Genomic DNA, 113928 nt, shown 5'->3' on the forward strand with positions numbered 1-113928 from the left:
CCTGGCTCGCCCACGGGAACCCCTGGGAGTTCGAGCGGCGCGAAAGCTCCTACGAAATCGGTTTCGGCGGCGGCGTTGAGACCATCAACGGCCAGAACGAAGACCTGCGTTACGTCTGGAAGCCCAGCGAGCGCGTGATCGCCACGGCCTATGACACGCCGGTGGTGGGCTGGCGGGGCGAGCGGGTGAACACCCTGCGCCTCTGGTCGGCCCAGCCGATCGATCCTATTCTTCTCGATGCCTTCAACGCCGGCGATCACATCGGCGCTCTGCGCGAGAGCAACAAGGCGGAAACCCTGACCCGTGTCCTCTATCCGGCGGACGCGACGGCCGCCGGGCAGGAGCTTCGCCTGCGGCAGGAATATTTCTTCTGCTCCGCCTCGCTGCAGGACATTCTGCGTCGGCATCTCCAGCAGGGAAATCCCCTTTCGGCGCTGCCGGAAAAGGTTTCGATCCAGCTCAACGATACCCATCCGGCCGTTTCCGTCGCCGAACTGATGCGGCTTCTCTGCGATATCCACGGCGTCGACTTCGACACCGCCTGGGATATCACCTGGAAGACCTTCTCCTATACCAACCACACGCTTCTGCCCGAGGCGCTGGAAAGCTGGCCCGTGCCGCTGTTCGAACGGCTCCTGCCGCGCCACATGCAGCTCGTCTACGCCATCAACGCCAAGATCCTGCTCGACGCCCGCAAGAACCGCGCCTTCACCGACACCGAGATCCGCCACATCTCGCTCATCGACGAAAGCGGCGACCGGCGCGTGCGCATGGGCAACCTCGCCTTCATCGGCTCGCACAGCATCAACGGCGTTTCCGCCCTGCATACGGAACTGATGAAGGAGACGGTTTTCGCCGACCTCCACAAACTCTATCCGGAGCGGATCAACAACAAGACCAACGGCATCACCCCGCGCCGCTGGCTGATGCAGTGCAACCCGCAACTGACCTCGCTGGTGCGCGAGGCGATCGGCGACGATTTCCTCGACGATGCCGGCAAGCTGACGGCGCTCGACGCCTTCGCCGACGATGCGTCGTTCCAGGAAAAGTTCGCCGCCGTCAAGCGCGCCAACAAGGAGCGCCTGTCCAATCTGGTCGCGAGCCGCATGGGGATCAGGCTCGATCCCTCGGCCATGTTCGACATCCAGATCAAGCGCATTCACGAATACAAACGCCAGCTTCTCAACATCGTCGAGACGGTCGCTCTCTTCGACCAGATCCGTTCCCATCCGGAGCGGGACTGGGTGCCGCGCGTCAAGCTCTTCGCCGGCAAGGCGGCACCGAGCTACCACAACGCCAAGCTCATCATCAAGCTCGCCAACGACGTTGCCCGCGTGGTGAACAACGACCCCTCCGTTCGCGGCCTGCTCAAGGTCGTCTTCATTCCGAACTACAACGTCTCGCTCGCCGAAGTCATGGTGCCGGCGGCCGATCTTTCCGAGCAGATTTCGACGGCCGGCATGGAAGCATCGGGAACCGGCAACATGAAGTTCGCGTTAAACGGTGCACTGACCATCGGCACGCTGGACGGAGCGAATGTGGAAATGCGCGACCATGTCGGAGAGGAAAATATCGTGATCTTCGGCATGACGGCGGAAGAGGTCGGCAAGGCGCGGGCCGACGGCCACAATCCGCGCACGACCATCGAAGCTTCGCGGGAACTGTCGCAGGCGCTCTCCTCCATTGCCTCAGGCGTCTTCTCCCCGGATGACCGCGGCCGCTTTGCCGGCCTGATAAACGGCATCTACCAGCACGACTGGTTCATGGTCGCCGAGGATTTCGATGCCTACGCCAAGGCCCAGCGCGAGGTCGATGGCATCTGGACGGACCCGCAAAGCTGGTACGGCAAGACCATCCGCAACACCGCCCGCATGGGCTGGTTCTCGTCCGACCGCACGATCCGGCAGTACAATTCCGACATCTGGAGAGCCTGATGGCCAAATCACCGAAGACGATCGGTGACACTCCCCGGCCGGAGGTTCCTCCGGCCTCGGAGATCGCAGCCATCATTGCCGGCACCCATGGCGATCCCTTCTCGGTGCTCGGCATCCACCAGACCGAAACGGGCTTCTGCGCCCGCTGTTTCATTCCCGGCGCGGAAACGGTGACCGCGGTGGCGCTCAACGGCGCCGATCTCGGCGAACTCCCCCGGATCGACCCGGCCGGCTTCTTCGCCGGACCCGTGGCGATCGGCGGCTTCCATCCCATCCGCTACCGGGCCTGCCGCGGCGATGCCGAATGGACTGTCACGGACCCCTACAGTTTCGGTCCGGTGCTCGGCCCGATGGACGACTATTTCGTCCGCGAAGGATCGCATCTGAGACTCTTCGACAGGATGGGCGCCCATCCTCTCAAGCACCAGGGCGTGGACGGCTTTCACTTCGCCGTATGGGCACCGAATGCACAGCGCGTGTCTGTCGTCGGCGATTTCAACGAATGGGATGGCCGCCGGCATGTCATGCGACTTCGCCGGGACACCGGCATCTGGGAAATCTTCGCCCCGGACGTGCGGCAGGGGACAGCCTACAAGTTCGAGATCATCGGCAAGGACGGCGTGCTTCTGCCCCTCAAGGCCGACCCCTATGCACGGCGGGCCGAACTGCGCCCGAAAAACGCGTCGATCACCGCTGCGGAACTGGAGCAGGATTGGCAGGACGACGCCCATCGCGAGCATTGGGCGAGCGTCGACCAGCGTCGCCAGCCCGTGTCCATTTACGAGGTGCATGCCGGGTCGTGGCAAAGACGCGGCGACGGTTCGCTGCTGACCTGGGATGAACTGGCCGATCGCCTCATTCCCTATTGCTCGGACATGGGTTTCACCCACATCGAGTTCCTGCCGATCACCGAACACCCCTACGATCCGTCCTGGGGCTACCAGACCACGGGGCTCTATGCGCCGACGGCCCGTTTCGGCGAGCCGGAGGGCTTCGCCCGCTTCGTCAACGGCTGCCATAAGGTCGGCATCGGCGTCATTCTCGACTGGGTGCCCGCCCATTTTCCGACCGACGCCCATGGCCTGCGCTGGTTCGACGGCACGGCGCTCTACGAGCATGCCGATCCGCGCCAGGGCTTCCATCCGGACTGGAACACGGCGATCTACAATTTCGGCCGTATCGAGGTCCTGTCCTACCTCATCAACAACGCCCTCTACTGGGCGGAGAAATTCCATCTCGACGGCCTTCGCGTCGATGCGGTGGCCTCCATGCTCTACCTCGATTATTCCCGCAAGGAAGGCGAGTGGGTGCCGAACGAATATGGCGGTCGCGAAAACCTCGACGCCGTCCGCTTTCTCCAGAAGATGAACCGGCTGGTCTACGGCGCGCATCCCGGCGTCATGACAATTGCCGAGGAATCCACCTCCTGGCCGAAGGTCTCGCAGCCGGTCCACGAAGGCGGCCTGGGCTTTGGCTTCAAGTGGAACATGGGCTTCATGCACGATACGCTGAGTTACTTCTCGCGCGATCCGGTGCACCGCAAGTTCCACCACCAGGAAATCACCTTCGGCCTCCTCTATGCCTTTTCCGAGAATTTCGTGCTGCCGATCTCCCATGACGAGGTCGTTCACGGAAAGGGCTCGATGATTGCCAAGATGCCGGGGGATGACTGGCAGAAATTCGCCAATCTGCGAAGCTATTACGCGTTCATGTGGGGTTATCCCGGCAAGAAGCTGCTTTTCATGGGCCAGGAATTTGCCCAGTGGAGCGAATGGAGCGAGAGCCGTCCCCTCGACTGGAACCTGCTCCAGTATGCGCTGCACGAAGGCATGCGGCGTCTCGTCCGCGATCTCAACTTCACCTACCGTTCGAAACCGGCGCTTCACGCCCGCGATTGCGAGGGTGACGGGTTCGAATGGCTGATTACCGACGATCACGACAATTCGGTCTTCGCCTGGCTGCGCAAGGCACCGGGCCAGAAACCGGTTGCGGTCATCTGCAACTTCACGCCCGTCTATCACGAGCGCTACACCGTGCCGCTGCCCGCTCCGGGCCGCTGGCGCGAAATCCTCAATACCGATGCCGAGATCTATGGCGGCAGCGGCAAGGGCAATGGCGGGCGCACGGAGGCCCGGCCGGGTTCTGACGGACGCGCCACCGCGACGCTGACCCTGCCGCCACTCGCCGTCATCATGCTCGAACAAGAAAACTGATGCGGGAGGATCAAAATGACGGAAAAGCGGATACAGCCCCTGGCGCGTGACGCCATGGCCTATGTTCTCGCGGGAGGCCGCGGCAGCCGGCTGAAGGAACTGACGGACCGGCGCGCCAAGCCGGCGGTCTATTTCGGCGGCAAGGCCCGGATCATCGATTTCGCGCTGTCGAATGCGCTCAATTCGGGCATCCGCCGCATCGGCGTCGCCACCCAGTACAAGGCCCATTCCCTCATCCGCCATCTGCAACATGGCTGGAACTTCTTCCGTCCGGAACGCAACGAAAGCTTCGACGTTCTGCCCGCCTCGCAGCGCGTCTCCGAAACCCAGTGGTACGAGGGCACGGCCGACGCCGTCTATCAGAACATCGACATCATCGAGTCCTACGGCCCGGAATACATGGTGATCCTGGCCGGCGACCACATATACAAGATGGACTACGAGCAGATGCTCCAGCAGCACGTCGATTCCGGCGCCGATGTCACGATCGGCTGCCTGGAAGTGCCGCGGGCGGATGCATCCGGTTTCGGCGTCATGCATGTCGATGAAAAGGACAACATCATCGCCTTCGTCGAGAAGCCGGCCGATCCGCCGGGCATTCCGGGCAATGAGGGCTTCGCCCTCGCCTCGATGGGCATTTACGTCTTCCACACCCGCTTCCTGATGGATGTCCTGCGCCGCGATGCAGCGGACCCCACCTCCAGCCGGGATTTCGGCAAGGACATCATCCCCTATATCGTCTCGAACGGCAAAGCCGTCGCCCACCGTTTCGCCCGCTCCTGCGTGCGCTCCGACTTCGAGCGTGCGCCCTACTGGCGCGACGTCGGCACGATCGACGCCTACTGGCAGGCCAATATCGACCTGACCGACATCGTTCCCGATCTCGACCTCTACGACAAATCCTGGCCGATCTGGAGCTATGCCGAAATCACCCCGCCAGCGAAATTCGTGCATGACGACGAGGGCCGTCGCGGCTCGGCGATTTCGTCGCTGGTCTCGGGCGACTGCATCATCTCCGGCTCCACCCTGTTCAAGAGCCTGCTGTTCACCGGGGTACGCGCCAATTCCTATTCTCGCCTGGAAGGCGCCGTGGTCCTTCCGAAAGTGCAGATCGGGCGCCATGCCCGCCTGACCAATGTCGTCATCGACCACGGGGTCGTCATCCCTGAGGGACTGGTGGTCGGCGAGGATCCGGAACTCGATGCCCGTCGCTTCCGCCGCTCCGAAAACGGCGTCTGCCTGATAACCCAGACGATGATCGACAAACTGGACATGTGAACCTGATGAAAGTTCTCTCCGTCGCCTCCGAGCTTTATCCGTTGATTAAGACCGGCGGCCTGGCAGATGTCGCCGGCGCCCTTCCGCTTGCGCTGAAAGCGCATGATATCGAGACCCGGACGCTGATCCCCGGCTATCCGGCGGTGATGAAGGCGATCAGGAAGGCGGTAAAGCGGGTCGAGTTCACCGATCTGCTCGGAGAGCATGCCACCCTGCTCGAGGCCAAACATGAAGGCCTCGACGTTCTGGTTCTCGATTCGCCCACGCTTTTCGAACGCTCGGGCGGCCCCTATGTCGACCCGGCCTCCCGCGATTATCCCGACAACTGGAAGCGGTTTGCCGTGCTTTCAAAAGCCGGCGCGGAAATCGCGGCAGGCGGCCTTCCCGGCTGGCAGCCCGATCTGATCCATGTGCATGACTGGCAGACGGCGCTGACCCCCGTCTACATGCGCTATGCCGAGACGCCGGAACTGCCGAGCCTCATCACCATTCACAACATCGCCTTTCAGGGACAGTTCCCTGCCAGCTATTTCCCCTATCTCGGTCTTCCGCCCCATGCCTATTGGGAGGCGATCGAATATTACGGCACCATGAGCTATCTGAAGGCGGGTCTCTCGACCGCCCATGCGCTCAGCACCGTCAGCCCCTCCTACGCGGAGGAGATCCTGACGCCGGAATTCGGCATGGGGCTGGAGGGTATCATCGCCAGCCGTGCCAACGATCTCTACGGCATCGTCAACGGTATCGACGCCCAGGTCTGGAACCCCTCGACCGATCCGCTGATCGCCACGCAATATGCCTCGGGCGCGCTGAAGAAACGTCAGGCGAACCGCGCGGCCCTCGTCGCCCGCTTCGGCCTCGATGAGGATGACGGCCCGATCTTTTCCATCGTCTCCCGCCTGACCTGGCAGAAGGGCATGGACCTGCTCGGCGAGGTGATCGAGGACATCGTATCGGCCGGGGCGAAGCTCGCCATTCTAGGCTCCGGCGAAAGCGCACTGGAGGCGCAGTTGCTTGCCGCCGCTTCGCGCTACCGCAATCGTATCGGGGTGGTCATCGGTTTCGACGAACCGCTGTCGCATCTCATGCAGGCCGGCGCAGACGCCATCCTCATCCCCTCTCGCTTCGAACCCTGTGGCCTGACCCAGCTTTATGCCCTGCGCTACGGCTGCGTGCCCGTGGTCGCCCGCACCGGCGGCCTTGCCGACACGATCGTCGATGCCAATGAAGCAGCTCTTGCCGGCGGCGTTGCCACCGGCATCCAGTTCGCGCCCGTGACCGCGAATGCCCTGCGTCGCGCCATCCAGCGCACGATGAGGCTCTATCGCGATCCCAGGGCATGGGCGCAGCTTCAGAAACAGGGTATGAAGAGCGACGTCTCCTGGGGGCGCAGCGCCGAACGCTACGCCGAACTTTATCAACGCCTCGTTTCGAAAGGCCATTAAGTCCATGATATCGACTGTTGCCACCAAGCCCTTCTCGGACCAGAAGCCCGGCACCTCGGGCCTGCGCAAGAAGGTCCCGGTCTTCCAGCAGGAAAATTATGCAGAGAACTTCATCCAGTCGATTTTCGATTCGCTGGAAGGCTTTCAGGGCAAGACGCTGGTCGTCGGCGGCGACGGCCGCTACTATAACCGCGAGGTGATCCAGAAGGTCATCAAAATGGCCGCAGCCAACGGCTTCGGCAAGGTCATGGTCGGCAAGGGCGGCATTCTCTCGACGCCCGCCGCCTCCCATGTCATCCGCAAATACAAGGCCTTCGGCGGCATTGTTCTGTCGGCCAGCCACAATCCCGGCGGCCCGACCGAAGACTTCGGCATCAAATACAACATCGGCAATGGCGGCCCGGCACCGGAAAAGATCACCGACGCGATCTTTGCCCGCTCGAAGGTCATCACCAGCTATCGCATCGTCGCAGCCGACGATCTCGACCTCGACAATATCGGCGCCTTTGAAGTCGGCGGCATGCAGGTCCAGGTCATCGATCCCGTCTCCGACTATGCCGAACTGATGGAGGAGCTTTTCGACTTCTCCGCCATCCGCAACCTGTTCGGCCTCGGTTTCCGCATGGTGTTCGACGCCATGAGCGCGGTGACCGGTCCCTATGCCAAGGAAATCATCGAGGGACGCCTGCGCGCGCCCGAAGGCACGGTCCGCAACTTCACGCCGCTGCCGGATTTCGGCGGCCATCATCCGGACCCGAACCTCGTGCATGCCAAGGAACTCTATGACGAGATGATGAGCGGCAAGGACGCGCCCGATTTCGGCGCCGCCTCCGACGGCGACGGTGACCGCAACCTCATTATCGGCAAGGGCATTTTCGTCACGCCGTCGGACAGCCTCGCCATTCTGGCGGCCAATGCCCACTTGGCGCCCGGTTACAACGGAGGGATCGCCGGCATCGCCCGTTCGATGCCGACCAGCGCCGCCGCCGACAAGGTGGCCGAAAAGCTCGGCATCGGCATCTACGAGACCCCCACCGGCTGGAAATTCTTCGGCAACCTGCTCGACGCCGGCAAGGTCACGATCTGCGGCGAGGAAAGCGCCGGCACCGGATCGAACCATGTGCGCGAGAAGGACGGGCTCTGGGCGGTGCTGCTCTGGCTGAACATTCTCGCCGTACGCGGCGAAAGCATGCAGGACATCGTTTCCCAGCACTGGGCGACCTATGGCCGCAACTACTATTCGCGCCACGATTACGAAGCCGTCGACACCGATGCGGCCAACGGCCTCATGGACGCCCTGCGCACCAAGCTCGAAACCATGCCCGGCGCGAAGTTCGGCGACCTCGTGGTCAGCGCCGCCGACGATTTCGCCTATCACGATCCGATCGACCAGTCGGTCAGCAAGAACCAGGGCATCCGTATCTTCTTCGAAGGCGGCTCCCGCATCGTCTTCCGCCTTTCCGGCACCGGCACCTCGGGCGCGACGCTGCGCGTCTATATCGAACGCTACGAGCCGGACGCAAACCGCCACGATCTCGAGACCCAGTCAGCCCTCGCCGACCTGATCGCGGCGGCCGAAAGCATTGCTGAAATCAGCAGCCGCACCGGCCGCGATGCGCCGACCGTAATCACCTGATCGCGGCGGCTCCATGAACCCGATCGAAAGCCGGCATGGCGGAGTGGTCCTCACCGACACAGGCGCGGATTTCGCCGTCTGGTCCCGCCACGCCGAGCAGGTCGATCTCTGCCTTTATGACGTCAATGGCGGCGGAGAAATCTGCCGTCTTCCGATGACGCGCGGTGAAGGCGACGTCTATCGATTGCATGTGGAAGGCGTCACCGAAGGCGCCCATTACGGTTATCGCGCCCACGGGCACTACGCCCCGGACCATGGCTGGTGGTTCGATCCGTCCAAACTGCTCGTCGATCCCTACGCCAAGGAACTGGACCGGCCCTTCGTCCACGATGTCAGGCTTTCGACCTTCGGGGTCGATACCGCTCCCCTCGTTCCGAAATCGGTCGTCACTCGCGACCGGCTCGCACGGCCGATGATGCCGCTCATGCCCAAGGGCGGCTTCATCTACGAGATCGCGGTCAAGCCCTTCACCATCCGCCATCCCGACGTGCCGAAGAACCTGCGCGGCACGGTCGCGGCACTTGCCCATCCCGCGGTGATCGATCACCTGAAGCGGCTCGGTGTCGACGCCATCGAACTGATGCCGATCGTCGCCTGGATCGATGAGCGCCATCTGCCGCCGCTCGGACTGACCAATGGCTGGGGCTACAATCCGGTCGCCTTCATGGCGCTCGATCCCCGCATCGTGCCCGGCGGCGTCGCCGAACTGCGCGACACCGTCGCCGCCCTGCATGCCGCAGGGATCGGCGTCATTCTCGACCTGGTCTTCAACCACACGGGCGAGAGCGACCGGCTCGGCACCACGCTTTCGCTGCGCGGGCTCGACAACCTCTCCTTCTACCGTCACCTTCCCGACAATCCCGGCATACTGGTGAACGACACCGGCACCGGCAACACGCTGGCCTGCGATCATCTGCATGTTCGTCAACTGATCGTCAGTACCTTGCGGCATTTCGTGCTTCACGCAGGCGTCGACGGTTTCCGCTTCGATCTCGCGCCCATCCTCGGCCGCTCCCTGAGCGGCTTTCATTCAAACGCGAGAACACTGCAGGCGATCCTGCGGGATGACATTCTGGAAGATCGGGTGATGATCGCCGAACCCTGGGACATCGGTCCCGGCGGGTATCAGCTCGGCAATTTCCCCGCACCCTTCCTAGAATGGAACGATCGCGCGCGGGACAATATCCGGCGCTACTGGCGTGGCGATGCGCATACGACCGGCACGCTCGCCACCGCGCTCGCCGGCTCTTCCGACGTCTTTGCCCGGGACGGAGCCGCCACCACGCGCAGCGTCAACTTCATCGCCGCCCATGACGGCTTCACCCTGTTCGATCTCGTCTCCCACAGCCACAAGCGCAACGGCAAGAACGGCGAGAACAACCGCGACGGCCACGACGAGAACTATTCCTGGAACAACGGCGTGGAGGGCGAAACCCATAACCGGACGGTTCGCCGCCAGCGCCGGCAGGACGTTATCGCTCTTCTGTCCACCCTCTTTGCCAGCCGCGGCGCGATCATGCTGACGGCCGGCGACGAGTTCGGCCGCACCCAGCACGGCAACAACAATGCCTATTGCCAGGACAACGAGATGACCTGGCTGAACTGGGAAGCGCTGGACGAGGAACTGCTGGAGGCGACGGTGGCGCTGTCCGCCATGCGCAAGCGCTTCTCGGTATTCTCGCAGATCGAATTCTTCAATGGCGGGGGCGATGTCGCCTGGTTTTCCGCAAGAGGTCTCCCGATGACCGTTTCGGAATGGGAAGAGGCGGACAGCGCCACCTTCGGCATGATCCTCTCCACCTGGGACCGCAAGCTTCTCGCGGAGGTTCGTCTCGCCGTGCTGTTCAACCGGTCCCATGCCGGGCAGGATTTCGTGCTGCAGCCCGCCGCCGGGCGCAAATGGCGCAAGCTGTCATCAGGCCGTAGCGCGCCGCTGATTCATTTGAAGCCGCGGTCGGTGGAGTTTTTCATCGAGTCCTGATTATTGTGTCCACCTCGCCCCCGGCTGTGCTACGACAGCCGCCAAACTCCTGGAAGTATTCTCGATTTGTCAATTCGATGAGGTTCTTGTGCCTGTTGAGATTTCGCTGTCGGACGTCCCCGGCCTGGTCGGAAAGGAAATCGGACTTTCGAACTGGATCACGGTCGACCAGACGATGATCGACGCCTTTGCCGGCGCCACCGACGACCACCAGTTCATCCATGTCGATCCCGTGCGCGCGGCAGCCGAAACCTCCTTCGGCGGCACCATCGCCCACGGTTTCCTGACGCTTTCGCTGCTTTCCGCGATGAACTACGACTGCCTGCCGAAGATCCGCGAACAGACGATGGGCATCAACTACGGCTTCGACAAGATCCGCTTCATGTCGCCGGTTCGCTGCGGCAAGCGCATCCGCGGTCACTTCGTCTTGTCCGAGGCCCGTTTTCGCGGCGCCGGCATGATGATGACCACCTATGACGTCAGCATCGAGATCGAGGACGAGAAGAAACCGGCGCTGACCGCCACCTGGATCACCATCGTCCAGTTCGACCCGAAGGATCGCCCCGAAGGAGTGTGAGAATGGCAGACCCGGACGTCGTTCGTCAGTCCTTCCTGCGTCAGGCAAAGGCATGCAGCGATCTCGGTTCGTCCTTCACCGCGCGGCTCTGCAATCTCGCCGCCGAGCGTCTGGATGAAGACACGGCGGTCGGAGACCATATCCTGAGTTGGCAAGGGGACCCGACCGGCACCGGCGATGCCCTCGCGCTGCGTCTCGCGGGGTCCCTCCACGCGCTGGTGCTCTTAGGTTCAGACGTCTCCCTCGCCGCCGCCTATCCTCCCAACGCCGTTGACGACGAGACCCTCTGGCAAGCCTGCAAGACAGCCTTCAGGCGCGACGAGGCATTCATCCTCGAACGCCTGCTCTCCGCCCCGCAGACCAATGAGGTCCGACGTTCGGCTGCCCTTCTGCCGGGTTTTCTCACGATTGCACAACTGTTCGGAAAGCCGCTCGTCCTCTCCGAAGTCGGCGCAAGCGCCGGTCTCAACCTGCAATGGGACCGCTATTCCTATCGCCTCGGCGATTTCGTCTGGGGACCGGAATCCCCCGTTGCCCTGGCGCCGGAGTGGCAGGGACCGCCGCCGCCAGCCGCTGAAATCCATATCGCGGAACGATCCGGCTGCGATCTCAACCCGCTCGACCCGGCCTCGCCCGAAGACCGGCTCCGCCTGATGTCCTACATCTGGGCCGACCAGAGCGACCGTCTGGAACGCACCCGCCATGCGCTCGAAATCGCCGTCGAAAATCGTCTCGCCGTAGAAAGGTCCGATGCGATCGAATGGCTGGAAAGGCGGCTCACGACCTCCCGCCCCGGCGCGGTTCATGTCGTCTATCACACGATTGCCTGGCAATATCTGCCGGAAGAGCTGAAAAGCCGGGGAGAAGAGCTGATCGCGAACGCCGGTTCCCGCGCCACCATCGATTCGCCTGTCGCGCGCTTGCAGATGGAAGCCGATGGCAAACCGGACGGAGCGGCCATGACATTGCAGGTCTGGCCGGACGGCGAAAAACACGAAATCGGTCGCGCCGATTTTCATGGCCGCTGGATCAAATGGAAAGGCTGGCCGGGTCTCCTGTAGATCCCCGGCCAGCCAGAAAGTTTGTCAGTTTGTTAGTTGGTCAAGCTGCGTCGTCGGCAGCTTCGGCCAGCAGGCCGAAGGCATATTCCGCAAATGACCGCCAGCACTCGACGCGGAAGGTCTCCTCGTCGATCCGGTAAAGCACGATCTCGATCTTGCCGAACACCGTGCGGCTGACCGCCCCGACCGGGAAGACCGAAAGCGACAGATCCTGCGGGCAGCCGGCATTGAGCGCGTTCACCGCGCCCTTGCCGGAGACAACGATCGCCGTGTTGCGATGAGAGACATCCGTCGCCGAGTGAACCACGCCCGAAGCCACGCAATCGGCCATCAGGTCGTTACCCTTCTCGTCGATCAGCAGCCATTCGTCCGGACCGAGCCAGAAGGCGAGCCGCCCCTTGGCAGAGGCGGATGTCTTCGGCTTGACCGGCAGCTTGACGCCGAGGCTCTTGGAGAGAGCCGCCACTTCGTCCGGGCCGGCCCGGAGCGAAACGCGGGCGGCAGGTTCGGCAGGCGTCAGCTTGACCAGAGGCGAACCGCCATGGAAGCCGGTAAGAACGGTCTTGCGTTCAGCGACGGTAGCATCAGCCATTGATGCGTCCCCCTTCCTTGTCAAAGAATACCGTGTCGGTCACCTCGACCGCGATGGTCTTGTCCTTCATCGGCACGTAAAGCGTTTCGCCCATCTTCGCCCGACCGTCGATGACGACGGCCAGCGCGATCGAACGGCCGAGATTTTCCGACCAGTAGGACGAGGTGACATGACCGAGCATGGTCATCGGCTTCGGCTGGTTCGGATTGGCGACGATCTGGCCGCCTTCCTCCAGCACCTCCTTCGGGTCCTTGGTCAGAAGGCCGACGAGTTGCTTGCGGCCCGTCCGGACGAGGTCGGGGCGCTTCAGACCGCGAATACCGACGAAATCCTTCTTCTTCTTGGAGACAGCCCAACCATAGCCGGCATCGTCAGGCGTGACCGTACCATCGGTATCCTGGCCAACGATCAGGTAGCCCTTCTCGGCGCGCAGGACGTGCATGGTCTCGGTGCCGTAAAGGCAGGCGCCAAGGCTCTCCGCACGCTTCCAGATCGCCTCGAACACGGCCGCACCGTAATCGGCGGGAACGTTGACTTCGAAGCCGACCTCGCCAGTAAACGACACGCGGAAGAGACGGGTCGGTACGCCGCAGAACTTGCCCTCGGCAATGCTCATATGCGGGAAGGCCTCGTTCGAGATGTCGATACCCTCGACGAACGGCGCGATGATGTCGCGTGCTTTCGGACCCTGGACGGCGATGACCGCCCACTGCTCGGTCGCAGACGTCAGCCACACATTGAGATGCGGGAACTCGGTCTGCAGATAGTCTTCCATGTGGTTCAGCACGCGCGGCGCACCGCCCGTCGTAGTCGTTACATGGAAGCGGTCTTCAGCAAGACGACCGACAACGCCGTCGTCGTAGATGAAGCCGTCGTCGCGGGTCATGATGCCGTAGCGGCATTTGCCGGGCTTCAGCGTATCCCAGGCATTGGTGTACATCAGGTTCAGGAATTCGGCGGCATCCGGACCCACGACCTCGATCTTGCCGAGCGTCGATGCGTTGAACACGCCGGCGGTCTCGCGAACCGTCCTGCACTCGCGGTTGACTGCCGCATGCATGTCCTCGCCCGAACGCGGATAGTACCAGGCACGCTTCCAGTTGCCGACATCCTCGAACTCGGCGCCGAGCGACGCCTCGAGATCGTGCATCGGCGTCTTGCGGGTCGGATCGAACAGGTCGCCGCGCGAATGGTTGATGAGCGTGCCAAAGGTGACCGGCGTATAGGGCGCGCGGAAGGTGGTGAGACCCACCTTCGGGATTTCCTTGCCGAGCATTTCCGCAGCGATGGCAAGGCCGTGCATGTTGGAAAGCTTGCCCTGGTCGGACGCCATGCCGTTGGTGGTGAAACGCTTGATGTGCTCGATCGAATGCATACCCTCGCGAACGGCAAGGCGAATGTCCTTGGCGCAGACGTCATGCTGGAAGTCGATGAACGCCTTGACGTTGCTGTCGCGTCCCGCCCCTTCCGCAGCGCCGATCATGCCGCCGGTCCAGTCGAATGCATTGGCGCCGGTCGGCGCCTGCGAGGCCGAACCGGTGGCGCCGGCAGCCTTGGCCATGGCGGCACCGGCGGCCGAGCCCTCGTCGAGGATGGCCTGCAGGTCATCGGTGCCGTTGCAGGTACCGATGCATATGCTGTCCTGCGCATAGACGTCCGGCAGGAACCGATCGTTGATCGCATCGAACTTCAGCTTGCCGCGCGACTGCGAGAACAGGTGCACCGAAGGCGTCCAGCCGGCTGAAACTATCAGCGCATCGACCTCGATCTTGCGGGCGGAACCGCCGCCATTGCGCTTGACCGACATGGAGCGGACCCGCAGTCGACCTGAGGTGTCGGCAACATAGTGACCGGTCAGCACCTCGATGCCGAGCGAACGGGCTTCCGTCAGCACCTTTTCGCCGGGCTTTTCCCGGCAATCGACGATTGCGGCGATGGTGACGCCGGCCTTGCGCAGATCGATTGCGGCTTCATAGGCCGAGTCGTGCGCGGCATAGACGCCGACCTTGGCGCCGACGGCGACGCCGTAGTGGTTGAGGTAGGTGCGGGCGGCCGATGCCAGCATGATGCCGGGGCGGTCGTTGTTCGCGAAGACCATGTGGCGTTCGATGGAGCCGGTGGCGAGAACCACCTTCTTCGCCCGCACCTGCCAGAGCCGCTCGCGCGGCGCCGTCTTCGAGGGCTTGGCGATATGATCGGTCACGCGCTCGGCAAGACCGACGAAATTGTGGTTGTAGTAGCCGAAGGCCGTTGTGCGGGTCAGAAGCTTGACATTCGGCATGGCCTTCAGCCGCGCCGCTGTCGCCTGCGCCCAGTCATAGCCGTTCTGGCCGTCGACGGTTGCGCCTGTGTCGTAATGGAAAGCGCCGCCAACTTCCGGCTGCTCGTCGCAGAGGATGACCTTTGCGCCGGCTTCAGCGGCGGCAATTGCCGCTGCGAGGCCTGCCGCTCCCCCACCGACGACGAGCACGTCGCAATGGGCATAGCGAGAGGAATAGTGATCGGGATCTTCTTCCTTCGGCGCCACGCCGAGGCCGGCGGCGCGACGGATGAAGGGCTCATAGACCGAATGCCAGAAGCTCTTCGGCCACATGAAGGTCTTGTAGTAGAAGCCGGCGGCGAAGAAGGGCGAGAAGAAATCGTTGATCTCGCCGATGTCGAGCGACAGCGACGGCCAGCGGTTCTGCGTTTCGACCTTCATGCCGTCGAACACTTCCTGCACGGTGGCGCGGACGTTCGGCTGCCGGCGGGCGGCATCGCGGGAGATGTCGAGGAGCGCATTCGGTTCTTCCGGCCCCGCAGTCAGGATGCCGCGCGGACGGTGATACTTGAACGAGCGTCCCGCGAGATGCATGCCATTGGCCAGCATGGCGGAGGCGACGGTATCGCCCTCATAGGCCGTCAGGCTGCGGCCGTCGATGGTGAAACGTGCGGTACGGGCGGGTGTCAGGCGGCCCTTGCCGGCGATACGATTGGCGCCGCTCATTTCGACGCTCCCTTCTCAACAGCGTTCGGCAGCAAGGCGGAGACATCCGCCTTCGGCTCGCCGGCCTTGTAGGTCAAATAGATCTTGTCACTGACGGAATCACGCACGGCGTTGAAGAAGCGGCCGCAGCCGTGCATGTGACGCCAGCGTTCGTAGATCAGTCCCTTGGGATTGTCCCTCAGGAAGAAATAGTCCGCGAATTCTTCATCCGTGATATCGGCGATGTTCTGCGGGCGGGCGATATGCGCTTCGCCGGCGGCGCGGAATTCGAGCTCGGAGCGCTCTTCCTCGCAATAGGGGCATTTGATCAGCAGCATGATGAACGTCCTTTAAGGATCAGTGCGCCACGGCGGCAGCCGCCGCCTCGTCGATCAGGCGACCGGTGCGGAAGCGGTCGAGCGTCAGGCCGGTAGCCAGCCGATGCGGTTCGCCCTTGGCGATGAGATATGCAAACAGGTTCGCCGAACCCGGCGTCGCCTTGAAGCCACCCGTTCCCCAACCGGCGTTGACGAAAAGGTTCGGCACCGGCGTCACGCCTTGAATCGGCGAGCGGTCCGAGGTGTTGTCGGTGATGCCGCCCCACTGGCGCATCATCTTGACACGGCGGAACATCGGGAACAGCTCGCAGATCGCATCCAGCGTGTGGGTGATGATCTGCAGGCCACCGGTCTGCGAATAGGAATTGTACTGGTCGGTGCCGGCGCCGATGACGAACTCGCCCTTGTCCGACTGCGAAATGTAGGCATGCACGGTGTTCGACATGACGACGCAGGGGAAGATCGGCTTCATCGGTTCGGAAACGAGCGCCTGCAGCGGGGTGGAATGCAGCGGCAGGCGCACGCCGGCCATGCCCATGACCACCGAATTGTGCCCCGAGGCCGAAACGCCGATCTTCTTCGCGCCGATGAAGCCACGATTCGTTTCGACGCCGGTCACCTCGCCGTTCGGGCCGCGGCGGATGCCGGTGACTTCAGTGTTCTGGATGATGTGCACGCCACGGTCGGAAGCGGCGCGGGCATAGCCCCAGGCGACAGCATCGTGACGGGCCGTGCCGCCCCGGCGCTGCAGGGCCGCACCGTTGATCGGATAGCGGGCGGTCTTGGAGATATCGAGCGGCGGGCAGAAATCCTTCGCCTGCTCGGGCGTCAGCCACTCGTTGTCGATGCCGTAGAGGTTGTTGGCGTTGATATGGCGCTTGAAGGACTGCATGTCATGGACATTGTGCGACAGCATCATCACGCCGCGCGGCGAGTACATGACGTTGTAGTTGAGCTCCTGGCTCAGCCCTTCCCAGAGCTTCAGCGAGTGCTCGAAAATGTCCATGCTCTCTTCATAGAGGTAGTTGGACCGGATGATCGTGGTGTTTCGGCCGGTATTGCCGCCGCCGATCCAGCCCTTTTCGATCACCGCGACATTGGTAATGCCGTGCTCCTTGGCCAGATAATAGGCTGCACCGAGACCGTGGCCGCCACCGCCGATGATGATGACGTCATAGGACTGGCGCGGCTCGGGAGAGGTCCACTGCGCCTCCCAGCCCTTATGGGCCCTGAGCGCCTCGCGTGCCACGGCAAAGACCGAATATTTGCGCATTCGCCTCAAACTCCTGTAGGTTCAGGCAATTGGGTAGGATCAAACAAGTCGCAAATCAATATGCGTCATGACGGTCGTTTTGCGACGCATTGACGACCGGCTTTCGACACGTACAACATATCCGCAGGAAACACGGATTTTTTCTCCCGGCGCCATGCAGTCTCCGTCTGGACTTCCTTCAAGCGATCTGGTATCTGGCGTCACTAATCGGCGGCCTTCGGGCCGAGCGAAGCTATACTATTTCCGTCGACTCGGATATCGGCGGTTTGCCAACCTAAAACCAAAGGAACGGGATAGACGTGCAGGTACTTGTCCGCGACAACAACGTTGATCAGGCGCTCCGCGCTCTCAAGAAGAAGATGCAGCGCGAAGGCATTTTCCGTGAAATGAAGATGCGCGATTATTATGAAAAGCCCTCGCAGAAGCGCGCCCGCGAAAAGGCAGAAGCCGTTCGCCGCGTTCGCAAGCTGGCTCGCAAGCGCGCTCAGCGTGAAGGCCTCATTGCGGCACGTCCCGGCCGTTGATCGGTCGTTTTTTGGACGTTTTCCGATGATCTAAGGGCGGAGGCGATCGGTTCGCCGCCGCTCTTTTGGTATTCAGCTCAACGTGCTGCCGCGGTTCACATCGGATGCGGCCGGTGCGTCCGGACAATGGCAGTCATGACCGCACAACTTCTAACTCAGTCTCTCGAAACCCTTTCCGCCCGCGGCTTCCGGCGCGGTGGACTTGCCGTTGCGATGGTTGCGGCTCTTGGCCTCGCAGGGTGCCAGACGACTGAAACGTCGGACATGATCCGCATCGACCGGGATCAGGGGTCCGAGGAGAATATCGCCTCGCTGTCGCAGGTCATCAGCGCCAACCCGAACGATCCGGAAGGCTACAATGTCCGGGGATCGGCCTATGGGCGCGCCGGCCAGTTCAGCAAGGCGCTTTCCGACTTCAACACCGCGCTGCAGCTAAACCCCAATTTCTATCAGGCCTATGCGAACCGCGCGCTGGTCTACCGCAATATGGGCAAGCCGGTCGAGGCGGCAGCCGACTACAATGCGGCCCTCAGGATCAACCCGAACTACGACGTCGCCTATATCGGTCGCGGCAATATCTACCGTCAGGCCGGACGCATCGACGAAGCCTTCGGCGACTTCAACCGGGCCATCGAACTCGACACCACCGATGGCCGCGCCTATCACAATCGCGGCCTGATCTATCAGGTGCGCGGTCAGCACGACAAGGCGATCGACGATTTCTCGAAGGCGATCTCCCTCTCCCCGAACTCGCCCGAGCCTTACAACGGCCGTGGCGTGTCCTATATCGCGCTGAATGACGACGAAAACGCTTTCGCCGACTTCAACCACGCGATCGAACTGAACAATCGCCTTGCCGAGTCCTGGGCCAACCAGGCACTGGTCTACGAGCGCCGTGGCGACAAGGCGCGCGCTGCCAAGTCCTACTCGCATGCGCTGCAACTCGACCCGAAATACCTTCCCGCCAAGCAGGGCCTGGCCCGCACGCGCGGCGGCGTCTGAGCCCTCATACGCCCGGCTCGACAAAACGAGCCGGACAAAACAAATCTCGCTTCAGGCAATCACAGCGATCGGAGACTGCGGCATGGGCCGCAGCGGATCGGACAATCTCGCAGATGAGCCTTTGGTCCGCGGAGCGGCGACCGTCTCGTCAGACGATCAGGCAGAAAGGCCCGAACGACTGTTCGCGGCACATCGTCCTGTAGCAGGACACCATGATTGCTCCCGCCAGACCGCCTGCAACGATCAGCGCCAGGCTGGCAAAGGCAAAGCCCATGGCTGCGGTCGCCAGTCCGGCGAAGGCGGTGAGCGCAACGGCGGCCAGAGGCATCTTGCGTTCATCGGCAGACAGCACGACGACGGCCCCGACAGCGGTTGAAAGAACGGCCGTCAACAGGAAGAAGCCGGGGACGAGCCAGATCGAGAACAGCAGGAAGGCGACCCCCGCCAGACCGGTCAGCACGGGCCGGAAAGGCTCGAGCGAATGAAGCCGCCGCGACAGCTGGAAACCCATCCTGCGGAAGACGAGCGCCACGCCGCCTCCGAACGCCGCGGAGCCGGAAAGCGTCGCCAGCGCGGTTCCGAGCGACCGCTCGAACTCGGTGGTCACCATGCGCGTATCCCAGAACAATACGCTGGTATCGAGCACGGCAAAGGAAAGCAGGAGTGCGACGAGGCCATGCAGCGCAAGCAGCCCGGCCAGCAGTTGCGCGATCTTTCGAGACGGCGCGGCCATCGCCAGCCACCCACCGAGGGAGCCCCCGACCGAAAGGGCGAGAAGCCCGATCAGCCAACCGCCGAAATTCGGCTCCGCGGCGGCGAGGCCGACCAGGATGCAGCAAGCCAGCCCCAGGGCGATCAGCACGAAATCGGTTCTGTGGAAAACGGCCCCCGGCCTGCCGACCCGCGCCACTGCGAAAATGAGGAAAGCAATCGCTGCGAGTTCGGCCACTGCCGTCAAACCGTTGCCCATTGTCTCAGCCATTTCCCTCGCGTGAAGAGCCAGGACCCGTTCGCCAGGCCAGCACGAGGCCGGACGACAATCCGACCGCCGAGAGAGCCAGGGCAATGAAGGCAATCGTGCGGCCCGTGCCACTGGGCAGCCGGCCGGTCGCATAGATGGAGGCAGCGGCCAGCGCTGCAGCCAGAAGCCCGGCGGCAAGGATCAGCGTACGGCGGAATCCCCGCCTAGTACCGGCCCCGAACATGAGGCCAGCGACAACCGCCAGTGCAAAGACAGCGAGCCGAAAGAGAAACGGATCGGACGTTTCCGACAGCATGGAAGCCTTCTCCGCAGCCGTCAGGTTCAGCGCAGCAGATAGATGCCGGCTGCACTCAGAATGATGAAGATGAGGAGACCGCCGAAGAAGCCGGCACCGCCGAGAAAACCGGCAGCCATGGCGACCAACAGGGCCACCAGCATGGCAGTGCCGTATTTCGTTCCTGCGATGAAGAGATCGTAGGTCTTCTCATGCTCGGCATAGTTCATCGCCGCTCCCGTTTCGACCGGACCCGCGTGATGTTCGCTCATGCTTCATCTCCCCTTGCGCAGCCGCCATCGCGGCGCTCTCGAAACCCGCGACGCCCGCTCGCCCCCACCGGGGAATCCGCAGACGTCGCCTCCCCTTTCGAAATACACAAAGCCGCAGGCAAGCGCAATCCGCCCTCATCCCGGAAGCATGCGGGCGAGAGGCCGATCGTCAATAATCCCGGCCGGCAACGGCACCGGTGATCCGGCCTGTCGCCACCAGCCTCGCGGACGGCAGGATCGTCAGCGGAGCGACGAGCGGCTCCCCGCCTCTTTCGAACATCAGCCGGCGTTCATAGACGCCCGAATCGAAGAAGGGGTAGCGCTTCAGCAGTTTGTCGCCGGTCGCATGGGTGTTGGTGGCAAGCAGTGTCAGTTCGAAGCCGTAGATATCGGCCATCCGGCGCTCGACGACCGTGTCGGCGTAAAACACGCGCTTGTAGAAGGCGGCATGGGCCGGACGCACATGTTGCAGGACGCGGTCTGCGCGGAAATAGGCGGCCGCGACAATGCTCGGTCTAAGCGTGATGTAGGGAAGAACGGGCAGTTCGGCCGCAATCGCCGGATCGGCCGCGAACCGGGCCGGGTCGATCAGCGTCAGGCCCGCATTGAGAAAGCTCTCCATGGCGTCGGGGAAAACGCCCGACGACTGCGATATCCGGTGCTCCGGCGTCACATGATGAAGGCGGATCGTGCTGACCAGTTCCTCGAAATAGTAGACCCCGAAGACATAGGCGTGGTCGTCGAAATCGACGTCATCGATCAGGTTTGCGGCCGCAACGGGCAGAACCTCCGCAGCCTTGTAGGCCTTGTAGCGCAGCCGTTCGATGTCTTCCATGTCCTCGCCGGTCTCGATCCGGCGGTATTCGATATTATCCAGGATTCGCATCAGCTTTTGCGCGAATCCATCCCCTTCTGATGGTGCCATGCTCTTGGTGTCTCGTCGATTATTAACGAATTGTTAAGCATAGCTATCATGCACGCGACGCCTCCTACACCTGCTAGGATTAGTAGGTTTCGGTGTTAATTCTTTGTTAAGGTTAACAAATGGTAAACGCGACTGGCGGCGCGAAGATGTTTGCACGATGGCATGGCATCGGCAGGCGCTTGATTGTCATGAAATGGAACGCCGCAAGATGAGAAACGTCAGGCGACGTAAGTCCGGGCTTCGAACTGCTTGCGGCTGGCAAGCTGGCTGATCTCGGCGATGCTCTCGGCGGCCACCGGCATCGAATAGACATAGCCCTGTATAAGATCGGCACAATTATGCTTGATTAGCAGGGCCAGTTGCTCGCGGGTTTCGACGCCTTCGACGACGATCTGCAGGTTGAGGCCGCGCGAAAGGGTGACGATGCCGCGCAAGAGCTTCAGGCGCCTGACATCCTCGCAGATATTGCGCACGAAGGATCGGTCGATCTTCACGACATCGACCGGCAGGGTGTCGAGATAGCTGAGGCTCGAGAACCCCGTGCCGAAATCGTCGATTGCGATGGTGATCCCGTAGCTGCGCAATTGCTCGAGGATAAGTCGTACCGTCGACAGTTCCTCGATGAGGCTGCTCTCCGTCACTTCGAGATGCAGCCGGTGGGATGCCAGACCCGTTTCCGCAAGCACGGACTTCACCGTGTTGATGATGAGTTCGTTGCGCAGGTCCTGCACGGACAGATTGACCGAGACCGTGATGTGCTCGGGCCATTTCACGCAGTCGCGGCAGGCTTTCTCGATCACCTGGCGAGTGATGTCGGAGACAATGCCCATCTCTTCGGCGATCTGGATGAAGATATCCGGCGCGATGGCTCCCTTTTCCGGATGGGTCCAGCGGGCGAGCGCCTCACAGCATTCGAGCGCAGAACCGTCCGGCTTGAACATCGGCTGATAGGCGACGCTGATCTCGCCGCGCTCCACGGCCGCGCGCAAATCCGTCTTCAGCCGCTGCCGCTCCATGTAACGGGCATCCATCTCCTCCGCGAAGACGACAAGTCGCCCCCTGCTGCGCGACTTCGCCTCGTACAGGGCAAGGTCGGCCTTGATCTGCCATTCCTCCATCCGCAGTTCCGCGCTGTCCTGGATCACGCAACCAGCCGAGAAGGTCACGGCAATATGAGATGCCTCGACCTCGTAATTGCCTGCCACGCTCGCATGGATGGAGCGCATCCGCGCCTCGATATCGGTATCGCCGCCTCGACCGGGGAAAAACAGCACGAACTGGTCTCCGACGAAGTGACCGACAATCGCCTCGCCCGCGGCAAGCTCCAGCAGCCGGTTGGCGATCGTCACCAGGAGGCGGTCCCCCGTCATATGCCCCTTCGTGTCGTTGACATGCTTGAACTCGTCGACATCGAGCACCATGAAGCCGATCCGCCCCGCATCGGCCTGCTGTGTCGCCTTTTCCTTCACCAGTTCGCTGAAATAGCCCCGCTGTGGCAGGCCGGTCAGCGAGTCGTAGCGCACCATGTGCAGGATCTTGCGGTCCGCCCGAATGCGCGCCGTCACGTCCTCGAAGATAAGGACAACGCCGCCTTGCGGCCGGCGGCTGGCGGAAAATTCAAGAATGAGATCGTCGGAAAACTGCATAACAGCGCGCGACGTGCTGCCGTCGATCAGCTGGGCCAGTTGTTTCTGGATGAGGCTCGGCATGGAGCCGTCGACAAAGCTGTGGCGAACCCCATAGCGCAGCACCACGTCAAGGTCGCAATTCGTCAGCCGTTTGCGCTCGCCGAGGTGCAGAAGCTCGCAGGCCTTGCGATTGATGACCTCGATGCGGTTGTTTGGATCGAGCATGATGAGACCGTGCGTCATGTTGGTGAGCGCGGTGTCGAAGCTCTCCGCGATCCTTGCCATTTCCCGCGAGGCGATGACGTTCTCGTAAAGGAACTCCCTGACGCCGTTGGCCATGGCCCGCGTCGTCATCCCGAAGGGAATGAGCATCAGCGACAGGACGGCCTTGTATAAATCCTGGGCGAGCAGGCTGCCGACCACCATGGGCAGGCAGCAGGCGAGCGTCTGGAGGTCGACGGCAAGCCGCGAGCCGTAATTGCGGCCGACCACGGATACCATCGAGGCCATCGTGACGGCGATGCTCGCCAGTTCGGCGAAACTGTCCTGCAGCACGAGCAGCGCGTAACCGCTGCCTATGCCGAGAATGCCGGCGGTCGAGGCAGCGCCCAGCACGTAGCGCAACTCCCAGCGGCGAATGTCGCTGCGCGTCAGTTCTGTCTTGTCCGTCTTCTGGAAGCGGGTGAACCAGTAGATGCGATTGGCAAACACCGCCACGAAACCGACGCAAAGGAAAAGGTAGAACGCATCGCCGCTTTTCGCATAGATAGCCAGAAACGTCAGGATATGGACGACCATCCCCGTGAACAGCGTGTAGCGATTCTCGAAAAGCGAGCTGACGAACGACAGATAAACGTCCGTGGGCACGGCTTTCCTGCTTGCGACCTTCATCCGTGGCCTCCTTGACGCCGGCGACGTTATGCAAGACGATTTAAAATTCGCTTTCCGGCATTGAGAAAAGGCAACCTATTCCAATTATTGGTCACCGCCCGGCCGATGCCCGACAAGATTGCCACCCTCTCCCCCGGTGCAACCCTGCCCGATAAATTGACAAACCGCAATTTATTCATGGACAATCCCTGAAGATCGAACCTGCACGCACCGACCGACTGCACAGGCTTGAACCGCTTTCTCACGAAAGAGAAATCTCCGCCTCATGGTGATGCTGGTAGCGCTCCCAGCCGGAGCGATCGGCTGTTTTCGGTATAGACATAAGACGAAAAGCCCTGGAAACGTTGGGGTTCCCCGGTTGCGCGCCAAGTTGCCTTGATCTAAGGACCTGAAGGAGCTCAAGGGGAGAGAACAACAATGAAAATGTTATTGGCCATTGCCCGGCTGATCGACACGATCAACGGGGCCATCGGGCGCTGGGTATCCTGGCTGCTGCTCGCCGCAGTCCTGATTAGCGCCGGCAACGCGGTCGTCCGCAAGGTGTTCGATATCTCGTCCAATGCCTGGCTCGAACTTCAGTGGTATCTCTACGGCACCGTGTTCATGCTGGCCGCCGCCTATGCGCTCCTGAAGAACGACCATGTCCGCATCGATATCGTGTCGAGTTCCTGGAGCAAGAAGACACGAGACCGGATCGACCTGATCCTGCACATCATTTTCCTTCTGCCCTTCACCTTCCTCATGACCTGGCTCGCCTGGCCCTGGTTCTGGGCCTCCTACAGGATCGGCGAAATCTCCTCGAGCGCGGGCGGACTGATCGTCTGGCCGGCGAAGGCGGCCGTGCTCGTCGGCTTCCTGTTGCTCAGCGCCCAGACGCTGTCCGAGATCGTAAAGCGCGCTGCCGTCGTCTTCGGTTATTTGACCGAGACGCCGGAGGCGGAAAACACAACCGAAGCGACGGGGCACTGACATGATCGATTTCATCGCCCACAACCTCGCCCCGATCATGTTCTCCACCGTGATGCTGATGCTTCTGCTCGGCTATCCCGTGGCGTTCACTCTCGCAGCCGGCGGCCTGATCTACTTCGCGATCGGGGTGGAACTTTCTTCCATCTCCCCGGAAATCAAGCTCTTCTGGCCGCTTCTGCAATCCCATCCGGATCGCATCTACGGCATCATGTACAATGATACGCTCCTTTCGATCCCCTTCTTCACCTTGATGGGCTTGATCCTGGAACGGTCGCGGATGGCGGAAGACCTGCTCGATACGATCGGCCAGCTCTTCGGCCCCATCCGCGGCGGCCTCGCCTATGCCGTCATTCTCGTGGGGGCGCTTCTCGGCGCGACGACCGGCGTGGTGGCGGCTTCGGTCATGGCAATGGGGCTCATCTCCCTGCCGATCATGCTGCGCTACCAGTACAATCGCCCGCTCGTCGCCGGCACCATTGCCGCATCGGGCACCCTGGCACAGATCGTGCCGCCCTCCCTCGTTCTCATCGTCATGGCGGACCAGCTCGGCCGTTCGGTCGGCGACATGTATGTTGGCGCGCTTTATCCTGCGATCCTGATCGTCATGGCATATTGCGCCTATATCTTCGTCACATCGATGCTGAAGCCGGACTGGGCGCCGGCCCTGCCTCTGGAAGCGCGCACGCTCGGCGGCGGCGTCACCTCGCTGTTCGTCATGATCGCGGTCACCGTCGGCCTCTATTTCCTCGGCCATGAGGTGCTCTTCACGGGCATTGCAAGCCCGGAGTGGCGGCTCGTCGCCGCCTTGGCTTTCGGCGTTCTCGCGGTCTATCTGGTTGCAATCGCCAACAGCAAATTCGGCCTGAACATCATCTCGCGATTGACCCAACAGGTCATCATCGTACTGATCCCGCCGCTGGCTCTTATCTTCCTTGTGCTGGGCACCATCTTCCTCGGCATCGCCACGCCTACGGAAGGCGGAGCCATGGGCGCGACGGGGGCACTGATTCTCGCCGCACTCAAGGGCCGCCTTTCGTTGGCCACGCTGAAACATGCGCTGGAAGCGACGACCAAGCTCTCCGCCTTTGTCATGATGATCCTGATCGGTGCGCGCGTCTTCGGCCTCACCTTCTACGGTATCAACGGCAATGTCTGGATCGAAGACCTTCTGACGGCTCTGCCGGGCGGTGAATACGGCTTCCTGATCGTGGTCACGATCATCGTCTTCATCCTCGGATGTTTCATCGACTTTTTCGAAATCGCCTTCATCATGGTGCCGCTGCTCGCTCCCGTGGCGGAAAAGCTCGGCATCGACCTCGTCTGGTTTGGCGTCATCCTGGGCATCAACCTGCAGACCTCCTTCCTGACGCCGCCGTTCGGCTTCTCGCTCTTCTACCTCAGGTCCGTGGCTCCTGCGGGCGACTGGAAGGATCAGGCAACCGGCCGGATGATGAAGGGCATGAAGACGCTCGACATCTACAAGGGCGTGCTGCCTTACATCATCATCCAGTTCATCATGATTATCGTGGTGATCGCCTTCCCAAGCCTCGTCATGCGCTACAAGAGCGGCCACACCACGGTTGATCCGGCAGACGTCAAGATCGAGATTCCGGGCTTCGGTGCTGGCGGCGGGATGTCCCTGCCCCCGCTCGGCTCGGACGGCGGCAATGGAGCCCCCGGCGGTTTCGGCCTCCCGCCGCTCGGTTCCGATGGCGGCCTGCCCGGACAGGCGCCGGCAACCGGCACCCCATCCATGGACCTCAGCCAGCCGCCGGTCATCAAGTAAGGTGCTTGCGCCACTAAACAGCGCCAAAGGGCGCTGTTTTTTCTCTCGAACCCCAAAAAGGAAAAAGGCCCCGGACGCAGCGTCCGGGGCCTTTCTCGTTCATTCGTCGCGCGGAAGGTTCAGAGCTTGCCGGCGCGCTGCTGGATCATCATGAAGGTGTCGAAGGTGTATTCGCCGAGCTGCGCCCACAGATAGGCGTCCTTCTTGAAGGCGAGCTGATCGTCATAAACCTTCTTGAAGGTCGGGCTCTGCGCCGAGAGTTCTGCATAGATCCCCAGAGCGGCCTGGTAGCAGGCCTCCAGGATCTCCTGGCTGAACGGACGCAGCACCGTGCCTTCGGCGACGAGCTGCTTCAGCGCCTGCGGGTTCTTCGCATCGTATTTTGCCATCATGTTGGTGTTGGCATAGGCACAGGCATCGGTGAGGATCGCCTGATAATGCTTCGGCAGGCCGTTATACTTCTCGAGGTTGAAGAAGCCGTGGACGACCGGACCGCCTTCCCAGAAACCCGGATAGTAGTAGTACTTGGCCACCTTGTGGAAGCCGAGCTTGGCGTCGTCATAGGGGCCGACGAATTCGGCCGCGTCAATCGTGCCCTTTTCCAGCGCCGGATAGATATCGCCGCCGGCAAGCTGCTGCGGCACGACGCCGACTTTTTCCAGAACCTTGCCGGCCAGACCGGCGATACGCATCTTCAGACCCTTGAGGTCGTCGACGGTGTTGATCTCCTTGCGGAACCAGCCGCCCATCTGCACGCCGGTATTGCCGGCCGGCAGACCATAGAGACCCTGCGTCGCAAAGAACTCGTTCATCAGCGTGTTGCCGTTGCCCTGGTTGTACCAGGCATTCTGCATGCGGGCATTGAGGCCGAAGGGAATGGCCGTGCCGATGGCGAAGGTCGGCTCCTTGCCCCAGAAATAGTAGGACGTCGTGTGGGCTGCCTCGACGGTGCCGGCCGCAACCGCATCGACCGCCTGCAGGCCGGGCACGATTTCACCGGCGGCGAAGACCTGGATGGTGAAGTTTCCATCGGTGGCCGCCGCAACGCGTTCGGCGATATCGACCGCACCGCCATAGATGGTGTCGAGCGACTTCGGAAACGACGACGTCAGCCGCCAGGTGATCTTCGGGTTTTCCTGCGCAATGGCAGGTGCGGCGAGTACGGTCGACGCGGCAGCACCCGCACCCGCCACGCCCGCTTTCTTGATAAATGAACGACGATCCATGTAATGACCTCCCAATCATGGTTTGCGCTACCGGCAAGTTCCTTGCGCCCCCTCCCGGCTGCAATGACGGCGAGATGACCATTTTTTCCAAAGCGTTTCAAGCTGCGCCGCAATATTCTTTCGACGCATATTTGCGCTGAGGGCCGCGGCCCGGCGACGATACCTATTTTGTCCGGAAAAACGTCATGCGAGGCCGGACTGACTGCTTCGCCGGAATTTTGCCGCAATCGGTCATTGACTTCCCGGCCATCCTGCGTTCAAGAATCCTGCCCGCCTTTCGGAGACCATCATGCCCAAGCCGATCATTGCCGTTCCCGCCGACATTCGCGAATTCGACGGAACCTCCTGGCATGCGGCCCAGAACCAGTATGTCCGGGCAGCCCTCAATGTCGCCGACGTCATGTCCTTCATCATTCCCGCCTTCGAGGCGGGCAATGACACGGACGCTCTTCTGGATCGGGTCGACGGCCTCCTCGTTTCCGGCTCCGCCACCAATGTGCATCCCTCACTCTATGGCGGGGAGTTCAAGGAAAGCGACGGCCCCTTCGACCCGGCACGCGATGCGACAACGCTGCCTATGATCCGCCGCGCCATCGAACGTGGCATTCCCTTGCTGGCGATCTGCCGTGGCATTCAGGAACTGAACGTCGCACTCGGCGGCACGCTGGCGACGGAGATACAGGAGCAGGAAGGCGTGTGGGACCACCGCAAGCCCCAGCACGCGGACCGCGACGTGATGTACAGCATCCGGCAGGACGTGGTCGTCGCGGAAGGCTCCTGCATCGCCCGCTATCTCGGAACGGGCCGTATTCCCGTCAATTCGCTGCATCGTCAGGCGATCTCGAAGACGGCCCCCGGCCTTCAGGTCGAAGCCATCGCCGATGACGGCACGATCGAAGCCGTGTCCGTGATCGGCGCCAAGGGTTTTGCCATTGGCGTGCAGTGGCATCCGGAATACTGGGCCGAGACCGACAAGCCGTCGCGCGCCCTTTTCGAAGCCTTCGGCGACGCTGTCCGCGCCTATGCGAAGACCCGCGGCTGAGGAAAATCAGGGCAGCATCTGCAAGGCGACACCGGCTCCGGCGGGTTCCAGCGCCTCATAGGCCAGTCCCTTTTTTCGCACGAGTGTCAGCACCACGAGACCGGCGCCATCGCTGAGTGTGACGCGGCCGTCCTCGCCCTGTGTCCAGTTCCGCACCGACGATAGCCTCGGCCACACGTCGTCGCATTCTCTGGGAGCGGAAAAACTCCGGCTGCGGCTTTGCAGTGTGCCGCCGCGCTCTGCAACGCATGCCCGCTGCTTCGCGGCGTTCGAAATCGAGAATTCAGCCGGTGGCGCAATGATCGAGCCGGTTGCGCTGGCCCGGATGGAGCCCGAGACGACCGGGTCGAAGGCCGGATTTCGCAGGCCCTCGGTCTCGTTCCGCCATCCATAGATGCCGGCCACGGCGGCGCCCGCCACGGAAAGTCCGGCAGCCAATACGAAAACGTAAGTCTTCACCCGCACATCCCCCGCCAGCAATCGCCCGCCCGTCGATGAGCTTGGATGCGCAAGCTTGCGGAAAGCTGGAGATTGCAGCAGGTCACGCTGATTCCTGCGGCGTTTCCGGCACCGGCGTCAGCGCCTTGCCGGTCGAGAACCAGGAAACCAGATTGTCGACGACGAGATCGGCCATGGCGTTGCGCGTCGGCAGCGACGCCGAGGCCACATGCGGGAGCAGCGAGACATTGGGCAGGTCCATGAGCTGCTGCGGAACGTTGGGCTCGTTGGCAAAGACATCGAGACCGGCCGCCGCGATCGTGCCTTGCTTCAAGGCCGTAACGAGCGCCGACTGGTCGACCGTCGTGCCACGCCCCACATTGATGAGGACGCCATTCGGCCCGAGCGCCTTCAACACTTCGGCATCGATCGAGCCCGTGGTTTCCGGCGTCTTCGGCACGATGGAAATCAGCGTATCGACCGCTTCCGCGAGGCTCAGAAGGCTTGCGTGATAGCCATAGGACACGTCCGCCCGAGGCCGCCGGGTGTGATAGCTGATCTTCACCTTGAACGGTTCGAGCCGTCGCGCGATCTCGATGCCGATCCGCCCGAGCCCCTGCAGCCCGACATGCCGCCCCTTCAGCGAAAGCGGCGTCAGCGGGAAATGCCCTTCCGAAACCCAGCGGCCCTGGCGAAGCCACGCCTCCGCCTGCGGCAGCCGTCGCACGGTGTTGATGAGCAGGGCGACGGTCGTATCGGCCACCTCGTCATTGAGAACATCCGGCGAGTTCGTGACAACGATGCCGCGTTGGGCAGCGGCTCCGACATCCACGCCGTCATAGCCGACGCCAAAATTGGAAATGATCTCCAGATTGGGCAACCGTGCGATCCACGATGCCGGGAGGGCGCCGGAAACCGCGACCCCGCGCACCAGCGCCGCTTCATCCTCGGAAATGTCGAGCGTCGGCCCATGGGGCACGGCAACGATATCGAAGTCCTCGCTCAACCGCGCGATGACGCGCGGGTTGATGTAACCGGGCACGAGGATTGCGACGCGGTCTTTGGTCATGCTTGGATAATCCTGTCTGCCTCAGCGGTTGATGGGGCCGGTCGACTGACGAATCCGCATTTCCGGCTTGATGAGATGAATGCCGTCCGGCTCGTGGCTGCCTGCCAGCTTATCCAGAAGCGCCCGGGCTGCAAGCCGTCCGACCTCCGCCTGACCGTTCCAGACGGTGGTCAGCGCCGGTGTGGCGATGGAAGCCTCCTCGAGATCGTCATAACCGGTGACCGAAATATCCCGGCCCGGCACCAGCCCGGCGCGGGCAATACCGTTCATCAGGCCGATGGCGACGAGATCGTTCCAGCACACGGCCGCCGTCGGCTTCTGCGGCAGGGACAGGAAATGCACCGCCGCCTCGAAGCCGCCCTGTTTCGTTCGCGGTCCGGGAATGCGCAGGTTCGGGTCCACCTCGATCCCCGCCTTGCGCAGCGCGCTGACATAGCCCTGATAGCGGTCGCGGCCCGTCGAGGTCTGGTCGGTGCCGCCGATCATCGCGATGGTGCGGTGACCGAGACCGATCAGATGGTTGGTGGCAAGCGAAATGCCATAGCTGTCGTCACCGCGATAGATCGGCACGTCGACGCCGTCCATCGAGCGTGCGACGAAGATCGCCGGCATGCCGTTATCCTCTGCGAGGCGCACATCCTCGGGCGGCGTACCGATCGCCGGCGACATGATGACACCATCGCCTCCGAGTTGCAGCAGCGTCTCGATGAACATCCGCTGCTTGTCGACGGAATCGTAGTGGTTCGAAAGAATGAAGGTGTGACGGCTCCGGTCGAGCTCGCTTTCGATCGCCTTCAGGATTTCTCCGTAGAACGGGTTCATGATGTCATGCACAACGACACCGATGATGCCCGACCGGGACGTCCGGAGGCTGGCTGCACGACGATTGTAGATATAGCCGAGGGCGCGTGCCTGTTCCTTGATCTTTTCCCGCGTATCGGCCGCAACCAGCGGACTGTCGCGCAAGGCGAGCGATATGGTTGCGGTGGACAATCCGAGCGATTCGGCAATCGTTGAAAGTTTGACCTTCTGAGCCACTTTTCCTCCCCCGTGACAGACAACTTCCCGCGCCGGCCGTCACACCCTGCGCTTAAATTTTTTAATTAAATATTTTAAGCGCATATTTCAATTCATTCTTTCGCCGAAGATCAGCGCTTCTCCGAATCGCCCCTCAGGTTTTCCTCGACGGTCACCAATAGACGGGCCAGCACCTTTACCTCCTTGCCGGACAATCCTCTGGTAGCCACACGTTCGCAGTCGTCGGCCGCGCTCGCGATCCGCTCGATGCTGTTGCGCCCCTCTTCCGTGAGATAAACCTTGGTCAGGCGCGCATCCTTGTCGTCGGCGCGGCGCATCACGAAACCCTGCGCCTCCATGCGGCCGATGGTGCGCGTCATGGTCGGCGCCTTGACGCCGAGCCGCTGCGCAAGCGCCCCCGGCGTGATCCCGTCTTCTTCTCCGAGAAGCTGCATGACGCCGTCCTGCCCGGCATAGAGGCCGCTATCGGCAAGATTGTGGGAAAGCCTGGTGCGCATGGTGCGGGCAAGCTGTGTGACGAGAACGGTGAGCGGTACACCGGCAGCGCCGGCGTCCTTCTTCTTGCCACCCTTGTTCTTCTTCTCGCCTTTGTCCTTGTCGCCCTTGTCTTTTTTGGACATTCTGCCTCCCGCGCCGCTTGATGACGGCTTTCCTTCTTTGCGCCGGCTGAAACTCTGGCGTTGAAATCCATAGCGAAAATAAAAGACAGAAACCAGATGGCGAAGCCCAGGCCGCACTTCGATGACAACGACTTCACGACACCTGTGGAGGAACGCCGCGACTGGATCGCCGTCCTGCCCCTTGGCGCCCACGAGCAGCACGGCCCTCACCTGCCCTTCGAGACCGATGCCCTGATCGCACAAGGCCTTGTCGAAAGGCTGCTTGCGCAACTCCCCGAAGACCTGCCCGTCACCTTTCTGCCCGTCGAACCCGTCGGCTATTCGCCCGAACATATGGACGTCGAGGGTACGAAAAGCCTTGCATTCGACGAGGCCGTCAACCGCTGGCTGGCGATAGCCGAAGACCTCTCCCGCAAGGGCATCCGCAAGCTTGTCCTCCTGAATGCCCATGGCGGAAATTCCCCGCTGATGACCGTCGTCGTTACGGAAGCGCGGCTGCGTTTCGACATGCTGGCGGTCGCGACCAGTTGGACCCGCTTCGGCGTGCCCGAAGGCGTCATTTCGCCTGAGGCCAAGGCAATCGACATCCATGGCGGGCTGATCGAGACGTCGGTGATGCTCGCGCTCCATCCCGAACGGGTCGACATGTCAAAGGCCCGCGACTTCCCCTCCCGCCAGACCCGGTTTGCCGAGATGTTCAGCCATCTGCGCGCCTACGGCCCGCATGCCTTCGGCTGGAAGATGTCCGATCTCAACGGGGAAGGCGTTGCCGGCAACGCGGCTGCAGCCACCGCCGAAGCCGGGGAAAAGCTGATCGCCCATGCCGTGAGGGGCTTCACCGAACTTTTGAGAGACGTCCACCGCTTCGACATCGATACTTTTGTCTGCGCGGGTGCAAACCGGTCCTCTCAACAAAGCCTTTGAACTCGTCCGAGCCAGCGCCTATATGGGGTAACACCATTACGGCGCGCCCCGCGCTTTCCACCTCATCGAGGACCCCATGACCGAAGCTGCCGCAAAACCCATTCCCGTCACCGTGCTGACCGGCTACCTTGGCGCCGGCAAGACGACGCTGCTCAACCGCATTCTCTCCGAGAACCACGGCAAGAAATATGCGGTCATCGTCAACGAATTCGGCGAGATCGGCATCGACAACGACCTCATCGTGGAATCCGACGAGGAAATCTACGAAATGAACAACGGCTGCGTCTGCTGCACCGTGCGCGGCGACCTGATCCGCGTGGTCGAGGGCCTGATGCGCCGTCCGGGCCGCTTCGACGGCATCATCGTCGAAACCACCGGCCTTGCCGATCCGGTGCCGGTCGCCCAGACCTTCTTCATGGATGACGACGTTCGCTCCAAGACCGAACTCGACGCCGTGGTTGCCCTGGTGGACGCCAAGCATCTGCCCCTGCGCCTGAAGGACAGCCGCGAGGCGGAAGACCAGATCGCCTTTGCCGACGTCGTCGTCATCAACAAGACCGACCTCGTCAGCCATGACGAACTGCACCGCATCGAGGACATCGTCCGCGCCATCAACCCGTCGGCTCGCATCTACGCAACCACCCGTTCTGGCGTCGATCTTGCCCGCGTGCTGAACCAGGGCGCCTTCAACCTCGAGCGCGCCCTCGAAAACGACCCGCATTTCCTTGACCATGACGATCCGGATCATGTCTGCGGTCCCGAATGCGGTCACGACCACCATCATCACCACGACCACGACCATGACCACCATCATCACGATCATGACCACGGTCATCATGGTCACCATCACCACGATCACGGCCCCTCGCCGATCCACGACGTGACGGTCACCTCGATCTCGCTGCGCGGCGGCGAAATGAACCCTGACCGCTTCTTCCCCTGGATTCAGAAGGTCACCCAGACCGACGGCCCGAACATCCTGCGCCTCAAGGGTATCATCGCCTTCAAGGGCGACGAGGAACGTTACGTCGTGCAGGGCGTGCACATGATTATCGAAGGCGATCACCAGCGCCCGTGGAAGGACGGAGAAAAGCGCGAGACCCGTCTCGTGTTCATCGGCCGCGATCTCGACCGCGAAAAGCTCGAGAGAAGCTTCCACGCCTGCGAGGCTTCGGCATGACGCCGAAGCCTGCGCCACGTTTTACGACGAAAGCCATGCCAGAAGGAAAGACTGCCTGATGCCGACGGTTGCCCCTCTCGACCTCGAAGGTCACGTCGTCACCAGCGCATTCCTCGGAGACATTCCCGTCTTTGCGACTGCCGCCGGCACGATCCATCGTCTCGACGGCGGGGAAAAGGTGACGGAAGCCCATCAAGGCCTGCTCGCCTGCGTCAAGGACGTGTCCAACCAAACCCTCGTCACCGGCGGGGAAGACGGCAAGGTGCTGCGCATCGCCCATGACGGCTCGGTCAGCGAGCTTGCCCATGTCCCGCGCAAATGGATCTCCGTGGTCGCTGCCGGCCCACAGGGCGCGGTCGGCTATTCCTACGGCAAGGTTGCCCATGTCCGCCTTGCCGATGGCACGACGAAGGACTTCACCGAAGAGCGCACCGTGGAGGGCATCGACTTCGCCCCCAAGGGCATGCGCATTGCGGTTGCCCGCTATAACGGCGTAACGCTTCACTGGGTCGGCACCAGCGGGGCGCCGGTCGATCTCGAATGGAAGGGCGCCCACACTGGTGTGACATTCTCGCCCGACGGCCGCTTCGTCGTCACCATGATGCAGGAAAACGCGCTGCATGGCTGGAAGCTCGACGGCAAGGCGAACGACACCCGCCACATGCGCATGACCGGCTACCCCGCCAAGGTCAAATCCCTGTCGTGGTCGGTGAAGGGCAAGTGGCTTGCCTCCTCCGGAGCGCCTGCGGCCATCGTCTGGCCTTTCTCCGGCAAGGACGGCCCGATGGGCAAGGCGCCGCTGGAACTCGGCACCCGCGCCAACATCATGGTGAGCCAGGTCGCCTTCCACCCCGCCGAAGAAGTGCTCGCCATAGGCTTCGTCGATGGCATGATCATCGCCGTGCGCATCGCCGACGGCAAGGAGGCGCTGCTTCGCCGCCCCGGCAAGGGAGCGATTACATCTATGGGCTGGAGCGCCAACGGCAAGCTTCTGGCCTTTGCATCGGACGCCGGCGATTGCGGCGTCATCGACATCACCGCCTGACGATCCCGGCGACGGCCGGAACGACCGACCGCCGCCGAACCGATATCAAACGGCGCGCTCAAGCACGAAGGGCACCCCGGTCTCGGCGAGCGTCTTGAGCCGCGACAGGGACTCCGGCCAACCGCCAACCACGGCCTTGCTGGTCGCGGTTTCGCCGCCGAAATCGTCATGCACCAGCGTCAGCTTGCATGCCTTGCCTAGCAGCGGCTCGATCTCAAAAACCACCCTCGACGGCTTGTCGGCAGCAACATCCGGCGCCCATTGCGCGCTGAAGGTGAGAACCAGCCGGCGGGGCGGCTCCATCTCGACGATCTTTCCGCAAATCGCTATCCGCTCGCCCATCATCCAGGCGTAATCGCCCTCGGCACGCCAATCCGTGCGCGACGTCATGTTGAAGTGCTGCCAGAGCGGCGTCTTCTCATCGCTGGTTATGATTTCCCAAACGGTCTCCGCGGATGCACGGATATAGAGTTCGTAGACATGCTTAGGCTGATGTTCGCTCGTCATCTCTTTTTCCTTTTCCATTGTCTCGGCAATCGACTTGATGTCGGCCATCGTCCGGACAAACGGCACCGCATAGCGGGCAATCCAGCGGTCGCTGACCTCCTGAATAGGGACGGCATTGAGGAAGTGAAGCTTTTCTCGCCCGGCCTTCCGCGACACCACGAGATGCGCCGCCTCGAGCACCTTCAAATGCTTCATCACCCCGAACCGGCTGACCGGGAGGTGGCTTTCGAGGTCTCCGAGCGTCCGTCCGCCCCTCTCCTTCAGGAGATCCAGCAGTTCGCGCCGCAGCGGATGGCTGAGAGCAAAGAAAACATCATCGTCCATGGATAGAAAATATGTGACTCGTTGGTCACATGTCAAGATGCAACCCCGCGTCGGACTGGGAGCGTTCAACATGACGGCCGCAAAAAAGGCCGGGGGCAAAGCCTCCGGCCTTTCTGCATTCAGCAGTTCCTGATCCGGAGATCAGAAGCGGTAGGTTACACCGGCGCCGATCAGCCACGGATCGAGCTTGGCGCTGCCGCTGAGTTCCGTACCGCCGACGGTGACGTCGAAATCGGGCCTCAGGAAGATCTTTTTGACGTCGAAGTTCACGCCCCAGTGCTCGTTGACCATGTAGTCAAAGCCGACCTGCAGGGCTGCACCGAAGCTGTTCTTGATGTCGAGATCGTCCGCCGAGGCGGCATCCTGGCTGTAGAACATGGTGTAGTTGATACCGGCACCGACATAAGGCTTGAAGGCGCCGAAATCGGTGAAGTGATACTGCAGGGTGAGCGTCGGCGGCAGGATCCAGGTGCTGCCGATCTTGCCGAGGCCGTCGATCGAGCCCTCGCCGTAAACGTTGGCGCGGGTCGTGCCGAGGATGAGTTCGGCAGCGATATTGTCGGTGAAGTAATAGGTGATGTCGAGTTCCGGGATGACCGAGTCGCTGTAGGACAGATCCGAACCGGAGACGCCGTCGACCTTGCCTTCGTCATTGGTGATGACCCCCAGACCGCGAACGCGGATCTGCCACGGGCTCAGCGCATCGGCCATCGGCGCTTCCGGAGTGGGCTCCGCCACCGGCGATACGTCCGCTGCACCGGCCGCCTGGCCGATAAGCAGGAATGCAGTGGTTGCAGCAAGGGCGCTGATCCGCCTTGTCCACATCATGGTCATAGGTCTCTCCTTATGAATAAAAGGCTTTTGCCGGGGACGACTATGGACCCGCGAGGCTTGCGTGAGTTGAGCTAGATCAATGCATCTGGCGTTTACCCCACCCACGAAGACAGGAGACCCGCCGCTGTCACAATTTCGCCACAGCCAGAATTGACGAATGATAAAAATGTAGCATGCTGCGTATTTTTTTGCCTTTCCGATACCGCGCCCGCCGCCAACAAGACTCATTTTCGGCGGACTGATTCTCGGATAGAATCTCGCGAGTTCCTGAACCGGACGATCGATCCCGATGCGCGCTTCACTCCATTCCGCTGCCCTCATGGTGCTGCTGGCTTTGTCACCCACAGCCACGAAAGCAGCCGAACCCGAACTCGCCGGCCTTGGCGATGCCGTACCCGGCTCATCCTCGGCGACCTTCTTCGATCTCGCGCGCAGCTTCGTTCCCGATCTTCAACCGGATGGAATGGGCTGGACCGGACATGCTCTCGACGCCAAGCTTTCGAAAAGGCTCGATCTGGAAACGGACTGGCCCGAAGGGCTTGCGATTGACGGCGTGGAAACGGTGACATTCGGCAGCGGCGCGAACCGGCGCCTTGCCGTGCTGTTCGATTTCGGTCCGTTGTCAGAGGAGCCGCTGGCACCGGCGATCCTCGCCCTTTATTCGGCAGAGAGCGAACCGCGGCTGCTCGATGCCGTCGATGTGGGGCTCGACCGCGAGACAGGGCTGGTCTCCCCTGTTGTGCTAGATCTCGGCGACGGGGCACAGGCGCTGGTCAGCGAAAGCAGCCACTGGAATTCGAACCAGACCTACCGGACAACGAGCATCGTGCTTGCCGATACCGACCGGCTGCAGAACATCGACGACATCCTCACCCTGTCGGAGCGCTATTGCGGCCTGAACCATCTTCAGGAACCGGCAATCTCGGTGGAACCCGAAAAGGCCGGCGGGCGCGCGGCCATTCGGGTCGAGGTCAAGATATACGACGAAAAGGTCGAGGAAAGCTGCGATACGCAGGTGACGCCGTCTGAAACCCGCACTGTCTCCGTGCTCTATCGCTGGAACAGCGAGACGAAAAGCTACAGGCCCGACTCGCAGGATCTGGAAAAGCTGGCGGAAGAAAACGAGAAACGGTTCTGAGCGAGGAGCCGCCTTCGCTCGCTGCCCCCTGAGCTGAAACGACAAGGCCCGGCCTCCCTGATGGAGAGCCGGGCGTTGTGTTCGGGATCGAATGTCCCGTCAGAACTTCAGGCCGAGGCCGACATTGACCACGTGCTGGTTGAAGTCGGTGTCGACTCCGAGAATGTCCTTCTCGGCATAGTCGTTATAGCGGTATTCGACACGGGTGAAGAGCTGGTCGGTCACGGCGTAGTCGAAGCCGGCGCCGAGGGTCCAGCCGTTCAGCATCTTGTCCTCACCGAAATCCGGACCGTCGACGGAGAAGTTCGTCGCCGTCCAGCCGCCGGCGGCATAGAGCAATGCGCGATCCATGGCATAACCGACACGGGCGCGGACGGAGCCGTTCAGGCCGGTGTGGACGTCCACGTCGCCATAACTGTTTTCGTTCCAGTCATAGTTCAGATCGCCTTCGACACCGACGATGACATTGCTGCCGACATCGAAGTTCCAGCCGGCAAAACCGCCGAACCGGCCGCCGTCGAAGTCGTCGGAGGCCGAGCCGACGCCGTCGTAGAAGTCGCCATTGCCCCAGCCATAACCGCCATGGGCACCGACATAGCCACCTGCCCAGGAGAAGACCGGCGTGGTCTCAACGGCTTGCGGCGGCGGCGCAGGTGCCTCGGACACGGCGTCTGCTGCAAGGGCCGTTGTGGAGATTGCCGCTGCGGCAATCGAACCAAGCACAAGTTTCTTCATCATAGAGGTACACTCCCTATCTCGCACTCCCGCCCTGGGCAGGAAAATGCGGTTGGTCATGACGTACATGTCACGGTGCTATAACAAGCACGAGACGCCACTTTGTTCCGCATACGGGGCATTTTTTAGGCGAAGGTGCAAAAGCGACACGGGCGACATGTCCCGTCGACGGCCAGGGAAGCGCTCCGACAGGTCCGAGAAGGCCATGACAACAAAGAGGCCCCCTCCCCGTGGATAGGGAGGGGGCACTGCTCCCGCCGCCGCGACGGGATGAAAGGCCCGCGCCCACCCTGGCGGCTCAGATGCCGAAGCCAGCCTGCTGCCGGTACATCGAACTCTGCCGGGAGCGCGGGCCTATCTTATGAAAGTCAGGCTGCGCGGCGATAGGCCGGGCGCGACAGCTTGCGGCCCGAGGCAACCACCATGCCGGCGGCACCTTCGAGCCAGTCCGGCTTGAGCTCCAGCGCAAGGAAGCGCTGGCGGGCGAACGGGCCAGGCATCACCAGATGCTGCGTCTTGCCGGAGAAGAACCCGAACCGCTCGTAATAGGGCGCATCGCCAACCAGCAGGATAGCGCCGTGATCGCGGTTCTTCGCCTCGAGGATGGCCGCACGCATCAGCGCCGCACCGATCCCCTTGCCCTCATGGGCGGCATCGACGGCCAGCGGCCCGAGGAGGAGCGCTTCCACGGCATTGCCGTCACGGCTGACACCCGCTTCGACGTTCCACAGCCGGACGGTGCCGATGACGTGGCCGTCCCGGTCGCGGGCGACGAAGGCGAGCCCTTCTGCCGGCAGACGGCCGCGGCGGATCTTCTCCGACGACTTCTTGCGACGGTCGGCGCCCATGGCGCGGTCGAGCAGCGCTTCGCGCGCAACGACGTCCGCCGGCGTTTCGACATCGATAACAAAGGCAGGTGCAGGCGCAAAGAATGCGCGCACGCTATCAAGAACAGCGGCCATTGTGGCCTCCCGAACCAAGAGAGTTTCCGATGATGTTGTTTTTGTTGCCGTGCCGGTCATGCCGGCACGGTCGACATCAGATGACGTAGGCCTTGAGCGGCTCGAAGCCGTTGAAGGCGACCGCCGAGTAGGTGGTCGTATAGGCACCCGTGCCTTCGATCAGAACTTCGTCGCCGATCGTGAGTGACACCGGCAGCGGATACATGTTCTTCTCGTAAAGCACGTCAGCGGAATCGCAGGTCGGACCGGCGAGCACGCAGGGCTCCATTTCGTCGCCATCGCGGGCGGTGCGGATCGGGTAGCGGATCGCCTCGTCCATGGTTTCGGCGAGACCGCCGAACTTGCCGATGTCCAGGAAGACCCAGCGATGCGTGTCGTTGTCCGACTTCTTCGAGACGAGGACGACCTCGGCCTTGATGACGCCGGCATTGCCCACCATGCCGCGGCCCGGCTCGATGATCGTGCGCGGAATATAGTTGCCGAAGTGCTTCTTCAGCGCGCCGTTGATCGCACGGCCATAGGCCTCAGCCGACGGTATGTCGCGCAGGTACTTGGTCGGGAAGCCGCCGCCCATGTTGACCATCTGCAGGTGGATGCCTTGCTTGGCGAGCGAGGTGAAGACGCGCTTGGCATCGCCGAGAGCGGCATCCCAGGCATCGACCTTGGTCATCTGCGATCCGACATGGAAAGACACGCCATAGGACTCGAGGCCGAGCTGGTGGGCATAGACCAGCACGTCGACCGCCATCTGCGGCACGCAGCCGAACTTGCGCGAAAGCGGCCATTCGGCGCCTTCGCCATCGGTCAACACGCGGCAGAATACGCGGGCGCCGGGAGCGGCGCGCGAGATCTTTTCGACTTCCTCATGGCTGTCGACTGCGAAGAGATCGACGCCGAGAGCGTGCGCGCGGGCGATGTCGCGCTCCTTCTTGATCGTGTTGCCGAAGGAGATGCGGTCGGCCGAAGCGCCGGCGTCGAGCGCCATCTGGATCTCGACAACCGAAGCGCAGTCGAAGTTCGAACCCATGGAGGCGAGCAGCGACAGGATTTCCGGAGCCGGATTGGCCTTTACGGCATAGTAGATGGAACTGTCCGGCAGGGCGTGACGGAAAGCGCTGTAGTTATCGCGCACGACGTCGAGATCGACCACGAGGCAGGGACCTTCCGGACGTCGGGTGTTGATGAAATCGAGAATACGAGCGGTGGCCATGGGTCTATCCCTCTCAAGTTCCAAAGATCCCGAACCCGTTGCCGGGCGCGGAAGGACAAAGGACGGCGAGACAAGGCACGAATCCAGCCGGTGGAGACACTGGTGCCGTACGAACGCTCGACGCGCGAAACGATGGATAAACGCCCTCTCAGTCGAGAGCATAAATCCGCTTTGTCTGCCATGGATTGGAGGGGAAACCCGACCGCACTTCCGGCAATGATGGTGTGCCTCTTCAGTGACCCCGGCTGATGGAAAGCCGGGAGAGAACCAGAAAGGCCCGCACCGTCGTTGCTTCAAGATGTCCTCGCATTTCCCGGTTGGCCGGAATAGCGACTGGAGGGGTTAGTTCCAGGTACCTTACCGATGACCTCACCTTAGGGATAAATCCCAGTTCGAGGGTCGGCGGACACCCACAGGCACGTGCGACTTTGGGCAGCCCGTGAGATATGAATATTCGCCGTCATAATCAAGAGCTTTTTGCACCCGCCCGGCAGAAAATTGATTGAACAATCCTCGATTTTGTTCACTATCCGCAACAGATCAGGGGGAAGACCGCTTCATGGACACGCTCACACGCATTCGCGCCTTCATCGACGTGGTCGAAGCCGAAGGTTTTTCCGCGGCAGCGCGCAAGACCGGTCGCTCCAAGGCGCTGCTCTCGAAATATGTGCGGGAACTCGAAGACGAACTCGGAGCCTTGCTCCTCAACCGCACGACGCGGCAGTTTTCGCTGACGGAGGCCGGCCATACTTATTATCGCACGGCCGCCGATATCCTGAAGGAGATCGACAACCTCGCCGACCTCGTTCGCGAGAACAACACCGACCTCAGGGGCAAGCTGAAGGTTACGGTGCCCAGAACCTTCATCGACGCGGATGTCGGCCAGTCCCTGATCGATTTCGCCAGGGAGCACCCAGATCTTTCGCTGGAAATCGTCGCCGACGACCGATTCGTCGATATGATCGAAGAAGGCTTCGATCTCGCGATCCGCATCACCCGCCTCGACGATTCCGGCCTGATTGCCAAAAAACTCTCGGATTTCCGCGTCTATGCCTGTGCGACCCCTGCCTTCATCGCGAAGTACGGCCCTCTCCCCCATCCCCAGGAACTGGCCCGGGTGCCCGTTATCATCGACACCAACTCCCGCTCGCATAACAGCGTGAAATTCGTCGAGCCCGATGGCACGCCGGTCTCGGTTGCCGTCAGCGGTCCGATCGAAGTCAACAGCCCGCAGGCGACGTTGCGCGCAGCCCGCGCCGGCCTCGGTATCGCGATGGTCCCGGATTTCATCGCAAAGCCCTATATTGCGTCGGGCGAACTGATATCCCTGTTCGACGAATACCTGCCCCGGGACCGCGGCATCTATGCGGTCTATCCGCACCGGCGCTACCTTCCCGCCAAGGTGCGCGTCTTTGTCGATTACCTTCACGGCTGGTTCCGCAAATATGCGTGAAAGGGCGCAAGCCGCCGAAGGGTCCCATTTCCGTCCCAATCCCCGGGCATGAGAGAATCACGCGCAAGCCGAAGAAAAAGGAAGAAGGCATGGGAAAGAGACTGGCGATCCTGGCGATGGCTTTGTCGCTCTCGCCTTTTCCGGCTTTCGCCCATCCGCACATCTTCGCCGAAGCCCGCCTCGAAGTGGTGGCCGGCGCGGACGGCTCCGTTGCCGAACTCAGAAATGTCTGGCGCTTCGACGACGTCTTTTCCTCGAGCGTCCTGATGGACTTCGACACAAACAGCGACCTGAAACTGGATCACAGCGAATTGCACGAGATCGCCGAAACGATCCGCACCTCGCTCGCCGATTACGGCTACTTCACCTTCATCACCAGCGACGGCGCCCCGATTTCGGTAGCCAAGCCCGAGACTTTCAACGTCGACTTCAAGGACCAGCAGCTTCTCGTCTTCTTCGTCGTGAAGCCCGAGAAGAAGGTGCCGATCAAGGGCAAGCTCTCCTTCGGCGTTCACGATCCGACGCTTTACACCGCCATCGATTTCTCGAAGGACGACGATATCGTGATCGAGGGCGACGGCTTCCGCCAATGCAAGCACAAGGTCGTTCGTCCGGACCCCGACGAGGTGATCGCCCAGAACCAGTCCACCCTGACGGAAGCATTTTTCAACGATCCCGCCGGCACGGACATGGGCAAGCTATTTGCGACGCGGCTTGAGGTGACATGCTGATGCGCCGCTTCATCCTGCGATCGCTCGCAGTGGTGGCGATGATTGCCGCCACGGCGACGGTTGCGCATGCGGGCTCTCCTCTCGGCATCGGCACCGCCGAGCCGTCCTTTCAGGCGACTGGCCCGTTCGGCGGCTGGCTTGCCTGGATCAACCAGAACCAGCAGGCTTTCTATCGCTCGCTCACCGGCACGCTGAAAGCCATGCGGGAAGATCCGTCGTCTCTTTCGCCCCTGCTTGCGCTTTCCTTCGCCTACGGTGTCTTTCATGCAGCAGGTCCGGGCCACGGCAAGGCCGTGATCTCCTCCTACATGATCGCCAACGAAACCGAACTGAAGCGCGGCGTCGCGATCTCCTTCGTCTCCGCCTTCCTGCAGGGCGTGGTAGCGATCGCGATCGTGGCCGCCGCCTATTTCGTGCTGCGGGGCACCGGCATCACCATGACGGCGGCGACGAACGCCATGGAAATCGCAAGCTTCGGCATGGTCATCGCCTTCGGCGTCTGGCTGCTGCTGCGGAAATTGAAGAGCATCCGGGTGGCCCGGCAGGCGCCGTTAAGCGCCGGCCTTTTCGATACCGCCGTACCGGTGAATGCCGCAGCGACGACCGGCCTGACCTTCCGCGTCGACGCTTTGGATCACGACCACAAGACCCTTCCTCCGGGGGCGATCTGCGCCGATTGCGGCATGACACACCTGCCCGACCCCAAAATGCTGTCGCAGCAGGATTTCCGTCTGCGCGAGGCGTGGTCGGCAATCGTCGCAGTCGGCCTGCGGCCCTGCTCCGGCGCATTGCTGGTGATGACCTTCGCTCTCCTCAACGGGCTCTATCTCGGCGGCGCCCTGTCGGTTTTCGCCATGGCGCTCGGCACGGCGATCACCGTTTCAGCACTCGCCATCGTCGCCGTCTCGGCAAAATCGCTGGCGGTGCGCGTCTCCGGTCCGGGTTCCGTCGCCGCCCGGCGCGTCGGAACCGCAATCGAGATCGCCGGCGCGCTTTTCGTCATCCTGCTTGGAGCCATACTGCTCGCGGCAGCGCTTCAATCGTGATGCCGGCCGGGGTCGCCACCCCGTCTGCGCTGGTGGCGGGCGCGAAGCCAGAGAACGATGAAGAAGGACATGATGCCAATCGTTCCGACGGCGGCCGCCAGAACGGGTGAATAATCCCCGATCCACAGCACCACCGTCGGCAGCGCCAGAAGCACCAGCGCAAAACCGATGACGATAATTGCTGCGGCCAGCGCCGGCGAACGCTCCTGCTTCCCGCCGCTCATGCCGCACCGCCCATCGCCAGGCCGGCGCGAATATCTTCAAGCCTGCGGACCTGCCGTCCTTCGGAATCGAAGTTTTCTGGCGCAAGCCACGCTTCGAAGCCCGCCTTCACCACCGGCCATTCGCCGTCGATGATCGAGAACCATGCCGTATCGCGGTTCTTTCCCTTGGACAGCATGTGCTGGCGGAACACGCCTTCGAAGGTGAAGCCGTAGCGCTTCGCCGTCGTCTTGCTGGGTTTGTTCTCGTTGTGGCACTTCCATTCATAGCGTCGATAGCCGAGATCGTCGAAAACATGGCGCGCCATCAGGTAATGCGCCTCCGTCGCAAGCGGGCTGCGGCTCATCGACGGACCGTGTGCGACGCCGCCGACCTCGACGACGCCGTTCGCCGGATCGGCGCGCATGTAGCTCGCCATGCCGACCACCTTACCGGTCTTGTTGTCGTGGAAGACATGCGTAACCCAGCCGCCCTTGGACTGCGCAGCCGCAAGCCATGTATCGAAGTCCCCGATGCCGGCGAAATCCGGCTGGGTGAAATAGGTGAGCAGGGAATTGATACCCATGCCGCCCAGACCGTCCCACAGGGCCTCGAGGTGTTTTTCCCGGTCATAGCCTTCGACGGTGACGAAGCGGCCTTTGAGCGTGACCGGCGTCGGCGCCGGGCAACCCTTGAATGTGGAAAGATCGCGCATGCTTGCCTCGCTAAAGCATGTCGCACAAAAGTGTTTAGCGGTTTTGCGCGACATGCGACGAAATAAGGACTTAAAGCGCACAGAGCGAATCCGAACGATCCCGACACGCTTTAGGTATTGGCAAAGCAGTAGGCCAGCCACCCGTCAAAGGCAACCGGCCCAAATGCGCCATGACCGCCTGCAATCAGACCTTGGCGGCCGAAACTGTCGCCTCGATGTGGTCGACCAGCGCGTCGGCAAGGCCGAGACGACCCGCGAGCAGATCGAGATAGCCCCGCTCGGCGCGGCTGTCCGGTTCGATGGCCAGCCGCGAGGCCGTATAGAGCTCGACCTTCTGTTCCTCGGTCTTCGCAGCCGCCACGAGGGAATCGATATCCGTCGGCGCCGAAAGCTCGGCCTCGATGAAGGTCTCCGCCTCGGCGCCGAGGCCGGAGAGGTGGATCTTGTCCATGATGTGACGGCGCTCTTCGGTGTCGATATGGCCATCGGCCTTGGACGCGGCGATCATCGCCCGGACGAGAGCCAGGGCGAAATCGTCACTGGCCGCCGGCGCCTCGGGGCTGAAGGGAGAATCGGCCGGCGGCGGCAGAAGTTCCGGTCCGGCGGAAGCCGCCTCCTGCGGAGCCTTGCCGGCCTGGTAATTCTTGTAGGCCTGATAACCGAGGCCCGCGATGGCGGCGAGCCCGCCGAGCTTCAACGCATTGCCGCCCAGCGAGCGGCCGGTCTTGGTGCCGAGCAGAACGGCGGCAATCGCGCCGGTCGCAAGCGGATTGTCCTTGGCGAGCTGGATGATGTCTCCAGCCTTCTGCTTCACGCTGCCGTCGGTGCCCGGCACCTGCGATCCGAGGAATTGGTCAAGCAGCTTCTTCGCATCGAACATCGGTTCTCTCCCTGGCTTTCATTGTCGAAAGCAACATAAGAAGCCGATTATGAAATTACAAAGACGCTGCCGACCTTTCTTCCGGGAAGCTTCGCCGATCAGCCGGCGAGAGCCGCCGCTTCCGCGGCAAGCTTCGTGATGCCCGCCCAGTCACCCGCCGCAACCAGTTCCTTCGGCGCAACCCAGGAACCACCGACGCAGACGACGTTGGGAAGGCTCAGATAATCCTTCGCGTTTTTGAGCGAGATGCCGCCGGTCGGGCAGAACAGCGTGCCCGCGAGCGGCGAGGACAGGGCCTTGAGATAGGCCGCGCCGCCGGCCTGTTCGGCGGGGAAGAACTTCAGCACCTGATAGCCTTCTTCGCGAAGGGCCATCACTTCGCTCGCTGTCGCGGCGCCCGGCAGCAAGGGAACATCGGAACCGCGCGCGACGTCCAGCAATTCCTGCGTGGTGCCGGGGCTGACGATGAACTGCGAGCCGGCATCGACGGCCGCATGGAAATGCGTGGCGTTCAGGATGGTGCCGGCGCCGACAACCGCGCCTTCCACCTCGTCGGCCACCCGGCGCACGGCTTCCAGCGCCGCATCGGTACGCATGGTGATCTCGATAGCCTTCAGTCCGCCCGCAACCAGCGCCCGGGCAAGCGGCACCGCGCTCTTGGCATCCTCAATGATAAGCACCGGCACGACCGGCTGCAGTTTCAAAGTGGAAAGAAGCTTTTCGGTTTTCGCGCCCATGGCAAGCCACCTCTTAAAACGATTGAAATCGGCTGAGGATTATCCCGCCAGCATGTCATTGTCGAGACAATTGCGCGCGCCCCCGCATTCCGATTGGCCTTTTACCAAAGTTACGTTAGGTTAATGCCGGTTGAAAGCCCGGAGGCCGGTCCATGGCAAAGGAAATCGAGCGGAAATTCCTCGTGGCAAACGACAGTTGGCGATCTCAGGCCACGTCCGCGACGCCGATGCGGCAGGCTTATCTTTCCGTCAACCACGATCGCTCCATCCGTGTCCGCACCAGCCATGACGAAACGGCCAAGCTGACGGTCAAGTTCGGTTCGGGTTCCCTCGTGCGCGACGAATTCGAATACAGCATCCCCTTCGAGGACGCCGCCGAGATGATCGAATTCGCGGTCGGCAATGTCATCGAGAAGGTGCGCTACACGGTGGATGTCAGCGGCTTCACCTGGGAAGTCGACGTGTTCGAAGGCGCCTATCGCGGATTGGTGATCGCCGAGGTCGAGCTCAAATCCGTAACCGATTGCCCGCCCCTGCCCGATTGGATCGGTCGCGAGGTCACGGGCGACCGTCGTTACTCCAATCAGGCGCTGGCGACCGAGCGCCTGAAGCCAGAGTTGGTGCATGCCGTATCGAATTAGGCCGGGACGTGATTTCGGCGCGGAGGTCAGGTCCGTCGCCGTCGAGCAACTTCATTTGGCCATTTCGGCATTCGAGGAGCAGCCGAACGGATTGCATGAAGCGATCCATGAAGCGCGCAAGAAATTCAAACGGGTCAGATCGCTTTATCGACTGGTTGTACTCGACAGACCGGAGTTTCGCGCGGCGGAGAACAACCGCCTCAGGGAAACAGCGCGGACCTTGTCGCTGGTGCGCGACGCCACCGCCCTGATCGAGACGGTGAGTTATCTTGAAAGCGATGCGCTGAACGATGACGAACGCCGCGCCCTTGCCCATGCGCGCGAAAAACTCACCGAACGGCGGGATAAGCTGGCCTCGGGCGAGACGGACCTGCCGGAAAAGGCGGCCGCAGCCGTGGAAAATTGCCGGGCGGCAATCGCTGCCATCGAAGAACAGGAGTTTCCGCAAGGTCCGAGAAAGACGGCCCGCCTTCTCGCGAAGGGCTGGCGGAAAAGCCTGAGGCGCGGACAAAAGGCGCTGGAGAATTGCCGCGGCGGCGCGCATGCCGAACTTTTCCATAATTTGCGCAAGGCCGGCCAGGCTTACTGGATGAACCTCTCGTTGCTGCGGGAAATCTGGCCCTCGGCCATGCGGGCGAAACGCGCCGAGGCCAAAAGTCTGGTGGAACTCCTTGGCCACGAACACGACCTCGCTCTTCTGATCGACCTCCTCGACCGGGAACCTGCGACGCTCGGCGACGGCGAAGAGGTCTCGCACCTCATCGGCGCCATCATCCGCCAGCAGCAGGAATTGCGCCACGATGCGTTGGACCTTGCCGAAAGGGCTTTCGCCGACCGACCGGAACGGGAAGCGAGCGCAATCGAGGCCCTGTGGATCGAGGCCGCGACCGGCTAACGCAGCGCCCCCGGCGTTCCCGCACGGTATCGCTGGCGTAACGTGGTGATCGTCTCCAAAAACACCGACGGATTGTCGAGCGCTCTCGACAGGACGATCGCGCCTTGGATACCGACAAGGATTTCATCGGCCAACCGCAGGGCTTCCTCATCGGATACTCCTGAACGCCCGATCGCAGTTGCCAGCGTCGCACGCCAGCGCGCGAAATAGCCGGTAACCGCGCCCGCAAAAATGTCCCGGCTGGAATCGAGAGCGATCAGGCCAACCAGGCAGATCCTCCGTCCCGCACGAAAGTACGCCTCGACGGCATCGAACATCCCCGCGATGGCGGACCGAGGCTCATCGGCCTCGGAGAGCGGCGTGAAGATATGCTTCTCGAACCAGTTGGCAACGTCGTCGAGAACCGCCTCGGCCATCTCCTCCTTGCCACCCGGAAAGAAGTGATAGAGGCTGCCCTTGCCGATGCCCGTGCGCGTGTTGATGATGCCGAGGGTCGTTCCTGCGTAGCCATGCTCGCGGAAAACCTCGGCAAGCATCGCCACCGCATCCTTTCTTTCCATCTGAAGCTTCACCATGACCGCCGCCTCAGGCGCTCTTGCGCAAGGGATAGACATGTCCCGAAAAGCGGTGGAAGGCATAGGCGACGGCAACCAGCGATATTGAGCCCAGGGCAACCGGGAACACTAGGAAATCCATGTCCGGATGGCTGCTGAAGACGACGAGCGGATCGGCGCCCGCCGGCGGATGGGTGACCCGCAGCGCCGACATCAGCGCAATGGCAAGACCGACGGCAATCGCCGCCGCCCACCATGCATCAGGAAGCAGAACACGCAGCGCAAGGCCGATTGCGGTCGATACCAGATGCCCGAACACAACGTTCATCGGCTGCGAAAGCGGGCTCGCGGGCTGGGAGAAGAGCAGCACGCAGCTCGCACCAAATGGCGCCATCATCAGCGGATGCCCTGTCCGCAGCGTTAGAAGGCCGAGCAGGGCGATGGCGATGGCCCCGCCCAACCCGCCGATGGCGGCGCGCGCCATTCCGATCGCTGGCTGGTGACGCAGAAGAAAGTGACGCATCCTGTTGCCCTCAAACTGTACCATTTGGAATTAAATGTACCGATAAGTACACAATTATAAAATACAGTCAAGCCAGTATTGCGAGAAGCAGCATCGCAAGAATGCCGGTGCCCTGCTAGGCTTCATCCATGACCCGGTCCACGCGCCTCCTCTCGTTCCTGCAGATCCTGCGCAGCCACCGCCGCCCGGTTGCCGGGCGGACGCTGGCCGACGAACTCGGCATCTCGCTTCGGACACTTTACCGCGACATCGCCGCACTTCAGGCCGAGGGTGCCGAAATCGAGGGCGAGCCCGGCTTCGGCTATGTGCTGCGTCCCGGCTACATGCTGCCGCCCCTGATGTTTTCCGCCGATGAGATAGAAGCGCTGGTGCTCGGCATGCGGCTGGTCGCCAGCAAGACCGATCCGCAGCTCGCGCTTGCCGCCCGCGACGCACTCTCCAAGATCGATGCCGTCCTTCCCGCCGACCTGAGGACAAGGATGGCGGCAAGCCCGCTGCTTGCAGGCGGAAAGCCCGGCCTCTCCGAAGATCGGGTGGATCTCGCCCTGTTGCGCAAGGCGATGCACACCGAGCAGCCCCTGAAGATCGCCTATCGCGACGAAAAGGGCAGCACCACCGAACGCGTCGTATGGCCCTTCGCGCTTGCCTTCTTCGATGGCGCCCGCGTGCTTCTCGCCTGGTGCACGCTGCGCAACGACTTCCGCCACTTCCGAACCGACCGGATGGAGATCGTCGAACAGGGAGAGGGGCGCTATCCTCGCCGCCGCGCGCAACTGCTGAAGGAATGGCGGCAGAAGACCGGCATTGCCGAACGTCTCGTCTGACACCGCATCTTGCTGACATTTTCTGACAGCATGCCGGACTAGTCTCAGGCTCTCGAAAAGGAGAACCCGATGACACCGAACCTCACCATCCTCTACGTCGACAGCCCGGAAAAGAGCGCGGCCTTCTATGCCGGCCTTTTCGGCGTGAAGCCCGTCGAACAATCCGCGACCTTCGCCATCTTCGTCTTTCCCGGCGGCATCAAGCTCGGCCTTTGGTCGCGCCACACCGTCGAACCGGCCGCAACCGGCACCGCGGGCATGGTCGAGATCGCCGTTCCGCTGGAAAGCCCCGCCGCGGTCGATGACGCCTGGGCGAAGATCGGACCCGCCGGGCAGACGATCCTGCAAGCACCCGTGGACATGGAATTCGGCCGCACCTTCCTGCTTGCCGATCCCGACGGACACCGCATCCGCTTCTACAACCCTCCGGTTTGATCGCCATGGCCTGGATCATCGTGGCATCCGCCGATCATGTCGCGGGCGGGGTTGCCGGCGGCTTCGTGCAGGCCTGCCATGGAAAGGATGCGCCACTCAGGCGCATCCGGCCCGGCGAGACGATCATCGCCTACTCCTCCTCAGCGATCTACGGTCGGGCAGTGCCGCTCAAGGCTTTCACCGCCATCGGCACCCTCCTTGAAAGGCCGCCCTATCGGGTGGAAATGATGGAAGGTTTTCACCCCGCCCGCCGCGATGTCGAATGGCACGTCTCGCAGCCCGCCCCGATCCGGCCCCTGCTCGACCGGCTGGAACTGACCAGGGGAAAACGGAACTGGGGCTATGCCTTCCGCTTCGGCATTTTGCGCATCGCCGAAGAGGATGCGGCAATCATCGCCGCAGCGATGAATGCAGGCGCGGCTCCCCTTCGTTCGACACCAGAGGAAGCGCTCCAGCTCCCGCTGTTTGGAATTTGACAAAATTCAAACTGCGGCAGAGCACGCGAAAACCGTTGCTTCGCAGCGGCTGAGGCAGTATTTCCCGGGCCATGACCGACGATCTCCAAATCCCTCGCCATGAAGAGGGCGGCGCTTTCTGCGTCGCCGCGCTCTATCATTTCGCCCGCTTCCCGCGTTATGAAAGTTTCCGCGAGCCGCTTTACGCGCTTTGCCGCGAGAACGGCATCAAGGGCACGCTGCTTCTGGCTACCGAGGGCATCAACGGCACCGTCGCCGGTACGGATGAGGGCATCGCGAAACTGCTCGCCTTCCTGCGCGCCCAGCCGGAATTCGTCGAACTCGTGCACAAGGAAAGCCGCGCATCGAAGATGCCCTTCCTGCGCATGAAGGTGCGACTGAAGAAAGAGATCGTCACCATGGGCGTCGAGGGCATCGATCCCAACAAGATCGTCGGCACCTATGTCGAGCCGAAGGACTGGAACGCCCTGATCTCCGATCCCGAGACCATCGTGATCGACACCCGCAACGATTACGAGACGGCGATCGGCATCTTCAAGGGCGCAATCGACCCGAACATCAAGACTTTCCGCGAATTTCCCGACTGGATGCGCAACAATCCCGGCCTGCACAACAAGCCGAAGATCGCCATGTACTGCACCGGCGGCATCCGCTGCGAAAAGTCGACCGCTTTCGCCAAGGAGATCGGCTTCGATCAGGTTTACCATCTGAAGGGCGGCATCCTAAAATATCTCGAGGAAGTGCCGCCGGAGGAAAGCCTCTGGGACGGCGCATGCTTCGTCTTCGACGAGCGCGTCTCGATCACCCACGGCCTTGCGGAAGGCGAGCACACGCTCTGCCATGCCTGCCGCTATCCGCTGACGGCGGAAGAGGTGAAGTCACCGCTGTTCGAGGAGGGCGTTTCCTGCCCGCACTGCTACAACGACCGCACCGAAGCAGACCGCGAGCGTTACCGCCAGCGCCAGCGGCAGATCGCGCTGGCGAAGAAGCGCGGCGAGCGGCACATCGGCAGCTGAGACCGCCTGCGCCCGCCTCGGGGGCGGGCTCATTTGCCTTTCCCGTCCCCGCTGTGATGTTCCTTGACGTTGTCGATTTCATACATCAGCGCCTTGAAGGCGATGATCGCCTTTTCGTCGCCGAGCCTGCGGTCGCCGACCATCGGCTCCAGCGTCTCGATCACCAGACGCAGCGCATCCTCCACCCTGCCGAGCTGCTTGCCATAGCTTGCGACCCCGCTCAGGATATCCTTTTCGACCTCGGGATTGGTCGAGGGGCCGAGATCGATGCTGAGGTTGAACAACCCCACCTGGCTGCCGGCGCCCGGACTGAAGATCCATGTCCAGGGATTGATCGCCTGCGAGACATCGCCGGAGAACGGCGCATTGAATACGGGAAGCTGAAGCCTGGCCATCGTCACCTCCATTGCAACCAATAGGGGCAGTGTCCGCTGTTGCAGCGCAAAATGCAATCGTGATCCGCTGAAACGAAAAAGCCCCCTCCTTGCGGAGAGGGCTCTTCGGATTGTCGATCACTCGCAAGGATCAGAAGGACGGGATCAGCGCGCCCTTGAACTCCTCGTTGATGAAGGTCCGGATGCTGTCGTCGTGGTAGGACTCGACCAGCGTCTTTACCCACGGAGCGTCCTTGTCGGCCGTGCGAACGGCGATGACATTGGCGTAGGGCGACTTGTCGCCTTCGATGGCGATCGCGTCGGTCTTCGGATGCAGGCCGGCTTCGAGCGCGTAGTTGGTGTTGATGACGGCTGCATCGACGTCATCGAGCGAACGTGGCAGCTGGGCAGCGTCGAGTTCGGCGAACTGGATGTTCTTCGGGTTTTCGGTCACATCGGCCGGACCAACCTTCAGGCCCTTGGCCGCATCGACCTTGATGAGGCCCTTGGAGGCCAGAACGAGAAGCGCGCGGCCGCCATTGGTCGGGTCGTTCGGGATGGCGACGGTTGCGCCGTCCTTCAGTTCGTCGAGGCTCTTCACCTTCTTCGAATAGACGCCCATCGGGGTGGTGATGGTGGTGCCGACGCTGACGATGTCGAAACCGCGGTCAGCGATCTGGTTGTCGAGATAGGGCTGGTGCTGGAAGGAGTTGGCGTTGAGGTCGCCATCGGCCAGCGCCTGGTTCGGAACGACATAGTCTGAGAACTCGACGATCTCGATGTTGAGGCCCTTCTTGGCGGCGATGTCCTTCACCTTTTCCATGATCTGGGCATGTTCGCCGGCGGTCACGCCGACCTTGATGTCTTCAGCCAGGGCAGCGCCGGCGGAAAAGTGGGCTGCGATGGCAGCGGCGACGATCAGTTTCCTCATTGTGTTTTCTCCTTGGGTTTACTGAAGGGAGGTTTCAGTTCTTTCGGCTGCGTTTGTCGAAGCGCCGCGCCAGCGTATCGCCGGCGCTTTGCACCGCCTGCACCAGCACGATCAGCACCACGACGACAGCGAGCATCACTTCCGGCATGAAGCGCTGGTAGCCATAACGGATGCCCAGGTCGCCGAGCCCGCCGCCGCCGACCGCGCCGACCATGGCCGAGTAGCCGATCAGGCTGACGAGCGTCAGCGTCAGCGCCAACGTGATGCCGGGCAGCGCCTCGGCCAGCAGCACCTTGGTGACGATCTGGAACGGCGTGGCGCCCATGGCGCGCGCGGCCTCGATCAGCCCCTTGTCCACGTCCCGGATCGCCGCTTCGATCAGGCGGGCGACGAAGGGAACGGTCGAGATCGTCAGCGGCACGATAGCCGCGATCGTGCCGATCGAGGTCCCGGTGATGAACCGGGTCAGCGGAATGATGGCCACCACGAGAATGATGAACGGCGTCGAGCGGAGCGCATTGACGATCAGCCCGATGATACGGTTGACCGCCGGCGCGGCGAACAGTTCGCCCTTTCCGCTGGTCGCGAGGAAGACGCCCATCGGCAGGCCGATCAAGGTGCCGACCAGTCCGGCGGCGCCCACCATCTGCAGGGTCTGCCAGAGGGCCTTCAGGAGCAGGTTGACGAGCATATCAGGCGCCATAGCCGAGCACCTCCGTGGCAAGACCGGTCTGCTTATAGAAATCGTTGGCCCGTTCCAGCGTTGCCGGATCGGCCGGATAGGACACCACCAGCGAGCCGAAAGGTTCGCCGGCGATCTCGTCGATTGCGCCGGCAAGAATGTTGACGTCAGGACCGATCTCCGCGACGAGCCGCGCGGTCAACGGCTGGAATGCCGTCTCGCCGAAGAAGATCAGCCGGACGAGCGCGCGCTCGCCGAGAGCGGGTTCGCTCTTCAGGTCCGAGCGTATCCATTCGGGAAGCTTCGCCCCGATCGAAGCGGAAAGCAGCGCCTGTGTCGTCTCATGGCGCGGCCTCGTGAAAATGTCGAAGGTGCGGCCGCTCTCGACGATCAGCCCCTTGTCTATTACCGCTACCTCGGAGGCAATCGTCTTCACCACCTCCATCTCGTGGGTGATGAGCAGCACCGTCAGGCCGAGGTCGCGGTTGATGGTCTTCAGCAGCTCGAGGATCGACTGCGTGGTCTCGGGATCGAGCGCCGAGGTCGCCTCGTCGGAGAGCAGAAGCTTCGGCTCGGTCGCAAGCGCGCGGGCAATGCCGACGCGCTGCTTCTGTCCGCCGGAAAGCTCGGCCGGATAGCGGCCCGCCTTGTCCGAAAGGCCGACGAGATCGATCAGCGGCCTCACCCGCGCTTTGATTGTCTTTCGGTCGATGCCGGCAATCTCCAGCGGCAAGGCGATGTTGTCGTACACGGTGCGGGACGACAGCAGGTTGAAATGCTGGAAGATCATGCCCACCGAACGGCGAAGGGTCCGAAGGCCCGCCTCATCCAGCGCTCCGACATCGACGCCATCGACGATCACCTTGCCAGAGGTGGGCAGTTCGAGCCCGTTGACGAGCCGGATCAGCGTCGACTTGCCGGCACCGGAACGGCCAATGATCCCCGTGATCGCGCCTTTCGGCACGACATAATCGACGCCGCCAAGCGCAGTGAAGGCCGGCTGCCCCTTGGCGCCGCCGAAATGCTTGGTCACACCTTCGAATGCCACCATCGGACGCGCGGCCGACGTCAGGTTCTCGGCAGGCACGCTCATCGACCGCCTCCTCTTGGGGCTTCGCGCGAAATAGGTCGGTTCTTCATGAAAGTCTCTTCGGTGAAAGCCGTCAATCGACGGCAAAGATGGTCGCAGGCCGGATAGTTCTATCGCGGCATACACATTCGGACGTTAGGGCGCCGATCTAGCATCTTTGACTTCACCTTTTCAAACCCGCCGGCGCACATGCTCGGCATATCTGCCATGCGCCGGGGACCGTGGATCTGTTTATGACTCCGCAGGTCCAGCCTGCCGAGAGATATTTTGCCCAAAGCACCCCGCATTTCCGGAAAATTTGTCCGATCGGAGAGAATCTCATCCGACAATATTGACAACTAGTTTTCATTATTGGAAACTAGTTGTCCAATTTGGAGATCGCCATGCAACAACGCACCGCCGAAGCACAGGCACTGACGGACATCATGCTGGCCGTATTCCGCATCAACGGGCGGCTTCTCGAGGGCGGCGACCGGCTGGTCGCACCACTCGATCTCACCAGCGCCCGCTGGCAGGTGCTTGGCGCGATTGCGCTGGCTGCGACACCCCGCACCGTGCCGCAGATTGCCGAGGCAATGGGGATGACCCGGCAAGGTGCGCTGAAACAGGTTGCCAAGCTGGAGGCGGACGGCTTTCTGTCCAGTCGCGCCAATCCCCGCCACAAGCGCTCGCCGCTCTATGCCCTGACGGAAAAGGGTGCCGACGCCTACCGCTCCGTCGACACCATCTACACCACATGGGCCAACACGCTTGCCGAAGGCCTTGATCTTCGGCGGTTGGAACAGGCCCGCACGCTGCTTGCCGAGTTCGACAATCGTCTTGAAAACGACCCTCATGTCAAAGGAACCAGCCGATGAAAACCGTTATCCACGCCACCGCCGGCACGCTGGCGCTTGTCATCATCGCAACCTTCCTGGCCTCCACCGTCATCGCGGAACTGTGCCTGGATTACCGGGCGATCAGCGTTGTGAAGACTGCGATCTTCTATGGCGTCTTCCTTCTCGTGCCGCTGATGGCGATCACCGGCGGCAGCGGCTTTGCTCTCGCGGCAAACCGTTCGGGCGGACTGGTCGAAAGGAAGAAGGCGCGCATGCGGATCATCGGCGCGAATGGCGTGCTGGTCATGCTGCCGGCTGCGGTGTTCCTGTATTTTCGGGCGAATGCCGGTTCCTTCGACGGCCAGTTCTACGTCGTGCAGATCGTCGAACTGGCGGGCGGCATACTGCAACTCTATCTTCTCACCCTGAACTTCAGGGATGGACGGCGCATGACCGAAAAGAAGCGCCTGCTGGCCACGCGGAACGCGGCCTGAAACCAGATATGGAAAAGACTGCCGGACGAAAAGCCCGGCAGCCTGAGGCATTATTTCACTTCGATGACGAATTCGTCCTTTGGACGGCGCACCTTCTTGAGGTTCACCAGCCAGTCGCCGTCTTCCTGCCGATAGCCGATCGGCATGATCGTCACCGAACGCAGGCCCCGCTCGCGAAGACCAAGGATTTCATCGAGCTTGTCGGGATCGAAACCTTCCATCGGAGTTGCATCGACGCCCTCGAAGGCGGCTGCTGTCAGACCGATGCCGAAACCGATATAGGCTTGACGGGCGGCATGCTCGAAGTTCACCTTCTCGTCGCGTGGCGGATAGAGCGACAGCAGGCGCTGACGATAGGCTTCCCAGCCCTCGTTCTTGAAGCCGCGCACCTCGTTGACGAGATCGAACATGCCGTTGATCCGGTCCGGTGTATAGTTGTCCCACGCCGCAAAGACGAGGAGATGCGAACCTTCCGTGACCTGCGTCTGGTTCCAGGCAATCTCCTGGATCTTCGCCCGCACCTCAGGATTGGTTACGACGATGACTTCGTAAGGCTGCAGGCCGCTGGAGGTCGGAGCAAGGCGGATCGCCTCAAGGATGCGTTCGACCTTCTCCTGCGGAACGACCTTGGAGGGGTCCATCTTCTTGGTGGCATAACGCCAGTTGAGTTTTTCAAGGAGCATGGGGAATAGCCTTCTGGTTTTACCGTCGTTCCGGCTCAGGACCCGGGAACGATCCAGACGCGAAGGAAAGATGGTATTGATTAGTAACCAGGCTCAAATAGGTAACTTGAAAAGACGCACAAGAAGGCACATTTTTGATACCAGTTTGATTAGAGGAAACGGATGCACAGCCACTTCGATCCCGCCAAGTGCCAGACGGTCAGCGAGATACTGTCGCGCATCGGCGACAAATGGAGTGTGCTCATCATCATGAAGCTCGGCTCCGGCCCGTCGCGTTTCAGCGATCTGAAACGTTCCGTTGTCGGCATCTCCCAGCGTATGCTGACGCTCACCCTGCGTGCGCTCGAGCGTGACGGCCTCGTCAGCCGCACTGTTCATCCGACCGTTCCGCCAAGTGTCGTCTACGAACTCACCGACCTCGGTCGCTCCTTGTCGAAGCCGATAGAAGCCATGGGTGGATGGGTTTTCTGCAATCACGAAAAGATCCACGAGGCGCGCGCGGAATTCGATAGCCGCTACGCCGCGTCGGATGAGAATTCGGCAGAGCTACACAAGCCATAGCCCCAAATGGAAACCAGCCGGACTGCAAGGCAATCCGGCTGGAACAACTCACGGGAAAGGCAGCCGGTTCTCAGCCTGCCTGATGATTGCCCCTCGGAAACTGGGCCGCGAGTTCGCTGTACCACTTGCCGCTCTTCTTGATGGTGCGCGCCTGCGTCTCGTAGTCGACATGCACGAGGCCGAAGCGCATGCGATAGCCTTCCGCCCACTCGAAATTATCCATCAGGCTCCAGGCGAAATATCCCGACATCGGGAAGCCGTCCTTCAGGAGATCGGCGACAATACCGATGTGCTCGACATAGTAGTCGAGACGCGGCTGGTCATCGACCTCGCCGTTTTCGACTTCCATGTTGTAGCAGGCGCCATTCTCGGTGATGTAGCAGACAGGCAGATCGTAGCGCTTGTAAAGACCCTCGACCAGCGACTTCAGCGCCGGCGCATAGACTTCCCAGCCGATATCCGTCTTCACCTTGGAAACCGGCGGCGCGCCCGTGGTCGCCGGGAATTCCGCGCCCGGCGTCGGATCGTCGGCGACCCGCATCGGCGTGTAGTAGTTGAGACCCCACCAGTCGAGCTTCTGGTTGATGATCGCCATGTCGCCGTCCTCGATCGGCGGCATACGGTCGCCGAGCGCCGACATGAACTGGTCCGGATATTCCCCCTTCACGATGGGGTCGAAGAACACGCCGTTGTGGAACTGGAAGGCCCGCTCGGCCGCAGCCTTGTCCGCTGCGCTGTCGGAAGCCGCGATCACCTCATGGGCGTTGAGCACGATGCCGGCCGGCACCTGCGGCGCCACCTGCCGGATGGCGTCGATGCCAAGGCCGTGGGCGAGATTGGTGTAGTGTAGTGCATGAAGTGCCGCATCCATGTTCTTCTCGCCGGGAGCGTGGATGCCGTAGAGATGCGAAAGCCAGACCGAACACCAGGGTTCGTTGAAGGTCGCAACCGCATCCAGCCGGTCGCCGAGACGGGCCATGACGATCTTCGCATAGCGCTGGAAGGCATAGGCCGTGCTGCGCGCGGTCCAGCCACCGTCACCCATCAGCGCAAGCGGCAGATCCCAGTGATAAAGCGTGGCGAAGGCCTTGATGCCGCGCACCTTCAGCCCATCGAGCAGCCTGTCGTAGAAATCGAGCCCGGCCTCGTTGATGCGGCCCGTGCCATCGGGAATGATCCGCGGCCATGCGATCGAGAAGCGATAGGCGGAAACCCCCATCTCCTTCATCATGTCGAGATCCTGTTCCCACAGGTGATAGTGGTCGCAGGCGACATCGCCGTTGTGACGGCCGTAGACGCGGCCCGGCATGTTGCAGAAGGCGTCCCATATGGACGGCTTGCGGCCATCCTCCTTCGAGGCACCTTCGATCTGGAAGGAAGCGGTGGCGACACCGAATACGAAATCGCCGGGAAAGCGGTCGGCAAGGCTCTTCGGATCGATCATCTGGTCACTCGTTTTTCCTGATGCGCCGGACGGTATGGACGGATTTTCCGCCGGCACGTTGAATTTGGCCGCGGGCGGTTTAGACCAAAGTAGCCTCATGGTACAAGCCGCAAGGCCCGTTTTCTGCAACGTTTCAGGAGTTACGACCGATAAAAACCCGAAAAAGTGCAGCGGCGAATGCGTTTCACCGCTGCATCACCCGTCAGAGGGAGACCCAGGCCCCGTCCTTCTTCGATGACGCCACGCAGGCCTCGACAAAGGCGACGCCCTTCACGCCATCATCGATGGTCGGATAAACCACGGCCGGATCGACCGGCTTGCCTGCCTTGAAGGCGGCAATTGCAAGGGCTGCTTCCGAATAGATCGTGGCGAAGGCTTCGAGATAGCCCTCGGGATGACCGCCCGGAATGCGGCTGACGCGGGTCGCCGCCGCACCGGCTCCCGCACCGTTACGGGTCGCCAGACGCTTCTGCTCGCCGAACGGCGTGAACCAGAGATAGTTCGGATTTTCCTGCTGCCATTCGAGGCCTCCCTTCGTGCCATAGACGCGAAGCTTCAGCGCATTTTCGTTGCCCGGAGCGACCTGGCTGCACCACAGCATGCCCTTGGCACCACCCTCGAAGCGCAGGAGCACATGGCCGTTGTCGTCGACCCGGCGCCCCTCGACGAAACTGTCGAGATCGGCGGCAAGGCTCTTCAACGTGAGACCGGTGACGAAGGAGGCGAGGTTGAAGGCATGCGTGCCGATGTCGCCGGTCGCGCCGCCGACGCCGGACTGTTTGGGATCGGTGCGCCAGACGGCCTGCTTGGCGCCGGTCTGCTCCACCGCTTCCGTCAGCCAGTCCTGCGCATATTCGACCTGTACGACGCGAAGGTCGCCCAGCGCGCCGGAAGCGACCATCTCGCGCGCCTGCCGCACCATCGGATAGCCGGTGTAGTTGTGGGTCAGGATGAACAGCGCCTTCGATGCCTCGGCCGCCGCCTTCAGTTTCTTTGCGTCATCGAGGCTCGATGTCAGCGGCTTGTCGCAAATGACGTGGATGCCGCGTTCCAGAAAGGCCTTCGCCGCCGGATAGTGCATGTGGTTCGGAGTGACGATGGAAACGGCCTCGATGCCATCGGGGCGTTTCGCTTCCTTCTCCGCCATCTCCTCGAACGAACCGTAGCAGCGCTCGGGATCGAGCCCGAGATCGCGCCCCGAAGCGATCGACTTTTCCGCCGTCGAGGAAAGCGCGCCCGCAACGAGTTCGAAGTGATCGTCGAGACGCGCCGCCATACGATGCACACCGCCGATGAATGCGCCCTGTCCGCCGCCCACCATGCCGAGCCGGATACGCTTTCCACCTGCCTGCTCCGCTTTGCCTGCTTCGATCGTCATGAAGTTTCTCCCTTGATTTTGTTTCCATTCTTGCGGGCGACGGGCTGGATTTGCGGTTTTCCCGACGCTAGATTATTGTTGCGCAAAAGAAGGATGCCCTGACAGTGACCTTTTGAAGACCCGCCTCACCAGAGGCGAAAGCATCATCGCCGCCTGCCTCGACGGGGCCCTGCGGCTTGCGACAATGCTCGAACAGGTCTTCACACCATGCCCCTTCTCAATCCCGATATCGCCTATCCCATCACGCTTGCCGACGGAACGCCTTACCGGCAGACCATGTACCTCAAGAACGTCATCGATCACCCGCGGATCGACGTCGGCGACTTCAGCTATTTCAGTCACTCCGCAGCGGCGGAAGAAACCGCCGGCCTGCTTGCCCCTTATCTTTATCCGGTCAGCAAGGAGAAGCTGGTTATCGGCAGGTACGTTCAGATCGCCCGCGGCGCGTTCTTCATCACATCCTCGGCCAATCATCCCATGGCGGGCTTCACCACCTATCCGTTCCGCATCTTCCGGCAGGAGACGATCAACGGCTACGACGACCTGCCGGTCAAAGACACGGTGGTCGGCCATGACGTCTGGATCGGCCACAACGCCACGATCATGCCCGGCGTGACCATCGGCAACGGCGCCATCGTCGCTGCAGCATCCGTCGTCACGCGGGACGTCCCGCCCTTTGCTATCGTCGGCGGCAACCCTGCCTCGGTGATCCGGATGCGCTTCGATGAAGGGACAATTGCCAGCCTTCTCGACATCGCCTGGTGGGATTGGTCGGTAGACAGGATCGAGCGCAACCTCGCTGCCCTCGAAGGCTGCGATATCGCAGCCCTTCGGACGGCCTGACGGTATCACAAGCCCAGCATCCGACGGTTGGCGGCGTCGTCCGTGCCGCCGGCGGCAAAGTCGTCGAACGCCCGCTCCGTTACCCGGATGATGTGCGCCTTGACGAACTCGGCCCCTTCGCGGGCGCCGTCTTCCGGATGCTTCAGCGCGCATTCCCATTCCACCACGGCCCAGCCGTCGAAATCATTCGCCGCCATCTTCGAGAAGACCGCGCCGAAATCGACCTGACCGTCGCCCGGCGAGCGGAAGCGTCCGGCCCGGTTCACCCAGCCCTGATAACCGCCATAGACGCCCTGCCGGCCGGTCGGGTTGAATTCCGCGTCCTTGACATGGAACATCCTGATCCGGTCCTTGTAGATGTCGATATGGTCGAGATAGTCGAGGCATTGCAGCACGTAATGCGACGGGTCGTAGAGCATGTTGGCGCGGGGGTGGTTCTTCACCCGATCCAGGAACATTTCGAAGGTCACGCCGTCATGCAGGTCTTCGCCCGGATGAATTTCATAGGCGATATCGACGCCCTGCTCGTCGGCATAATCGAGGATCGGCGCCCAGCGCTTCGCCAGTTCGTCGAAAGCCGTTTCCACCAGACCGGCCGGCCGTTGCGGCCAGGGATAGAAATAGGGCCAGGCCAGCGCACCCGAAAATGTCGCATGCGCGTTGATCCCGAGATTGCGCGATGCCTTGATTGCAAATTTCACCTGCTCCACGGCCCAGGCCTGACGCGCCTTCGGATTGCCGCGCACCTCCGGAACGGCAAACCCGTCGAACGCCTCGTCATAGGCCGGGTGCACGGCGACGAGCTGCCCCTGAAGATGGGTGGTAAGCTCGGTGATCTCAACGCCGTTCTGTCGGGCGATCCCGGCCAGTTCGTCGCAATAGTCCTTCGATTCCGCCGCCTTCTTCAGATCGATCAGCTGGCTCGCCCAGGCCGGTATCTGCACCCCGAGATAGCCCTTTTCGGCCGCCCATTTGGTGATCGCATCCCAGGAATTGAACGGCGCTGCATCACCGGCAAACTGACCAAGAAAAATACCCGGACCCTTAATCGTTTTCATCATTATCCTCCCTGAAACACTTACTGCAACGTTACCGTAACGAGTAACCGACCTGACACGCCTGTCAACGGCGGACCTGAACTCTGCCCGACAATCTTTCGGGCAGAGCATGTTCTGTGAGGCTGAAAACTCAGAACGGGGAATCGGGGAAGTAATAGTTCTTCGCGTTTTCCGGAGTGACCAGCGTCGCATCGAGCGTATAGGTGCCGTGGACCGGAACCTGGTCGTAGATCGCAGCCGCCGTCAGCTCCATGGCGGTGCCCACCATCGACGGCGGATAGAGAACGTCGACCGGGATCATCTTGTCGCCGTCCATGACCTTCTTAATCATGTCCTTCGAACCGGCGCCGCCGATGACGTATTTGATGTCGGTGCGCTTGGCCTGTTCGATGGCCTGCAACACGCCGACGGCCATGTCGTCGTCCTGGCACCAGACCACATCGATCTTCGGATACTTCGTCAGATAGTCCTGCATGACCTTGAAGGCGTCGTCGCGGTTCCAGTTGCCGAACTGGCGGTCGAGAACCTTGACGTTCGAGCCGGCGATGGCCTTGTCGAAGCCGTCTTGGCGCTGCTGGTCGATCGGGATCGGCAGGCCGCGGATGACAACGACTTCGGCATCGGGCGTATTTTCCTTGATGTACTGCCCGGCGACTTCGCCGAGCGCCGGGTTGTTGCCGGCGACATAGAGGTCACGCACGGAATTGTCGTTGACGGAGGGCGCACGGTCGACGATCGAAACGAAGGTGCCCTTGCCCTTCACTTCCTTGATGGCGTTGACCAGCGGGTCCGGATCGGTCGGCAGGATGACCAGCGCATCGATGCCCTGAACCTCGAGGTCCTGCAGCGCATTGGCCTGGGTCGCCGGGTCCGGCGAGGTCTTGACCACGACCTTGAGACCCGGATGCTCCTTCATCAGGAGTTCGGCGACGCGGTTGGCGTGATAGACGACGCCGGCGGTCCAGCCATGGTCGGCGGCCGGAATGGAAACGCCGATCGTCTTGGTTTCCTGTGCATGGGCGAGGCTCATCATCGCCGTCATGGCCAGCGCCACACCCATCAGTTTCTTGTACATGTTGGTTCCTCCCGAAGTTTCAGGGTCTTGAGACATGCGCCGGGCGACCCCTAAAGCCCGGCAGCCTCACGATTTGCGCGTCAGCGAGCGCTGGACGAGCATCGCGATGATGATGATCGAGCCCTGGATGGCGCCGATCAGATATTCGCTGATGAAATTGGACAGCAGCATGATGTTGCCGACCAGTTCGAGAATGAAGGCGCCGCAGATCGTGCCCCAGACACGCCCCGCCCCGCCTTTCAGCGCCGTGCCGCCGACGACGACGGCGGTGATCGCCTGCAACTCCCACAGAATGCCCGTCGTCGCAGAGGTCGAGCCGAGGCGCGGCACGTAGAGCAGCACTGCAATCGCGACGCAGAGCCCCTGGATGACGAAGGCGATGGTGCGCACCCGGTCGACGGCAATCCCGGAATAGCGGGCGACATCGCGGTTGGAACCGACGGCCACCACATGCCGGCCGTAGCGCGTGCGATAGAGGATGAAGGCGGCGATCGCCGTCACCAGGAGGATCACCAGGATCGGCACGGGAATGCCGAGGATCGAACCGAAATAGACGGGACGGTAGAGCGCCTGCTGCTGCGGCGAACTGAGCGTAATCGCTCCGCCCTGCGACAGCCAGGTGGTCAGCCCTCGATAGATGCCCATGGTGCCGAGCGTGGCGATGAAGGGTTCGATCCGTCCGACGGTGGTGATGAGGCCGTTGGCAAGACCGCAGAGGCCGCCGATCACGACGGCGAGCGCAACGGCGGCGGCCAGCATCAGCGCGGGATCGGCGATGGCGCCGGAATTCATGAACAGGATCATCAGGCTCGCCACAAAGGCGACCATGGAACCGACCGAGAGATCGAGGTCGCCGGACGAGATGACGAAGGTGGCGCCGACCGCGATGATGGCGATGAAGGCGCTGCGGGTGGCGACATTGGCAAGGTTGGTGAGGCCGATGAAGTTCGGATTGACCAGCGCGCCGATCACCAGAAGCAGGGCCAGCGCCGCAAACGGCGCGATTGCCCTCAAGTCGACATCGCGCCAGCCCCGGCTTCGGGGCCTGCGAGGATCGGTTTCGGTATTCATGCTCATGTCCAATTCAACCTCCCGGCCGACCGATACGGTCCTGCCCTGTTTCCGTCCCGCCGCCTTGCCGAAGCCGGGGCTCAGCCGGCGGCCTGCTGCTTCCTCAGCCCCGCGGCGTAGCGCATAATCATCTGCTCGGAGATTTCTTCGCCCTCCAGCATGCCGACCAGCCGCCCCTCCCGCATCACGGCAACCCTCGTGCAGAGCCCGATCACCTCCGGCATCTCGGAGGAGACGACGATGATCGAGCGCCCCTCCCGGGCAAGAGCTGCGATGAAATGATAGATCTGCTGCTTGGTGCCGACATCGATGCCGCGGGTCGGCTCATCGATGATGATGACGTCAGGCTCCGTTTCCATGATCTTGGCGAGCAAGAGCTTCTGCTGGTTGCCGCCCGACATCCGCCCGACTTTCACCCGGTCGTCGCGGACGCGGATATCGAAGCGGCGCTTCGCCCGCGCCATCGCCTTCGCCTCGCTGGCAGGATCGAGATAGCCATGCGTCACATGCCGATCGATCGACTGCAGCGTCAGGTTCGCCGTCATGCCTTCCCCGAGCAGCAGGCCCTTTCCCTTGCGGTCCTTGGTCATATAGGCGAGGCCCCGGCGGTTCGCCTCGCGGAAGTCATGCGGCGGCAGCGGCGCGCCCTTCAGCACGACCTCGCCGGAAAGCCGTGGACGCAGCCCCGCAATCGCCTCCATCAGTTCCGAGCGGCCCGAGCCGATCAGACCGGAGAAGCCGAGGACCTCGCCCTTGCGCAGTTCGAAACCGGCATCCTTTACATAGCCGGTATTGAGACCCCTCACCGACAGAACGACGTCCTCGTCCACATCGGGCTCCTCCTTCGAGGGATAGAGGCTCGACAGTTCGCGCCCCACCATAAGCTGCGCGATCGCCTCCCCGTCGAGCAGCGCCGTCGGCGCGGTCTTGATCCACTGCCCGTCGCGCAGCACCGTCACCCGGTCGGTGAGTTCCATCACCTCGTCCAGCTTGTGCGACACGAAAACGAAGCTGGTGCCCTTGGCGCGCAGTTTGCGCACCTGATCGAAGAGAATATCGGTTTCCTCGCGCGACAGCACCGCCGTCGGCTCGTCCATGAACACCACGCGCGCCTCGCGGCTGATCGCCTTGGCGATTTCCACCATCTGCTTGTCGGCGACCGCAAGCGAGCTGATGAGCGCGTTTTCGTCGATATGGGAGCCGAGCAGATCCAGCACCCGGCGCGTCTCGCGGCGCATGTGGCTGCGGTCGAGCACGCCGAGGCGGGTAACCTCGCGCCCGAGAAACAGGCTCTCGGTGACGGTCAGATGATCGGCGAGATTGAATTCCTGGTGGATCAGCACGATGCCGAGCGCCTCGGCCGCGCCGTTCGCCGGCAGCGACACCGGCTGGCCGTCGAGCAGGATGCGCCCAGAGGTCGGGCTTTCGAAACCGGAGAGGATCTTGACGAGCGTCGACTTGCCCGCGCCGTTTTCGCCGACCAGCGCATGAACCTCGCCCGGCAGCACGTCGAAATCGACGCTGAAAAGCACCTGAACCTCGCCGAAAGACTTCGAGATGCGCTCGGCCGCAAGCACAGGCGTGCGCGGCTCCTCTCCTACCAGTGTCATTCAATCCTCCCGGCGGCTCCTCAACCGCTTGTGCTGAATTATGTAAACCTTTACATCGGCCATGTAAAGGTTTACATCCTCCCTCAATTGGGGATTATTTCATCGCCCTCCGCTTTCGCGGTTGCAAGAAGCCCCCGAAGGCCGCAAGCCATTCAAAACCCACGCAAACGGGACCATGGCCGTGTCGAATTCCCAGCCTGCAACGATCGAGGATGTCGCCCGTCTGGCGGAAGTCTCCATCGCGACGGTCAGCCGGGCGATCCACACGCCGGAAAAGGTGGCGAAATCCACCCGTCAGCGCGTCAATCAGGCGATTGCGATCACCGGTTACACGACCAATGCCATGGCCCGCAGCCTGCGCATGGGTCGCTCCAACATGATTCTCGTTCTGGCACCCGATATCGGCGACCCGAACTTTTCCAGCATTCTGATCGGCCTCGAGAACGAGGCACGCGCCCATGGCTTCGGCGTCCTGATCGGCCACACCCAGAACGACCCCGAACGCGGGCTCGAATATCTGAAATTCCTGAATTCCGGTCAGGCTGCCGGCCTGCTGCTCTTTACCGGCCACGAACCCTTCGGCCATCAGGTGCTGACCGCCCGGCTGCCTCCCTCCGTGGCCGTCTTCGAGCCAGTCTTCGGCAGCTCCATTCCCTATGTCGGCGTCGACGACACTGCAGGTGCCCGCAAGGCTGCCGAATATCTGCTGGCCTCAGGCCATCGTTCCATCGCCTTCGTCGGCGACAGCAAGACCAAGCTCGGCCATGTGCGCCGGCGCAAAGGCTACGACCTCGCCCTCGATGCCGCCCGCATTCCACAGGAACAGCGCATGGTGCTCGACGGCGAAGGCTCGATCGAGAGCGGCAGGCTCGCCGTGGAGCAGCTTTTCATGCGCGACACCCTGCCCACGGCCTTCATGTGCGTGAACGACGCAACCGCCGTCGGCGTCATCAACGGGCTCGCCGCCCGTGGCTACGACCTGCCGCGCGACTTCTCGGTGATCGGTTTCGACGACGTGCCGCAGGCGACCTTTCTCAACCCGCCGCTTACCACCATTCGCCAGCCGCGCACAGCGATCGGCAAGCAGGCGATGGAGCTGCTGCTCGAGACGCTCGCCACACCGCTCACCGAAAAACGCGAAATCCTTATCATGCCGGACCTCATCGTCCGCGGATCGGTGACCGCACCTGCCAAAAGGTGAGGTGATCGACGGAAACCCCTGCCTCGGCTTCCCCTGCCTTTTTATCCGACAAACGCAGATCGGCCTTGTTTGCGGATCAATGTCCGTCGCTATAGTTCCGAAAACATGCGCATTTCCGCGAAAACCGCAATCGGAGTGAGCCCCTTGAATATGGAGCATCTTCACCATCTTATGCTCGTCTACGTCACCTATATGATTGCAGTCGCCAGTCCCGGCCCGAGCAACATGGCCATCATGGGCGTCGCGATGAACCAGGGACGGACATCCGCCGTGGCTTTGGCGCTCGGCGTGCTGACGGGCAGCATGTTCTGGGCCACGCTGGCTGCCACCGGCATTTCCACCATCCTGGCGCGCTACGCCGAAGCCCTCTTCGCGATCAAGATCGCAGGCGGCATCTACCTCCTCTACCTCACGTACAAATCGGCGAAATCCGCCCTTTCGCCCGACGAGCCCCGCATGATGAGCGATGCCACGGCACAATGGACGACGCTTTATCGCAAGGGGCTCCTGCTGCACCTGACCAATCCGAAGTCCATTCTCGGATGGATCGCGATCATGTCCCTCGGCCTGCGTCCCGATGCCCCGGCCTACACCCTCGCCGCCATCGTCGGCGGCTGTGCCGTCATCGGATTTTCGGTCTTTATCGGTTACGCCCTGATGTTCTCGACCACGCTCATGGGACGCGCCTACAGGAAATCCCGCAGATGGATCGAAGGCACGCTCGCCATGGTCTTCGGCTTTGCCGGTATCCGCCTGCTGCTATCGAAAACCTGATCGCCGGCAACCACCCGCCTGCGGCCGATTTGTCAGTCCGGCCGCGTTTGCCATATACTATGCGCCCACAGTCATTGGGACTGGAAGCCTGTGCGCGAAAAGACAACGCGCGGCGGAACGGAGTTCGAGATTGAGTGTAGCCTTCGTCAAGGAAGAGAGTGCCGAAACGGCCGCAGAAACCCTTTTGCCGGATCGGCCGATCTCACCTCATCCAAACCTCGTGACGGAAGCGGGTCTGAAGGCTCTGGAGTTGCAGCTCCGGCAGGCCCGGGAGGCCTATGAAGCGGCAAGCGGCATCGAGGACGTGAACGAGAAGCGCAGGCAGACCGCCGGTCCCTTGCGCGATCTGCGCTATCTCACCGAACGGGTTCGCACGGCCCAGCTCGTGCCGCCGCCTGTTTCCACGGATATCGTCGCCTTTGGCGGCACGGTGACCTTCGAACGCGACGATGGCCGGGTGCAAACCTATCGTATCGTCGGAGAGGACGAAGCCGACCCCAAGGCCGGCTCCATCTCCTATGTCTCCCCGGTGGCCAGGCTTTTGATCGGCAAGGCCGTCGGCGATGTCGTGAGCATGAACGGCCAGGAGCTCGAAATCATCGCGATCGGGTGACGGCGACGGTCGGGAGGATGCCCCTCCGTTTCCGTCAGCCTCGACCTGCGCGAGAAAGGACCGTCGCCTCCCTCCCCGGCGGACCTCAAGCCGCCGAACCGATCCCGTCCAGTTCCGCCATCGCATCCGCGGGCAGATCGACATCGGCGACGGCGAGATTCTGCCGCAGATGGATGCGGGAGGAGGTGCCGGGGATCAACAGGATGTTCGACGACCGCTTCAGCAGCCAGGCGAGCGTCACCTGCATCGGCGTGAGTTCCAGCCTTCCCGCCACGTCGGACAAGGTCGAGGACTGCAACGGCGAGAAGCCGCCAAGCGGGAAGAACGGCACATAGGCCGTCCCTTCGGCCGCCAGTTGCTCGATGAGGGCGTCGTCGCCGCGATGTGCAAGATTGTACTGGTTCTGCACGCAGACGATCTCGGTGATCTTGCGGCCGTCCGCCACCTGCCTGGCCGTGACGTTGGAAAGGCCGATATGCTTGACCAGTCCCTGCTGCTGCAACTCGGCAAGCACGGTCAAGGGTTCTTCGAGATCGCCCTCGACCGGTCCATGCACGTCGAACATCGCCCGCAGGTTTACGACGTCGAGCGCGTCGAGTCCCAGGTTCTTCAAATTGTCGTGCACGGCCCTGATAAGCGCCTCCTTCGAAAAGGCCGGGTTCCACGAGCCATCGTCACCGCGCACCGCGCCGACCTTGGTGACGATGACAAGGTCGTCAGCATAAGGGTGCAGAGCCTCGCGAATGATCTGGTTGGTGACATGCGGGCCGTAGAAATCGCTGGTGTCGATGTGGTCGACTCCGCTTTCGACCGCCTCGCGCAGGACGGCAATGGCCTCTGCCCGATCCTTCGGAGGACCGAAGACGCCGGGGCCAGCCAATTGCATGGCCCCGTAACCGAGACGTTTGACGGTGAGATTGCCCAGTTCGAAGCTGCCGGCTTTTGTCAGAGTGGCCATGTCGATTTCTCCTTTTGGGTGGTGGCGAATATGTACGGCACCCGCACTTTCAGGATAATGGGAGGCAATCCGGACAGGCCGTCCGAAAAACAGGACAATCATCAGGAGGCACGATGGTCGACGAACCCGAAATGAGCGATGTCAGCGCTTTTCTCGCGGTCGCCCGCGCCGGCGGATTTCGCGAGGCCGCCCGTCTGGGCAGCACCAGCGCCTCGGCATTGAGCGACGCAGTGCGCCGTTTGGAAGCCCGGCTCGGGGTACGCCTGCTCAACCGCACCACACGCGCCGTCGTGCCCACCGATGCCGGACGCGGGCTGATGGAGCGCATCGCCCCTGCCTTCGGTGAGATCGGAGCGGCATTGGAACATGTCAGGAGTTTCGATGGCCGGGCGGCCGGCACGCTGAGACTGAACGTGCCGGCCAGCGCCGCCAGAATGGTGCTGCCGGCGATCGTTCCCGGCTTCCTGGCCGCCTATCCCGACATCCGGCTGGAAATCGACACCGAGGAAAGCCTGATCGATGTGATAGCAGCCGGCTACGATGCCGGCATTCGTTATGACGAACGCCTGGCGCGGGATATGATCGCCGTCCCGATAGGGCCCCGCCTGCAGCGCTACGCCCTCGGCGCCTCTCCTGCATATCTGGAGGCACACGGCCATCCGCAGCATCCCCACGACCTGCTCGCGCACAACTGCATCCGCAGCCGCTTCGCCGGGCGCCCCATCATGCCGTGGGAGTTTGAGAAGGATGACGAGACGCTTGTGGTCGAGCCCAATGGGCAACTGATCGTGCAGGCAGGAGACGCAAGCGAACTCGGCATCCGCGCCGCCATATCGGGCGCGGGCATTTTTTCCCTGTTCGAAGACTGGCTGAAACCGTATTTCGACAGCGGCGAATTGCTGCCGGTGCTTGAGCCGTGGTGGCTCAGTTTCTCCGGCCCCTTCCTCTACTATCCGGAACGCCGCCTGATGCCGACACCGCTGCGCGCCTTCGTGGACTATATCAAGACCAATCGACCCGGCTGATACGGCAGGCCCTGTCAACGCAAAAGGCCGGGATACCTTCGCACCCCGGCCTGGCACTAAGTCAGAAACGTCGATCAGACGTAGCGGTTGACCACGTTTTCCAGATATTCCTGGCGGCCGGAGCGCGGCTCGGGATTGATATCGGCCTTTTCGACATAGGCGGCGATCTCGTCGAGCGAATATTCGCCGCGCAGCATCTTCTGGGCCTCGGGGCTTTCCCAGCCGGCATAACGCTCCTCGAGCGGCTTCGACAGCGCACGATCCTCGATCATCTTCGCCGCCGCCTTCAGGCCGCGGGCGCAGCAATCCATGCCGCCGATATGACCATAGAGCAGATCGGCCGGATCGAGCGACTGGCGGCGGAGCTTGGCGTCGAAATTGGTACCGCCGGTGGTGAAACCGCCGCCTGCGAGAACATGGTAATAGGCGAGCGCCATTTCCGGCACATTGTTCGGGAACTGGTCGGTATCCCAGCCGGACTGGTAGTCGTTGCGGTTCATGTCGATCGAACCGAAGATGCCGAAGGCGTTCGCCATGGCAAGCTCATGCTCGAAGGAATGACCGGCAAGGATGGCGTGGCCCTGCTCGATATTGACCTTCACTTCCTTCTCCAGCCCGTTCTTCTGCAGGAAGGCATAGACGGTCGCGACATCGTAGTCGTACTGGTGTTTGGTCGGTTCCTGCGGCTTCGGCTCGATCAGGATCGTGCCCTTGAAACCGATCTTGTGCTTGTACTCGACGACGAGGTTGAGGAAGCGGCCAAGCTGGTCCAACTCGCGCTTGAGGTCGGTGTTAAGCAGCGTCTCATAGCCCTCGCGGCCGCCCCACAGAACGTAGTTTTCCCCGCCGAGCCGCATGGTGGCGTCAAGGCATGTCTTCACGGTTGCGGCGGAGAAGGCGAAGACGTCCGGATCGGGATTGGTCGCCGCACCGGCCATGAAACGGCGGTTGGAGAAGAGGTTTGCCGTGCCCCAGAGCAGCTTCACGCCGGTTTCGGACTGCTTCCTGGCGAAGTAGTCGACGATCTCGTTGAGGTTCTTGGTGTTCTCGGCGAAGTTCCGGCCTTCCGGACGCACGTCGGCATCGTGGAAGCAGTAGAACGGAACGCCGAGCAACTGGAAAAATTCGAAGGCGACATCCGCCTTCACCTTCGCCGCCTCCATGGTGTCGGAGAACCACGGGCGCTGGAAGGTCTGCCCGCCGAACGGATCGCCACCCGGCCATGTGAAGGTGTGCCAATAGGCGATGGCGAAGCGCAGATGGTCTTCCAGCCGCTTGCCGAGCACCACCTCGTCGGGATTGTAGTAGCGATAGGCCAGCGGATTGGTGCTGTCCGGACCCTCGTATTTCACTTTCTGGATATCGCCGAAAAAGCCTGTGCTCATGAGTATTTCCTCCTGTTGGATGTAAAAGCCAAGTCCTCCTCTGCCTGCCGGCATCTCCCCCACAAGGGGGAGAAAACGGGCGGAACCGTCATCGTCATTTGCAACGGCGGCCTAGAAGGCGACAGAGCCCCTCCCCCTTGTGGGGAGGGGTTGGGGAGGGGTTTCTTCCCTCCCGATAAGACGGTTATTGAGCCAACGGCCTGATCGCCGGATAAAGCGCCCGGTAGCGCCCGTAGGCCTCCTCGTAGGCCCCGCCCAGCGCCGAAACCGGCTCGATGGTCTCGGCCGTCTGCGGCGCGGTGCAGACGGAAAGCGGGTCCGCACCGGTCGCAGCAATCAAGCCCAGACGGGCGGCACCGAAGGCCGCACCGAAATCGCCGTCCGCCGGAATGTCGACCGGAACGCCAAGTGCAGTCGCAATCGAGGCCAGCCAGTAGCGGGAGCGCGAGCCGCCGCCGATTGCCGTTACCCGCCCGATCCGCGTTCCCGCCGATTTCAGCGCTTCCAGATTGTCGCGGATCGCAAAGGAGACGCCTTCGAGCACGGCCTGCGTCAGCACCGCCCGGCCGCTCTCATGGCCGAGACCGATGAAGGCGCCGCGGATCTTCGCGTCGTTATGCGGCGTGCGCTCGCCGGAGAGATAGGGAAGGAAGATCACCCCCGACGGCGCTTTCAGCGTGTCGCCGAGTTCGGCGGTGAGTTCACCGGCGCCCTTGCCCGTCACCCCTGCATGCCAGTTCAGCGCATCGGTCGCCGAGAGAATGACGCCCATCTGATGCCAGGTGGCAGGCAGCGCGTGGCAGAAGGCATGCACCGCGCTTTCCGGCTTCGGGAGGTAGGAACCGTTCGCGGCGAAAAGCACGCCCGACGTACCGAGCGAGACGAAGGCCTGCCCCTCGGAAACCGTGCCCATGCCGCAGGCGGAAGCGGCGTTATCCCCCGCCCCGCCGGCCACCACCACGCCCGACCCCATGCCCCAGGCAGATGCAAGCCCGGCGCGCAAGGTTCCGCCAGCATCGGTTCCTTCCACCAGCGACGGCATCTGGCTTTCGCCGAGACCGGTCGCCTCCAGCAATTCGGACGACCATTTGCGCGCGCCCGTATCGAGCCAGGAAGTTCCGGCAGAATCCGACATTTCCGAAATGTATTCACCGGTCAGCCAGAGCCTAAGATAATCCTTGGGCAGCAGCACCTTCGCCACCTTCGCGAAGATCTCCGGTTCATGCTTCGCCACCCAGACGAGCTTCGGCGCTGTAAACCCCGGAAAGACGATATTGCCGGTAATCTTGCGAAAGCGCGGATCGGCATCGAGCGCGGCGGCCTCCTCAAAGGAACGGGTGTCGTTCCACAGGATACAGGGACGCAGCACCTTGTCGGAAGCGTCGATCAGCGTCGCGCCATGCATCTGGCCGGAAAGGCCGATGCCCTTCACCGCCGCCAGTTCCTTCGGATACTTCGCCTTGAGGCCGGAAATCGCCTCCTCCGTCGCCCTGATCCAGTGGGCAGGCTCCTGTTCCGACCAGCCGGAATGCGGCCGCGAAACGTCGAGCGCGCCGTTGGCGGAGCCGACGATCTTCTGATCCCTGTCGATCAGCAGCGCCTTGACGCCGGACGTGCCGAGATCCAGTCCCAGATACATTGCGATCCTCCCTTATTCCCGCCGTTACGGCAGGTTGTCCTTCAAGAAAATGTCGATGCGGATGCGCTCCTGCGCAGCCAGCACATGGGAACCGTCGGCCTCGGCCTTCAGCACGCGGATGGCGCTGCGCACTTCGTGCCCGGCATCCTGGTTGAGAACGGCATCGACCAGCCCTTCGATGAGCCCCAGCCGCGTCGTCTCCGTCAGTTCATGGGCGATAACGGCGGGCCGGCGCTCGAATACCGTCTGCCGCAGCGCCTTGATGAGACCGCGATTGCCGGCACCGAGACTGTAGATGCCGCGCACATCGCCATGCTCGCAGAAGAGATCGAGGAGCAACTGCTCGACGGTCGCCGGATCGTCACGTCCCTCGACGACATTGAGAAGCCTGAGATGCGGATAGCTCTCCGCCATCACCTGCCGGAAACCGTCCAGACGTTCCCGGTGGTCGCGCACCAGCATCGAACCGGCAAGAACCGCTATCGGCCCTGCCCTTTCTCCGGCAAAACGGCCGAGCAGACCCGCCGCCGTCCGGCCCGCGGCAATGTTGTCGATACCGGCATAGTGAACGCGCCGCGACGCCGGCAGATCGGAGACGAGCGTCACCACGGGGATGCCCGCATCCGCCAGCCGGTTGACGGCGGTGATGACTTCGGGCGCATCGACGGCGACCAGCGCGACGCCCGCCGGCTTCTCCCCGGCTGCCCTGTCGAGCGCCGCAACAAGGGGAACGGTATCGAAGGCGGGCACGGCGAGAATGCGGATATCGGTCCGTTCGAGCGCCGAGCGCTGCATGGCGCTGCGCACCTCGGCCTCCATCAGGCGCATGAAGGAATTGTCGTTGGACGGCAGGATGAAGACCAGCGGATAAGTCCGCCCCTTCGCCAGATTGGCGGCGGCCATGTCGCGCACGAAACCGAGCGAGGCAATCGCCGCATCGACCTTCTCGCGGGTGCGCGCGCTGACCCCCGGCCGACGGTTCAGAACCCGGTCGACGGTGGCAAGACTGACGCCTGCTGCGGTCGCGATGTCATGGACTGTCGGCTTCATCGGTTCCTCCGGCCACGACTTCTAACCGACGATTTGAGGTACGTAAATCAAAATCTGATGTACGTACCTCATATTTCCTCCGGAAACACGAGGACCGCCGCCCGAAGGCGACGGTCCCGGCGGCGGTGGATAGGATGAAATCGGAAGGTAAACCCGTTAGTGGCCGCTTCCGGCGGGGGCTGCCACACTCGGCTTCTTGATGAGAAGCGTCAGGAAAATCAGGCAGGAAAACAAAAGCGTCAGCCCCATGAACACGTCCATGAAGGACAAAAGCCACGACTGCTGGGTCACGACGCCGGAAAGCTTCTTGATTGCCGTCAGCGAGCCGTCGAGGCCGTAGCTGTCGTAGTTGGCGCCGACGCTGGACAGCCAGTCGAGCGCTTCCGGATTGCTCCAGGTGACGTGTTCGGAGAGCCGGGCGTAATGCTCGTCGGAACGTTGTGTCAGCATGGTGTTGATGATCGCCAGACCGACCGCACCGCCAAGGTTACGGGTCAGGTTGAACAGGCCGGAAGCGTTCTTGATGCGATCAGGCGGCAGCGTTCCGAGCGCGATATTGTTGATCGGCACCATGCACAGCATGAGCGAGCAGCCGCGCAGGATCTGCGGCACCAGCAGTTCGTAGAAATCCCAGTCGGCCGTTACCCCGGTCATCAGGTAGGTGCCGAGTGCAAAACCTCCGAAGCCGACCATCATCATCACCCGTGGATCGAGCTTTGCCGAGAGCGCGCCGGCGACGGGTGCGGTGAAGAACATCGCCGCCCCGGAGACGAACATCGTCTCGCCGATCATCATCGAATCGTAACCGCGGATACGCCCGAGATAGAGCGGATAGAGATAGGTCAGCCCGTAGAGACCGACACCCATGATGAAGGAGAAAAGCGAGCCGAAGGCGAAGTTGCGGTTGCTGAAAGCCCTGAGGTCGACGACCGGGAAATCCACCTTGAAGACGCGGTAGAAGAATATCAGGCCGCCGATCACCATGGCGACGGTTCCCATGACGATATGCTCGTCGCCGAACCAGTCCTTGTTGTTGCCCTCTTCGAGAACGTATTCCATCGATCCGAGGAAGACCGCCATGGTCGCGAGCCCCCACCAGTCGAATTTCTTCAGCAGGCTGTAGTCGGGTTCGTCGAAGTCGATCAGGCTCCAGGTGACGGCGGTCACGATGATGCCGGGCACGACGTTAATCAGGAACAGCCAGTGCCAGGACATGGCGTGGCTGATATAGCCGCCGATGGTCGGTCCGATGGTCGGCGCCAGCGTCGCGACAAGACCGATGATCGGCGACACGATGGCGCGCTTCGACGGCGGAAAGATCGTAAACGCCGCGGCAAACACCGACGGGATCATGCCGCCGCCGATGAAGCCCTGGATGGCGCGATAGATAATCATCTGCTCGATATTGGTGGCGGTCGCGGCCAGCGCGCTCGCCATGGTGAATCCCGCAGCCGAGAAAGCGAACAGCACCCGCGTCGAGACGATGCGGGCGAGCACGCCCGAAAGCGGGATCATGATGACTTCGGCGATCAAGTAGGAGGTCTGCACCCAGGCGACCTCGTCCGAACCGGCCCCGAGACCGGCCTGGATCTCGGCAAGCGAGGCGGAAACGATCTGGATATCGAGGATCGACATGAACATGCCGAACACCATCGCGAAGAACGCGACGATGCGTTTCGGGTCCATGCGCTCCGCTGCGGGCGCGGCAATCCCGCCACCCGCCGTTACCGTGCCTGCCGTTGCCATGATCGGACTTGCCTTTCTGCCGTCAGTTCGCGGCAAGCGCCGAACCGGCCGGCGCCGTGCGCGTATCGACGTCGACGACGACGCTGAGGCCCGCCCGCAAATGCCCTTCCTTCAGGGCATCTTCCGGCAGCGCGATGCGAACCGGAACGCGCTGGACAACCTTGGTGAAGTTGCCCGTGGCGTTTTCGGCCGGAAGCATCGAGAAGACCGAGCCGGAAGCCGGAGCGATCGACCGGACAGTGCCCTCGAGCGGCTTGTCGCCATAGGCGTCGACATGGATGCTCACCTTGGAACCCGGCACCAGATGCGCGATCTGGGTCTCCTTGAAGTTCGCCTCGATATAAAGATCCTGGACGGGCACCAGAGCCGCCAGACGCTTGCCGGTCGAAACGAGATCGCCGACCTGAACCGCGAGATTGCCGACGACACCGTCATAGGGCGCCTTGAGGACCGTGAAATCGAGATCGCGCTGGGCTTTTTCCAGCGACAGTTCCGCTGAGCGGATACTGGCTTCCGCCTCGGCGCGCTGCGCCTTCAATACGGCGATCTGGGCATCGGCGGATGCGATGCTGGCATCCGCAGCCGTGACATTGGCCTGCGCCTGCTCCAGCGAGGTCTTGGCGCTGTCGAGATCGGCGGTCGAAACCACCTTCTGCGCCTGCAGGCCGCTGACGCGCTTGAACGAGAGCTGGGCGAGGTCGAGGCTCGCCACCGCCGACTGTTTCTGCGCCTTTGCCTGTTCGAGGGTCGCTTCGCCGCCCTTGATCTGCGCGTCGATACGGTCGAGCGTCAGATGCTGGCTCTTCAGCGTTGCCGCGGCCTGATTGACCGCAATGCGATAGTCGCCGTCATCGAGAACGACGAGAGGATCGCCAGCCTTGACGATCTGGTTGTCCTTGACGGGAACGGACGCGATATAGCCCGAGACCTTCGGCGCGATGATCGCAATGTCGCCCTCGATATAGGCGTCCTCGGTCGAGACCATGAAACGTCCATCGGTCCACCAGTGGTAACCGTACCAGCCGGCGCCGCCCAGGAGTGCCAGCAGGATCACCGGCAGAACCGGACTGCGACGCTTCTTTGTCTTTGCCGGGACAGCGGTAGCCGGCGCTTCGGTAGCCGTCACCTCCCTCGGCGCCTCGGCAACCGGCGCCCGCTCTTCAATGCTTTCGACGGCGCGAACCGCGCCTGTCCTTTGAGACCCTGTCATGGAATATTGCCCGCTCGCATAACGAAATCAAACTGAACCGTTCGGTTCGATTGACATAAAGGCTTTTTTGTCACATATCAAGTGGCAATGGAGCCCGACGCAGTGTCTCGGGTTGAGTTTCGTTAATTTTTGGAGACCCATGGCCCGCCAACCCAAAAAGGTCACAGACAAAACCGTGATGGACGCCTCCTGTCCCTCCCCCTCTCCCAGCCGCTTTGCGGCCGGTGAGGACCCGGTGAAACGTGGCCAGATCCTGGATGGCGCCAAGCGTGTGTTCATGAAGTTGGGCTTCGACGCCGCAAGCATGAACGACGTCACCCGCGAAGCCGGCGTCTCCAAAGGCACGATCTACGTCTATTTCGACAGCAAGGAAGACCTCTTTGCGGCGCTCATCGAACGCGAAAAAGGCCGACTCACCGAAACGCTCCGCGATATTCTCGCCGACAGCCACGACGTCGAAGACGGTCTGCGTCGCTTCGGCATCGCTTTTGCCCGGCAGATTCTGGTTGGAGACATGATACCTGCCATGCGCACGGTTCTCGGCGTGGTGGACCGCATGCCCGGCCTCTGCCGCCGCTTCCTGTCGGCCGCGCCGGCAAATGCCCGCACGGTTCTGGAGGCATTCCTGCGCCGCAAGATGGCTGAAGGGGCGCTCAAATCCGTGGACGAGGAGCTCGCCGCCCGGCAGTTCATCGATCTGGCAACCGGAACCTACTTCAAGCTCAAGCTGTTCAACGAGATAAAAACCGTCCCCGATCAGACGGAGATCGACCGCGTCGTGGACAGCGCCATCTATGTCTTCATGGCAGCCTACGGCCCGGATCGAACGACCTGAAGCCGCAACGAGGTAACTTTTTTCCGCGCAAGCCCTTGGCGGCCTTGTCCTCGGTGGAGCAATGCTCCATTTGTTGACCTCGGCCCGAAACTGCTAACCGGAAAGAGCTCATGCAGGAAATCACTGCTCTGCTACAGGATCCCGCCGCCTGGATCGCCCTGATCACCCTCGTCGTCATGGAAGTCGTCCTTGGCATCGACAACCTGGTCTTCATCTCCATCCTGACCAACAAGCTGCCACCGGAACAGCGCGAACGCGCCCGCCGCATCGGCATCGGCCTGGCGCTCGTCATGCGTCTTGCCCTGCTCGGCACGATCGCCTGGATCGTCAAGCTGACGACGCCGCTGTTCGAGGCCTTCGGCCACGGTTTCTCCTGGAAGGACCTGATCCTGATCGCGGGCGGCCTTTTCCTGGTCTGGAAGGCCACGAAGGAAATCCACCACAATGTCGATCCGCAGGAAGAAGGCGAAGACTTCATCGCCTCCTCCAAGGGCGGCACGCTCGCAGCCGCCATCGGCCAGATCCTTTTGCTCGATCTCGTTTTCTCGGTCGACAGCATCATCACCGCGGTGGGCATGACCGAGCATCTGCCGATCATGGTCGCGGCCGTCATCATCGCTGTCACCGTCATGCTGGTCGCCGCAACCCCGCTTGCCAACTTCATCGAGAAGAACCCGACCATCGTCATGCTGGCGCTCGGCTTCCTGCTGATGATCGGCATGACCCTGATCGCCGATGGCATGGGCTTCCATGTGCCGAAGGGCTATGTCTATGCGGCCATGGCCTTCTCCGCGCTGGTAGAAGCGCTGAACATGCTGGCGCGGCGCAAGCGGCAGGCGGAAAAAGCGGCCAGACAGAAGCACTGATCCCGCATCCGTTCTTCCTTCAATGGCCCGCCTCGTCGCGGGCCATTTTGTTTTCCGGCCCGCCCGGGGATCGGGCTTGGGAACAAACGGGCAGGATGCGACATTTCCTTTTCGACGCCCGCCTGCCGCTCGCTGCAACTTCTCCGGAGCCCGATGACAACAGAACAGATCCTCGCTTTTGCCGTCATCGCCATCATGATGGCGACCTTTCTCTGGGATCGCTTCCGATATGACATCGTCGCCTGCGCGACCCTGCTGATCGCCGTTGCCCTGGGGCTGGTGCCGGCGGCGGATGCATTTTCCGGTTTTTCAGACGATATCGTCGTCATCGTCGGCAGCGCGCTCGTGGTCAGCGCCGGGGTCGCCCGTTCCGGCGTCGTCGACGCCGCCATCAAGCGCTTTTTCCCGACGCTGGTCTCGGTCCGCGGACAGATGCTGCTCCTGCTCGTGACCGTGACGGTGCTTTCCGCCTTCATCAAGAATATCGGCGCCCTGGCGATCATGATGCCGGTCGCCTTCCAGTTCGCCCGCCGTTCCGGCATACAGGCCTCGATCTTCCTGATGCCCATGGCGTTCGGCGCCCTGCTCGGCGGCCTCATGACCCAGATCGGCACCTCGCCGAACATCGTCGTCTCGCGGCTGCGCGCCGAAATCTCGGGCGCTCCCTTTACCATGTTCGACTTTACCCCGGTCGGCGCCGCTCTGGCGCTTGCCGGTATCGTCTTTCTCATTTTCTTCTACTGGCTTGTGCCCAGGCGGGAAAACCAGACACCCTCGCTGCAGGAAGCGCTCGAAAACTCGACCTTCTCGACAGAGGCCACGCTCGGCAGGCAATCGCCCTTCGTCGGCAAGACCCTGAACGAACTCCTTTCCCTCGGTGCGGGAGAAGTGATCGTCACCGCCATCCTGCGCGGACACACCCGCATCTCGCCCTTTCCCGACGTGACGCTCAAGGAAAACGACGCGCTGCTGCTGGAAGGCCCGTCCGAGGCGCTCGACGGCATCGTGTCGCGGGCGAGCCTTTCCCTCTCGGGCGGACCGATCGACAGCGGTGAAAAGGGCGGCGAAATCACCTCGATCGAGGCAGTCATCAGCCGCGACTCCGCGCTCGTCGGTCTTTCCGCCCGCGAGCTCTCGCTGTTCAACACCTATGGGGTCAACCTCCTGGCGGTCAGCCGGCAAGGCAAGCGCATCCGCGAGCGGCTGGGTCAGCTCACGCTGCGCTCCGGCGATGTCGTCCTTCTCCAGGGCCAGAGACAGGCTCTCCCGGGACTTTTGCTCGAACTCGGCTGCCTGCCGCTTGCCGAGCGCGAGATCCTGCTCGGCACTCCGCGCAACGCATTTCTGCCGCTTGCCATCCTTGCCGTGGCCATGGTGGCGACCGCGCTCGGTCTCGCGCCGGTCGCGCTCGCCTTCTTCGCTGCGGCGGTCGCCATGGTGATCCTGAAGGTCATTCCTCTCAGCGAGATCTACCGCGCCATCGATGGGCCGATCCTCGTCATGCTCGGCGCCCTGATCCCGGTTTCGCAGACGCTGAAGACGACCGGAGCGAGCGACCTGATCGCCGACTGGCTCCGTCGCACGGCGGAAGGCATGCCGGCCTATGGCGCGCTGACCCTCATTCTGGTGACGGCGATGGCCGTCACGCCCTTTCTCAACAATGCAGCCACCGTTCTGGTTATGGCACCGATCGCCGCAAGCTTCGCGATCGGCCTCGGCTACAAGCCGGACGCCTTTCTGATGGCGGTCGCCATCGGCGCCGGCTGCGATTTCCTGACCCCCATCGGCCATCAATGCAACACCCTCGTCATGGGTCCCGGCGGTTACCGGTTCAGCGACTATGCCCGTCTCGGCCTGCCGCTCTCCATTCTCATCGTCGTGGTCAGCATCCCCGTGCTGCTTCTCGTCTGGCCGGTGAATTAGGGCAATTCCAGCGAAGATGGGCACCGGTTTTGCGTCGGGGATTACGAGAAAGCAAACAGATAGAGCATTGAAAGCGCTGCCGTTTTCGCCGGCGATACTCTCGGGAAAACATCTCAAAAAGAGGCCCGCACCGTCGGTGCAGGCCTCGCAGGCGGGGGATCGGGGAGAACACGGGCCGGACGATTAAGGGGCTCGTCTGCCAATTCGTTGGCCACGGAGAGAAACCGGAAAAATCTCCATGTTCCCCATCACCGTCGCGTCCGGTTGGCACGACCCGCATTCGCAATATGAAACGAGATAAAACACCGTTGGTTCCGAAAGAGCCGAAAAAAGTGTGAGACGATATTGCCTTGCCCTGCCGGCAGGGCTGCCATGATCCGCCGCGCACGCAGTTTCCCTTGACGCCTGCGGCTGAATATGGCCTAAGCCTGCCTGCGGAAAATACGGCAATTGGTGCGCTTGGCGACGCCTTTTAACGGATTCCGCCAGAGAATTTTCCCTTATTCGCTGATCCTGCGCTTCGCGCCCGGATCATCCGCACGTCAGCACGAGCAAGTTACCATGAGCACTTCCGGCGTTCGCGTCCGCATCGCACCTTCCCCGACCGGCGAGCCCCATGTCGGCACCGTCTACATCGCTCTCTTCAACTATCTCTTCGCAAAGAAGATGGGCGGCGAGTTCATCCTGCGCATCGAGGACACCGACGCCACCCGATCGACGCCGGAATTCGAGCAGAAGGTGCTGGACGCGCTCAAATGGACGGGACTGAAATGGAGCGAAGGCCCCGATGTCGGCGGCCCCTACGGCCCCTACCGCCAGTCCGAGCGCAAGGATATCTACCGCCCCTTCGTCGAGCAGATGGTCCGCGACGGCCATGCCTTCCGCTGCTTCTGCACACCGGAACGCCTGGAAATGATGCGCGAAGCCCAGCGCGCCAAGGGCCTGCCGCCGAAGTATGACGGTCACTGCCTGAACCTCAAGGCCGAGGAGGTCATCGAGCGGATGGAAGCCGGCGAACCCTCCGTCGTGCGCATGAAGATCCCGACCGAAGGCTCCTGCGACTTCCATGACGGCGTCTATGGCGATGTCTCGATCCCGTGGGAAGCCGTCGACATGCAGGTCCTGCTCAAGGCCGACGGCATGCCGACCTATCACATGGCAAACGTCGTCGACGACCACCTGATGAAGATCACCCACGTCGCCCGCGGCGAGGAATGGCTGGCCTCCGTGCCGAAGCACATCCTGATCTACAAGTATCTCGGTCTCGAGCCGCCGAAGTTCATGCACCTGTCGCTGATGCGCAATGCCGACAAGTCCAAACTGTCGAAGCGCAAGAACCCGACATCGATCTCCTATTATTCCGCGCTCGGCTACCTGCCGGAAGCGCTGATGAACTTCCTCGGCCTGTTCTTCATCCAGATCGCCGAGGGCGAGGAGATGCTTGACATGGACGAGCTTGCCGAAAAGTTCGATCCGGACAACCTGTCCAAGGCCGGCGCGATCTTCGACGTGCAAAAGCTGGACTGGCTGAACGGCCGCTGGATGCGCGAGAAGCTGACGCCCGAGGAGTTCCTCGCGCGCGTCTTCAACTGGGCCTCGGAAAACGACCGCCTGACGGAAGGCCTGAAACTCGCCCAGAGCCGCATCTCCAAGCTCGGCGAACTGCCACAGCTCGCCGGCTTTCTGCTGGCCAACGATGTCGGCCTGACGCCCGCCTCCTTCGCCGGCCTCAAGACCTCGCCGGCCGAAACGCTGGAAATCGTCAACACGGTGGCCTTCGACCTCGAAAAGATCCTCGAATGGAACGTCGAGACGATCGAGCAGGAACTGCGCGACATTTCCGATCGCCTCGGCAAGAAGCTGCGCGTCGTCACCCCGCCGCTCTTCGTGGCGATGTCCGGCAGCTCCCGCTCGCTGCCGCTGTTCGACTCGATGGCGCTTCTCGGCCGCTCGGTCGTGCGCCAGCGCCTCAAGGTCGCATCGCAGGTGCTGACCTCGATGGTCGGCGCCCAGTAAGAAAGTCTCGATCGGCAACCGGCCGTCACAGGAACGAATGAATGTCTGAAACGAAGAACGAAACCGCCCTCTCTTCCGACGCAACCGAGGTGCGCCGCCAGAAGCTCGCATTGCTGCGCCAGCAGATCGGCGATGTTTATCCGGCGCATTTCCACCGTACGATCACCAATGCGGAACTGGCCGAGAAATACGAGGGCCTGGAACCCGACACGGAATCGGAAGACATCGTCACGATTGCCGGCCGCGTCTATTCCTCACGCAATTCCGGCATGTTCATGGACCTGCACGACGCGACGGGCAAGATCCAGATCTTCTCCCACAAGGATACGACTCCGGAGGCCGCCCGCGCGCTGCTGCCGATGATCGATCTCGGCGACATCATCGGCGTCAAGGGCCAGGTTCGCCGCACCAAGCGTGGCGAACTGACCATCAACGCCCATGAAATCACCATGCTGACGAAGACGCTCCTGCCCATGCCCGAGAAGTGGCACGGCGTCTCCGACGTCGAGATCCGCTACCGCAAGCGCCATCTCGATCTTCTGACCAACGAGGAATCGAAACTGCGCTTCCTGCAGCGCTCGAAGATCATCTCCGGCGTTCGCCGTTTCATGGAGGCCGATGGCTTCATGGAGGTCGAGACCCCGATGCTGCAGACCGTCTATGGCGGCGCGACGGCGGAACCCTTCAAGACCCACCACAACACGCTGAAGATGGACATGTTCCTGCGCATCGCGCCGGAACTGTTCCTCAAGCGCACGCTGGTCTCGGGCCTCTCCGACAAGGTGTTCGAGATCAACCGCAACTTCCGCAACGAAGGCGTCTCCACCCGGCACAATCCCGAATTCACCATGATGGAGTGCTACTGGGCCTATGCCGATTACGAGGACGTAATGGACCTCGTCGAGCGTCTGTTCTCCGAACTGGCCGTGAGCCTGCACGGCACGACCGAGGTGCCCTATGGCGACAAGTTCCTGTCCTTCAAGGGCCCGTTCCGCCGCATCTCGATGCCCGGCGCGGTCAAGGAAAAGACCGGCATCGACTTCCTCGCCATCAAGACCGACGAGGAAGCGCGCGCCGCCGCCCGCCATGCGGGTTTCGAAGTCGAGAAGGATGCGACCTGGGGCGAATGCCTCGCATTCGTCTTCGAGGAAACCGTCGAGGGCGACCTCATCCAGCCGGCCCATGTCATTCATTTCCCGAAGGACATCTCGCCCTTTGCCAAGGAAGTGCCGGGCGAGCCGCGCCTGGTCGAGCGCTTCGAGACCTATGTCAACGGCTGGGAACTCGGCAACGCCTTCTCCGAACTCAACGATCCCGAAGAACAGCGTAGCCGCATGGTCGAGCAGCTTGCCCAGGCCCACGCCCGCGGCGAAAAGGAAAAGGCGCTCGACGAGGAATTCCTCGACGCCATGGACCAGGGCATGCCGCCGGCCGGCGGTCTCGGCATCGGCATCGACCGCCTGATTATGGTTCTGACCAACGCGCCGTCGATCCGCGACGTCATCCTCTTCCCCGCCCGCCGCAACAAGGCGGACTGAGGCAGTCCCGGACCGGAATAAAGAGAGGCGGCTTAAGGCCGCCTTTTTTGTCCGCGGCCCAGCTTGGGTCTTGCTGGCCTGTGCCCCGGCAACAGCGGTTAAACAGGCCGTCTAATCGATAGTAAGATGCCATTCGAGACGGCCATGCAGGACCGCGCTCACCTGACCCGAATTGTGGGAAGCAGAGCCGACACTCCTGATCTCGGCAGATCCGCTCCAGGCGCCGGGACTGCCCGAAGGCTGGTCGTAAAGGGTGAGGAACTGTTCTCCCTCGACCAACGATACCGCCTTTTCGTCGGTAAACGCCTCGACCCCGAGCGTAATCCCGACCGGCAGGGAGACGGGAAGACGAAGGCTCATCGTATTCGCCGCCTTGTCGACGGTCATCTCGATCCCGCAAAGCCTATCCGTGATACGTTCGTCGGCGACCGGAAGGGTCCGGCTTCCATTGCGGGAGAACCGGTAGGGACGCGCTGCTTCCGGCGGTGGAATATAGACACCGCTCAGCGTATCGGCCACCGTCAGGCTTCCCTTCGCGCAGGTGCCGGCACGGTCGCCGGCCAGATTCCGGAACCGTCCCGGCTGTTGTCCCGTCATCTGCTGGAAGACATTGCCGCCGTTGCCCGCGGCTGCGAACTCCATCATCGTTCGCGCAAGGCAGGCCTGATCGCCACCGCATGCATCGATCCTGGCTTTCAACCCCTCCATCTGCGGGGAAAGCTCTGAACCGGCAGGCTTCGCCGAAACGATCGGCAATCCGCCATTGCCGACGTCGACCACATCGAACTCCACCGCCATCCTTCTCTTTGCGTCGATTGCCGCCCATTCGACACCGTTCGGCATATCGACCCTGTGAGAACCGAAAAGCTCCAGTCTGACCGTCAATCGACCTCTCGGATTGCCCTCGAATGGATCGTTCGCGGATGCGAGCGTGGCGGAAACCAGCAACCCCGCAAAGGCAATGGCAAAACGCACGGCAATTCCCCCTTCGTTCAAACGAAGAGGAAGTGATATCCGGCGGGCATTTCGCCGCCAATGTCGGAAGTCCAGGAAAAAGTTATGAAGGAACGCAAAGACTTATGCGATCCGGCCGGTTTCGGCGAATAGCGCCGAACACGGTCTTTGGCATTACGGGGATACCGCGCCGGCAGCGTCCCCGAGCGCTCAGTGACCGGCTTCCGTCTGCGGCTTGGCATCGCTCGCCTTGGGCGGCAGAATGGGGCTGTCTTCCGCCGGAATCACCTCGGCTGGCTGCTCCCCATGTGCCTCTGCCGTATCGGCAGCGGGCGCATGGTCCGGGGCAGCCTCGACCGGGACGGCACGCAGCTTCGCAAGCCAGGCGGCACCCGCCGCATCGGCTTCGGTGCTCATCTCGCCGGCCCCGTGATCCGTCGCGGCGGCTTCTGGCGCCTTTGCCTCGTCCGGCTTCACGGCCGGCGCATGGGCCTGATCGCCATGTGCGCCATTCTCGGCCGCAGGTTGTTCCGGGTGTGCCGGAGCACTCGCCTGCTCGGCAGGCACGATCTTCCGGCCGGCGCCTCCGAACGGCAGCGGCTTTGCTTCCTTCTCTCCGAAGATCATTCCGCTGACGGAGCCGAGCCAGCCTTTCGGCGCTTCGGCAGCGGCCGGAGCGGAAGCAACCTCGTGTTCCGGAGCGGATGGCTCCGCTCCATGGGCGCTGGCCTGTTTTCCGGCCGCCATGTCGTGCGGCATCTCCGCGGCCACCGGCTTCGTCGCGCCGTGGCCGGAATCCTCTTCCGCTGCGGCCTGTTCGGTGACGGGTTCACCATGGCCCGCATCGCCTTCGGCGACAGGGGCTGCGGCATGGTCTGCCGAACCGGGTGTGGCCGCTTCTTGCTCGTCGCCACCGAGGATCATGCCGGTGATCGAGGCAAACCAGCCCTTGCTCTTGCCCTCCGCTCCTTCCGGCGCGGCCTCGCCATGCCCTTCGGCCGAAACCTCGGCGCCATGATCTTCGGCGGGAGCCGCTTCTCCATGACCGGAGGTCTCGCCGTGACCCGACGATTTGTCCTTCTTTTTGGCGTCCCCATGGCCATCGGCAGGCTTGGCCTCGCCATGTCCATCGGAAGCGGCGCCATGCCCATCCGGCGTCGCGACCTCCGGTTTCACACAGTCCGCGCGGTCGTCGAGCCGGGAAACCAACTGCCCGATATCGTCTTCCGTCAGGTTGATCTTTTCGCCGTAGAACTGGCCGATTTCATTGGCGGCCTTGTCGACGTAACGCGCGGTGAACATCTGACCGCTCGCATATTCCGGCACGCGCGAGGGATCGGAAATGAAGAGAACATCGGCGCCCACGGCACGGCCGCGCATGTCAGGCACCGTCTTCGGTCCCTTGGCGTCGAGCACCACCACCTGGATCAGGTCCGGCTTCATCTCGTCGTGAATGACGCTCGCCACGCGCAGAGCCGTCTTGACGCGCGCAAGGCCGTCTTCCGTCTCGGCGGTGGTGATGTATTTCCTGATCCAGAAGCGATCCTTCTTCTTGACCGTGACGGTCTTCACCTCGGTGCAGGCAAGGCCGTTCAACTGAGCGTAGGAGGGGCCGAGGATCTTGTCCGCGCCGATATAGACGGCCGCGGCTCCGGTCGTACCGCACAGCACCAGGACACCGCCGAATGCGAGGACCAGTTTGCGTGAGATATGGATCTTGCCGATACCCTTCACGCCGAATACCCCAACATCGCGTTGCCCCGCTCTTTACGCAATACTGAGGCGATACTTGTCACAACGTTGTTGAAGAAGGTTTAATCTCGGCGAAACAATCCTCGTCAATTGACACCTATCGTTCCCATTCCCGAGGCGCCTTCCGCTCTTAATTGCAAATAATTCGCAATAGCGTTGACAAGCCGGAATTCCGCGTTACCTTTAATTGCGAATTATTCGCAAAAACTTTTCGGAGTCCTGAATGTCGATACGCTTCCTCCCCGCGCTGGCGGCGCTCGCCCTGCTCCTTCTGCCTCAAGGGGCGGCCGCGGCCGACCGGCTCAAGGTCATCACGACCTTCACCGTCATTGCCGACATGGCGAAGAATGTTGCAGGCGACGCGGCGGATGTCGAAAGCATCACCAAGCCGGGCGCCGAGATCCACAACTACCAGCCGACGCCCCGCGATATCCTGAAGGCCCGCGACGCGAACCTCGTCCTGTGGAACGGGCTCAACCTCGAACGCTGGTTCGAGAAATTCCTTGCCAACCTTGGAGACGTTCCCTCCGCCGTCGTCAGCGATGGCATCCAGCCGATGAGCATTTCCGGCGGCGCCTATGACGGCAAGCCGAACCCCCACGCCTGGATGTCGCCGGAAAATGCGGTGATCTATGTCGAGAACATCCGCAAGGCTCTGAGTGCCGCCGACCCGGACAATGCCGCCACCTATGCCGCCAACGCCGCCGCCTATTCCGAGAAGATCAAGGCGGAGATCGGCCCGCTGAAGGCCGAGATCGACACGCTGCCGGCCGACAGGCGATGGCTGGTCACCAGCGAAGGTGCATTTTCCTATCTTGCCCGCGATCTCGGCCTGAAGGAACTCTACCTCTGGCCGATCAATGCCGACAGCCAGGGCTCCCCACAGCAGGTGCGCGCCGTCGTCGATGCGGTCAAGGAACACAATATCCACGTCGTCTTCAGCGAAAGCACGGTGTCCGACAAGCCCGCCCGTCAGGTCGCAGCCGAAACCGGCGCGGCTTACGGCGGCGTGCTCTATGTCGACTCGCTCAGCGAAGCCGATGGCCCCGTCCCCACCTATATCGATCTTCTTCGCGTGACCGTCGCCACCGTCGCAAAGGGTCTCACTCAATGATTATGGGAAGTTCCGGCAAGGCCGCCACTCGCGAAGGCATCCGTGCTGAAGACATCACCGTCACCTACCGGAACGGCCACACAGCCCTTCGCCATGCGAGCTTTGCCGTTCCGAAGGGCACGATCACGGCGCTCGTCGGTGTCAATGGCGCCGGCAAGTCCACCATCTTCAAGGCGATCATGGGCTTCGTGCCGCTGGCAGCCGGCAAGATTTCGGTGCTCGGAATGCCGGTGCGTGAAGCTCTCCGCCAGAACCTCGTCGCCTATGTTCCACAGGCCGAGGAAGTCGACTGGAACTTTCCCGTGCTGGTCGAGGACGTGGTGATGATGGGCCGCTACGGCCACATGAATTTCCTGCGCATTCCCGGCCGCCGCGATCATCAGATGGTGGACGAGGCGCTTGCCCGCGTCGGCATGAGCGATTTCCGCAAACGCCAGATCGGCGAACTCTCCGGCGGCCAGCGCAAGCGTGTCTTCCTCGCCCGCGCGCTCGCCCAGGAAGGACAGGTAATCCTGCTCGACGAACCCTTCACCGGCGTCGACGTCACCACCGAGGAACAGATCATCGCGCTGATGCGGGATCTGAGGGCCGAGGGCCGTGTCATGCTGGTTTCCACCCACAATCTCGGCAGCGTTCCGGAATTCTGCGACCGGACGATTTTCGTCAAGGGAACCGTCATCGCATCCGGCCGGACGGAGGAAACCTTCAACGAGGAGAACCTCAAGATCGCCTTCGGCGGCGCGCTCCGTCACTTCGTTCTGGGCGGTGCCGAATTGCACGACGATGCCGACAGCCGGCAGGTCAAGGTCATCACCGACGACGAGCGTCCCTTCGTCATCTATGGCTCCCCGGAAACGGAGAACCGGACGGAACGACCGGAAGCGGAGAGGATCGATGATTGACGTCCTTCTCGAGCCCTTCGGCTACGACTACATGCGAAACGCCATTTTCGTCAGCGCGCTTGTCGGCGGCGTCTGCGGCTTTCTCTCCTCCTACCTGATGCTGAAAGGCTGGTCGCTGATCGGCGATGCGCTCTCCCATGCCATCGTGCCGGGCGTCGCAGGCGCCTATATGCTGGGCCTGCCCTTCGCCTTCGGCGCCTTCATCTCGGGTGGCCTTGCGGCAGCCTCCATGCTCTTCCTCAACCAGCGCACCCGCCTCAAGGAAGACGCCATTATCGGCCTGATCTTCACCTCCTTCTTCGGGCTCGGCCTCTTCATGGTCTCGCTCTCCCCCGTTTCGGTGAACATCCAGACCATCGTGCTCGGCAACATCCTCGCGATCACGCCGGCCGATACGCTGCAGCTCGTCATCATCGGCGGCGTCAGCCTCGTCGTGCTGACGGCCAAGTGGAAGGACTTCATGGTCGCCTTCTTCGACGAGAACCACGCCCGCTCGATCGGCCTCAGGCCGGATCTGCTGAAGGTGATCTTCTTCACGCTGCTCGCCGGCTCCACCGTCGCCGCCCTCCAGACCGTCGGCGCTTTCCTCGTCATCGCCATGGTGGTGACGCCGGGTGCAACCGCCTACCTGCTCACCGACCGCTTCCAGCGCCTCATTCTCATGGCCTTCCTGATCGGTGCGGTCACCAGCTTCATCGGCGCTTATATCAGCTATTTCCTCGACGGAGCGACCGGCGGCGTCATCGTCGTGCTGCAGACTGCAATCTTCCTGACCGCCTTCGTCTTCGCGCCGAAGCACGGTCTCCTCGCCGCCCGCCGCCGCGCCCGCGCAGCGCTCGCCAGCCCCACAGCATCAGCGGAGGCAGCGCGGTGAACGACACGCTCGAACTTCTCATCCTGCCCTTCCAGCTTCCCTTCATGCAGTCGGCCTTCGTCATCACCCTGATGATCGCCGTGCCGATGGCGCTGCTCTCCTGCCTGCTGGTGCTGAAGGGGTGGTCGCTGATGGGGGATGCTGTCTCCCATGCCGTCCTGCCGGGCATCGTGATCGCCTATATCGCCGGCATCCCGCTTGCCATCGGCGCCTTTATCGCCGGCCTTACCTGCGCGCTGCTGACCGGCTACCTCAAGGAAAACAGCCGCATCAAGGAAGACACCGTCCTCGGCATCGTCTTCTCCGGCATGTTCGGCCTCGGCCTCGTGCTCTACGTGAAGATCGAGAGCGACGTGCATCTCGACCATATCCTGTTCGGCGACATGCTCGGCATCCTGCCCTCCGACCTTCTGGAAACCGGCCTGATCGCGCTTGCCGCAACAGTCTTTCTGGTAATCCTGCGCAAGGATCTTCTGGTGCAGGCCTTCGATCCGCAACACGCCCGCGCCATCGGCCTGCCGGTCCGGCTGCTGCACTACGGCCTGCTGGCGGTCTTGTCGCTGACGGTGGTCGGCGCTCTGAAAGCTGTCGGCATCATCCTTTCCGTCGCCATGCTGGTGGCTCCGGGCGCCATCGCCTTCCTGATTACCCGACGGTTTCAGGCGATGCTGGTAACGGCCGTGGCCGTCGCCGTCACCGCATCGGTCGCCGGCATCTATCTCAGCTTCCTGATCGACAGCGCCCCTGCCCCGACCATCGTCCTCCTGATGTCGGCCATGTTCGTCGCCGCCTTCCTGCGCACCGTCTGGAAATCGCGCAACAGCCAGCGATCAGCCGCCGTCACGGACGGCTGATCTCCTCGAGATACCAGTTGATGTAGCGCAGTTCGTTCTGCTCCATCGGCGCAATCGGCCCGGGCTCGTAGAAATGCGAGCGCACGCCGCGCGCGGTGTGTTCGATAATCGCCTTGTCCTCGTCGGTCGTCACGCGCCAGAGCCAGGTGAGCTTTTCGAAGTCGTAGTCGACGCCCGCCTCCGCCTTGCCATCGACCAGCCAGATCAGCTCCATTTCGCAGGTATCAACCGTCTTCGGGATGAAGCGGTAGATCATGCCGTGGTCGGCGTAGCAGACCAGGAAGCTCGTGCCGCCGAGATGGATCGAGGTGACGCCGCCGTCGAAATCGGTGAAACGTCCCATCAGGGTGCTGAGCGGCTGACCGTCCTTGCTGCCGGTTTTCACGCCGTCATAGAGGGCATAGCGGAAGGCATGGATCGTTTCCTTGCCGCCGGCCGAGGACTGCCAGTGATTGCCCGACCCGATCTCGATGCCGAGCGCGCAGGTCCGCGCCTCCATGGCGGCGTTCAGCTCCTCGATCAGATGCAGTGGCTGTTCCAGCGCATGCGTCTCCGAATATTCCGGATGGGCCGGGCCGCAATGGTAGCACTCGACATAGTTTTCGACAGCGAGCTTCCAGTTCGCGTCGATCGCATAGCTCTGCCGGTGCGCCACCTTTGCATTGGCCCAGCCATACTGGCCGCAGGTCGCGTGCAGCAATGCCTCGACCTCGCTGAAATCGAGTGGTTCCTTCGCAAAGGAAATGAACACCAGCCCCTCGACCACCCGCACATGCGCCTTCTTCAGCCCATGCGCCTGCCGGTCGAAGTCCTTCGGCATCAGCCGCGCGGCCTTGAGCGCACCGTCATTGCCGTAGGTCCAGGCGTGATAGGGACAGACGAATGCCTTGGCATTACCCTTCTCCCTGGTGCAGACCTCCGCCCCGCGATGGCGGCAGAGATTGAGCAGCGCATGCACGCCGCCATCCGCCCCGCGCGTCAGGATCACCGCTTCAGAGCCAAGCTTGAAAACCTCGAAATCGCCGGGATCGGGAATGACGCTCTCATGCGCCAGACAGTGCCAATGGCGGAAGAACACCCGTTCCATATCCCGCTCGAAGATCGCGGGATCGAGATAGAACGGACGCTCCAGCGCATAGCCCGGCCGGTATGCGGAAACGAGCCTGTCGATGGAGTCTGCCAGCACAGTGTCGTTTTTCAGATCGGACGCCAGCATTGCATTTGCCTCCTTGGTGGAACCCGGAATTTCGATAGGGGTTTGAAACCCACGCTCACATCTTCACTCGTTCCGCCTTGGGGTCGTACAGCGGCGCAAGCGAAGCCTCCGCCGCGAACCGTTCCCCGGCGATCTCGATCTCGTATTTCGACGCCAGAACGTCGGCTGCGCTCTCGCCCTCGCAGGGCACATAGCCGAGGCCGATTGCGCCTTGGAGAAAATGGCCGTAATTGCCCGACGTAATGGTTCCGACGATCCTGCCATCGCGCACCAGCGCTTCGTTGTGAAAGACCAGCGGTTCCGGATCGGTGAGGCGCAACTGCACGAGCCGACGCTTCAAACCCTCCTCCTGCTTTCTCAAGACGGCATCCCGGCCGATGAAATCGCCCTTGCCGGTCTTCACCGCAAAACCAAGCCCAGCCTCAAGCACATGATCCTCGTCGGTGATATCATGCCCGAAATGGCGGAACGCCTTTTCGATACGGCAGCTATCGAGCGCGTGCAGGCCGCACAGTTTCAGCCCTAGACCTTCGCCGGCATGTTCCAATGTCTCGAAGACATGCGCCGCCTGGTCCGACGAGACGTAAAGCTCCCAGCCCAGTTCGCCGACATAGGTGACGCGATGGGCGCGGGCGAGGCCGTAACCGATCTCGATCTCGCGGGCCGAACCGAATGGATGGGCCGCATTGGAGAAATCGCTCGGACTGACCTTGTTGAGCAGTTCGCGCGATTTCGGCCCCATGACGCAGAAAACGCTTTCCGCGGCACTCGCATCGATCACCACCACGAACTCGTCGGGCAGAAGGTTCTTGCGCAGCCAGGCAAGGTCGCGCTGGAGCGTTGCGCCGGGAACGACGAGGAAAAAGGCTGTCTCCGAAAGACGTGTCACCGTCAGGTCGCTTTCGATCCCGCCCCGGCGGTTGAGCATCTGCGTGTAGACGATCCGGCCCACCTCGACGTCCATCTGATTGGCGCAGAGCCGCTGCAGGAAAGCAAGCGCATCGCGGCCCTCCACCCGGATCTTGCCGAAAGACGTCATGTCGAACAGGCCGACACCTTCACGCACCGCCATGTGTTCGGCGCGCTGGTTGTCGAACCAGTTCTGCCGCTTCCAGCTGTAGCGGTATTCCTTTTCCTGACCGAGCCCGGCAAACCAGTTCGCCCTCTCCCAGCCGGCCACCTCGCCGAAGACGGCGCCGCGCCTCTTCAGATGCTCATGGATCGGCGAGCGGCGCACGCCGCGGGCTGTTGCCATCTGCCGGTAGGGAAAATGGTCGGCATAAAGCAGGCCGAGCGTCTCGGTGACACGCTCCTGCAGATAGACCCGGTTCTTCTGGAACGGTTGCGCGCGGCGGATATCGACCTCCCAGAGATCGAAGGGCGGCTCGCCGTCGTTCATCCACTGGGCCAGCGCCATGCCGGCCCCGCCGGAAGAGACGATGCCGATGGAGTTGTAGCCGGCTGCCACCCAGTATCCCTTCAGCTCCGGCGCTTCGCCGAGATAATAGCGGTCGTCGGGCGTGAAGCTTTCCGGTCCGCATAAGAAGGTATGGATGCCGGCCGTCTCCAGCATCGGCATGCGCCTCACCGCCATTTCGAGGATGGGCTGGAAGTGATCGAAATCGTCGGGAAGCTGGTCGAAACAGAAATCCTCGGGAATGCCATCCATGCCCCAGGGTTTGGCCTTCAGCTCGAAGGCGCCGAGCAGCATCTTGCCGGCATCCTCCTTGTAATAGGCCTGCTCGTCCGGCACGCGCAGCACCGGAAGCTGTTTGAGCCCCGGCACCGGCTCGGTGACGATGTAGAAATGCTCGGCCGCATGCAGCGGCACAGTCACACCGGATTGGGCCGCGAGATTGCGGCCCCACATGCCCGCGGCATTGACCACGTTTTCGGTCTCGATCACATGGCGCTCGCCCGCCTGCTCGCAGACGACACCCGTCACGCGGCCGTCCTTCGTCAGGACATCGAGAACCTTGACGCCTTCGATGACCGTCGCACCGTGCTGCCGGGCGCCCTTTGCCAGCGCCATGGCGATATTGGCCGGATCGCACTGGCCGTCGAGCGGCAGATGCACCGCCGCCTTCACATCCGAGACGTTGAGATAAGGATAAAGCTCCTTCACCCGCGCCGGATCGATTTCCTGCACATCGACATTGAACGCCCGCGCCAGCGATGCCTGCCGGTAGATCTCCTCGCGCCGTTCGTCCGTCAGCGCGACGGTGATCGAACCGTTCTGCTTCATGCCCGTGCCGATGCCCGTCTCCGCCTCGAGCCGCACGTAGAGATCGCGCGAATATTTCGCGAGCCGCGTCATGTTCTGGCTGCCGCGAAGCTGGCCGATCAGGCCGGCGGCATGCCAGGTGGTGCCGGATGTCAGCTGCTTGCGCTCCAGAAGCACCACATCGGTCCAGCCGAGCTTGGCAAGATGATAGGCGACCGAACAGCCGGACACGCCGCCGCCGATGATGACGGCCCGCGCCCTGGACGGGACAGGCTTCAGGGAAGTGGTGTTGCTCATGCCTTCAGCCTCTCGTTCGATGCATCCCAGACCGCCTGATCGGGCTGCACGACCGCGTTGAACCTGTCTCCGAAAATCTCCACCTCGACCTCGGTGCCGGGCTCACAGAGATCGGCGCGCAACATGCCGAGCGCGATGGACTTGCCGACCCGGTAACCCCAATTGCCCGAGGTCGTCTCGCCGACCACCTGTCCGCCATGCCAGAGCGTCGACATATAGGGCGCGTCGCAATCATCAGCCTCGACGACAAGTGTCACGAAACGCTTCGATACGCCCCGCTGCTTCTCGGCAAGAAGCGCCGCCCGGCCCTTGAAATCCGGCTTCGACCAGTCGATGAAACGGTCAAGCCCGCCCTGCAGCACAGTGTAATCGGTCGAAAGATCGCCCTTCCAGGCGCGATAACCTTTCTCCACGCGAAGGCAGTCCAGCGCCTCCATGCCGAAGGGTTTCAACCCGTGGCTCTTGCCCGCCATCCAGACCGCGTCGAAGACATCGGGCGTATCCTCGACCTTGGTGTGGATCTCCCATCCGAGTTCGCCGGCGAAGGAAACGCGCACGAGCTGGCACCAGCGCCCGGCAATCTGCGCTGGCTGATGCGTGAGCCATGGACGGGAAAGATCGGCATCCGTCACCTCGGCGAGGATCGCGCGGGAATGGGGCCCGGTCAGGATCTGGCAGGAAAAGGCCTCGGTCACATCCTCGATAACGAAAGCGGCATCGGCCGGCTTCAGCTTCAGAAGCCATTCGTAATCATGCCACTGGGCGGTCGCAGCCGTGATGAGGAAGAAGAAATCCTCCTCGATCGCCATCACCGACATCTCCGTGACGATCCGGCCCTTGTCGTCGGCGAAATAGGCAAGTCCGATCCGCCCCGGCTTCGGCACACGACCGGTGATGATGGAGGAAAGCCATTCGTGCGCGCCCTTGCCCTTCACCCGGTAGCGGGAAAAGCCCGGCAGATCGAGAATGCCAGCCGCATCGCGCACCGCGAGACACTCCTCCTCGATCCGCGGGCTCCACGGCCCCTTGCGATCCCAGGTCTGGGTCGCATCTTCGGAAGTGTCGTCACCGGGTTTCGCATACCACATCGCCCGCTCCCAGCCGTTATAGGGCTTGAACTGCGCACCGAGCGCCGCGATCCGGTCATGAATCGGGGAAAGCTTGCGATTGCGCCCCGCCGGCCAGTAGTGTTTCGGGAAATGCATCGCATATTCATGGCCATAGATTTCCATGCCCTTGGCGACGCAATAATCCGGATCGGACGCGAAAGAGGTGTAGCGGCGCGGATCGCAGGACCACATGTCCCATTCGGTCTCGCCCTCGCTGACCCATTCGGCCAGCACCTTGCCGGCCCCGCCCGCCTGGCAGATGCCGAAGGTAAAGACGCAAGCCTCGAAGGCATTCGGCACGCCCGGCATCGGCCCGATCAGCGGATTGCCATCCGGCGCGTAGGGAATGGGACCGTTAATCATCCTGGAAAGCCCCGCCGTGCCGAGGATCGGTACGCGCTCGACGGCATCGTTGAGATACCATTCCAGCCGCTCCAGATCGTCTGGGAAGAGCTGGAAGGAAAAGTCCTCCGGCATCGGGTCGTCCTTCGTCACCCAATGCGCCCGGCAGGCCTTTTCGTAAGGCCCGAGGTTCATGCCGTATTTTTCCTGCCGGAGATAATAGGAACTGTCGACGTCACGCAGCAGCGGCAGCTTGTGGCCTGCCTCCTTCGACCATGCCTCCAGTTCGGGAATGGTGTCGAACAGCATGTACTGATGGCTCATCACCATCATCGGCACCTCACGGCCGAACAGCTTGCCGACCTCGCGCGCATAGTAGCCGGCGGCGTTGACGACATATTCGCAGCGGATCTCGCCAAGCGGCGTCGTCAACACCCACTCGCCGTTTTCCCGGCGCGCCGCCGTGACGGGACAGAAGCGGATGATCTTCGCCCCCATGTCGCGCGCGCCCTTCGCCAGCGCCTGGGTCAACTGGGCCGGATCGATATCGCCGTCATAGGGATCGTAAAGCGCTCCCGTCAGGTCATGAGTTTCGAGGAACGGATATTTCGACCGCATCTCGTCCGGCGACATGATGTCGAGGTCCATGCCCTGATAGCGGCCCATGCCGACGACGCGCCTGAACTCCTGCAGGCGCTCCTTCGTGTGACCGATCCTGAGCGATCCCGTGACGTGATAGTTCATCGGATAATCGACCAGCCCGCCGAGCTTCGCGTAAAGCTCGGTCGAATAGCGCTGCATGTTCATGATCGACCATGAGGAGGAAAAGGTCGGCACATTGCCGGCCGCATGCCACGTGGAGCCTGCCGTCAGCTCGTTCTTTTCCAGAAGCACGCAATCCGTCCATCCGGCCTTCGCCAGATGATAGAGCGAGGAAGCCCCCACGACCCCGCCCCCGATGATGACGACACGTGCCGAACCGGGCAGTTGAGACATCCGTATTCCCCTCTTGTTTTGGCGTGAGCTTGCAGAAGGAAATGACATTCATCAAGCGAGCGTATTTCGCTTTATTGATCGAAGAATTCGATTAGATTGCTTGCCACAGATCAAGTCGCGACAGCGGTCGATGCCGTAGGCTGGATGCACTGCAGAAATCGAGGAAGAGTAGATGGAACGACTGACGCTGTTGAACAGACCCAATCGCCACCTTTTCTTCACGGGCAAGGGCGGCGTCGGCAAAACGTCCCTGAGCTGCGCCGTGGCTATCGCACTGGCTGATCGCGGTCTCAAGGTTCTGCTGGTGAGTACCGACCCAGCCTCTAACCTCGATGAAATGCTCGGCACGACGCTTACCGACGAACCACGGTCGGTGCCCGGCATTCCGGGACTGTCGGCCATGAACATCGATCCGGAAACGGCGGCGGAGGATTACCGCCGCCGCGTTCTCGAACAGATGGCTCCCTCTGCAAGCGCCAGCGACAAAGCCACCGTTCGGGAACAGCTGTCCGGTGCCTGCACCACCGAGATTGCCGCCTTCGACGAATTCGTGGGACTTCTGACCGGAGACGCGAGCGACTTCGATCACATCGTCTTCGATACGGCTCCGACCGGTCACACCCTGCGGCTCCTTAGTCTTCCCAAGGCCTGGACAGGCTTTCTCGAAGCCAATGAGCGTGGCGCATCCTGCCTCGGGCCGCATTCGGGCCTCAAGATGCAGGAGACACGTTTTCGCGCGGCGCTCGATTGTCTCGCGGACCCCGCACGCACCACCATCGTACTCGTCACGCGCCCGGACAGCGGCGCCATTCGGGAAGCGGCCCGCACCGCAGGAGAACTCGCCGAACTCGGCCTCTCCAATCAGATGCTCGCCGTCAATGGCCGGTTCACGCCGACGGAGCCGGAAGACAGGATCGCCATCGCCTTCGCAGCCGAACAGACATCGGCGCTTTCCGAAATACCGGCTTCGCTCGCCGGCCTGCCGCGCGACGAAATCCCGCTTTTGCCCTTCGACATGGTCGGCCTGCCAGCCCTGCGCGCCTTGCTCTCCCCACCCGCCGATCCGCGCATGGAAAACCTGCCACCGCTTGCCGCACCGGACCTGCCACGACTGTCGACACTGGTGGACGAGATCGCCGCAAGCGGCAAGGGGCTGGTCATGGTGATGGGCAAGGGTGGCGTCGGCAAGACCACGATTGCCGCGGCCCTTGCCGCCGGCATCGCGGCAAAAGGGCATTCCGTCCATCTGACGACCACCGATCCCGCCGCCCATCTTTCCTTCGTCGTCGGCGCCGAAACCATGCCCGGCCTGACGGTCGACCGGATAGACCCCGAGGTCGAGACGGAGCGGTACATTGCCAAGATCATGTCGACGCGCGGTCGCGATCTGGATGACGAAGGCAGGGCGCTCCTGCGCGAAGACCTCGCCTCGCCCTGTACGGAGGAGGTGGCGGTGTTTCATGCATTTTCCCGCATCGTCGGGGAAGCGCGGGGCAATTTCGTCGTCATCGATACCGCGCCGACGGGCCATACGCTTCTACTGCTGGATGCCACCGGCGCGTATCATCGCCAGATGACCCGCCATCTCGATCCCGATACCCCCGGACGGATGGTCACCCCGTTGATGCGCCTGCAGGACCCCGGCTACACCAAGGTTATCCTCGTCACACTACCGGAAACCACTCCGGTCTCCGAGGCCGGCGCATTGCAGGACGATTTGCGCCGCGCCGGTATCCAGCCATATGGCTGGGTTATCAACAAATCGATGGCAATTGCCGACACCCGCGATCCACTGTTGAGGTCGAGGATTACAGGCGAGGCCTCCCAGATCACCCGTGTCCGCGACCATTTCGCCAGCCGCGTCTATGGCGTCGACTTCCGCGCGCATCCGCCCAGGGGCCTCTCGGACCTTCGGCAAATGGCGCAAGAAACCTGAGTCCAAGCGGAGCGGCCACGTGCAGATCGAGCTGATCGAAACCTATCTCGACCTGATGGAGACACGCAGCTTCAACCGCACCGCCGAGCGCATGAACCTCAGGCAGTCGACGGTATCCCATCGCATCAAGGCGCTGGAGGCAGCACTCGGCCGTTCGCTCTTCACCCGCAACAAGGGCGGCACCGCGCCGACGCCGGCTGGCCTGCGTTTCCTCGATCACGCGCGCGCTTTGCAGCGTCAGTGGCACGAGGCGGCGCGGACGGTCGAAAGCGCCGGCGCCTACGAACACGCCATGCGCATCGGCGTCCAGCAGGATGTCGCCGAAGAACTCGCCGGTCCATGGCTGAGGGCGATCCGCGCCGAGCTGCCCGGAACCTCGATCTATATCGAGGCAGATTATTCGAACCAGATGAACCGGGATCTTGCCAGCGGCGATCTCGATCTTGCGATCCTCTACACGCCCCACTTCCTGCCCGACCTGCATTATGAGCGGATCGGCGAAATGACCTATGTGCTGGTCAGCACCCTGTCATCGAAGGTGGGCGACCTCACCCGGGACAACTACATCGGTGCGAATTATTCCCCGGCCTTTGACAGGGCGCACCGGCTGGCCCTGCCGCAACTTGCGGCCACGGCTTTGTCTTCCGGCCAGAACGTCACGATAACGGGCATGCTGAAAAGCCTCGGCGGCGGCGCTTTCGTGACGAAAACCACGGCTGACGGGTTACATCGCGCCGGCATCGCTTTTATCGTCGAGGAGGTCGCGCCAATCCCGCAGACGGTCTATGCCGCGACCGGTGTCAGGACACGCCATGCACACCAGCATCGCCGCGTCATCGCGGCGATGGAATCCCTATTGGGAGCAGGCGTCCCGGAGCCGCAGGAACCCGGACCGCCGACAGGTTGAAATCGGCCTCGTCAGAACCGAACGTCGAAGCGGCCCTTGAGCTGCTGTTCCCAATCGCCGCCGCCGGCCTGGCCGGCATAGGAAACTCCGAAGGTCGCCGTCTTGGACAGCGAAACGGAAAGGCCGGCCTCGAAGACCGCGACATCGCGCGCAATCGGCGTACCGGCGACGGTAAAGGCATCGCCCGTCGCAAAGGCGTGTTCCGAGGTCGGCGTCGCATCGCCGAACGCATGGCGCCAGCCGACCATGGCCTGCAGGCCGATGGTGGTGCCGCCGAGTTCAATCGGGGTTGAAGCCCTGAGACCAAGCGTCGAATAGGTCATGGCGTAGTCGTCGCCGGCCGCGGAAAGCGCCGCATCGCCGCCCGTCTCGGACATGTCATCCGTGTGCAGCAGCACATGCGCAAGGCCCGCAAACGGCGAGAAATGGCCGATGCCCGTGTCGATGCCGTAGCTTGCCTCGCCGAAGAACTGTGCGGTCGAAGCATTGTAATCGGCATCGAGATCCTCGCTGAAGCTGCCGATGTCGACGGAGCGGTCGGTCGAGATCCGGTGCCAGGTATAGGCCCCGCCGAACCTCAGATCGAACGCGCCGAGCGACCGGCCGCCATAGACGCCCAAGGAGTAATTGTCCGACGTTCCCGACGAATTGCGACCATCCACATCGAAGCTGGTCCGGCTGTAGCCGCCGGCAAGACCGAGACGCCAGTCATCGAGCAACACGGTGTCTGCCCCGCCGAGTAAGCCCCCGGTATTGTGTTCGAGAGAGGCGGCATTGCCGTCACCATCCGCCCTTGCCCAGGAGCCGAAGGAGGACATCCAGAAACCGCGCTCTCCCGTTGTCTCGCCGGCAAGAAGCCGGGCGTTCAGGCCGTCGCGGACAAAGCGGCTGTCATCGACCAGCATGCCCTTGGCGGAAGCATGGATTTCGCCCGACAGCGCATCATAGGCCGGGCGGACGGCGCTTTCACCGAGGCCCGCCACGACGCTCTGCACCGGATCGCCGCTCGCCATGCTGTCGAGCGCTGTACCGACGGCGATCTGGTTGCGGGTCTGCCCAAGACTCGCAAAGCTCGTATTGTTGCGCGACAGCGTCAGGTAGATGTTGTTGGCATCGTAGACCAGCGTGCCGTCGAGGAAGACGAAGCCGTCCGAGATCGAGCCGAAGGTGCCGGACACCCCGCCATCTGCCGTCAGGATCGTATAGACCGTGCCGACAGAATAGGTACTGCCGTCGTCCGTTCCATTTTCCGGACCGAAGTAGACACTGGCGCCGGAACTGATCGTGGCCGTGCCCGTCGCATGCAGAAGGTCGCTGCGGCCGGTATTGTCTATCTCGACGGAATAGATGGAGCCCGAGGCGAAGCTGATATTGGCAACCGTCAGCGTGCCGATCGAATTGCCGGGCGCGACCGTAGCGCCGCTTGCGACAGCCACGTTGCCGAGCGTGCCGGAACCGCCGAGCGTAGCACCCGAGAGAACGTTGGCGACGGCCGTCAGCGTCGAGGTATTCACCGAAACCAGACCGCCCTCGATGCTCAGGTCTCCGGTGAAAGCGGAATAGTCGCCGGTCAGCAGTGTCAGGCCGGAGAGGAAGGACAAGGTTCCCGTGCCCTCCACATCGGAGGCGAAGACATAGCTGCTGCCGGTGTGATTGAAGACGATTTCGCCGTCACCGTCGCCGAAGACCACGGTCGCGCTATCGATCGTGCCGGCAGCGGAGGCGGACTGCCCCCTTGCGGCGCCGATATTGATTGTGCCGCTCGATGCCGCGTCGTCCGCGATCACGATCCGGTCCGCACTGACGGTCGCGCCATCCGACACGGTCAGCACACCATCCCCCTCGATACCGACCGAAAGCCGCCCTGCGATCGTAAGATTCGAGCCGGCGCCCGATACGACAACGGTGCCGGAGGAGCCGGCTTCATTACCGATATGCAGGCGATTGCCGATAACGGAACCGCCATCGCTGACGGTCAGATAACCCGTCCCGAAGCGGCCGACATTCAGATCGCCCGAATAGAGCACGGAGGAATCGACGAGTGCGGACCATGTCGAGCCCGCTCCCGTAACCGTCATCGTACCGACCGAACCGGCAAGATCGCCCAGAATGCCCTGAAGCGCACTGATGGAGCCGCCGGCGGAAACGGTCACCGCGCCTTGCGAACCGGTATTGTGGCCGACGAGGAACGCGCCGCTCATCTCCCAGGACGAACCCGCGCCCGTCACCGTCGCCTCGCTGTCGGAGCCGTTTTCAGTGCCGACATAACCGTCCGTGCTGGTGACGACGCCACCGGCGGCAATCGTCAGGAAACCGTCGCCGAGATTGCCGACATAGAGCGTATCCGTGTTTTCCCAGCGGCTGCCGGTTCCGCTCACCGAGGCGGTGCCCTGGCCCGTCGCGTTCCAGCCGAGGATGGCGCCATCCGAATGTACCGTGCCGCCGTCACGAACGGTCAACGTGCCGGTGCCGTCATAGCCGACGCCGATGCGATCGGTGACGTTCAGGACGGCATCGTCGACGGTAATGGCGCCAACGGCAGCGCTCGCGTAACCGAGATAAACGGCTCCGGCTTCCACAAGTCCGGAAGCTTCGATGGACACATCGCCCGTCCCGTCCAGCCCGACGTAAAGATCGTTCGTGACCGTCCACGAACTGTTCGCGCCGGCCACCGAGACATGACCGTTTCCGCCGCTCGCATAACCAAGCGCGGCCGTCGACGCTCCAACGACGCCGCCATTCGTGATATCGAGATGTCCCTCGGTGCTGCCGCCAACGACGAGCGACGTGTCGATCGACCACTCGCTGCCCACGCCGTCCACGGTGACGGTGCTGCCGGAGGCTGTCGCCAGATTGGCGATGGTGGCGCTGCCGCTGTGAACATAACCGCCATTGACGATGTCGAGCGTACCCACTCCACCGCCGCCCACCATCAGGAGGGAGACATTGTTCCAGGTTGACCCCACGCCATCCACGAGCACGGCACCCGTGGTATTCAGGCCATCCGCGATAACGCCATTCACGCTCGTCGCATCCGAGCCGGAATAGATATAGAGATGCCCGTCCGCGCCATCCACGGGATCGCCGCCATAGCCGACATAAAGATCCCCGGTGGCGAAGAGCTTGGAATTGTCCTGAAGGGTGACGGTTCCCGTGCCGGTGGGGCCTCCGCCGATATAGAACGAACCTGAAGCGACCTCCGCCCCGTCCAGAATATTGATGAAGCCCGTTCCGTCATTGCCGACAGTGATCGAAGAGGAATTGTTCCAGACGTTGCCGCTGCCCGTGACCGTAATCGTTCCCTGGGAACCGGCATTCCAGCCGAGCGACACGGACGTTGTCGTCAGATCGTCCTGAACGGTCAGGTTAGCCGTGGAACTGATACCGACGAGGAGGTTTCCGGCATAACCGCCCGCACCGTCGATGAGAACGCCCGTGCCGTCGATCTGCGCGGTATCGCCCGCGACCGGCGCATGCGCATCCCAGACCCAGTTGCCGTTGTCGAACCAGTCGTTATTGCCCGCCGCACCGGACCAATAGACCGAATCCGCATGCGCGACCGCCGAAAAACCACAGGCAAGCGACAGAGCCAGCACGCTCGTTGAAGACAGCCGGCAAAGCCGGAGATGACGGGCGGATTTCACGTACGGCCTCCCCCGAAGCGTTAATCCGCGCTGGAAAGAGGGCGCATTAAATCAACAACTTCGAATATATAAACAGAATCTTACGCTCCGTTTTTGAGTAACGTTAGGAAGAGGTCAACAATGGCTTCAGTAAAATTGGACGTAAGACCAAAAATGGCCGTTCCAAGCATGACCCTGCCGGCGGAATTGAGATCACTCTCCGGCCGATGCCTCCGCGGCCCTTCTGCGGGCCACAACCTGCTCCCGCCAGACGGTAAAGATCCCGGCGCCGACGACGATCAGCGAACCGAGAACCATGTTGAACCGGAGTGTTTCACCGAACACAACGACGGCAATGGCAGAGCCGAGCACCAGCTGCCAATAGGCGATCGGCTGCAGCACGACGGCGCTTAGATTGTCATAGGCCTTGATGAGCGAGAAATGCCCGACGATGCCCGTGCAACACAACGCCAGCATCCAGCCCCAGTCCTTCGCCGCGATTGGCGTGAAGAAGGCCGGCGCCATGGCATTGGCGCCGACATAGCCCACCATGCACATGTAAAAGAAGCTGGTCACCGGCTGGTCCACCCGGCTGACGAGCCGGGTGAGGATGCCGTAGACCGCGCCGAAAAGCGCGCACATCAGCGGCAGGATGACATATTCGTTGAAACCGCCCGGCCCGGGCGACAGGATCAGCAGCACGCCGCAGAGACCGACGCCGATGGCAGTCCAGCGTCGCCATCCCACCTTCTCCCCGAGCAGCGGCACCGAAAGCAGCGCGACAAAGATCGGCGCCGATGCGAAGAGCGCCTGGGACTGGGCAAGCCCCGCATAGTGAAAGGCGGCAACCGATATGAGGATCTGTCCGCCGAGGAGCAGACCACGCATGATCTGCAGGACGGGCCGCTTCGTCCTGACCGCGGCCCTGAGCCCCCCTTTGGCACGGAAGGCGAGAAACAGGGCAAAGGCGGCGAAGGCCCAATACCGCACCACCGCCACCACGACGGGCGAATAACTTTCGCCGAGATGCTTCGAGATCCCGTCCTGTACGGCGAAAACGGTGAAGGCCGTAAAGGCAAAAAGATAGCCGAGCGGCGTGGATTTCATCGTTACAGCAGTCGGGAAAGGCGCAGGGAGCGCAATAGGAGAGGCTGTCATATTATCGACATCCTGACATTTGCAAAGCTGCATCTTTGCAAGGCTGCCTTGCGGGAATGATGGTTTGCCGGCGCGCTTGCGGCGCTTCGCGCAGCGTGGTCTAAACGGCCATGGCCTTCACCCTTCGCCAATTGCAGTATTTCATCGCCGTTGCCGAACAGGGCTCGGTGACGCGCGCCGCCCAGAACCTCTCCATTTCCCAATCCTCGATCACCGAAGCGATCAAGGAACTGGAGGGCGATCTTGGCGTGGAACTGTTCGAACGTCATCCGCGCGGCCTGTCGATCACCCATAACGGCCATCAGTTCCTGCGCCATGCGACGAAAATTCTCGCCACGGTCTCGGATGCCCGCAACGCCTTTTCGGAAACCCAGGAGAATACCGGCGGCACGCTCAATATCGGCGTCACCTCGCTGGTTGCCGGCTACGTGCTGTCCGACCTCTTAGCGCGCTATCGCCGCGCCTGCCCCGGCGTCGAGGTCTCGGCAATCGAGGACAACGGCTCCTATCTCGAGCACCTGCTGATCGGTGGCGAACTGGATGTCGCGGTGATGGTCATTTCCAACCTGCGCGACCGCATGGCGCTGCAGGCGGAAATCCTGGAGACCTCGCCCTACCGCCTCTGGCTGCCCATGGGCCATCCGCTCGTCTCGGCCGACATCATCTCGGTTGCCGATATCGCCCGCGAACCGCTCATCATGCTGACAGTCGACGAAATCGAGGAGAACACCGGAAAGCTGCTCTCGGCGCTCGGCGCCCGCCCGCATGTCGCCTTCCGGACCCGCTCCGTGGAAGCGGTCCGCAGCCTCGTCGCAACAGGCGCCGGCGTCGCCCTGCTTCCCGACCTTGTCTACCGCCCCTGGTCGCTAGAAGGCGACCGCATCGAAAGCCGCGACGTCTCCGGCGCGCTCCCCGTCGTCCAGGTCGGCATGGTCTGGCGCAAGGGCTCGAGCCTGCCCCAGGCCGCCCGCGACTTCGTCGGCATCGCCGAGGCGCTCAGAAGCGGTCGGGGACGGTAATCTCATATCTTGGTGGAATCCGCTCTGGCCTAACGGCCATCTCCCCCACAAGGGGGAGAGCACCCTTGGGACCGTTCTGCCGCAAATCTGCCGCCGCATGCGCGGAAAAGCCCCTCCCTCTTGTGGAGAGGGGTTGGGGAGGGATGCCTGTCCCCGACCATTCGGAAAAACCGATAACGGCTTTCTGACAAATGAATTTGCGAATGCGGCGATTTCGCGTCACCTTTCTATTCGGGAACAAACGCCGCGATAAGGCGGCCCCGAACCGGGAGAAATTGCCATGAAGAAATTTTTGCAGTCCTGCACGGCCATCACGGCCGTCTTCAGCTTTGCCACTGCTTCCGTCGCCCAGGAGCCCCTGAAGGAACTCGGCAAGGGCGAAGGTGCGCTCTCCATCGTCGCCTGGGCCGGTTACATCGAGCGCGGCGAAACCGACAAGAATTACGACTGGGTCACCAAGTTCGAGGCCGACACCGGCTGCAAGGTAACCGTCAAGACGGCCGCGACCTCGGATGAAATGGTCGCGCTGATGAACGAAGGCGGCTTCGACCTCGTGACGGCGTCGGGCGACGCCTCTCTCCGCCTCGTCGCGGGAAAACGCGTCCAGCCGATCAACACCGACCTCATCCCCTCCTGGAAGACCGTCGACGAGCATCTGCAGAACGCCGCCTGGCACACGGTAAACGGCGTGCATTACGGCGTTCCCTATGTCTGGGGTCCGAACGTGTTGATGTACAATACCGAAGCCTTCAAGGATCAGGCGCCGACGAGCTGGAAGGTCGTCTTCGAGGAAATGACCCTTCCCGACGGAAAGTCCAACAAGGGCCGCGTGCAGGCCTATGACGGCCCGATCTACGTCGCCGACGCCGCTCTCTACCTGATGAAGCACAAGCCCGAACTCGGCATCAAGGACCCCTACGAGCTGAACGAGGACCAGTACAAGGCGGCTCTCGATTTGCTGCGCGGCCAGCGCCAGCTCGTCGGCCGCTACTGGCACGACGCCATGATCCAGATCGACGACTTCAAGAACGAGGGCGTCGTCGCCTCCGGTTCGTGGCCTTTCCAGGTCAACCTGATGAAGTCGGAAGGCGCCAAGATCGCCTCCACCTTCCCCGAAGAGGGCGTTACCGGCTGGGCCGACACCACCATGCTGCATGTCGATAGCGAACACCCGAACTGCGCCTACATGTGGATGGAGCATTCGCTCTCGCCCAAGGTGCAGGGCGACGTCTCCGCCTGGTTCGGTGCAAACCCCTCCGTCGGCGCCGCCTGCAAGGGCAATGAACTGCTGACCGACGAAGGCTGCGCCACCAACGGCTACAACGACTTCGACAAGATCAAGTTCTGGAAGACGCCGACCTCGAAGTGCGAAAGCCAGGGCGAGTGCGTGCCCTATCACCGCTGGGTGTCCGACTATATCGGCGTGATCGGCGGCCGCTAAAAATCCCCTTCTCCCCATCGGGGAGAAGGTGCCCGAAGGGCGGATGAGGGGGCCGAGCCTGCCGCCCCCTCATCGCCTCGCATGCGCTCGGCACTTCTCCCCGATGGGGAGAAGAGGTCGACAGGCCGAGGCCAATCAAAATCATTCGGAGTACCCATGACCGCAGCCGTTGAATTCTCGCAGGTGTCGCGCCATTTCGGCACCGTCAAAGCCGTCGACGGCGTCGATCTCGTGATCGCGCCCGGCGAGTTCTTTGCCATGCTCGGCCCGTCCGGTTCTGGCAAGACGACCTGCCTGCGCCTGATTGCCGGCTTCGAGCAACCTACCTCCGGCCATATCGAGATCTTCGGCGAAACGGCGGAAGGCGTCCCGCCCTATCGCCGCAACGTCAACACGGTCTTTCAGGATTACGCCCTCTTTCCGCATCTCAATATCCTCGACAACGTCGCCTACGGGCTTATGGTGAAAGGGGTGGAGAAATCCGAACGGCTGCAGATGGCCGAACAGGCGCTCGACCTCGTCAAGCTCCCCGGCTACGGCGCCCGCAAGCCCGGCCAGCTCTCCGGCGGCCAGCGCCAGCGCGTGGCGCTCGCCCGCGCACTGGTCAACAAGCCCAAGGTGCTGCTGCTCGACGAGCCGCTCGGTGCGCTCGACCTCAAGCTTCGCGAACGCATGCAGGAAGAGCTGAAGACCCTGCAGCGATCCCTCGGCATCACCTTCATCTTCGTCACCCACGACCAGGGTGAAGCGCTCTCCATGGCTGACCGCGTCGCCGTCTTCAACGAGGGTAGGATCGTCCAGGCCGGCACGCCGGAAGAGATTTACAATCGCCCCAAGACGCGCTTCGTCGCGGATTTCGTCGGCTCTTCCAACATTCTTTCTCCCGCGGAGACGAGAAGGCTGGGCGGCGAGGAAAGATGGGCGAGCCTGCGCCCGGAGGCAGTCCGCGTCGTCTCCGGCAGCGGATTGCCCGCGGTGGTCAAGTCCCACAGCTTCCTCGGTGCTGCAACCCGCATCGCGGTCACGCTCGACCACATCTCGCTGAATGTCATGGTGCCCGCGGGCGAGCCCGTTCCGGCGATCGGCGATAATACCGAAATCGCCTGGAAACCCGCCGACCTGCATTACATGGACGACGCGGCATGAGCGATCTCGTCGCCACCTCCATCCTGCCGGTCCGAAACGGGCCGCTGCGTCGCCTGTCCGATCTCTTCTGGCGGCATCCCGCGCTGCTGCTCGCACTGATGCTGGTGCCGCCGCTACTCTGGCTTGGCATCATCTATGTCGGCTCGCTGATCGCGCTCCTCCTGCAGAGCTTCTTCGCGATCGACGAATTCTCCGGGATGATTAACTACGAGTTCACGCTCGCGACCTATGAGCAGCTTCTCATTCCGTCGAATTTCGACATCATCCTGCGCACCCTGCTGATGGCGATCGCCGTCACGCTCGCCTCGGCAATCCTCGCCTTTCCGATTGCCTATTACGCGGCGCGCTACGCGAAGGGAAAATGGAAGGCCTTCTTCTATATCGGCGTCATGCTGCCTTTGTGGTCGAGCTATCTCGTCAAGGTTTATGCCTGGAAGCTGATCCTCGCCAAGGAGGGCATCCTCACCTGGGCCTTCGCCAAGCTTCACCTGTCCTGGCTTCTCGACGGCGTGCTCGCTTTACCCATCATCGGCGGCAATTCGCTTTCGATCAGCTATATCGGCACCTTCATCGTCTTCGTCTATGTCTGGCTGCCCTATATGATCCTGCCGACCCAGGCAGCGCTGGAACGCGTGCCCGGCAATCTGATCGAGGCCTCCGCCGATCTCGGCGCGAAACCGAAACAGACATTCCGCCATGTGCTCTTGCCGCTCGCCCTGCCGGGCATCATCGCCGGCTCGATCTTCACCTTCTCGCTGACGCTCGGCGACTACATCATCCCCCAGATCGTGGGTTCCTCGCGCCTCTTCATCGGCCAGGCGGTCTACACCCAGCAGGGCACGGCCGGCAACGTGCCGCTCGCCGCCGCCTTCTCGGTCGTGCCGATCGTCATCATGGGCATCTATCTCTGGATTGCCAAACGCATGGGAGCCTTCGATGCGCTCTGACAGAAACAATGACGCCGGATGGCCGCTGAAGCTTGCAGCCGCAGGCGGCCTTGCCTTCCTGCACCTGCCGATCCTCCTGATCTTCGTCTACGCCTTCACGACGGAGGAAAAGAGCTTCCAGTGGCCCCCGCCGGGCTTTACGACCCAATGGTTCGCCGTCGCCTGGAACCGCCCCGATGTCTGGGAAGCGCTGACGCTCTCGCTCAAGGTCGCCGCGATCGCCACCGCCATTGCGCTGGTGCTCGGCACGCTGGCCGCCGCAGCCGTCGCCCGAACCGCCTTCTTCGGCCGGGAAGCGATCTCGCTGCTCGTCATCCTGCCGATCGCGCTTCCCGGCATCATCACCGGCATCGCGCTGCGCTCGGCCTTCTCGATTGCCGAGATACCCTATTCGATGTGGACGATCGTTCTCGGCCACGGCACCTTCTGTGTGGTTGTCGTCTACAACAATGCCGTCGCCCGCTTCCGCCGCACCTCCGGCTCGCTGATCGAGGCCTCGATGGACCTTGGCGCCGACGGTTTCCAGACTTTCCGTTACGTGGTCCTGCCGAACATCGCGACGGCACTTCTTGCGGGCGGCATGCTGGCATTCGCCCTGTCCTTCGACGAGGTCATCGTCACGACCTTTACCGGCGGGCAGCAATCCACCCTGCCGATCTGGATGCTGGAAGAACTGATCCGTCCGCGCCAGCGCCCGGTGACCAACGTCGTCGCCATGCTCGTGGTGATCGTCACCTTCCTGCCGATCCTCGGCGCCTATTATCTCACCCGCGATACCGACAGCGTTGCCGGCAGTGGGAAATAACAACCATTCAAGACTGAGGGAGAACCGAAATGGACACGCAAATGCTGATCGGCGCGAAATTCGAAGCCGGCACGGAAACCGAGGAAAAGATCCTCAACCCCAAGACCGGGGAAGTGATCCTCGACCTGCCCGAAGCCTCTCTCGGCCAGATCGACGCCGCTGTCGACGCTGCTGAAAAAGCCTTCGAAGACTGGGCCGCCACCACGCCCGGCCAGCGTTCTGCCTACCTCTTGGCAATCGCCGACGCCATCGAGAAGGATGCCGACGGTTTCGCCGCGCTGGAGAGCCTCAATTGCGGCAAGCCGATCAATGCCGTGAAGAACGATGAAATCCCCGCCATCGTCGATTGCTGGCGTTTCTTCGCCGGCGCCATCCGCTCGCTGCATGCCCCGGTCGCCGGCGAATACCTGCCGGGCTTCACCTCGATGATCCGCCGCGATCCGGTCGGCATCGTCGGCTCGATCGCGCCATGGAACTACCCTCTGATGATGATGGCCTGGAAGCTCGCACCGGCAATCGCCGGCGGCAATACCGTGGTCTTCAAGCCCTCCGAACAGACGCCGCTCACAGCCCTCAAGATGGCGAAGCTTCTCGCCGACATCCTGCCGGAAGGCGTGGTCAACGTCGTGCTCGGCCGCGGCGAGAGCGTCGGAAACGCGCTCATCAACCACCCGAAGATCGGCATGGTGTCGATCACCGGCGACATCGCCACCGGCAAGAAGGTGCTGGCGGCTGCGTCGAAGACCGTCAAGCGAACCCATCTCGAACTCGGCGGCAAGGCGCCGGTCATCGTCTACGACGATGCCGACATCGACGCCGTCGTCTCCGCCATCCGCACCTTCGGTTATTACAATGCCGGTCAGGACTGCACCGCCGCCTGCCGCATCTATGCCGCCGACAAGGTCTATGACAATTTCGTCGCCGACCTCGCCTCCGCGGTCTCGACCCTGAAGTTCAACCAGGCCGACGACACCGAAAACGAGATCGGCCCGCTCATCTCGAAGCGCCAGCGCGACCGCGTGGAAAGCTTCGTCACCCGCGCCGCCGAGCACAAGCACATGGAAGTCGTCACCGGCGGCAAGGTCTCGGGCGACAAGGGCTTTTTCTACACCCCCACCGTCATCGCCGGCGCCCTGCAGGACGACGAGATCGTCCGCCGCGAGGTCTTCGGCCCGGTCGTGTCCGTCACCCGCTTCTCCGAAACAGAGGATGCCATCGCCTGGGCGAACGACAGCGACTACGGCCTTGCCTCCTCCGTCTGGACCAAGGACATTTCCCGCGCCATGAAGACCGCAGCCCGCCTGCGCTACGGCTGCACCTGGATCAACACCCACTTCATGCTGTGCAATGAAATGCCCCATGGCGGCCTGAAGCAGTCCGGCTACGGCAAGGACATGTCGGTCTACGCGCTGGAGGACTACACCGCAGTCCGCCACGTCATGATCGCGCATTGAACAGCAGTCAACGGCGCGGTATCGAACGCGCCGTCAGACGACCGGCAAATCCGCGCGTTTGCGCCCGACGGTGTACGGGCCTTTCCACACTGTCATGCCTGTGCTCGTCACAGGCATCCAGCCAGCCCAAGTCCTTGGGCTGGAAGAGTCTTTTGACCCGACGGACGTCGGATCGCTGGATGCCGGATCAAGTCCGGCATGACGGGGAGATGCTTTGCGCTTCACTGGAGCCTGAAACTTGCGGTCGGCGGCAGTGTGGCTTTTGCAACGCCCCTCTCTCTTTCGGCCTACCCGGCCCGCTTCATGAAGGCGACGTTCGCCCGAAGCGCCTCGGCGGCTCCCGCAACGGAAGCGCTTTCGCGCGGGTGCGCCGTGGAAAGCCTTCCACCGGCACGCGCCAGCGCGGCAGCGGCTTTTTCCGGCTCCGAGCTCACCCTCTTCAATCGCTCTAGTGCTGCCTTGGCGGCCCGTTCCGCGCCATCGGACAAGGCGCCTGAACGGACGAGATCCTGCAGGGAGAGGATCGAATAGCCGACCGACAGGACAGCAAGCCCGCCATCGGTGACATCGCGATGCGTGTCGCCACTGCGCTCGGCAAACCGGATCATCCGGAAGAGACGGTGATAGAGACGCCCCCGCCAGGTCAGGCGGTGCTGAGAGGCATCCTCCGCCCGCGCCATGTCCTGCAGCTCGTGCACCATCATGACAATGAGCGCTTCGAGACGCTTTCCGGCGTTGAGCGGGAAGATCAGCCTGTAGGCAACGAGCGCCACGACCGGGGCCAGCACGACGGCAATCGCGCCCGACAGCATCGAGGAAAAGTCCCCCGTCAACGGATAGGTCGGGTGCAGGAGCAGCAGCGACACCATGGCATAGTCGAATGCGGTGGGAAGCGTGCGCCGATGGGAGAAGAACAGCGAAGCCCCCAGGATGAACGGCATCGTCAGCAGCACCACCTGAAGTTCGCTACCGGCAAACGGCCAGACGAGGAACCGGCAGGCAAGCGCCCCAAACGCGCCGAAGACCTGTCCGAGCAGCACGAATCGCATCATGTGAGCGGGATTGTCGAAAGTCGAGAAGATCGTCGTCATGATCGACAGGCCGAGCAGAAGGAAGGGCGCGGCCTCCCAACCCGTCACGACCCACAGGAGCCCGACCAGCAGCATGCAGAGCGTTGCCCGTATCGATGCCTGACGCGCCCCGATCCAGTCGCGGTGCAATACCACCGGATGGCTGGCATGGCCCGCATGTACAGCCTTTTCCACATGCTGGCCGAGGGCCACGCGATGGGCGCGAATGGCCTCGCCCAGCGTTTGCAGCGCGTCCCCGAGATCAGTGCCGCGGCCAGCAAGTGCGGCCGCCGCGTCGATGCGGGCCAGCGGACCGTCGGAACCATTGCCCGCCTCGAAACCGGCCGCGGCCTCGTCGAGCAGATCGGCGATGCCTCCGTCTCGGCCATGACCGGCCCGACGACCGGCCAGCAGCAGCGATATCTGCACCGAAAGCACCGTGCGCATGGCGCGAACCGCCTGACGCGAGCGGAACGACCCCGCGCCATGGGGATCGAGAACCTCGTCTATGGCCGCCATTTCGGCGAGCAGAGCCCGCTGCTCATCGCCGAGCGTCGTGATGTTCCCACCCCTGAGCGCTATAGCAAGGTCGCGCAACAGCCGCGCCGTGACACGGCGCATCCGGCCGGTCATCTCGTTTTCGGCGGCGGCCGGCGTCAAAAGCCAACCGACCGCCAGCGCGGTCAGAACGCCCACCATGATGGTCGCCGCCCGGTCGGCGCCGAGGGACAGCACATGATCCGGATGACCGGTATCGAGCAGCGCCACCATGGATGCCGAATAACCCGACAACATTGCGCCATAGGAGACATAACCGCGCAACAGATTGCCGGCGGCGACGCAGAGCCCGATCCAGACAGAGAGGCCGATGACAAGCGGCCGGGGGTCTCCGCCGGAAACCGCGACGAGACCGACCCCGGCTGCAACACCGA

General features: G+C 62.4%; 101 protein-coding genes (2 of these 101 cut by a window edge). 51 read left to right on the plus strand and 50 right to left on the minus strand.

Annotated elements, in window-relative coordinates; genetic code table 11:
• The 8 genes from ACLBKR_RS13530 to ACLBKR_RS13565 form a co-directional block, all read left to right on the plus strand.
• Positions 1-1934, plus strand: the 3' portion of a protein-coding gene (locus ACLBKR_RS13530; RefSeq protein WP_244710110.1) for a glycogen/starch/alpha-glucan phosphorylase. 526 nt of this gene lie to the left of the window's left edge; the window shows 1934 of its 2460 coding nt (coding positions 527-2460); its start codon lies off the left edge, out of view; its stop codon occupies positions 1932-1934.
• Positions 1934-4147, plus strand: a complete 2214-nt coding sequence (glgB, locus tag ACLBKR_RS13535; RefSeq protein WP_113447653.1) for a 1,4-alpha-glucan branching protein GlgB — start codon at positions 1934-1936, stop codon at positions 4145-4147. Before ACLBKR_RS13530 ends, glgB begins: the two co-directional genes overlap by 1 nt.
• A 15-nt stretch (positions 4148-4162) precedes the next feature.
• Positions 4163-5425, plus strand: coding sequence for a glucose-1-phosphate adenylyltransferase (glgC, locus tag ACLBKR_RS13540; protein WP_112828737.1), 1263 nt, complete (start codon positions 4163-4165; stop codon positions 5423-5425).
• Between the two features lie 5 nt (positions 5426-5430).
• Positions 5431-6870: a glycogen synthase GlgA gene (gene glgA, locus ACLBKR_RS13545; RefSeq protein WP_113447654.1), complete on the plus strand. Its 1440-nt coding sequence runs from the start codon at positions 5431-5433 to the stop codon at positions 6868-6870.
• 4 nt (positions 6871-6874) lie between these two features.
• Positions 6875-8506, plus strand: a complete 1632-nt coding sequence (locus tag ACLBKR_RS13550; protein ID WP_113447655.1) for an alpha-D-glucose phosphate-specific phosphoglucomutase — start codon at positions 6875-6877, stop codon at positions 8504-8506.
• Between the two features lie 13 nt (positions 8507-8519).
• On the plus strand, positions 8520-10487 hold the full coding sequence (gene glgX / locus ACLBKR_RS13555; protein ID WP_113447656.1) for a glycogen debranching protein GlgX: 1968 nt from the start codon (positions 8520-8522) through the stop codon (positions 10485-10487).
• An 88-nt stretch (positions 10488-10575) separates the two neighbouring features.
• Entirely contained in the window at positions 10576-11064 is a 489-nt protein-coding gene (locus tag ACLBKR_RS13560) for a MaoC family dehydratase (protein WP_112828740.1), read from the plus strand.
• Between the two features lie 2 nt (positions 11065-11066).
• Positions 11067-12125, plus strand: coding sequence for a DUF2332 family protein (locus tag ACLBKR_RS13565; RefSeq protein WP_113424482.1), 1059 nt, complete (start codon positions 11067-11069; stop codon positions 12123-12125).
• 40 nt (positions 12126-12165) lie between these two features.
• On the opposite strand, the gene ACLBKR_RS13570 is transcribed toward ACLBKR_RS13565, so the two are convergent.
• The 4 genes from ACLBKR_RS13570 to ACLBKR_RS13585 are packed head-to-tail and all read right to left on the minus strand — an operon-like array spanning position 12166 to position 17293.
• The gene (locus ACLBKR_RS13570) at positions 12166-12717 is read right to left on the minus strand and encodes a sarcosine oxidase subunit gamma (protein WP_113424481.1); all 552 of its coding nucleotides are present in this window, start codon (positions 12715-12717) and stop codon (positions 12166-12168) included.
• Positions 12710-15703 carry a sarcosine oxidase subunit alpha gene (locus tag ACLBKR_RS13575; protein WP_113424480.1) on the minus strand — a complete coding sequence of 998 codons (2994 nt, stop codon included), beginning with the start codon at positions 15701-15703 and terminating at the stop codon, positions 12710-12712. Before ACLBKR_RS13575 ends, ACLBKR_RS13570 begins: the two co-directional genes overlap by 8 nt.
• Complete coding sequence (locus ACLBKR_RS13580; RefSeq protein WP_112828744.1) at positions 15700-16020, minus strand: sarcosine oxidase subunit delta; 321 nt, start codon at positions 16018-16020, stop codon at positions 15700-15702. The genes ACLBKR_RS13575 and ACLBKR_RS13580 overlap by 4 nt, the downstream gene beginning before the upstream one ends.
• 19 nt (positions 16021-16039) lie before the next feature.
• On the minus strand, positions 16040-17293 hold the full coding sequence (locus ACLBKR_RS13585; protein ID WP_113447657.1) for a sarcosine oxidase subunit beta family protein: 1254 nt from the start codon (positions 17291-17293) through the stop codon (positions 16040-16042).
• 299 nt (positions 17294-17592) lie between these two features.
• Between ACLBKR_RS13585 and rpsU the strand changes: the two genes are divergently transcribed.
• Together rpsU and ACLBKR_RS13595 are read left to right on the plus strand one after the other, a co-directional pair.
• Complete coding sequence (rpsU, locus tag ACLBKR_RS13590; RefSeq protein ID WP_099058844.1) at positions 17593-17817, plus strand: 30S ribosomal protein S21; 225 nt, start codon at positions 17593-17595, stop codon at positions 17815-17817.
• Between the two features lie 126 nt (positions 17818-17943).
• Positions 17944-18819, plus strand: coding sequence for a tetratricopeptide repeat protein (locus ACLBKR_RS13595; RefSeq protein ID WP_414899430.1), 876 nt, complete (start codon positions 17944-17946; stop codon positions 18817-18819).
• A gap of 148 nt (positions 18820-18967) precedes the next feature.
• Here ACLBKR_RS13595 and ACLBKR_RS13600 read toward each other — a convergent pair whose 3' ends face one another.
• The 5 genes from ACLBKR_RS13600 to ACLBKR_RS13620 all read right to left on the minus strand — a co-directional run bounded on the left by ACLBKR_RS13600 (position 18968) and on the right by ACLBKR_RS13620 (position 23791).
• Positions 18968-19801: an NAD(P)(+) transhydrogenase (Re/Si-specific) subunit beta gene (locus tag ACLBKR_RS13600; RefSeq protein WP_162757836.1), complete on the minus strand. Its 834-nt coding sequence runs from the start codon at positions 19799-19801 to the stop codon at positions 18968-18970.
• On the minus strand, positions 19794-20096 hold the full coding sequence (locus ACLBKR_RS13605) for a hypothetical protein (RefSeq protein ID WP_162708220.1): 303 nt from the start codon (positions 20094-20096) through the stop codon (positions 19794-19796). Before ACLBKR_RS13605 ends, ACLBKR_RS13600 begins: the two co-directional genes overlap by 8 nt.
• A gap of 26 nt (positions 20097-20122) precedes the next feature.
• Positions 20123-20347 (minus strand): aa3-type cytochrome c oxidase subunit IV, encoded by a 225-nt coding sequence (locus ACLBKR_RS13610; protein WP_112828748.1) that lies wholly within the window; start codon positions 20345-20347, stop codon positions 20123-20125.
• A gap of 169 nt (positions 20348-20516) precedes the next feature.
• Positions 20517-21233 carry an N-acyl amino acid synthase FeeM domain-containing protein gene (locus tag ACLBKR_RS13615; RefSeq protein ID WP_414899431.1) on the minus strand — a complete coding sequence of 239 codons (717 nt, stop codon included), beginning with the start codon at positions 21231-21233 and terminating at the stop codon, positions 20517-20519.
• Positions 21234-21490: 257 nt separating this feature from the next.
• A complete protein-coding gene (locus ACLBKR_RS13620) occupies positions 21491-23791 on the minus strand; it encodes an EAL domain-containing protein (RefSeq protein ID WP_113447659.1) in 2301 nt (766 codons plus the stop codon).
• A 417-nt stretch (positions 23792-24208) separates the two neighbouring features.
• Between ACLBKR_RS13620 and ACLBKR_RS13625 the strand changes: the two genes are divergently transcribed.
• Entirely contained in the window at positions 24209-24760 is a 552-nt protein-coding gene (locus ACLBKR_RS13625) for a TRAP transporter small permease subunit (RefSeq protein ID WP_113340751.1), read from the plus strand.
• A 1-nt stretch (position 24761) separates the two neighbouring features.
• Complete coding sequence (locus ACLBKR_RS13630; protein WP_112828752.1) at positions 24762-26546, plus strand: TRAP transporter large permease; 1785 nt, start codon at positions 24762-24764, stop codon at positions 26544-26546.
• 119 nt (positions 26547-26665) lie between these two features.
• Here ACLBKR_RS13630 and ACLBKR_RS13635 read toward each other — a convergent pair whose 3' ends face one another.
• A complete protein-coding gene (locus tag ACLBKR_RS13635) occupies positions 26666-27772 on the minus strand; it encodes a TRAP transporter substrate-binding protein (RefSeq protein ID WP_112828753.1) in 1107 nt (368 codons plus the stop codon).
• 289 nt (positions 27773-28061) lie between these two features.
• Here ACLBKR_RS13635 and ACLBKR_RS13640 point away from each other — a divergent pair, with 289 nt between their 5' ends.
• Positions 28062-28814: a gamma-glutamyl-gamma-aminobutyrate hydrolase family protein gene (locus tag ACLBKR_RS13640; protein WP_113340752.1), complete on the plus strand. Its 753-nt coding sequence runs from the start codon at positions 28062-28064 to the stop codon at positions 28812-28814.
• 6 nt (positions 28815-28820) lie between these two features.
• Here the strand turns inward: ACLBKR_RS13640 and ACLBKR_RS13645 are convergent, their stop codons facing one another.
• The 4 genes from ACLBKR_RS13645 to ACLBKR_RS13660 form a co-directional block, all read right to left on the minus strand.
• Positions 28821-29273: a hypothetical protein gene (locus ACLBKR_RS13645; protein ID WP_113466476.1), complete on the minus strand. Its 453-nt coding sequence runs from the start codon at positions 29271-29273 to the stop codon at positions 28821-28823.
• A gap of 82 nt (positions 29274-29355) precedes the next feature.
• Entirely contained in the window at positions 29356-30321 is a 966-nt protein-coding gene (locus ACLBKR_RS13650; RefSeq protein WP_113340754.1) for a 2-hydroxyacid dehydrogenase, read from the minus strand.
• A 21-nt stretch (positions 30322-30342) separates the two neighbouring features.
• Positions 30343-31359: a LacI family DNA-binding transcriptional regulator gene (locus ACLBKR_RS13655; RefSeq protein WP_112828757.1), complete on the minus strand. Its 1017-nt coding sequence runs from the start codon at positions 31357-31359 to the stop codon at positions 30343-30345.
• Positions 31360-31469: 110 nt separating this feature from the next.
• Positions 31470-31979 (minus strand): MarR family transcriptional regulator, encoded by a 510-nt coding sequence (locus ACLBKR_RS13660; RefSeq protein ID WP_113424478.1) that lies wholly within the window; start codon positions 31977-31979, stop codon positions 31470-31472.
• A gap of 96 nt (positions 31980-32075) precedes the next feature.
• Between ACLBKR_RS13660 and ACLBKR_RS13665 the strand changes: the two genes are divergently transcribed.
• From ACLBKR_RS13665 to ACLBKR_RS13675, 3 genes are all read left to right on the plus strand, one after another.
• Positions 32076-32903 (plus strand): creatininase family protein, encoded by an 828-nt coding sequence (locus ACLBKR_RS13665; RefSeq protein WP_113340755.1) that lies wholly within the window; start codon positions 32076-32078, stop codon positions 32901-32903.
• A gap of 76 nt (positions 32904-32979) precedes the next feature.
• Entirely contained in the window at positions 32980-34083 is a 1104-nt protein-coding gene (locus ACLBKR_RS13670) for a CobW family GTP-binding protein (protein WP_113340756.1), read from the plus strand.
• 58 nt (positions 34084-34141) lie between these two features.
• Complete coding sequence (locus ACLBKR_RS13675; RefSeq protein ID WP_113447664.1) at positions 34142-35128, plus strand: WD40 repeat domain-containing protein; 987 nt, start codon at positions 34142-34144, stop codon at positions 35126-35128.
• Between the two features lie 45 nt (positions 35129-35173).
• Here ACLBKR_RS13675 and ACLBKR_RS13680 read toward each other — a convergent pair whose 3' ends face one another.
• Both ACLBKR_RS13680 and ACLBKR_RS13685 read right to left on the minus strand, forming a co-directional pair.
• The gene (locus ACLBKR_RS13680; protein ID WP_113487493.1) at positions 35174-35959 is read right to left on the minus strand and encodes an SRPBCC domain-containing protein; all 786 of its coding nucleotides are present in this window, start codon (positions 35957-35959) and stop codon (positions 35174-35176) included.
• A 141-nt stretch (positions 35960-36100) separates the two neighbouring features.
• On the minus strand, positions 36101-36784 hold the full coding sequence (locus ACLBKR_RS13685; protein ID WP_414901790.1) for an OmpW/AlkL family protein: 684 nt from the start codon (positions 36782-36784) through the stop codon (positions 36101-36103).
• A gap of 298 nt (positions 36785-37082) precedes the next feature.
• Here ACLBKR_RS13685 and ACLBKR_RS13690 point away from each other — a divergent pair, with 298 nt between their 5' ends.
• Complete coding sequence (locus ACLBKR_RS13690) at positions 37083-37931, plus strand: hypothetical protein (protein ID WP_113442323.1); 849 nt, start codon at positions 37083-37085, stop codon at positions 37929-37931.
• A 99-nt stretch (positions 37932-38030) separates the two neighbouring features.
• On the opposite strand, the gene ACLBKR_RS13695 is transcribed toward ACLBKR_RS13690, so the two are convergent.
• The 3 genes from ACLBKR_RS13695 to odc2 form a co-directional block, all read right to left on the minus strand.
• Positions 38031-38666 (minus strand): outer membrane protein, encoded by a 636-nt coding sequence (locus ACLBKR_RS13695; protein ID WP_112828824.1) that lies wholly within the window; start codon positions 38664-38666, stop codon positions 38031-38033.
• Between the two features lie 368 nt (positions 38667-39034).
• Positions 39035-39628 (minus strand): GNAT family N-acetyltransferase, encoded by a 594-nt coding sequence (locus tag ACLBKR_RS13700; protein WP_112828765.1) that lies wholly within the window; start codon positions 39626-39628, stop codon positions 39035-39037.
• Positions 39629-39704: 76 nt separating this feature from the next.
• Positions 39705-40838, minus strand: coding sequence for an ornithine/lysine decarboxylase (odc2, locus tag ACLBKR_RS13705; RefSeq protein WP_414899432.1), 1134 nt, complete (start codon positions 40836-40838; stop codon positions 39705-39707).
• A 559-nt stretch (positions 40839-41397) separates the two neighbouring features.
• Here odc2 and ACLBKR_RS13710 point away from each other — a divergent pair.
• The 3 genes from ACLBKR_RS13710 (at position 41398) to ACLBKR_RS13720 (ending at position 44068) form a co-directional block, all read left to right on the plus strand.
• Positions 41398-42291, plus strand: coding sequence for a LysR family transcriptional regulator (locus ACLBKR_RS13710; protein ID WP_112828767.1), 894 nt, complete (start codon positions 41398-41400; stop codon positions 42289-42291).
• Between the two features lie 89 nt (positions 42292-42380).
• Positions 42381-43022 (plus strand): DUF1007 family protein, encoded by a 642-nt coding sequence (locus ACLBKR_RS13715; protein WP_113340761.1) that lies wholly within the window; start codon positions 42381-42383, stop codon positions 43020-43022.
• Complete coding sequence (locus tag ACLBKR_RS13720) at positions 43016-44068, plus strand: nickel/cobalt transporter (protein WP_113340762.1); 1053 nt, start codon at positions 43016-43018, stop codon at positions 44066-44068. Before ACLBKR_RS13715 ends, ACLBKR_RS13720 begins: the two co-directional genes overlap by 7 nt.
• Here ACLBKR_RS13720 and ACLBKR_RS13725 read toward each other — a convergent pair.
• The 4 genes from ACLBKR_RS13725 to ACLBKR_RS13740 form a co-directional block, all read right to left on the minus strand.
• Complete coding sequence (locus ACLBKR_RS13725) at positions 44059-44292, minus strand: hypothetical protein (RefSeq protein WP_113340763.1); 234 nt, start codon at positions 44290-44292, stop codon at positions 44059-44061. The two genes, ACLBKR_RS13720 and ACLBKR_RS13725, sit on opposite strands and share 10 nt — an antisense overlap.
• The gene (locus tag ACLBKR_RS13730) at positions 44289-44984 is read right to left on the minus strand and encodes a GNAT family N-acetyltransferase (protein WP_113487497.1); all 696 of its coding nucleotides are present in this window, start codon (positions 44982-44984) and stop codon (positions 44289-44291) included. The genes ACLBKR_RS13725 and ACLBKR_RS13730 overlap by 4 nt, the downstream gene beginning before the upstream one ends.
• A 184-nt stretch (positions 44985-45168) precedes the next feature.
• Positions 45169-45864: a tellurite resistance TerB family protein gene (locus ACLBKR_RS13735; RefSeq protein ID WP_113340765.1), complete on the minus strand. Its 696-nt coding sequence runs from the start codon at positions 45862-45864 to the stop codon at positions 45169-45171.
• A 98-nt stretch (positions 45865-45962) separates the two neighbouring features.
• A complete protein-coding gene (locus tag ACLBKR_RS13740) occupies positions 45963-46601 on the minus strand; it encodes a 2-dehydro-3-deoxy-phosphogluconate aldolase (RefSeq protein ID WP_112828773.1) in 639 nt (212 codons plus the stop codon).
• Between the two features lie 152 nt (positions 46602-46753).
• Between ACLBKR_RS13740 and ACLBKR_RS13745 the strand changes: the two genes are divergently transcribed.
• Positions 46754-47242 carry a CYTH domain-containing protein gene (locus ACLBKR_RS13745; protein WP_112828774.1) on the plus strand — a complete coding sequence of 163 codons (489 nt, stop codon included), beginning with the start codon at positions 46754-46756 and terminating at the stop codon, positions 47240-47242.
• Entirely contained in the window at positions 47226-48137 is a 912-nt protein-coding gene (locus tag ACLBKR_RS13750; protein ID WP_113447669.1) for a CHAD domain-containing protein, read from the plus strand. Before ACLBKR_RS13745 ends, ACLBKR_RS13750 begins: the two co-directional genes overlap by 17 nt.
• On the opposite strand, the gene ACLBKR_RS13755 is transcribed toward ACLBKR_RS13750, so the two are convergent.
• The gene (locus ACLBKR_RS13755; RefSeq protein ID WP_414899433.1) at positions 48134-48712 is read right to left on the minus strand and encodes a TetR/AcrR family transcriptional regulator; all 579 of its coding nucleotides are present in this window, start codon (positions 48710-48712) and stop codon (positions 48134-48136) included. The two genes, ACLBKR_RS13750 and ACLBKR_RS13755, sit on opposite strands and share 4 nt — an antisense overlap.
• Positions 48713-48722: 10 nt before the next feature.
• On the minus strand, positions 48723-49214 hold the full coding sequence (locus ACLBKR_RS13760) for an HPP family protein (RefSeq protein WP_113442337.1): 492 nt from the start codon (positions 49212-49214) through the stop codon (positions 48723-48725).
• A gap of 128 nt (positions 49215-49342) precedes the next feature.
• Here ACLBKR_RS13760 and ACLBKR_RS13765 point away from each other — a divergent pair, with 128 nt between their 5' ends.
• The 4 genes from ACLBKR_RS13765 (at position 49343) to ACLBKR_RS13780 (ending at position 51965) form a co-directional block, all read left to right on the plus strand.
• A complete protein-coding gene (locus tag ACLBKR_RS13765; RefSeq protein WP_113447670.1) occupies positions 49343-50038 on the plus strand; it encodes a helix-turn-helix transcriptional regulator in 696 nt (231 codons plus the stop codon).
• 69 nt (positions 50039-50107) lie between these two features.
• Positions 50108-50473 carry a VOC family protein gene (locus ACLBKR_RS13770; RefSeq protein WP_113424467.1) on the plus strand — a complete coding sequence of 122 codons (366 nt, stop codon included), beginning with the start codon at positions 50108-50110 and terminating at the stop codon, positions 50471-50473.
• Positions 50474-50478: 5 nt separating this feature from the next.
• Positions 50479-50949: an EVE domain-containing protein gene (locus ACLBKR_RS13775; RefSeq protein WP_414899434.1), complete on the plus strand. Its 471-nt coding sequence runs from the start codon at positions 50479-50481 to the stop codon at positions 50947-50949.
• 71 nt (positions 50950-51020) lie between these two features.
• A complete protein-coding gene (locus ACLBKR_RS13780; RefSeq protein ID WP_113424466.1) occupies positions 51021-51965 on the plus strand; it encodes a rhodanese-related sulfurtransferase in 945 nt (314 codons plus the stop codon).
• A gap of 29 nt (positions 51966-51994) precedes the next feature.
• On the opposite strand, the gene ACLBKR_RS13785 is transcribed toward ACLBKR_RS13780, so the two are convergent.
• The 4 genes from ACLBKR_RS13785 to ACLBKR_RS13800 form a co-directional block, all read right to left on the minus strand.
• Positions 51995-52360: a hypothetical protein gene (locus ACLBKR_RS13785; protein ID WP_113424465.1), complete on the minus strand. Its 366-nt coding sequence runs from the start codon at positions 52358-52360 to the stop codon at positions 51995-51997.
• A 130-nt stretch (positions 52361-52490) separates the two neighbouring features.
• Complete coding sequence (locus tag ACLBKR_RS13790; protein WP_113424464.1) at positions 52491-53270, minus strand: MetQ/NlpA family ABC transporter substrate-binding protein; 780 nt, start codon at positions 53268-53270, stop codon at positions 52491-52493.
• A gap of 34 nt (positions 53271-53304) precedes the next feature.
• Complete coding sequence (locus tag ACLBKR_RS13795) at positions 53305-53973, minus strand: methionine ABC transporter permease (RefSeq protein ID WP_112828781.1); 669 nt, start codon at positions 53971-53973, stop codon at positions 53305-53307.
• Positions 53963-55003: a methionine ABC transporter ATP-binding protein gene (locus ACLBKR_RS13800; RefSeq protein WP_113424620.1), complete on the minus strand. Its 1041-nt coding sequence runs from the start codon at positions 55001-55003 to the stop codon at positions 53963-53965. Before ACLBKR_RS13800 ends, ACLBKR_RS13795 begins: the two co-directional genes overlap by 11 nt.
• Positions 55004-55425: 422 nt before the next feature.
• Between ACLBKR_RS13800 and ACLBKR_RS13805 the strand changes: the two genes are divergently transcribed.
• Positions 55426-55899 carry a MarR family transcriptional regulator gene (locus ACLBKR_RS13805; RefSeq protein ID WP_162757609.1) on the plus strand — a complete coding sequence of 158 codons (474 nt, stop codon included), beginning with the start codon at positions 55426-55428 and terminating at the stop codon, positions 55897-55899.
• Positions 55896-56354 carry a hypothetical protein gene (locus ACLBKR_RS13810; protein WP_113438060.1) on the plus strand — a complete coding sequence of 153 codons (459 nt, stop codon included), beginning with the start codon at positions 55896-55898 and terminating at the stop codon, positions 56352-56354. The genes ACLBKR_RS13805 and ACLBKR_RS13810 overlap by 4 nt, the downstream gene beginning before the upstream one ends.
• A gap of 50 nt (positions 56355-56404) precedes the next feature.
• Here ACLBKR_RS13810 and ACLBKR_RS13815 read toward each other — a convergent pair whose 3' ends face one another.
• Positions 56405-57037 (minus strand): NAD(P)H-dependent oxidoreductase, encoded by a 633-nt coding sequence (locus ACLBKR_RS13815; protein ID WP_113438061.1) that lies wholly within the window; start codon positions 57035-57037, stop codon positions 56405-56407.
• Between the two features lie 162 nt (positions 57038-57199).
• Between ACLBKR_RS13815 and ACLBKR_RS13820 the strand changes: the two genes are divergently transcribed.
• Positions 57200-57598, plus strand: a complete 399-nt coding sequence (locus ACLBKR_RS13820; RefSeq protein ID WP_112828785.1) for a winged helix-turn-helix transcriptional regulator — start codon at positions 57200-57202, stop codon at positions 57596-57598.
• Positions 57599-57668: 70 nt separating this feature from the next.
• Here ACLBKR_RS13820 and ACLBKR_RS13825 read toward each other — a convergent pair whose 3' ends face one another.
• Together ACLBKR_RS13825 and ACLBKR_RS13830 are read right to left on the minus strand one after the other, a co-directional pair.
• A complete protein-coding gene (locus tag ACLBKR_RS13825) occupies positions 57669-59042 on the minus strand; it encodes a GH1 family beta-glucosidase (protein ID WP_113438062.1) in 1374 nt (457 codons plus the stop codon).
• A gap of 202 nt (positions 59043-59244) precedes the next feature.
• Positions 59245-60420: a Gfo/Idh/MocA family protein gene (locus ACLBKR_RS13830; RefSeq protein WP_113424461.1), complete on the minus strand. Its 1176-nt coding sequence runs from the start codon at positions 60418-60420 to the stop codon at positions 59245-59247.
• Between the two features lie 207 nt (positions 60421-60627).
• Between ACLBKR_RS13830 and ACLBKR_RS13835 the strand changes: the two genes are divergently transcribed.
• The gene (locus ACLBKR_RS13835) at positions 60628-61263 is read left to right on the plus strand and encodes a CatB-related O-acetyltransferase (protein ID WP_113424460.1); all 636 of its coding nucleotides are present in this window, start codon (positions 60628-60630) and stop codon (positions 61261-61263) included.
• A gap of 5 nt (positions 61264-61268) precedes the next feature.
• Here ACLBKR_RS13835 and ACLBKR_RS13840 read toward each other — a convergent pair whose 3' ends face one another.
• The 4 genes from ACLBKR_RS13840 to ACLBKR_RS13855 all read right to left on the minus strand — a co-directional run bounded on the left by ACLBKR_RS13840 (position 61269) and on the right by ACLBKR_RS13855 (position 66077).
• A complete protein-coding gene (locus ACLBKR_RS13840) occupies positions 61269-62321 on the minus strand; it encodes a sugar phosphate isomerase/epimerase family protein (protein ID WP_112828789.1) in 1053 nt (350 codons plus the stop codon).
• Positions 62322-62451: 130 nt separating this feature from the next.
• Positions 62452-63396, minus strand: a complete 945-nt coding sequence (locus ACLBKR_RS13845; protein WP_112828790.1) for a substrate-binding domain-containing protein — start codon at positions 63394-63396, stop codon at positions 62452-62454.
• 66 nt (positions 63397-63462) lie between these two features.
• Positions 63463-64473, minus strand: coding sequence for an ABC transporter permease (locus ACLBKR_RS13850; protein WP_112828791.1), 1011 nt, complete (start codon positions 64471-64473; stop codon positions 63463-63465).
• 74 nt (positions 64474-64547) lie between these two features.
• Positions 64548-66077: a sugar ABC transporter ATP-binding protein gene (locus tag ACLBKR_RS13855; RefSeq protein WP_113487509.1), complete on the minus strand. Its 1530-nt coding sequence runs from the start codon at positions 66075-66077 to the stop codon at positions 64548-64550.
• A gap of 181 nt (positions 66078-66258) precedes the next feature.
• Between ACLBKR_RS13855 and ACLBKR_RS13860 the strand changes: the two genes are divergently transcribed.
• The 3 genes from ACLBKR_RS13860 to greA all read left to right on the plus strand — a co-directional run bounded on the left by ACLBKR_RS13860 (position 66259) and on the right by greA (position 68665).
• A complete protein-coding gene (locus ACLBKR_RS13860) occupies positions 66259-67278 on the plus strand; it encodes a LacI family DNA-binding transcriptional regulator (RefSeq protein WP_113487537.1) in 1020 nt (339 codons plus the stop codon).
• Between the two features lie 150 nt (positions 67279-67428).
• Positions 67429-68052 (plus strand): LysE family translocator, encoded by a 624-nt coding sequence (locus ACLBKR_RS13865; protein ID WP_414901794.1) that lies wholly within the window; start codon positions 67429-67431, stop codon positions 68050-68052.
• Between the two features lie 130 nt (positions 68053-68182).
• Positions 68183-68665 carry a transcription elongation factor GreA gene (gene greA / locus ACLBKR_RS13870; protein ID WP_112828793.1) on the plus strand — a complete coding sequence of 161 codons (483 nt, stop codon included), beginning with the start codon at positions 68183-68185 and terminating at the stop codon, positions 68663-68665.
• Positions 68666-68750: 85 nt separating this feature from the next.
• On the opposite strand, the gene ACLBKR_RS13875 is transcribed toward greA, so the two are convergent.
• Positions 68751-69623, minus strand: coding sequence for an aldo/keto reductase family oxidoreductase (locus ACLBKR_RS13875; RefSeq protein ID WP_414899435.1), 873 nt, complete (start codon positions 69621-69623; stop codon positions 68751-68753).
• A gap of 113 nt (positions 69624-69736) precedes the next feature.
• On the opposite strand from ACLBKR_RS13875, the gene ACLBKR_RS13880 reads away from it, so the two are divergent.
• On the plus strand, positions 69737-70648 hold the full coding sequence (locus ACLBKR_RS13880; protein ID WP_244709901.1) for a LysR family transcriptional regulator: 912 nt from the start codon (positions 69737-69739) through the stop codon (positions 70646-70648).
• 74 nt (positions 70649-70722) lie between these two features.
• Here ACLBKR_RS13880 and xylA read toward each other — a convergent pair whose 3' ends face one another.
• The 5 genes from xylA to ACLBKR_RS13905 all read right to left on the minus strand — a co-directional run bounded on the left by xylA (position 70723) and on the right by ACLBKR_RS13905 (position 77678).
• Positions 70723-72033 carry a xylose isomerase gene (gene xylA / locus ACLBKR_RS13885; protein ID WP_113340780.1) on the minus strand — a complete coding sequence of 437 codons (1311 nt, stop codon included), beginning with the start codon at positions 72031-72033 and terminating at the stop codon, positions 70723-70725.
• Between the two features lie 184 nt (positions 72034-72217).
• Positions 72218-73672, minus strand: coding sequence for a xylulokinase (gene xylB, locus ACLBKR_RS13890; RefSeq protein ID WP_113447676.1), 1455 nt, complete (start codon positions 73670-73672; stop codon positions 72218-72220).
• A 24-nt stretch (positions 73673-73696) separates the two neighbouring features.
• Complete coding sequence (locus tag ACLBKR_RS13895; protein ID WP_113447677.1) at positions 73697-74722, minus strand: LacI family DNA-binding transcriptional regulator; 1026 nt, start codon at positions 74720-74722, stop codon at positions 73697-73699.
• A gap of 156 nt (positions 74723-74878) precedes the next feature.
• On the minus strand, positions 74879-76468 hold the full coding sequence (locus tag ACLBKR_RS13900) for a DHA2 family efflux MFS transporter permease subunit (RefSeq protein ID WP_414899436.1): 1590 nt from the start codon (positions 76466-76468) through the stop codon (positions 74879-74881).
• Positions 76469-76490: 22 nt separating this feature from the next.
• Positions 76491-77678, minus strand: coding sequence for an HlyD family secretion protein (locus ACLBKR_RS13905; RefSeq protein ID WP_414899437.1), 1188 nt, complete (start codon positions 77676-77678; stop codon positions 76491-76493).
• 139 nt (positions 77679-77817) lie between these two features.
• Here ACLBKR_RS13905 and ACLBKR_RS13910 point away from each other — a divergent pair, with 139 nt between their 5' ends.
• The 5 genes from ACLBKR_RS13910 (at position 77818) to lysS (ending at position 84856) form a co-directional block, all read left to right on the plus strand.
• Positions 77818-78513, plus strand: a complete 696-nt coding sequence (locus ACLBKR_RS13910; protein ID WP_113447680.1) for a TetR/AcrR family transcriptional regulator — start codon at positions 77818-77820, stop codon at positions 78511-78513.
• 110 nt (positions 78514-78623) lie between these two features.
• Entirely contained in the window at positions 78624-79379 is a 756-nt protein-coding gene (locus ACLBKR_RS13915; RefSeq protein WP_113447681.1) for a TerC family protein, read from the plus strand.
• A gap of 153 nt (positions 79380-79532) precedes the next feature.
• Entirely contained in the window at positions 79533-81302 is a 1770-nt protein-coding gene (locus ACLBKR_RS13920; protein ID WP_414899438.1) for an SLC13 family permease, read from the plus strand.
• 561 nt (positions 81303-81863) lie between these two features.
• The gene (gene gltX, locus ACLBKR_RS13925; RefSeq protein WP_113439239.1) at positions 81864-83318 is read left to right on the plus strand and encodes a glutamate--tRNA ligase; all 1455 of its coding nucleotides are present in this window, start codon (positions 81864-81866) and stop codon (positions 83316-83318) included.
• A gap of 41 nt (positions 83319-83359) precedes the next feature.
• A complete protein-coding gene (lysS, locus tag ACLBKR_RS13930) occupies positions 83360-84856 on the plus strand; it encodes a lysine--tRNA ligase (protein WP_414899439.1) in 1497 nt (498 codons plus the stop codon).
• Positions 84857-84967: 111 nt separating this feature from the next.
• Here lysS and ACLBKR_RS13935 read toward each other — a convergent pair whose 3' ends face one another.
• Positions 84968-85831, minus strand: coding sequence for a hypothetical protein (locus tag ACLBKR_RS13935; RefSeq protein ID WP_414899440.1), 864 nt, complete (start codon positions 85829-85831; stop codon positions 84968-84970).
• Between the two features lie 189 nt (positions 85832-86020).
• Positions 86021-87544, minus strand: coding sequence for a hypothetical protein (locus ACLBKR_RS13940; protein ID WP_414899441.1), 1524 nt, complete (start codon positions 87542-87544; stop codon positions 86021-86023).
• 241 nt (positions 87545-87785) lie between these two features.
• On the opposite strand from ACLBKR_RS13940, the gene ACLBKR_RS13945 reads away from it, so the two are divergent.
• From ACLBKR_RS13945 to ACLBKR_RS13960, 4 genes are read left to right on the plus strand one after another with little or no spacing between them, the layout of a single operon-like run.
• Complete coding sequence (locus ACLBKR_RS13945) at positions 87786-88676, plus strand: metal ABC transporter substrate-binding protein (RefSeq protein ID WP_113439241.1); 891 nt, start codon at positions 87786-87788, stop codon at positions 88674-88676.
• Positions 88673-89578, plus strand: coding sequence for a manganese/iron ABC transporter ATP-binding protein (locus tag ACLBKR_RS13950; RefSeq protein WP_162757256.1), 906 nt, complete (start codon positions 88673-88675; stop codon positions 89576-89578). Before ACLBKR_RS13945 ends, ACLBKR_RS13950 begins: the two co-directional genes overlap by 4 nt.
• Positions 89571-90452, plus strand: coding sequence for a metal ABC transporter permease (locus ACLBKR_RS13955; RefSeq protein ID WP_113424446.1), 882 nt, complete (start codon positions 89571-89573; stop codon positions 90450-90452). The genes ACLBKR_RS13950 and ACLBKR_RS13955 overlap by 8 nt, the downstream gene beginning before the upstream one ends.
• Positions 90449-91306, plus strand: coding sequence for a metal ABC transporter permease (locus ACLBKR_RS13960; protein ID WP_112829350.1), 858 nt, complete (start codon positions 90449-90451; stop codon positions 91304-91306). Before ACLBKR_RS13955 ends, ACLBKR_RS13960 begins: the two co-directional genes overlap by 4 nt.
• Here ACLBKR_RS13960 and ACLBKR_RS13965 read toward each other — a convergent pair.
• From ACLBKR_RS13965 to ACLBKR_RS13975, 3 genes are read right to left on the minus strand one after another with little or no spacing between them, the layout of a single operon-like run.
• Positions 91293-92522 (minus strand): aromatic ring-hydroxylating dioxygenase subunit alpha, encoded by a 1230-nt coding sequence (locus ACLBKR_RS13965; protein WP_113424445.1) that lies wholly within the window; start codon positions 92520-92522, stop codon positions 91293-91295. The genes ACLBKR_RS13960 and ACLBKR_RS13965 overlap by 14 nt on opposite strands.
• A 55-nt stretch (positions 92523-92577) precedes the next feature.
• Complete coding sequence (locus ACLBKR_RS13970) at positions 92578-95043, minus strand: FAD-dependent oxidoreductase (protein ID WP_113424444.1); 2466 nt, start codon at positions 95041-95043, stop codon at positions 92578-92580.
• Entirely contained in the window at positions 95040-97490 is a 2451-nt protein-coding gene (locus ACLBKR_RS13975) for a GcvT family protein (protein ID WP_113424443.1), read from the minus strand. The genes ACLBKR_RS13970 and ACLBKR_RS13975 overlap by 4 nt, the downstream gene beginning before the upstream one ends.
• A gap of 172 nt (positions 97491-97662) precedes the next feature.
• Between ACLBKR_RS13975 and arsA the strand changes: the two genes are divergently transcribed.
• Positions 97663-99426 carry an arsenical pump-driving ATPase gene (arsA, locus tag ACLBKR_RS13980; RefSeq protein WP_113447690.1) on the plus strand — a complete coding sequence of 588 codons (1764 nt, stop codon included), beginning with the start codon at positions 97663-97665 and terminating at the stop codon, positions 99424-99426.
• A gap of 19 nt (positions 99427-99445) precedes the next feature.
• Positions 99446-100333 carry a LysR family transcriptional regulator gene (locus ACLBKR_RS13985; protein ID WP_113447691.1) on the plus strand — a complete coding sequence of 296 codons (888 nt, stop codon included), beginning with the start codon at positions 99446-99448 and terminating at the stop codon, positions 100331-100333.
• An 11-nt stretch (positions 100334-100344) separates the two neighbouring features.
• Here the strand turns inward: ACLBKR_RS13985 and ACLBKR_RS13990 are convergent, their stop codons facing one another.
• Positions 100345-103977 carry an autotransporter domain-containing protein gene (locus tag ACLBKR_RS13990; protein WP_113447692.1) on the minus strand — a complete coding sequence of 1211 codons (3633 nt, stop codon included), beginning with the start codon at positions 103975-103977 and terminating at the stop codon, positions 100345-100347.
• Between the two features lie 192 nt (positions 103978-104169).
• A complete protein-coding gene (locus ACLBKR_RS13995; protein ID WP_414899442.1) occupies positions 104170-105114 on the minus strand; it encodes a DMT family transporter in 945 nt (314 codons plus the stop codon).
• 110 nt (positions 105115-105224) lie between these two features.
• Here ACLBKR_RS13995 and ACLBKR_RS14000 point away from each other — a divergent pair, with 110 nt between their 5' ends.
• From ACLBKR_RS14000 to ACLBKR_RS14025, 6 genes are all read left to right on the plus strand, one after another.
• The gene (locus ACLBKR_RS14000; RefSeq protein WP_112829342.1) at positions 105225-106133 is read left to right on the plus strand and encodes a LysR family transcriptional regulator; all 909 of its coding nucleotides are present in this window, start codon (positions 105225-105227) and stop codon (positions 106131-106133) included.
• Between the two features lie 280 nt (positions 106134-106413).
• Entirely contained in the window at positions 106414-107574 is a 1161-nt protein-coding gene (locus tag ACLBKR_RS14005) for an ABC transporter substrate-binding protein (protein WP_112829341.1), read from the plus strand.
• Between the two features lie 156 nt (positions 107575-107730).
• Positions 107731-108720, plus strand: coding sequence for an ABC transporter ATP-binding protein (locus ACLBKR_RS14010; protein WP_113447693.1), 990 nt, complete (start codon positions 107731-107733; stop codon positions 108718-108720).
• A complete protein-coding gene (locus ACLBKR_RS14015; RefSeq protein ID WP_113447694.1) occupies positions 108717-109667 on the plus strand; it encodes an ABC transporter permease in 951 nt (316 codons plus the stop codon). The genes ACLBKR_RS14010 and ACLBKR_RS14015 overlap by 4 nt, the downstream gene beginning before the upstream one ends.
• Positions 109657-110472, plus strand: a complete 816-nt coding sequence (locus ACLBKR_RS14020; protein WP_112829338.1) for an ABC transporter permease — start codon at positions 109657-109659, stop codon at positions 110470-110472. The genes ACLBKR_RS14015 and ACLBKR_RS14020 overlap by 11 nt, the downstream gene beginning before the upstream one ends.
• 29 nt (positions 110473-110501) lie before the next feature.
• Positions 110502-111926 (plus strand): gamma-aminobutyraldehyde dehydrogenase, encoded by a 1425-nt coding sequence (locus ACLBKR_RS14025; protein ID WP_113340799.1) that lies wholly within the window; start codon positions 110502-110504, stop codon positions 111924-111926.
• A 287-nt stretch (positions 111927-112213) separates the two neighbouring features.
• Here the strand turns inward: ACLBKR_RS14025 and ACLBKR_RS14030 are convergent, their stop codons facing one another.
• A protein-coding gene (locus tag ACLBKR_RS14030) for an FUSC family protein (RefSeq protein WP_113447695.1) crosses the window boundary here: on the minus strand, positions 112214-113928 show its 3' portion. The gene runs 217 nt beyond the window's last position; 1715 of the gene's 1932 nt are visible here — the last part of the coding sequence; its start codon lies beyond the right edge, outside the window; its stop codon occupies positions 112214-112216.

This window comes from Paenirhizobium cremeum (assembly GCF_047553425.1).
Taxonomy (GTDB): Bacteria; Pseudomonadota; Alphaproteobacteria; order Rhizobiales; family Rhizobiaceae; genus Allorhizobium; species Allorhizobium cremeum.

Coding starts and splice junctions, on each gene's coding strand:
- ACLBKR_RS13895 (WP_113447677.1), bottom strand. CDS start 74,722: ATGAAGCCGACAGTCCATGACATCGCGACCGCAGCAGGCGTCAGTCTT.
- ACLBKR_RS14000 (WP_112829342.1), top strand. CDS start 105,225: ATGGCCTTCACCCTTCGCCAATTGCAGTATTTCATCGCCGTTGCCGAA.
- ACLBKR_RS13970 (WP_113424444.1), bottom strand. CDS start 95,043: ATGAGCAACACCACTTCCCTGAAGCCTGTCCCGTCCAGGGCGCGGGCC.
- ACLBKR_RS13975 (WP_113424443.1), bottom strand. CDS start 97,490: ATGTCTCAACTGCCCGGTTCGGCACGTGTCGTCATCATCGGGGGCGGG.
- ACLBKR_RS13735 (WP_113340765.1), bottom strand. CDS start 45,864: ATGTTCGATGCGAAGAAGCTGCTTGACCAATTCCTCGGATCGCAGGTG.
- ACLBKR_RS13905 (WP_414899437.1), bottom strand. CDS start 77,678: ATGACAGGGTCTCAAAGGACAGGCGCGGTTCGCGCCGTCGAAAGCATT.
- gltX (WP_113439239.1), top strand. CDS start 81,864: ATGAGCACTTCCGGCGTTCGCGTCCGCATCGCACCTTCCCCGACCGGC.
- ACLBKR_RS13640 (WP_113340752.1), top strand. CDS start 28,062: ATGCCCAAGCCGATCATTGCCGTTCCCGCCGACATTCGCGAATTCGAC.
- ACLBKR_RS13760 (WP_113442337.1), bottom strand. CDS start 49,214: ATGCGTCACTTTCTTCTGCGTCACCAGCCAGCGATCGGAATGGCGCGC.
- ACLBKR_RS13665 (WP_113340755.1), top strand. CDS start 32,076: ATGGCGAAGCCCAGGCCGCACTTCGATGACAACGACTTCACGACACCT.
- ACLBKR_RS13865 (WP_414901794.1), top strand. CDS start 67,429: ATGGAGCATCTTCACCATCTTATGCTCGTCTACGTCACCTATATGATT.
- ACLBKR_RS13755 (WP_414899433.1), bottom strand. CDS start 48,712: ATGGTGAAGCTTCAGATGGAAAGAAAGGATGCGGTGGCGATGCTTGCC.
- ACLBKR_RS13715 (WP_113340761.1), top strand. CDS start 42,381: ATGGGAAAGAGACTGGCGATCCTGGCGATGGCTTTGTCGCTCTCGCCT.
- ACLBKR_RS13845 (WP_112828790.1), bottom strand. CDS start 63,396: ATGTACAAGAAACTGATGGGTGTGGCGCTGGCCATGACGGCGATGATG.
- ACLBKR_RS13685 (WP_414901790.1), bottom strand. CDS start 36,784: ATGTGGACAAGGCGGATCAGCGCCCTTGCTGCAACCACTGCATTCCTG.
- ACLBKR_RS13805 (WP_162757609.1), top strand. CDS start 55,426: ATGCAACAACGCACCGCCGAAGCACAGGCACTGACGGACATCATGCTG.
- ACLBKR_RS13780 (WP_113424466.1), top strand. CDS start 51,021: ATGACCGACGATCTCCAAATCCCTCGCCATGAAGAGGGCGGCGCTTTC.
- ACLBKR_RS13850 (WP_112828791.1), bottom strand. CDS start 64,473: ATGAGCATGAATACCGAAACCGATCCTCGCAGGCCCCGAAGCCGGGGC.
- ACLBKR_RS13950 (WP_162757256.1), top strand. CDS start 88,673: ATGATTATGGGAAGTTCCGGCAAGGCCGCCACTCGCGAAGGCATCCGT.
- ACLBKR_RS14020 (WP_112829338.1), top strand. CDS start 109,657: ATGCGCTCTGACAGAAACAATGACGCCGGATGGCCGCTGAAGCTTGCA.
- ACLBKR_RS13835 (WP_113424460.1), top strand. CDS start 60,628: ATGCCCCTTCTCAATCCCGATATCGCCTATCCCATCACGCTTGCCGAC.
- ACLBKR_RS13810 (WP_113438060.1), top strand. CDS start 55,896: ATGAAAACCGTTATCCACGCCACCGCCGGCACGCTGGCGCTTGTCATC.
- ACLBKR_RS13900 (WP_414899436.1), bottom strand. CDS start 76,468: ATGGCAACGGCAGGCACGGTAACGGCGGGTGGCGGGATTGCCGCGCCC.
- ACLBKR_RS13750 (WP_113447669.1), top strand. CDS start 47,226: ATGCCGTATCGAATTAGGCCGGGACGTGATTTCGGCGCGGAGGTCAGG.
- ACLBKR_RS13955 (WP_113424446.1), top strand. CDS start 89,571: ATGATTGACGTCCTTCTCGAGCCCTTCGGCTACGACTACATGCGAAAC.
- ACLBKR_RS13820 (WP_112828785.1), top strand. CDS start 57,200: ATGCACAGCCACTTCGATCCCGCCAAGTGCCAGACGGTCAGCGAGATA.
- ACLBKR_RS13650 (WP_113340754.1), bottom strand. CDS start 30,321: ATGACCAAAGACCGCGTCGCAATCCTCGTGCCCGGTTACATCAACCCG.
- ACLBKR_RS13575 (WP_113424480.1), bottom strand. CDS start 15,703: ATGAGCGGCGCCAATCGTATCGCCGGCAAGGGCCGCCTGACACCCGCC.
- ACLBKR_RS13915 (WP_113447681.1), top strand. CDS start 78,624: ATGCAGGAAATCACTGCTCTGCTACAGGATCCCGCCGCCTGGATCGCC.
- ACLBKR_RS13740 (WP_112828773.1), bottom strand. CDS start 46,601: ATGGGCGCGAAAACCGAAAAGCTTCTTTCCACTTTGAAACTGCAGCCG.
- arsA (WP_113447690.1), top strand. CDS start 97,663: ATGGAACGACTGACGCTGTTGAACAGACCCAATCGCCACCTTTTCTTC.
- ACLBKR_RS13700 (WP_112828765.1), bottom strand. CDS start 39,628: ATGGCCGCTGTTCTTGATAGCGTGCGCGCATTCTTTGCGCCTGCACCT.
- ACLBKR_RS13570 (WP_113424481.1), bottom strand. CDS start 12,717: ATGGCTGATGCTACCGTCGCTGAACGCAAGACCGTTCTTACCGGCTTC.
- ACLBKR_RS13565 (WP_113424482.1), top strand. CDS start 11,067: ATGGCAGACCCGGACGTCGTTCGTCAGTCCTTCCTGCGTCAGGCAAAG.
- ACLBKR_RS13765 (WP_113447670.1), top strand. CDS start 49,343: ATGACCCGGTCCACGCGCCTCCTCTCGTTCCTGCAGATCCTGCGCAGC.
- ACLBKR_RS13965 (WP_113424445.1), bottom strand. CDS start 92,522: ATGCTGGCGTCCGATCTGAAAAACGACACTGTGCTGGCAGACTCCATC.
- ACLBKR_RS13875 (WP_414899435.1), bottom strand. CDS start 69,623: ATGGCCACTCTGACAAAAGCCGGCAGCTTCGAACTGGGCAATCTCACC.
- ACLBKR_RS13770 (WP_113424467.1), top strand. CDS start 50,108: ATGACACCGAACCTCACCATCCTCTACGTCGACAGCCCGGAAAAGAGC.
- xylB (WP_113447676.1), bottom strand. CDS start 73,672: ATGTATCTGGGACTGGATCTCGGCACGTCCGGCGTCAAGGCGCTGCTG.
- ACLBKR_RS13615 (WP_414899431.1), bottom strand. CDS start 21,233: ATGCGAATCCTGGATAATATCGAATACCGCCGGATCGAGACCGGCGAG.
- ACLBKR_RS13620 (WP_113447659.1), bottom strand. CDS start 23,791: ATGAAGGTCGCAAGCAGGAAAGCCGTGCCCACGGACGTTTATCTGTCG.
- ACLBKR_RS13710 (WP_112828767.1), top strand. CDS start 41,398: ATGGACACGCTCACACGCATTCGCGCCTTCATCGACGTGGTCGAAGCC.
- odc2 (WP_414899432.1), bottom strand. CDS start 40,838: ATGGCCACCGCTCGTATTCTCGATTTCATCAACACCCGACGTCCGGAA.
- ACLBKR_RS13945 (WP_113439241.1), top strand. CDS start 87,786: ATGTCGATACGCTTCCTCCCCGCGCTGGCGGCGCTCGCCCTGCTCCTT.
- ACLBKR_RS13670 (WP_113340756.1), top strand. CDS start 32,980: ATGACCGAAGCTGCCGCAAAACCCATTCCCGTCACCGTGCTGACCGGC.
- ACLBKR_RS13790 (WP_113424464.1), bottom strand. CDS start 53,270: ATGAGGAAACTGATCGTCGCCGCTGCCATCGCAGCCCACTTTTCCGCC.
- ACLBKR_RS13995 (WP_414899442.1), bottom strand. CDS start 105,114: ATGACAGCCTCTCCTATTGCGCTCCCTGCGCCTTTCCCGACTGCTGTA.
- ACLBKR_RS13680 (WP_113487493.1), bottom strand. CDS start 35,959: ATGGACGATGATGTTTTCTTTGCTCTCAGCCATCCGCTGCGGCGCGAA.
- ACLBKR_RS14025 (WP_113340799.1), top strand. CDS start 110,502: ATGGACACGCAAATGCTGATCGGCGCGAAATTCGAAGCCGGCACGGAA.
- lysS (WP_414899439.1), top strand. CDS start 83,360: ATGTCTGAAACGAAGAACGAAACCGCCCTCTCTTCCGACGCAACCGAG.
- ACLBKR_RS13800 (WP_113424620.1), bottom strand. CDS start 55,003: ATGGTGGCATTCGAAGGTGTGACCAAGCATTTCGGCGGCGCCAAGGGG.
- ACLBKR_RS14015 (WP_113447694.1), top strand. CDS start 108,717: ATGAGCGATCTCGTCGCCACCTCCATCCTGCCGGTCCGAAACGGGCCG.
- ACLBKR_RS13550 (WP_113447655.1), top strand. CDS start 6,875: ATGATATCGACTGTTGCCACCAAGCCCTTCTCGGACCAGAAGCCCGGC.
- ACLBKR_RS13855 (WP_113487509.1), bottom strand. CDS start 66,077: ATGACACTGGTAGGAGAGGAGCCGCGCACGCCTGTGCTTGCGGCCGAG.
- ACLBKR_RS14005 (WP_112829341.1), top strand. CDS start 106,414: ATGAAGAAATTTTTGCAGTCCTGCACGGCCATCACGGCCGTCTTCAGC.
- ACLBKR_RS13910 (WP_113447680.1), top strand. CDS start 77,818: ATGGCCCGCCAACCCAAAAAGGTCACAGACAAAACCGTGATGGACGCC.
- ACLBKR_RS13725 (WP_113340763.1), bottom strand. CDS start 44,292: ATGAGCGGCGGGAAGCAGGAGCGTTCGCCGGCGCTGGCCGCAGCAATT.
- ACLBKR_RS13815 (WP_113438061.1), bottom strand. CDS start 57,037: ATGCTCCTTGAAAAACTCAACTGGCGTTATGCCACCAAGAAGATGGAC.
- ACLBKR_RS13635 (WP_112828753.1), bottom strand. CDS start 27,772: ATGGATCGTCGTTCATTTATCAAGAAAGCGGGCGTGGCGGGTGCGGGT.
- ACLBKR_RS13730 (WP_113487497.1), bottom strand. CDS start 44,984: ATGCGCGATCTTTCCACATTCAAGGGTTGCCCGGCGCCGACGCCGGTC.
- glgA (WP_113447654.1), top strand. CDS start 5,431: ATGAAAGTTCTCTCCGTCGCCTCCGAGCTTTATCCGTTGATTAAGACC.
- ACLBKR_RS13775 (WP_414899434.1), top strand. CDS start 50,479: ATGGCCTGGATCATCGTGGCATCCGCCGATCATGTCGCGGGCGGGGTT.
- ACLBKR_RS13795 (WP_112828781.1), bottom strand. CDS start 53,973: ATGGCGCCTGATATGCTCGTCAACCTGCTCCTGAAGGCCCTCTGGCAG.
- ACLBKR_RS13610 (WP_112828748.1), bottom strand. CDS start 20,347: ATGAGCGAACATCACGCGGGTCCGGTCGAAACGGGAGCGGCGATGAAC.
- ACLBKR_RS13720 (WP_113340762.1), top strand. CDS start 43,016: ATGCTGATGCGCCGCTTCATCCTGCGATCGCTCGCAGTGGTGGCGATG.
- ACLBKR_RS13825 (WP_113438062.1), bottom strand. CDS start 59,042: ATGATCGATCCGAAGAGCCTTGCCGACCGCTTTCCCGGCGATTTCGTA.
- ACLBKR_RS13880 (WP_244709901.1), top strand. CDS start 69,737: ATGGTCGACGAACCCGAAATGAGCGATGTCAGCGCTTTTCTCGCGGTC.
- ACLBKR_RS13600 (WP_162757836.1), bottom strand. CDS start 19,801: ATGGCTGAGACAATGGGCAACGGTTTGACGGCAGTGGCCGAACTCGCA.
- ACLBKR_RS13605 (WP_162708220.1), bottom strand. CDS start 20,096: ATGCTGTCGGAAACGTCCGATCCGTTTCTCTTTCGGCTCGCTGTCTTT.
- ACLBKR_RS13920 (WP_414899438.1), top strand. CDS start 79,533: ATGACAACAGAACAGATCCTCGCTTTTGCCGTCATCGCCATCATGATG.
- glgC (WP_112828737.1), top strand. CDS start 4,163: ATGACGGAAAAGCGGATACAGCCCCTGGCGCGTGACGCCATGGCCTAT.
- xylA (WP_113340780.1), bottom strand. CDS start 72,033: ATGAGCACAGGCTTTTTCGGCGATATCCAGAAAGTGAAATACGAGGGT.
- ACLBKR_RS13660 (WP_113424478.1), bottom strand. CDS start 31,979: ATGTCCAAAAAAGACAAGGGCGACAAGGACAAAGGCGAGAAGAAGAAC.
- ACLBKR_RS13690 (WP_113442323.1), top strand. CDS start 37,083: ATGCGCGCTTCACTCCATTCCGCTGCCCTCATGGTGCTGCTGGCTTTG.
- ACLBKR_RS14010 (WP_113447693.1), top strand. CDS start 107,731: ATGACCGCAGCCGTTGAATTCTCGCAGGTGTCGCGCCATTTCGGCACC.
- ACLBKR_RS13675 (WP_113447664.1), top strand. CDS start 34,142: ATGCCGACGGTTGCCCCTCTCGACCTCGAAGGTCACGTCGTCACCAGC.
- ACLBKR_RS13785 (WP_113424465.1), bottom strand. CDS start 52,360: ATGGCCAGGCTTCAGCTTCCCGTATTCAATGCGCCGTTCTCCGGCGAT.
- ACLBKR_RS13580 (WP_112828744.1), bottom strand. CDS start 16,020: ATGCTGCTGATCAAATGCCCCTATTGCGAGGAAGAGCGCTCCGAGCTC.
- ACLBKR_RS13595 (WP_414899430.1), top strand. CDS start 17,944: ATGGCAGTCATGACCGCACAACTTCTAACTCAGTCTCTCGAAACCCTT.
- ACLBKR_RS13625 (WP_113340751.1), top strand. CDS start 24,209: ATGAAAATGTTATTGGCCATTGCCCGGCTGATCGACACGATCAACGGG.
- glgB (WP_113447653.1), top strand. CDS start 1,934: ATGGCCAAATCACCGAAGACGATCGGTGACACTCCCCGGCCGGAGGTT.
- ACLBKR_RS13840 (WP_112828789.1), bottom strand. CDS start 62,321: ATGAAAACGATTAAGGGTCCGGGTATTTTTCTTGGTCAGTTTGCCGGT.
- ACLBKR_RS13830 (WP_113424461.1), bottom strand. CDS start 60,420: ATGACGATCGAAGCAGGCAAAGCGGAGCAGGCAGGTGGAAAGCGTATC.
- ACLBKR_RS13630 (WP_112828752.1), top strand. CDS start 24,762: ATGATCGATTTCATCGCCCACAACCTCGCCCCGATCATGTTCTCCACC.
- ACLBKR_RS13585 (WP_113447657.1), bottom strand. CDS start 17,293: ATGCGCAAATATTCGGTCTTTGCCGTGGCACGCGAGGCGCTCAGGGCC.
- ACLBKR_RS13745 (WP_112828774.1), top strand. CDS start 46,754: ATGGCAAAGGAAATCGAGCGGAAATTCCTCGTGGCAAACGACAGTTGG.
- ACLBKR_RS13695 (WP_112828824.1), bottom strand. CDS start 38,666: ATGAAGAAACTTGTGCTTGGTTCGATTGCCGCAGCGGCAATCTCCACA.
- glgX (WP_113447656.1), top strand. CDS start 8,520: ATGAACCCGATCGAAAGCCGGCATGGCGGAGTGGTCCTCACCGACACA.